101 protein-coding genes and 1 pseudogene (2 of these 102 only partly in view) are annotated in these 113,046 nt (G+C 74.0%); 56 read left to right on the forward strand and 46 right to left on the reverse strand.

Annotated features, from left to right (window positions below):
• On the forward strand, positions 1–523 hold the 3' end of the coding sequence (locus ACIPM1_RS06860; RefSeq protein ID WP_402429923.1) for an ABC transporter ATP-binding protein. It extends 1,280 nt beyond the left edge of the window; 523 of the gene's 1,803 nt are visible here — the last part of the coding sequence; the start codon falls outside the window, past its left edge; its stop codon occupies positions 521–523.
• Positions 524–547: 24 nt separating this feature from the next.
• Here the strand turns inward: ACIPM1_RS06860 and ACIPM1_RS06865 are convergent, their stop codons facing one another.
• Positions 548–1,627, reverse strand: a complete 1,080-nt coding sequence (locus tag ACIPM1_RS06865) for an NAD(P)-binding domain-containing protein (protein ID WP_402429926.1) — start codon at positions 1,625–1,627, stop codon at positions 548–550.
• Between the two features lie 211 nt (positions 1,628–1,838).
• Here ACIPM1_RS06865 and ACIPM1_RS06870 point away from each other — a divergent pair, with 211 nt between their 5' ends.
• The 7 genes from ACIPM1_RS06870 (at position 1,839) to ACIPM1_RS06900 (ending at position 8,240) form a co-directional block, all read left to right on the forward strand.
• Complete coding sequence (locus ACIPM1_RS06870; RefSeq protein ID WP_402429929.1) at positions 1,839–2,261, forward strand: secondary thiamine-phosphate synthase enzyme YjbQ; 423 nt, start codon at positions 1,839–1,841, stop codon at positions 2,259–2,261.
• Positions 2,262–2,481: 220 nt separating this feature from the next.
• On the forward strand, positions 2,482–3,525 hold the full coding sequence (locus ACIPM1_RS06875) for a M4 family metallopeptidase (protein WP_356180150.1): 1,044 nt from the start codon (positions 2,482–2,484) through the stop codon (positions 3,523–3,525).
• Between the two features lie 448 nt (positions 3,526–3,973).
• Positions 3,974–4,855, forward strand: a complete 882-nt coding sequence (locus ACIPM1_RS06880; protein ID WP_402429932.1) for a S1 family peptidase — start codon at positions 3,974–3,976, stop codon at positions 4,853–4,855.
• 422 nt (positions 4,856–5,277) lie between these two features.
• A complete protein-coding gene (locus ACIPM1_RS06885) occupies positions 5,278–6,120 on the forward strand; it encodes a hypothetical protein (RefSeq protein ID WP_402429935.1) in 843 nt (280 codons plus the stop codon).
• 386 nt (positions 6,121–6,506) lie between these two features.
• The gene (locus ACIPM1_RS06890; RefSeq protein ID WP_402430716.1) at positions 6,507–6,902 is read left to right on the forward strand and encodes a hypothetical protein; all 396 of its coding nucleotides are present in this window, start codon (positions 6,507–6,509) and stop codon (positions 6,900–6,902) included.
• Positions 6,899–7,078, forward strand: coding sequence for a hypothetical protein (locus ACIPM1_RS06895; RefSeq protein ID WP_402429938.1), 180 nt, complete (start codon positions 6,899–6,901; stop codon positions 7,076–7,078). Before ACIPM1_RS06890 ends, ACIPM1_RS06895 begins: the two co-directional genes overlap by 4 nt.
• 4 nt (positions 7,079–7,082) lie before the next feature.
• Positions 7,083–8,240: a hypothetical protein gene (locus tag ACIPM1_RS06900; protein WP_402429941.1), complete on the forward strand. Its 1,158-nt coding sequence runs from the start codon at positions 7,083–7,085 to the stop codon at positions 8,238–8,240.
• A 114-nt stretch (positions 8,241–8,354) separates the two neighbouring features.
• On the opposite strand, the gene ACIPM1_RS06905 is transcribed toward ACIPM1_RS06900, so the two are convergent.
• From ACIPM1_RS06905 to ACIPM1_RS06925, 5 genes are all read right to left on the reverse strand, one after another.
• Positions 8,355–10,274 carry an ABC transporter ATP-binding protein gene (locus ACIPM1_RS06905; protein ID WP_402429944.1) on the reverse strand — a complete coding sequence of 640 codons (1,920 nt, stop codon included), beginning with the start codon at positions 10,272–10,274 and terminating at the stop codon, positions 8,355–8,357.
• Positions 10,275–10,277: 3 nt separating this feature from the next.
• Positions 10,278–10,694: a lasso peptide biosynthesis B2 protein gene (locus tag ACIPM1_RS06910; RefSeq protein ID WP_402429946.1), complete on the reverse strand. Its 417-nt coding sequence runs from the start codon at positions 10,692–10,694 to the stop codon at positions 10,278–10,280.
• A 74-nt stretch (positions 10,695–10,768) separates the two neighbouring features.
• Complete coding sequence (locus tag ACIPM1_RS06915; RefSeq protein ID WP_356180128.1) at positions 10,769–11,029, reverse strand: lasso peptide biosynthesis PqqD family chaperone; 261 nt, start codon at positions 11,027–11,029, stop codon at positions 10,769–10,771.
• A 131-nt stretch (positions 11,030–11,160) separates the two neighbouring features.
• The gene (locus ACIPM1_RS06920) at positions 11,161–13,017 is read right to left on the reverse strand and encodes an asparagine synthase-related protein (RefSeq protein WP_402429950.1); all 1,857 of its coding nucleotides are present in this window, start codon (positions 13,015–13,017) and stop codon (positions 11,161–11,163) included.
• A gap of 152 nt (positions 13,018–13,169) precedes the next feature.
• Positions 13,170–13,277 carry a keywimysin-related RiPP gene (locus ACIPM1_RS06925; protein ID WP_107119473.1) on the reverse strand — a complete coding sequence of 36 codons (108 nt, stop codon included), beginning with the start codon at positions 13,275–13,277 and terminating at the stop codon, positions 13,170–13,172.
• Between the two features lie 956 nt (positions 13,278–14,233).
• On the opposite strand from ACIPM1_RS06925, the gene ACIPM1_RS06930 reads away from it, so the two are divergent.
• Positions 14,234–15,973, forward strand: coding sequence for a lamin tail domain-containing protein (locus tag ACIPM1_RS06930; RefSeq protein ID WP_402429953.1), 1,740 nt, complete (start codon positions 14,234–14,236; stop codon positions 15,971–15,973).
• A complete protein-coding gene (locus ACIPM1_RS06935; RefSeq protein ID WP_402429956.1) occupies positions 15,970–16,587 on the forward strand; it encodes an SH3 domain-containing protein in 618 nt (205 codons plus the stop codon). The genes ACIPM1_RS06930 and ACIPM1_RS06935 overlap by 4 nt, the downstream gene beginning before the upstream one ends.
• Positions 16,588–16,733: 146 nt before the next feature.
• On the opposite strand, the gene ACIPM1_RS06940 is transcribed toward ACIPM1_RS06935, so the two are convergent.
• The 3 genes from ACIPM1_RS06940 to ACIPM1_RS06950 form a co-directional block, all read right to left on the reverse strand.
• Positions 16,734–17,474, reverse strand: coding sequence for a class I SAM-dependent DNA methyltransferase (locus tag ACIPM1_RS06940; protein ID WP_402429959.1), 741 nt, complete (start codon positions 17,472–17,474; stop codon positions 16,734–16,736).
• An 83-nt stretch (positions 17,475–17,557) separates the two neighbouring features.
• Positions 17,558–18,406 (reverse strand): patatin-like phospholipase family protein, encoded by an 849-nt coding sequence (locus tag ACIPM1_RS06945; RefSeq protein ID WP_402429962.1) that lies wholly within the window; start codon positions 18,404–18,406, stop codon positions 17,558–17,560.
• Positions 18,407–18,598: 192 nt separating this feature from the next.
• Complete coding sequence (locus ACIPM1_RS06950; protein WP_402429965.1) at positions 18,599–19,186, reverse strand: TetR/AcrR family transcriptional regulator; 588 nt, start codon at positions 19,184–19,186, stop codon at positions 18,599–18,601.
• Between the two features lie 367 nt (positions 19,187–19,553).
• Here ACIPM1_RS06950 and ACIPM1_RS06955 point away from each other — a divergent pair, with 367 nt between their 5' ends.
• Genes ACIPM1_RS06955 through ACIPM1_RS06970 form a run of 4 tightly spaced genes read left to right on the forward strand, consistent with a single transcriptional unit; the run spans position 19,554 to position 24,469 of the window.
• Complete coding sequence (locus ACIPM1_RS06955; RefSeq protein ID WP_402429968.1) at positions 19,554–20,171, forward strand: 2Fe-2S iron-sulfur cluster-binding protein; 618 nt, start codon at positions 19,554–19,556, stop codon at positions 20,169–20,171.
• Positions 20,168–21,181 (forward strand): FAD binding domain-containing protein, encoded by a 1,014-nt coding sequence (locus ACIPM1_RS06960; protein WP_402429971.1) that lies wholly within the window; start codon positions 20,168–20,170, stop codon positions 21,179–21,181. The genes ACIPM1_RS06955 and ACIPM1_RS06960 overlap by 4 nt, the downstream gene beginning before the upstream one ends.
• Positions 21,178–23,319, forward strand: coding sequence for a xanthine dehydrogenase family protein molybdopterin-binding subunit (locus ACIPM1_RS06965; protein ID WP_402429973.1), 2,142 nt, complete (start codon positions 21,178–21,180; stop codon positions 23,317–23,319). Before ACIPM1_RS06960 ends, ACIPM1_RS06965 begins: the two co-directional genes overlap by 4 nt.
• Positions 23,312–24,469, forward strand: coding sequence for an XdhC family protein (locus ACIPM1_RS06970; RefSeq protein ID WP_402429976.1), 1,158 nt, complete (start codon positions 23,312–23,314; stop codon positions 24,467–24,469). The genes ACIPM1_RS06965 and ACIPM1_RS06970 overlap by 8 nt, the downstream gene beginning before the upstream one ends.
• Positions 24,470–24,677: 208 nt before the next feature.
• Here ACIPM1_RS06970 and ACIPM1_RS06975 read toward each other — a convergent pair whose 3' ends face one another.
• From ACIPM1_RS06975 to ACIPM1_RS06990, 4 genes are all read right to left on the reverse strand, one after another.
• Positions 24,678–27,590 carry an ATP-binding protein gene (locus ACIPM1_RS06975; protein ID WP_402429979.1) on the reverse strand — a complete coding sequence of 971 codons (2,913 nt, stop codon included), beginning with the start codon at positions 27,588–27,590 and terminating at the stop codon, positions 24,678–24,680.
• Between the two features lie 175 nt (positions 27,591–27,765).
• On the reverse strand, positions 27,766–28,770 hold the full coding sequence (locus ACIPM1_RS06980; RefSeq protein WP_402429983.1) for a (-)-alpha-amorphene synthase: 1,005 nt from the start codon (positions 28,768–28,770) through the stop codon (positions 27,766–27,768).
• A complete protein-coding gene (locus ACIPM1_RS06985) occupies positions 28,754–30,226 on the reverse strand; it encodes a cytochrome P450 (RefSeq protein ID WP_402429986.1) in 1,473 nt (490 codons plus the stop codon). The genes ACIPM1_RS06980 and ACIPM1_RS06985 overlap by 17 nt, the downstream gene beginning before the upstream one ends.
• A gap of 280 nt (positions 30,227–30,506) precedes the next feature.
• On the reverse strand, positions 30,507–30,902 hold the full coding sequence (locus tag ACIPM1_RS06990; protein WP_402429989.1) for a DUF5997 family protein: 396 nt from the start codon (positions 30,900–30,902) through the stop codon (positions 30,507–30,509).
• Positions 30,903–30,960: 58 nt separating this feature from the next.
• Between ACIPM1_RS06990 and ACIPM1_RS06995 the strand changes: the two genes are divergently transcribed.
• Positions 30,961–31,806, forward strand: coding sequence for a LysR family substrate-binding domain-containing protein (locus ACIPM1_RS06995; protein WP_402429991.1), 846 nt, complete (start codon positions 30,961–30,963; stop codon positions 31,804–31,806).
• An 11-nt stretch (positions 31,807–31,817) separates the two neighbouring features.
• Here the strand turns inward: ACIPM1_RS06995 and ACIPM1_RS07000 are convergent, their stop codons facing one another.
• On the reverse strand, positions 31,818–32,294 hold the full coding sequence (locus tag ACIPM1_RS07000) for an Lrp/AsnC family transcriptional regulator (protein ID WP_356180093.1): 477 nt from the start codon (positions 32,292–32,294) through the stop codon (positions 31,818–31,820).
• 329 nt (positions 32,295–32,623) lie between these two features.
• Between ACIPM1_RS07000 and ACIPM1_RS07005 the strand changes: the two genes are divergently transcribed.
• Together ACIPM1_RS07005 and ACIPM1_RS07010 are read left to right on the forward strand one after the other, a co-directional pair.
• Complete coding sequence (locus ACIPM1_RS07005; RefSeq protein ID WP_402429994.1) at positions 32,624–34,120, forward strand: FUSC family protein; 1,497 nt, start codon at positions 32,624–32,626, stop codon at positions 34,118–34,120.
• 614 nt (positions 34,121–34,734) lie between these two features.
• On the forward strand, positions 34,735–35,772 hold the full coding sequence (locus ACIPM1_RS07010; protein WP_402429997.1) for a lactonase family protein: 1,038 nt from the start codon (positions 34,735–34,737) through the stop codon (positions 35,770–35,772).
• Between the two features lie 88 nt (positions 35,773–35,860).
• Here the strand turns inward: ACIPM1_RS07010 and ACIPM1_RS07015 are convergent, their stop codons facing one another.
• The 4 genes from ACIPM1_RS07015 to ACIPM1_RS07030 all read right to left on the reverse strand — a co-directional run bounded on the left by ACIPM1_RS07015 (position 35,861) and on the right by ACIPM1_RS07030 (position 40,179).
• The gene (locus ACIPM1_RS07015) at positions 35,861–36,784 is read right to left on the reverse strand and encodes a hypothetical protein (protein ID WP_356180085.1); all 924 of its coding nucleotides are present in this window, start codon (positions 36,782–36,784) and stop codon (positions 35,861–35,863) included.
• A 193-nt stretch (positions 36,785–36,977) separates the two neighbouring features.
• Positions 36,978–37,943 (reverse strand): N-acetylglucosamine kinase, encoded by a 966-nt coding sequence (locus ACIPM1_RS07020; protein ID WP_402430719.1) that lies wholly within the window; start codon positions 37,941–37,943, stop codon positions 36,978–36,980.
• 197 nt (positions 37,944–38,140) lie between these two features.
• On the reverse strand, positions 38,141–38,818 hold the full coding sequence (locus tag ACIPM1_RS07025) for a uracil-DNA glycosylase (protein ID WP_402430001.1): 678 nt from the start codon (positions 38,816–38,818) through the stop codon (positions 38,141–38,143).
• A gap of 203 nt (positions 38,819–39,021) precedes the next feature.
• The gene (locus ACIPM1_RS07030; RefSeq protein ID WP_402430004.1) at positions 39,022–40,179 is read right to left on the reverse strand and encodes a WD40/YVTN/BNR-like repeat-containing protein; all 1,158 of its coding nucleotides are present in this window, start codon (positions 40,177–40,179) and stop codon (positions 39,022–39,024) included.
• Positions 40,180–40,403: 224 nt separating this feature from the next.
• Here ACIPM1_RS07030 and ACIPM1_RS07035 point away from each other — a divergent pair, with 224 nt between their 5' ends.
• Positions 40,404–41,033, forward strand: a complete 630-nt coding sequence (locus ACIPM1_RS07035; RefSeq protein ID WP_402430007.1) for a hypothetical protein — start codon at positions 40,404–40,406, stop codon at positions 41,031–41,033.
• 243 nt (positions 41,034–41,276) lie between these two features.
• Here the strand turns inward: ACIPM1_RS07035 and ACIPM1_RS07040 are convergent, their stop codons facing one another.
• Positions 41,277–43,103, reverse strand: a complete 1,827-nt coding sequence (locus ACIPM1_RS07040) for an acyl-CoA dehydrogenase family protein (RefSeq protein ID WP_402430010.1) — start codon at positions 43,101–43,103, stop codon at positions 41,277–41,279.
• A gap of 72 nt (positions 43,104–43,175) precedes the next feature.
• Here ACIPM1_RS07040 and ACIPM1_RS07045 point away from each other — a divergent pair, with 72 nt between their 5' ends.
• The 3 genes from ACIPM1_RS07045 to ACIPM1_RS07055 all read left to right on the forward strand — a co-directional run bounded on the left by ACIPM1_RS07045 (position 43,176) and on the right by ACIPM1_RS07055 (position 49,259).
• On the forward strand, positions 43,176–43,937 hold the full coding sequence (locus ACIPM1_RS07045) for a PaaX family transcriptional regulator C-terminal domain-containing protein (protein ID WP_402430013.1): 762 nt from the start codon (positions 43,176–43,178) through the stop codon (positions 43,935–43,937).
• Positions 43,938–44,189: 252 nt separating this feature from the next.
• Positions 44,190–44,906: a hypothetical protein gene (locus tag ACIPM1_RS07050; RefSeq protein ID WP_402430016.1), complete on the forward strand. Its 717-nt coding sequence runs from the start codon at positions 44,190–44,192 to the stop codon at positions 44,904–44,906.
• Positions 44,907–44,915: 9 nt separating this feature from the next.
• Positions 44,916–49,259 carry an HAD-IC family P-type ATPase gene (locus ACIPM1_RS07055; protein WP_402430019.1) on the forward strand — a complete coding sequence of 1,448 codons (4,344 nt, stop codon included), beginning with the start codon at positions 44,916–44,918 and terminating at the stop codon, positions 49,257–49,259.
• Positions 49,260–49,614: 355 nt separating this feature from the next.
• Here the strand turns inward: ACIPM1_RS07055 and ACIPM1_RS07060 are convergent, their stop codons facing one another.
• Positions 49,615–50,694: an NADH:flavin oxidoreductase/NADH oxidase gene (locus ACIPM1_RS07060; protein WP_402430022.1), complete on the reverse strand. Its 1,080-nt coding sequence runs from the start codon at positions 50,692–50,694 to the stop codon at positions 49,615–49,617.
• Between the two features lie 149 nt (positions 50,695–50,843).
• On the opposite strand from ACIPM1_RS07060, the gene ACIPM1_RS07065 reads away from it, so the two are divergent.
• Positions 50,844–51,203, forward strand: coding sequence for a helix-turn-helix transcriptional regulator (locus ACIPM1_RS07065; protein WP_356180061.1), 360 nt, complete (start codon positions 50,844–50,846; stop codon positions 51,201–51,203).
• On the opposite strand, the gene ACIPM1_RS07070 is transcribed toward ACIPM1_RS07065, so the two are convergent.
• The 7 genes from ACIPM1_RS07070 to ACIPM1_RS07100 form a co-directional block, all read right to left on the reverse strand.
• On the reverse strand, positions 51,156–52,511 hold the full coding sequence (locus ACIPM1_RS07070) for a nucleobase:cation symporter-2 family protein (protein WP_402430026.1): 1,356 nt from the start codon (positions 52,509–52,511) through the stop codon (positions 51,156–51,158). The two genes, ACIPM1_RS07065 and ACIPM1_RS07070, sit on opposite strands and share 48 nt — an antisense overlap.
• Positions 52,512–52,655: 144 nt before the next feature.
• On the reverse strand, positions 52,656–54,008 hold the full coding sequence (locus tag ACIPM1_RS07075; protein ID WP_402430029.1) for an FAD-dependent oxidoreductase: 1,353 nt from the start codon (positions 54,006–54,008) through the stop codon (positions 52,656–52,658).
• A 131-nt stretch (positions 54,009–54,139) separates the two neighbouring features.
• Positions 54,140–54,841 carry a TetR/AcrR family transcriptional regulator gene (locus ACIPM1_RS07080; RefSeq protein ID WP_402430032.1) on the reverse strand — a complete coding sequence of 234 codons (702 nt, stop codon included), beginning with the start codon at positions 54,839–54,841 and terminating at the stop codon, positions 54,140–54,142.
• Between the two features lie 197 nt (positions 54,842–55,038).
• Positions 55,039–55,737 (reverse strand): HAD family hydrolase, encoded by a 699-nt coding sequence (locus ACIPM1_RS07085; RefSeq protein WP_402430035.1) that lies wholly within the window; start codon positions 55,735–55,737, stop codon positions 55,039–55,041.
• A gap of 9 nt (positions 55,738–55,746) precedes the next feature.
• Positions 55,747–56,448: a phosphatase PAP2 family protein gene (locus ACIPM1_RS07090; protein WP_402430038.1), complete on the reverse strand. Its 702-nt coding sequence runs from the start codon at positions 56,446–56,448 to the stop codon at positions 55,747–55,749.
• 97 nt (positions 56,449–56,545) lie between these two features.
• Entirely contained in the window at positions 56,546–57,481 is a 936-nt protein-coding gene (locus tag ACIPM1_RS07095; RefSeq protein ID WP_402430041.1) for a M56 family metallopeptidase, read from the reverse strand.
• 128 nt (positions 57,482–57,609) lie between these two features.
• On the reverse strand, positions 57,610–58,161 hold the full coding sequence (locus ACIPM1_RS07100) for a DUF5134 domain-containing protein (protein ID WP_402430044.1): 552 nt from the start codon (positions 58,159–58,161) through the stop codon (positions 57,610–57,612).
• 187 nt (positions 58,162–58,348) lie between these two features.
• Between ACIPM1_RS07100 and ACIPM1_RS07105 the strand changes: the two genes are divergently transcribed.
• Positions 58,349–60,028, forward strand: coding sequence for an FUSC family protein (locus tag ACIPM1_RS07105; protein ID WP_402430047.1), 1,680 nt, complete (start codon positions 58,349–58,351; stop codon positions 60,026–60,028).
• Positions 60,025–60,606 (forward strand): MarR family winged helix-turn-helix transcriptional regulator, encoded by a 582-nt coding sequence (locus tag ACIPM1_RS07110; protein WP_402430050.1) that lies wholly within the window; start codon positions 60,025–60,027, stop codon positions 60,604–60,606. Before ACIPM1_RS07105 ends, ACIPM1_RS07110 begins: the two co-directional genes overlap by 4 nt.
• A 72-nt stretch (positions 60,607–60,678) precedes the next feature.
• On the opposite strand, the gene ACIPM1_RS07115 is transcribed toward ACIPM1_RS07110, so the two are convergent.
• Both ACIPM1_RS07115 and ACIPM1_RS07120 read right to left on the reverse strand, forming a co-directional pair.
• Positions 60,679–61,464 carry a VOC family protein gene (locus tag ACIPM1_RS07115; RefSeq protein WP_402430053.1) on the reverse strand — a complete coding sequence of 262 codons (786 nt, stop codon included), beginning with the start codon at positions 61,462–61,464 and terminating at the stop codon, positions 60,679–60,681.
• Positions 61,465–61,724: 260 nt separating this feature from the next.
• Entirely contained in the window at positions 61,725–62,117 is a 393-nt protein-coding gene (locus ACIPM1_RS07120; RefSeq protein WP_402430057.1) for a VOC family protein, read from the reverse strand.
• A 71-nt stretch (positions 62,118–62,188) separates the two neighbouring features.
• Here ACIPM1_RS07120 and ACIPM1_RS07125 point away from each other — a divergent pair, with 71 nt between their 5' ends.
• Positions 62,189–62,767: a GNAT family N-acetyltransferase gene (locus ACIPM1_RS07125; RefSeq protein ID WP_402430060.1), complete on the forward strand. Its 579-nt coding sequence runs from the start codon at positions 62,189–62,191 to the stop codon at positions 62,765–62,767.
• Here ACIPM1_RS07125 and ACIPM1_RS07130 read toward each other — a convergent pair.
• Positions 62,757–63,440 carry a glycerophosphodiester phosphodiesterase family protein gene (locus ACIPM1_RS07130; RefSeq protein WP_356180022.1) on the reverse strand — a complete coding sequence of 228 codons (684 nt, stop codon included), beginning with the start codon at positions 63,438–63,440 and terminating at the stop codon, positions 62,757–62,759. The genes ACIPM1_RS07125 and ACIPM1_RS07130 overlap by 11 nt on opposite strands.
• A 484-nt stretch (positions 63,441–63,924) precedes the next feature.
• On the opposite strand from ACIPM1_RS07130, the gene ACIPM1_RS07135 reads away from it, so the two are divergent.
• From ACIPM1_RS07135 to ACIPM1_RS07155, 5 genes are all read left to right on the forward strand, one after another.
• A complete protein-coding gene (locus ACIPM1_RS07135) occupies positions 63,925–65,322 on the forward strand; it encodes a DUF6421 family protein (RefSeq protein ID WP_402430063.1) in 1,398 nt (465 codons plus the stop codon).
• Between the two features lie 32 nt (positions 65,323–65,354).
• Positions 65,355–66,119: an SDR family NAD(P)-dependent oxidoreductase gene (locus ACIPM1_RS07140; RefSeq protein ID WP_356180015.1), complete on the forward strand. Its 765-nt coding sequence runs from the start codon at positions 65,355–65,357 to the stop codon at positions 66,117–66,119.
• A complete protein-coding gene (locus ACIPM1_RS07145) occupies positions 66,116–67,186 on the forward strand; it encodes a low specificity L-threonine aldolase (protein ID WP_356180012.1) in 1,071 nt (356 codons plus the stop codon). Before ACIPM1_RS07140 ends, ACIPM1_RS07145 begins: the two co-directional genes overlap by 4 nt.
• A 106-nt stretch (positions 67,187–67,292) precedes the next feature.
• Complete coding sequence (locus ACIPM1_RS07150; RefSeq protein WP_402430067.1) at positions 67,293–67,892, forward strand: transglutaminase domain-containing protein; 600 nt, start codon at positions 67,293–67,295, stop codon at positions 67,890–67,892.
• Positions 67,893–67,900: 8 nt separating this feature from the next.
• Positions 67,901–68,596, forward strand: coding sequence for a B3/4 domain-containing protein (locus ACIPM1_RS07155; RefSeq protein ID WP_402430070.1), 696 nt, complete (start codon positions 67,901–67,903; stop codon positions 68,594–68,596).
• 73 nt (positions 68,597–68,669) lie between these two features.
• On the opposite strand, the gene ACIPM1_RS07160 is transcribed toward ACIPM1_RS07155, so the two are convergent.
• Positions 68,670–69,392, reverse strand: a complete 723-nt coding sequence (locus tag ACIPM1_RS07160) for a lysophospholipid acyltransferase family protein (protein WP_402430073.1) — start codon at positions 69,390–69,392, stop codon at positions 68,670–68,672.
• Between the two features lie 336 nt (positions 69,393–69,728).
• Between ACIPM1_RS07160 and ACIPM1_RS07165 the strand changes: the two genes are divergently transcribed.
• From ACIPM1_RS07165 to ACIPM1_RS07185, 5 genes are all read left to right on the forward strand, one after another.
• Positions 69,729–70,088: a TlpA family protein disulfide reductase gene (locus ACIPM1_RS07165; RefSeq protein ID WP_402430076.1), complete on the forward strand. Its 360-nt coding sequence runs from the start codon at positions 69,729–69,731 to the stop codon at positions 70,086–70,088.
• A gap of 217 nt (positions 70,089–70,305) precedes the next feature.
• Entirely contained in the window at positions 70,306–70,815 is a 510-nt protein-coding gene (locus tag ACIPM1_RS07170; RefSeq protein ID WP_356179999.1) for a flavin reductase family protein, read from the forward strand.
• Between the two features lie 221 nt (positions 70,816–71,036).
• Positions 71,037–71,822, forward strand: a complete 786-nt coding sequence (locus ACIPM1_RS07175; RefSeq protein WP_356179996.1) for an electron transfer flavoprotein subunit beta/FixA family protein — start codon at positions 71,037–71,039, stop codon at positions 71,820–71,822.
• A 74-nt stretch (positions 71,823–71,896) separates the two neighbouring features.
• On the forward strand, positions 71,897–72,859 hold the full coding sequence (locus ACIPM1_RS07180) for an electron transfer flavoprotein subunit alpha/FixB family protein (RefSeq protein WP_402430079.1): 963 nt from the start codon (positions 71,897–71,899) through the stop codon (positions 72,857–72,859).
• Positions 72,860–73,047: 188 nt separating this feature from the next.
• Positions 73,048–74,352, forward strand: coding sequence for a DUF6986 family protein (locus tag ACIPM1_RS07185; protein ID WP_402430722.1), 1,305 nt, complete (start codon positions 73,048–73,050; stop codon positions 74,350–74,352).
• Positions 74,353–74,533: 181 nt separating this feature from the next.
• On the opposite strand, the gene ACIPM1_RS07190 is transcribed toward ACIPM1_RS07185, so the two are convergent.
• Entirely contained in the window at positions 74,534–75,313 is a 780-nt protein-coding gene (locus tag ACIPM1_RS07190; RefSeq protein WP_402430082.1) for a hypothetical protein, read from the reverse strand.
• A gap of 6 nt (positions 75,314–75,319) precedes the next feature.
• Positions 75,320–76,414 carry a LacI family DNA-binding transcriptional regulator gene (locus ACIPM1_RS07195; protein WP_402430085.1) on the reverse strand — a complete coding sequence of 365 codons (1,095 nt, stop codon included), beginning with the start codon at positions 76,412–76,414 and terminating at the stop codon, positions 75,320–75,322.
• A gap of 158 nt (positions 76,415–76,572) precedes the next feature.
• Here ACIPM1_RS07195 and ACIPM1_RS07200 point away from each other — a divergent pair, with 158 nt between their 5' ends.
• The 4 genes from ACIPM1_RS07200 to ACIPM1_RS07215 all read left to right on the forward strand — a co-directional run bounded on the left by ACIPM1_RS07200 (position 76,573) and on the right by ACIPM1_RS07215 (position 80,856).
• The gene (locus ACIPM1_RS07200) at positions 76,573–77,526 is read left to right on the forward strand and encodes an ROK family protein (RefSeq protein WP_402430087.1); all 954 of its coding nucleotides are present in this window, start codon (positions 76,573–76,575) and stop codon (positions 77,524–77,526) included.
• Between the two features lie 588 nt (positions 77,527–78,114).
• Positions 78,115–79,362, forward strand: a complete 1,248-nt coding sequence (locus ACIPM1_RS07205; RefSeq protein ID WP_402430090.1) for an MFS transporter — start codon at positions 78,115–78,117, stop codon at positions 79,360–79,362.
• A 112-nt stretch (positions 79,363–79,474) separates the two neighbouring features.
• Entirely contained in the window at positions 79,475–79,669 is a 195-nt protein-coding gene (locus tag ACIPM1_RS07210; protein ID WP_402430093.1) for a hypothetical protein, read from the forward strand.
• 146 nt (positions 79,670–79,815) lie between these two features.
• Positions 79,816–80,856, forward strand: coding sequence for an NUDIX domain-containing protein (locus tag ACIPM1_RS07215; RefSeq protein ID WP_356179974.1), 1,041 nt, complete (start codon positions 79,816–79,818; stop codon positions 80,854–80,856).
• Between the two features lie 244 nt (positions 80,857–81,100).
• Here ACIPM1_RS07215 and ACIPM1_RS07220 read toward each other — a convergent pair whose 3' ends face one another.
• Positions 81,101–82,456: a dipeptidase gene (locus tag ACIPM1_RS07220; protein ID WP_402430096.1), complete on the reverse strand. Its 1,356-nt coding sequence runs from the start codon at positions 82,454–82,456 to the stop codon at positions 81,101–81,103.
• Between the two features lie 215 nt (positions 82,457–82,671).
• Between ACIPM1_RS07220 and ACIPM1_RS07225 the strand changes: the two genes are divergently transcribed.
• Positions 82,672–83,940: a geranylgeranyl reductase family protein gene (locus tag ACIPM1_RS07225; protein ID WP_402430099.1), complete on the forward strand. Its 1,269-nt coding sequence runs from the start codon at positions 82,672–82,674 to the stop codon at positions 83,938–83,940.
• On the opposite strand, the gene ACIPM1_RS07230 is transcribed toward ACIPM1_RS07225, so the two are convergent.
• Positions 83,924–84,376, reverse strand: coding sequence for a nitroreductase family deazaflavin-dependent oxidoreductase (locus ACIPM1_RS07230; protein ID WP_356179966.1), 453 nt, complete (start codon positions 84,374–84,376; stop codon positions 83,924–83,926). The two genes, ACIPM1_RS07225 and ACIPM1_RS07230, sit on opposite strands and share 17 nt — an antisense overlap.
• A gap of 129 nt (positions 84,377–84,505) precedes the next feature.
• Between ACIPM1_RS07230 and ACIPM1_RS07235 the strand changes: the two genes are divergently transcribed.
• The 3 genes from ACIPM1_RS07235 to ACIPM1_RS07245 all read left to right on the forward strand — a co-directional run bounded on the left by ACIPM1_RS07235 (position 84,506) and on the right by ACIPM1_RS07245 (position 87,261).
• Complete coding sequence (locus tag ACIPM1_RS07235; RefSeq protein ID WP_402430102.1) at positions 84,506–85,195, forward strand: TetR/AcrR family transcriptional regulator; 690 nt, start codon at positions 84,506–84,508, stop codon at positions 85,193–85,195.
• Between the two features lie 162 nt (positions 85,196–85,357).
• A complete protein-coding gene (locus ACIPM1_RS07240) occupies positions 85,358–86,599 on the forward strand; it encodes a sensor histidine kinase (protein WP_402430105.1) in 1,242 nt (413 codons plus the stop codon).
• Complete coding sequence (locus tag ACIPM1_RS07245; RefSeq protein ID WP_402430108.1) at positions 86,596–87,261, forward strand: response regulator; 666 nt, start codon at positions 86,596–86,598, stop codon at positions 87,259–87,261. The genes ACIPM1_RS07240 and ACIPM1_RS07245 overlap by 4 nt, the downstream gene beginning before the upstream one ends.
• A 40-nt stretch (positions 87,262–87,301) precedes the next feature.
• On the opposite strand, the gene ACIPM1_RS07250 is transcribed toward ACIPM1_RS07245, so the two are convergent.
• Positions 87,302–88,039, reverse strand: coding sequence for a maleylpyruvate isomerase family mycothiol-dependent enzyme (locus tag ACIPM1_RS07250; RefSeq protein ID WP_402430111.1), 738 nt, complete (start codon positions 88,037–88,039; stop codon positions 87,302–87,304).
• A 154-nt stretch (positions 88,040–88,193) separates the two neighbouring features.
• Between ACIPM1_RS07250 and ACIPM1_RS07255 the strand changes: the two genes are divergently transcribed.
• Both ACIPM1_RS07255 and htpG read left to right on the forward strand, forming a co-directional pair.
• A complete protein-coding gene (locus ACIPM1_RS07255) occupies positions 88,194–90,692 on the forward strand; it encodes an ATP-dependent Clp protease ATP-binding subunit (RefSeq protein WP_402430113.1) in 2,499 nt (832 codons plus the stop codon).
• Between the two features lie 92 nt (positions 90,693–90,784).
• Positions 90,785–92,716 (forward strand): molecular chaperone HtpG, encoded by a 1,932-nt coding sequence (htpG, locus tag ACIPM1_RS07260; protein ID WP_402430116.1) that lies wholly within the window; start codon positions 90,785–90,787, stop codon positions 92,714–92,716.
• A gap of 24 nt (positions 92,717–92,740) precedes the next feature.
• Here the strand turns inward: htpG and ACIPM1_RS07265 are convergent, their stop codons facing one another.
• Positions 92,741–93,322: a hypothetical protein gene (locus ACIPM1_RS07265; protein WP_402430119.1), complete on the reverse strand. Its 582-nt coding sequence runs from the start codon at positions 93,320–93,322 to the stop codon at positions 92,741–92,743.
• A gap of 169 nt (positions 93,323–93,491) precedes the next feature.
• Entirely contained in the window at positions 93,492–94,319 is an 828-nt protein-coding gene (locus tag ACIPM1_RS07270) for an MIP/aquaporin family protein (protein ID WP_402430122.1), read from the reverse strand.
• Between the two features lie 282 nt (positions 94,320–94,601).
• Here ACIPM1_RS07270 and ACIPM1_RS07275 point away from each other — a divergent pair, with 282 nt between their 5' ends.
• On the forward strand, positions 94,602–94,979 hold the full coding sequence (locus tag ACIPM1_RS07275) for a luciferase family protein (protein ID WP_402430125.1): 378 nt from the start codon (positions 94,602–94,604) through the stop codon (positions 94,977–94,979).
• Positions 94,980–95,021: 42 nt separating this feature from the next.
• On the opposite strand, the gene ACIPM1_RS07280 is transcribed toward ACIPM1_RS07275, so the two are convergent.
• Complete coding sequence (locus ACIPM1_RS07280) at positions 95,022–95,837, reverse strand: DeoR/GlpR family DNA-binding transcription regulator (protein ID WP_402430128.1); 816 nt, start codon at positions 95,835–95,837, stop codon at positions 95,022–95,024.
• A 137-nt stretch (positions 95,838–95,974) separates the two neighbouring features.
• On the opposite strand from ACIPM1_RS07280, the gene ACIPM1_RS07285 reads away from it, so the two are divergent.
• Complete coding sequence (locus ACIPM1_RS07285; RefSeq protein ID WP_402430131.1) at positions 95,975–96,856, forward strand: SIS domain-containing protein; 882 nt, start codon at positions 95,975–95,977, stop codon at positions 96,854–96,856.
• A gap of 64 nt (positions 96,857–96,920) precedes the next feature.
• Positions 96,921–97,793 (forward strand): ketose-bisphosphate aldolase, encoded by an 873-nt coding sequence (locus ACIPM1_RS07290; RefSeq protein ID WP_402430134.1) that lies wholly within the window; start codon positions 96,921–96,923, stop codon positions 97,791–97,793.
• Here ACIPM1_RS07290 and ACIPM1_RS07295 read toward each other — a convergent pair.
• Positions 97,783–98,943: a methyltransferase gene (locus ACIPM1_RS07295; protein WP_402430726.1), complete on the reverse strand. Its 1,161-nt coding sequence runs from the start codon at positions 98,941–98,943 to the stop codon at positions 97,783–97,785. The two genes, ACIPM1_RS07290 and ACIPM1_RS07295, sit on opposite strands and share 11 nt — an antisense overlap.
• 113 nt (positions 98,944–99,056) lie before the next feature.
• Between ACIPM1_RS07295 and ACIPM1_RS07300 the strand changes: the two genes are divergently transcribed.
• The 3 genes from ACIPM1_RS07300 (at position 99,057) to ACIPM1_RS07310 (ending at position 101,789) form a co-directional block, all read left to right on the forward strand.
• The gene (locus tag ACIPM1_RS07300) at positions 99,057–99,707 is read left to right on the forward strand and encodes an alpha-ketoglutarate-dependent dioxygenase AlkB family protein (protein WP_402430137.1); all 651 of its coding nucleotides are present in this window, start codon (positions 99,057–99,059) and stop codon (positions 99,705–99,707) included.
• A 48-nt stretch (positions 99,708–99,755) separates the two neighbouring features.
• On the forward strand, positions 99,756–100,994 hold the full coding sequence (locus ACIPM1_RS07305; protein ID WP_402430139.1) for an ROK family protein: 1,239 nt from the start codon (positions 99,756–99,758) through the stop codon (positions 100,992–100,994).
• A gap of 174 nt (positions 100,995–101,168) precedes the next feature.
• A complete protein-coding gene (locus ACIPM1_RS07310; RefSeq protein ID WP_402430142.1) occupies positions 101,169–101,789 on the forward strand; it encodes an NUDIX hydrolase in 621 nt (206 codons plus the stop codon).
• On the opposite strand, the gene ACIPM1_RS07315 is transcribed toward ACIPM1_RS07310, so the two are convergent.
• Both ACIPM1_RS07315 and ACIPM1_RS07320 read right to left on the reverse strand, forming a co-directional pair.
• Positions 101,741–102,064, reverse strand: coding sequence for a hypothetical protein (locus ACIPM1_RS07315; RefSeq protein WP_402430145.1), 324 nt, complete (start codon positions 102,062–102,064; stop codon positions 101,741–101,743). The genes ACIPM1_RS07310 and ACIPM1_RS07315 overlap by 49 nt on opposite strands.
• A 159-nt stretch (positions 102,065–102,223) precedes the next feature.
• A pseudogene (locus ACIPM1_RS07320) lies at positions 102,224–102,481 on the reverse strand (TetR/AcrR family transcriptional regulator); the annotation flags it as partial.
• 161 nt (positions 102,482–102,642) lie between these two features.
• Between ACIPM1_RS07320 and ACIPM1_RS07325 the strand changes: the two are divergent.
• Genes ACIPM1_RS07325 through ACIPM1_RS07335 form a run of 3 tightly spaced genes read left to right on the forward strand, consistent with a single transcriptional unit; the run spans position 102,643 to position 106,261 of the window.
• On the forward strand, positions 102,643–102,957 hold the full coding sequence (locus ACIPM1_RS07325) for an SHOCT domain-containing protein (RefSeq protein ID WP_402430148.1): 315 nt from the start codon (positions 102,643–102,645) through the stop codon (positions 102,955–102,957).
• Positions 102,954–103,703, forward strand: coding sequence for an ABC transporter ATP-binding protein (locus ACIPM1_RS07330; protein ID WP_402430150.1), 750 nt, complete (start codon positions 102,954–102,956; stop codon positions 103,701–103,703). Before ACIPM1_RS07325 ends, ACIPM1_RS07330 begins: the two co-directional genes overlap by 4 nt.
• Positions 103,700–106,261, forward strand: coding sequence for an ABC transporter permease (locus ACIPM1_RS07335; RefSeq protein WP_402430153.1), 2,562 nt, complete (start codon positions 103,700–103,702; stop codon positions 106,259–106,261). Before ACIPM1_RS07330 ends, ACIPM1_RS07335 begins: the two co-directional genes overlap by 4 nt.
• A gap of 68 nt (positions 106,262–106,329) precedes the next feature.
• Here ACIPM1_RS07335 and ACIPM1_RS07340 read toward each other — a convergent pair whose 3' ends face one another.
• Both ACIPM1_RS07340 and ACIPM1_RS07345 read right to left on the reverse strand, forming a co-directional pair.
• Complete coding sequence (locus ACIPM1_RS07340) at positions 106,330–106,866, reverse strand: ATP-binding protein (protein ID WP_402430156.1); 537 nt, start codon at positions 106,864–106,866, stop codon at positions 106,330–106,332.
• 183 nt (positions 106,867–107,049) lie between these two features.
• Positions 107,050–107,373, reverse strand: a complete 324-nt coding sequence (locus tag ACIPM1_RS07345) for a hypothetical protein (protein ID WP_356179912.1) — start codon at positions 107,371–107,373, stop codon at positions 107,050–107,052.
• Between the two features lie 381 nt (positions 107,374–107,754).
• Between ACIPM1_RS07345 and ACIPM1_RS07350 the strand changes: the two genes are divergently transcribed.
• Complete coding sequence (locus ACIPM1_RS07350) at positions 107,755–108,879, forward strand: PLP-dependent cysteine synthase family protein (RefSeq protein WP_356179910.1); 1,125 nt, start codon at positions 107,755–107,757, stop codon at positions 108,877–108,879.
• 111 nt (positions 108,880–108,990) lie between these two features.
• Here ACIPM1_RS07350 and ACIPM1_RS07355 read toward each other — a convergent pair whose 3' ends face one another.
• Positions 108,991–109,836, reverse strand: coding sequence for a DeoR/GlpR family DNA-binding transcription regulator (locus tag ACIPM1_RS07355; protein ID WP_402430160.1), 846 nt, complete (start codon positions 109,834–109,836; stop codon positions 108,991–108,993).
• 299 nt (positions 109,837–110,135) lie between these two features.
• Here ACIPM1_RS07355 and ACIPM1_RS07360 point away from each other — a divergent pair, with 299 nt between their 5' ends.
• Positions 110,136–112,724 carry a hypothetical protein gene (locus tag ACIPM1_RS07360; protein WP_402430163.1) on the forward strand — a complete coding sequence of 863 codons (2,589 nt, stop codon included), beginning with the start codon at positions 110,136–110,138 and terminating at the stop codon, positions 112,722–112,724.
• Here ACIPM1_RS07360 and ACIPM1_RS07365 read toward each other — a convergent pair.
• A protein-coding gene (locus ACIPM1_RS07365) for a right-handed parallel beta-helix repeat-containing protein (protein WP_402430166.1) crosses the window boundary here: on the reverse strand, positions 112,694–113,046 show its final stretch. Its footprint extends 2,086 nt past the window's final position; the window shows 353 of its 2,439 coding nt (coding positions 2,087–2,439); its start codon lies beyond the right edge, outside the window; its stop codon occupies positions 112,694–112,696. The genes ACIPM1_RS07360 and ACIPM1_RS07365 overlap by 31 nt on opposite strands.

Here is a 113,046-nt window from a genome sequence, read left to right on the forward strand (position 1 = left end):
CGACACCCTCGCGTGCGCTGTCGGCGTCGTCTCCCAGGAGACGTACCTCTTCCACGCCTCGGTCGCCGACAACCTCCGCTTCGCCAAGCCGGACGCCACCGACGAGGAACTGCGCGCGGCCGCGACGGCGGCTCAGATCCACGACCACATCGCGGCCCTGCCCGACGGGTACGACACGATCGTCGGCGAGCGCGGCCACCGCTTCTCCGGCGGCGAGAAGCAGCGCCTGGCCATCGCGCGCACCATCCTGCGCGATCCGCCGGTGCTGATCCTCGACGAGGCCACCAGCGCGCTGGACACGCGTACCGAGGCCGCCGTTCAGGAGGCCATCGACGCGCTGTCGGCCAACCGGACCACGCTGACCATCGCGCACCGCCTGTCCACCGTCCGGGGCGCCGACCAGATCGTGGTCCTGGACTCCGGGCGCGTGGCCGAACGCGGCACGCACGAGGAACTGCTGGAGCTCGACGGGCGTTACGCGGCACTCGTCCGCCGGGACGCGCGGCTGGAGCCGACGGGCTGAGGCGACCGTGCTGACGACGGCGGCTCAGGCTGCGGCCGCCGGGGGCGGCGTGGGCAGGCGCCCGATGTCCCGGACGGCGGCGCGGCCGGCCCGGTTGGCGCCGACGGTGCTGGCCGACGGGCCGTAGCCGACGAGGTGGACGCGCGGATCGGCGACCACGCGAGTGCCCTCCACACGGATTCCGCCTCCCGGCTCGCGCAGCCGGAGCGGCGCCAGGTGGCCCAGGGCGGCCCGGAACCCGGTCGCCCACAGGATGACGTCGGCGTCCACGTGCCGCCCGTCCTTCCACTCCACACCGTCCGGAGTGATCCGGTCGAACATCGGCCGCCGGTCCAGGACCCCGTCCGCCAGCCCCTGCCGGACGGCCTCGTTGAGAGGCAGCCCGGTGACCGAGACGACGCTCATGGGCGGCAGCCCCTGCCGCACCCGTTCGTCGACGAGCGCGACAGCGGACCGGCCCGCGTTCTCGTCGAACGGGCCGTCCCGAAAGACCGGGGGCCTTCGCGTCACCCAGGTGGTGGCGGCCGCGACCGGCGCGATCTCCAGCAGGTGCTGGGTCCCGGACGCGCCCCCGCCCACCACGACCACCCGCAGCCCCGCGAACTCCTCCGGCCCGGCGTACCGCGCGGTGTGCAACTGCCGCCCGCGGAAGGTCTCCTGACCCGGACACCGCGGCCAGAAGGGCCGGTCCCAGGTGCCGGTGGCGTTGATCAGGGCCCGCGTCCGCCACGCGCCCGCCGAGGTGTCGACGAGCAGCCGCCCGCCGGTGCTCTCCCGGACGGCCCGCACGTCCACCGGCCTGCGCACCCGCAGATCGAAGCGGCGTTCGTAGGCGGCGAAGTACTCTCCGACGACCTCGGAGGAGGGCCGCGCGGGATCGGCGTCCGTCAGCTCCATGCCCGGCAGCGCGTGCATCCCGTGCACCTTGCCGTACGTCAGCGACGGCCAGCGGAACTGCCAGGCGCCGCCGGCGGCGGGGGAGTGGTCGAGCACCACGAAGCCGCGCCCCGGCTCGTATCCGGCGCGCCGCAGATGGTAGGCGCTGGACAGCCCGGCCTGACCGGCGCCTACGACGACCACCTCGACCTCGCGCGCATCGTTCACGCCTCTGCCAACCGCCCCGGGGAGGCGGATCTTCCCGGCGCCAGGGGCGGCTCGGCGCGACCGGCCACAAGACCCCGCGACGGCGCGTGCGCACGGAGGACACCACGGAGCGGCGCCTGCGCACGGAGGACACCGCGGAACGGCGCGTGCGGGGGACGCCTCGGAGGGGTCATGCGCGTGTGAAAGCCGGCTCAGGGGTCAGGATGGGGGCATGTCCGATGCCTTCACCACCCGAGTGCTGAACGTCGCCTCCGGCTCCAGCGAGTCGGTCGTCGACCTGACCCGCGACTGCGAGGCCTTCCTGCGGGAGGCCGCCGCCGGGCGCGACGGCCTGCTCAACCTGTTCGTGCCGCACGCGACCGCCGGGATCGCCCTCATCGAGACGGGCGCAGGCAGCGACGACGACCTGCTCGCCGCCCTGCACACCCTCCTCCCCGCCGACGACCGCTGGCAGCACCGGCACGGCAGCCCGGGACACGGCCGCGACCACGTCCTCCCGGCGCTCGTCCCGCCGCACGCGACGATCCCGGTGGTCAGCGGACGGCTGGAACTGGGGACTTGGCAGTCGGTCTGCCTGGTGGACACGAACAAGGACAATCCCCACCGTCAGGTGCGGCTGAGCTTCCTGGGCTGATCGAGCCGATCAGAAGCGTCCTGGCCGTCTCCGAGCTCGTGGGCCGGGACCTGATGCGGCACGGGAACGCAGACCCTGGCGGCGTCGGGCGAAGGTCCGTCGGCCGGACCGAGAACACCACGGCCGGGATTGTTTGTCGGCATGCACTGGTCAAACAGGATCCGAATGGGGCAGACTGCCGCGGCGCGACGCCGCCCCCCCTGGGTTCTGGAGGAAGACCATGCCCCATCGCATCAACCGCCGACTGCTCGCGGCCTCGATCGGCTTCGTGGCGGCGGCCGCCGCCCTCGGACCGCAGGCCGGTCCGGCCTCGGCCGCACAGGACCCCTCGGCCCGGGTCTTCATGGTCAACCCGGTGCAGTCGAGCGGTGACCAGGGCCTGACCGACAGCAAGGACGCAGCCGGAGCCGTGCCGTCGTCGGCGTACGCCACCGCGGCGCTGCGCAACCTCGACGGCAGCGGCGGCCTCAGCGGCAAGTGGGTGACGGTCCGGTCCAAGACCGGCCCCGCGGCGTACGCGGTCGACGGCGTGTACGCCTACGACCGCAGCAGCGACCAGTTCGAGCAGGTGATGGCGTACTTCTGGATCAACGAGGCGCAGGAGTACCTGCAGAGCCTCGGCTTCGGCAGCGAACTGCCCGCCGCCAACGCACGGCAGCAGCCGGTGCGCATCGACCAGTGGGGCGCCGACAACTCCTTCTTCACCGACAAGAAGGCCGAGATCCGCTTCGGCAAGGGCGGTGTGGACGACGCCGAGGACGCCGAGGTCATCGTCCACGAGTACGGCCACGCCGTGCACAACGCCCAGGTCCCCGGCTTCGGCACGTCCGAGGAGGCCGGCTCCATCGGGGAGGCGTTCGGCGACTACCTGGCCGTCTCCGTGGGCGACCACGCCGACGCGAAGTACGGCTGGCCGCGCCGCACCGATCTCGCGTGCGTCGCCGACTGGGACTCCGTCAGCTACACCTCCGGAACGCCGCACTGTCTGCGCAGGGTGGACGGCGACAAGACCTACGCGGACAAGGTGGGTGAGGTGCACGCAGACGGGGAGATCTGGTCCCGCGCCCTTTTCGACATCCGCACGGCACTGGGTGCACGCACCGCGGACCGGATCATCGTCAACGCCCAGTTCGGCTTCGCGCCGGACACCAGCTTCAAGGACGCGGCGCTGAAGACGATCGCTACCGCCCAGGACATGTACGGCGCCCACGAGGCCGACGCGGTCCGCCAGGCGTTTGCCGCCCGGGGCATCCCCGGCGTGTGACGCTCTTCCCCCCCCGCCGGGTCCGTGACGGGAGCCCGGCGGGGCGGCGGCCGCCTCACGGCGAGCCGCGGACGCGTCCCGGCATCCGCCGCCCTGTTCGAGGCGCTGCGCGCGGAGCTGCGGTGAAGCGCCCTCGAGGTGACCGAGATCGACGCCCACCTCGAGGACCCCGCGTCGGGCGGGCGGCGGCCGGACGGCTGCGTGCGCCGGTCGGCGGTCGCCGGTCGGCGGTCGGCGGTCGAACACCTTGGACCGTATCCGGCGGTGCGGAGGGCTGTCGGCGAACCGGTCACCGCCCCTTGTGCCCGGACCCGCCGCGCCCGATACTCCCACTGAGCGCCTGTCAGGAGCATGCCATTCGAAGGGAGTTCGTCGCCCTTCGGATGTCCGCTCTCGTGGCGCCGGGCCTCTCACCCCCCGGGCCCTCCTACACCCCAGGAGGACATCTGTGAGGATCCAGCGCACCACCCGCGCCCGTGCCACCGGACACAGACGTCTGCTGCTCGCCGCTGCGGGCCTCGCAGGCGCCTGCGCCCTCGTCGTACCGCAGGCCGCCACCGCGGCGCCCGCCGGGACGTACAGCGCCTCCGAACTCTCCCAGGTCAGCCGCGCGGTGGAGCGCGCCGACGTCCCGGGCACGGCCTGGGGCGTGGACCAGAGCTCCGGCCGGGTGGTCGTGACCGCCGACAGCACCGTCTCCCGCGCCGAACTCGCCAGGATCACCAGGGCCGCCGGCTCCGACGCCGGTGCGATCACCGTCAGGCGCACACCCGGCGCCCTCACGCCGCTGCTCTCCGCCGGAGATGCCATCTACGGCGGCGGATACCGTTGTTCGCTGGGCTTCAACGTCGTCAGCGGCAGTACCTACTACTTCCTCACGGCCGGGCACTGCGGAAACGTGGCGAAGACCTGGTACACCAATTCCAGCCTCAGCACCCTCATCGGCCCGACCATGGGCTCGAGCTTCCCGGGCAACGACTACGCTCTGGTCCGCTACGACAACACCTCGCTGAGCCACCCCGGCGGCTACACCGCGGCTGACGCGTACGTCGGCGAGTCCGTCAAGCGCACCGGCTCGACCACCGGCACCCACAGCGGTACCGTCACCGCGCTCAACGTCACCGTCCACTACAGCGGCGGCGGGACGGTCAAGGGCCTGATCCAGACCACCGTGTGCGCCGAGCCCGGTGACTCCGGCGGCCCGCTCTACGACGGTACGAAGGCGCTCGGCATCACGTCGGGAGGCAGCGGTGACTGCCGTACGGGCGGCACCACGTTCTTCCAGCCCGTCACCGAGGCGCTCAGTGCGTACAAGGTGAGCATGTACTGATCCCTCCCCGTCGGCCCGGCTGTCCTCCCGGATGAGCGGCGGCCGGGCCGCCCACAGTGTTCCCCACGCGCCGCCTTCCCCCGTTCCGCTCTCCCCGGTGCTGCCGGTGCTGCCGGTGCTGTACGAGCGCACTGTCGATGTGCGGGGGATGCGCAGGGAGTTCCCCTGACCCCGTGCGCCGTTGTGGCGCCACCCTTCGGCTGCCCGCCGACCGTGGCGCCGGCGGTCGTCCCACTTGGCGGGGGCCGGAGGCCGTCCTGTCCGCCCCGCTTCGTCCGGTCGCTCGCCGTCCTCCGCCCGCCTGTTGTATAACCGGGCGTTCATCGAACTCATCTTCCCCGCCGAAGGGTTGTGACGTGCTGTCCGGAACCGGAAAACGTGGGTGCCCGAGTGGGCGCCGTGCCGTAGGCGCCCTGTCGGTCGTGGCTGCCGTGGCCGTGTCGTCCGGATGCTCGGCGCACGACGGAACGCGAGAGCCGGAGGGGCGGCGCGCCCCCTCGAAGACCGCGCGGGCCGAACCGGCGCAGAAGGGTGAGAGGAAGCCGGAGCCGAAGACCGCCGGGCAGTTCGTCGCCCGCGCCCGTGAGGCCATGCGGGCCGAGAAGGGGTGGACGTTCGCCCTGCGGGGCAGCGAGTCCGCCGTCATGCAGGGGCAGGCGCCGTCCAGCGCGACGTACACCGCGGCCGTGCACCGGACCACCGCCCCTGTCGCGCTCCAGCAGACCGGCACCGTCATCACCAGCAAGGGGGAGCGCAAGCCCGAGGCGGTGTATGTCGTCGGCGGCACCGGTTACGTCAAGGAGGGCGTCGAGGCATGGAAGAAGGGGGCGCTCTCCGACCCCGACATCGCCAACGAGGTCGAGGACCCCTTGGCCGAGCTGGACACATTCGCGGGGTACGCCAAGAGCGCGACCGTGGCTCGTACGGGAACGGGCGTGCGGCTTCGGGTCAGTGCGTCCGGATGGCAGTTGTCCGCTGCCCGGAACCGCCCCGCGCTCGAGAGAGCTGCGCGCGAAGTGCAGCCCACACTGGATCAGTTGCGCAAGGCCGGGGTGACGGCGACCGACAGCCAGATCACGCTCAAGGACTTCAGCGAGACGTGGGACCTGGATGGCGAGGCACAGGGGTACCGGGTCGCGTCACACCGCTACGCGTTCACGTTCCTCGTGCCTTTCCGAAGCGGCGACATCACGGTGAGTCAGGAGGTACGGGCCGACAACCGCGGGGTCTTCGGAGGGCACGTGACCTTGCCGTCCGGGGTGTGATCTGCGGCCCCGTACGCCGGGAGACGAGAGGGCGGCGGGTCGAGCCGGTCAGTAGGGAGCCATCACCGGATCGCCGATCACCCGCTGTCCCACCCGAGCGGCAAGCCAGGGGGCCCGCGGGAGTTCGATCTGCTTGACGTGCACGAAGACGGATCGAGTTCTGGGCCTGAGAGGGCCGGGCAGTGCACGACGCACAGCCTCCGGAAAGGTTGTACGCACCGTGCGACCTTCTTGTGTGGTACATGACACGTATGTCCACCTGTGATGTTCAGGGCCCGGTATCCGCTTGATCAACGAGGGGGAATGCGCTCCTGTCTTCCCCCGTCTGGCGGAGGGGGAGCGGAACCGTGGCCGAAGTGGACGAACGGGTGCCGTGTGCGGTCGAGATGCGGTCCTGCGCAGCGGGCTTCCTCGCACGCATCAGCACCCGCAACCGGCTGCCCCTGGACTACTCGGAGCGCAGTCTGCGGGTCGTCGACTTCCTGATCGACGGGCTCCGCAAGGGCGGGACCGACCGGGCAGGTGCCCGGAACGCTCTGCTCGGCCTCGGGGCGTACGTGGGCGAGGTGCTCGTGCGCCGCGCGGGGGCGGTGTGGGTGGACTTCGACGGGGACCAGCGCGGCTACTTCGGGCAGTCGGTCGGCGTGCGCATGCCGGACGGACGCGTCTGGAATCCCCTCGGCAAGGTGGTCAACCGCTTCGAGGCGGGCAGTCCCGAGGAGTCCCTGCAGACCTTCTACCTGACCCTGCACGGACGGGCACGGAGGACCGCGGCCCGATGACCGGACGGCAGATCGTCGACGTCGCCTACGGCGAGGGCTGGGACTCCGGACGCGGAGCCGTGCTCGGCCCGATCGAGGACGAACGCCTCCTGAGGGAGGGGGAGTTCTACGGTTTCGGAGTGGACATGCTCGTCCTGCACGGGGCGACCCCCTCCGGCCCCACGCGGACTTCCTGATCCCATGAACGTTTTCATCGACGTCCTGGTGGTCCTGTCCGTCCTCGTCGCGCTGGCGCTCGCCCCGCGCGTGGTGGCCCGCCGCCCGAGACCGTCCGGTGGGCGCACCGCCCGCGCCGCCCTGTCGCCACTCGCCGTGCTCGCGGTGGTGACCGGGCTCGTCTACGTCAACCAGGTGCTGTTCACCGTGTACGTGCTGCGGGTGCACGGCGGTGACCCCTCGTTCGTCGCGCGGTACCTGCCCGAGCGGTGGTTCGACCTCGCCTCCGGCAGTCCCGTGCTGCGCGGGCTCGCCGACGGCTTTCCCACGCCCGGGCTCCTCGCCCCGTCGGTCCTCCGGGTCCAGGCGTTCCTCGAACTCCCTTTTGTGCTGTCGGCGTTCGCGACCGTCGTGCGGTGGCTCGACGCCGGCCTCTACCGGGGGATCGCCCGGTCTGCCCTGCTGCCGCTGGCCTCCGTGTGGTACACCGTCGTGTTCTGTCTGGTGGAGTGGGATCTGCGCAATCCCTACACGGTCGACGACATCGTCGTGCGTGGGGTCTCGGCCGTGCTGACTCCATGCCTTCTCCGGTGGCTCGCGGCACGGGACACGGGGGTTTCCCGCACGCCCGCCTCCGTGCCCGGACTGCTCGTGTTCATCGGATCGCTCGGTGCCCTGGGCGCGCTCGTCCTCGTCGTCTACGACACCGCTCTCCTCTACAACCTGGGGCGATTGGCCGAGCGGCTGCCGGTGGCCGCGGTGGCCGTCGTCGCGCTCGCGGGACTCCGGCGTGGCGCCGCCCGCCTGCCGGAACCAGCCGCCCCCGGACGCACCCTCACCTTCGTGCTGTACGCCCTGCGCCACTGGCTCGCCCTGTTCTTCCTGCCCGCCCTCGCCATCCGGTACGGCGTCATGTTCGGGACGCCTCGGCTGGCCGGCGCGGCGGGTCTTCTGGTGGGCGTCACCGCCCTCGCCCTCTCCTGGCGACACGCGGCGGTCGACACGAGGCCACTCGGCCTCGCCGTTCTCACCGCCACCGGCGCTGCCTGCGCTACTGCCTGGGCGATCCCCGCCTCGTACTACGAAGTCACCCTTCTGTTCGCGATGGCCGCCTTCCTCCTCACAGTCGTTCTCGTCGCGGGCCTCGTCGACGCCCGCGCGACGCGCCAGGTGTGCGGCTGACGGACGCCTATGACAGAGGGGCCTGGGCTTTGTTTCTCAGGCGCTGGTAGGGGGTTTCGCCGACGAGGGCGCTCTCACTTTCCGGCAGGTGACACGAGCCGAGGACGCCGGGCGTCACCGGGTGGCGGGCGTCGGCCCGGTCGTGAGCATCTGGGTCGTGGCCAGGTCGCGATAGAGGGAATCGGTCTCGAGCAGTTCCGCGTGGGTCCCCACGGCCCGGACCCGGCCCGCCTCCATGACGATGATGCGGTCGGCGGTGGTGACGGTGGACAGCCGGTGCGCCACCACGAGCACGGTGATGTTCCGCGCCGCCTCCGCCACGGTCTCCCGCAGTGCCGCTTCGTTGTCGGCGTCCAACTGCGACGTGGCCTCGTCCAGGAGGAGTAGCCGAGGGCGGCGCAGGAGAGCGCGGGCGATGGCCACGCGCTGGCGTTCTCCTCCGGACAGCCGACTGCCCCGGTGGCCGACCAGGGTGTCCAGCCCCTGCGGAAGACGGGCGACGACAGATTCCAGCCGGGCGCGGCGCAGTGTCTCGTGAAGGTCGTCGTCCGGGGTGTGCGGTGCGCCGAGGGTCAGATTCTCGCGCAGTGTGCCGGACAGGACGGGCGCCTCCTGCTCGACGTAACCGATCGCTGCGCGCAGTTCGGCCAGGGGCCACTGTCTCAGGTCGACCCCGTCCAGGAAGACGCGGCCGGTGTCCGGATCGTAGAAGCGTTCGAGCAGGGAGAAGGCGGTGGTCTTGCCCGCACCGGAGGGGCCCACGAGGGCCGTCAGCCCTCGGGCGGGCACGGTGAAGGAGATGCTGTGATGGACGGCGGGCAGCCCGGGCTGATAACGGAAGCCCACCTGTTCGAAGCGTACGGTGGCCGCCGGCCGGTGAGGCCGCCGCGCCGTCTCCGCAGCGCAGGTGGGCGACGCGCAGGGGACTGAGGGTTCGGTGGTCTCCACGGCCATGTGCTGAACCGCCTCGATACGCCGGGCGGCGGCCGCGCCGACCTGGAGCTGCCCCACGGCCTCGACGAGCTGACTGATCCTCGGGGCCAGGGCGAACAGATACAGCAGGAAGGCGACCAGGGTGGACACGCTGATCGTCCCGGAGGCGACCCGGGCACCGCCCACACCGAGCACCGCCAGGAAGGACGCCTGCCCGGCCACGCCGGAGGCGGCCGCCGACAGCGCCTGCCAGCCGGCGGCGCGTACGCCGGTGCGACGGGCCTCCTCCGCCATGCGGTCCAGCGCGGCAGACTCCCGCTGCTCGGCTCCGGCGGCCTTGACCGCGCGCACCGCCCCAAGGGCCCGTTCCAGAGCCGCGCCGATCTCGCCGACCGACTCCTGAGCCTGCCGGGTGGCACGTCCGATGGCGGGAGCGGCAGCCCCCACGACCGCTCCCAGGAACACCATGACGGTGAGCGTGACGGAGAGCAGCACCAGGTCGACGAGGCCCATCAGCACCAGCGTCATGACCAGTACGACGACGCCGGTGACGGCGGGGGCCGCGGACTGGGTGGCGGCTTGACGCAGCAGCATGGTGTCGGAGGTGGCACGGGTGATCAGATCGCCCGGTTCGTGCCGGTCCAGTTCGGGCACCGGCAACCGGAGCAGGCGCCCGGTGATCCGCCGGCGGGCGGAACACACGACGAACTCGGCGGTGCGGTGCAGGACGTACTGGCCCAGGGCGGAGAACGCCGCGGCACCGAGCAGGAGCGCGGTCAGGACCACTACGGGCCCCATGGGCGTGCGTCCCGTGCCCAGGTTGTCGATCAACCGCTTGGCGGCCAGGGGTTGGGCCAGGCCGAGGGTGCTGCCGATCAGTCCGAGCAGTGCCCCGGCCAGGCCGGCGCGGCGGTGGGGCCGTAGCAGGGCCGCCAGGGCCCGGTAGCCGGATGCGGCCCTGAGCGTGCCCGTGGGGGAGGCAGCGCCTTCGGCCTCGGCGATCGGGGCGGGCACGCCGACCCCGTCCTCGGAGACGGGTGAGGTGGCCGGGGCCGGCGTTCCGGTGCCGGGGCGCGTGGTGGCGGGCGGCTCTCCGGCCATGGGTCAGTCGACCGTGAAGAAGCGCTGGAAGTAATCGGCGGGGCAGTCCTCGCCGACCGGTTGTGAATCCGCCTCCACCCAGGCGTGCGCGGCGAACGGCGGCTGCTTGCGCACTCCCACGCACCAGGTGGGCCACTGACCGCGCATCCGGCACAGCAGGACGGTCGCCAGCGACCTGGGCAGGCATCCCTTGCGGCCGCCTGCGGTCAGGCTCACGGCCAGGACGGTGTCCAGGGCAGCCGAGGTCTGTGCCGCCGAGGCCGGACGTGCGCCACGGCGCACCTGCCGCAGCACGGTGCGTATACGGGCAGGTGGCTGGGTCGCCAGCAGGTGGGCGCACCCCACCGCGAGGCGGGTCGCCAACCGGGTGGGCAGCGGTACGGAACGAGGCCGGTAAGGGACCGCTTCGGGCGTCGACATGACCATCCTTTCCGCGTGTTCGGACGTCGTGAGGGAAGTGCTCCGGCTTCTCGGGCCGTCGGCCGTTCCGCCCGTCAGTGCCCGCTGATGAGCCCGGCCGATCGCAGTTCCGAGAGGATACGGTCGACATCCTGCTGGGCGAGGCCGTCGTTGACGTCGTACCGCTCCGTCAGGGCATGCACGGCCTCTTCCGTGCCCCGGCCCGCCAGCAGCGTCTCCAGGACCACGGCGGCGGTGGGGTTGAGGGTCCAGTACTCGCCACTGTTCTCGTCCAGCAGGGCCAGGCCGTACTCGGTTTCGGCCATCAGGATGCCGCCGCGCAACTCCAGGTTCATCGGAAGACCTCCGTAGCGAGGAACGCTTGTCTGTGGTGGCAGGGGTTGTCGGAACGCGCCACGGCGGTACCGGTCGGTGGCGGCCGGGCCGGGGAAGCGCAGATGACCGGTGGCGCGTGGTGGCTGTCCCGTCAGCCGTCCGCGCGGGGGTGCAGCGCCTCCCGGGTACGCAGCCACACCTCACAGCCGACGGTCGGATGGAGGAGGACGTTCTCCAGCTCCGCCGACACAGGACCGGAGCACCAGGCGCGCCACGCCCGGGCGTCGATCAGGCCCAGTTCGGCCAGCCGGGAGTCCTCGCAGAGTGCCAGCAGCGCTTCACGGTGCCGCCGCAGCCCGACCTCCTCCTCCAGTGTGGCGTTGGCCTTGGTGGCGCGGGTGCGGCTGGCCTCGGGGACGACGCCGCGCATGGCCTCCACGACGAGCGGCTTGTACCGCCACGGAGACACCCGCTCCTCGGGCCGCACCGCCAGGCCGGTTTCCACCACGCGGTCGTCGTAGAAGGGGGAGGCGAAGAGCATGCCGCGCCGGCGCGTCATCTGGTTGAGGTGCCGAGCGAACCGGGACACCGCTTGCATGGTGGCCAGTTCGCGGTGCTCCCCGTGCCCCGGGCCCAGGGGCCGCGCCACGACGGCCTCCTGCCGGATGAGTGCGCGCACCGCGTCGACGGCGTCCGGGGTGGCCCACGGCGGCACCCTCGCCGGCGAGCACCACTGGAACAGCGGTTCCTCCAGCGAGGGCAGCGGGCCGGTCAGGTCCGTCGCGATCTGCTCCAGCCACGCCCCGTAGGAGCGGCGGTCCAGCAGTTGTCGTGTGGCTCGCCGCCGCGACCAGCGATACTTGGCCAGGTATCCGCGGGCGTGGCGGACGGCGGTGCGCGGGTGGCGCGGCAGCAGGTCGTGAACACGGGCGGAGGCGCCCGCGAGCAACTCGTCACCCCCGAAACCGCTCAGGTGGACGGTGGATCCCCGGTCCGCCGCAAGGTCGAGAAGACTCATGCGCCGGTTGCGGTCCACGGCGTACAGCGAGGGAGCGTCCAGTACGTCGGTCAGCGTGTTCACGCCGTCGAAGGTGAGCGGGAAGTCCTCGGCCGCGACGATGTGGTGCTCGACGCGCCCCACGGCGCCGTCGACCGACGACAGGTCCTCGACCGTGCGACGAGCCCAGTGGACGTCATCGCCGCGAGGGTCGTGGGTCGCCGCGGTGTAGGCGACGACCTTGGCCCCGGCGCCCACCGCGGTGCACACCACGGCGGTCGAATCCAGCCCGCCCAGATCGGCGGTGACCACATCCCGGTCCCGGACCCGGATCTCGACGGCGCGGCGCAGTTCGTCCCGCAGTCTCGCGGCGCCCTCGGCCAACGGCACGTCGCGACGCGGCAACCACCACCAGCGCTTGCGGTGTGCCCGCCCGTCGCGTTCCAGGACCAGGTAGTCGTGGCCGGGAAGTGCCTCCACCCCGCGCCACACGGGTCGCGCGGACAGCGGGTGGAGCACGCCCAGACTGAGCATCTGGAGGGCAAGCCGACCCTCGTCGAGGGGCGCCCCGATCAGGTCGGCCAGGACGTCCGCCCGATCGGCCGCCAGGTGAGCCGAGTGCGCTCCGCCATGGAACAGGGAGCGGACACCGGTGACCGTGCCCTGAGCACGTACCCGCCCGTGCACACTGGCCAGTAGGTGGTAACTGCCGTGCCAGGAGCGGGCGAGGCGGTCGAGGGAGCCCAGATCGGTGGCCGCGGCCGCCGCACGGGCCGCTTCCTCGGGGGTGACGCCGTGCTCACCCGACACGGCGAGACGCACTCCGCGGCACTCGCCGACGGCCAGCTCCCCTGGACTCCAGCGTCCCATCAACCACGGCCGGCCGGAGGCGTGCGGGTAGCTCTCGGTGGCGTGCGGAAGGGCCCTGGCCCCCACGGCTGCCGCTTCGTCGGTATCGGGCAGCACCACGAACCAGGCGGGCACCACGGCGAGTGACGCAGGGCTGTTCATGGACTCACGTACCTCCGGTCGATGGCGTGTCCGCCGGTGCGGGTAGGACCCGGGGAGTGGCGGAGGACGGTCGGTGACCGCCCTCCGCCGACATGTGCGGGCCCCGTTCACCTCACGCGAAGGCGATGAGAGAAGGGACCGGTCGCCTCGGGTCAGATGAGCTGGTGACCGCCGAGGAGGTCCTTGGCGGTACCGCCCGCCAGACCCGTCGTCTTGCGGAAACCGCCGGCCTTGGTGAGTGTCGGGCGCTCGTACGTCATGGCCACACATCCTTTCGTCTGCGACGACATCAGCTGTCGCCTCGTCAGTCGGTTGAAGGAAACGTTGGCGCAGGATCCTGCTCGAATCAGACCGTTTTCACCGCGGTTCCGGATCCGTGGACGGCCAATTCGGTTAGTCACCCTAGGGGCGGCAATCGGATCACCACAACAGTGCACGGGGGGAGCGTGAGGCACACGGGATGCGAACTCTGCATCTCTGCGGGGGCGAATGCCGCCGAAAGTGCCGGGACACGGGCCATGGAGATGGGGTTTGCGGGTACCGGGAAGGGTTTTCCTGCTGCCTCTGAAGCGAGATCAGACGGTTCCGAGGCGCACAATCCGACTCACACCGACCGGTTTGCGCAGGTCAATGACTGTTCAGCCATCATGATCCCCATCGGTCGCTCTGGTGGAAGGTGAGCCACGAACGGCACACGGGAGGGGGGAATTGCCCGCGGGATTCAACTACAGAAGTGGCAATCATTGGCCTACGCTTTCCGTCGGTTCTCCCGGAGATTCGCAGGTTTTCCCTGGGAACCGGCGGGAGTTGTCACACATTTCCGCCGGCTGGCGAAGCCGTCCCCATGGCCTCCGTAGTGGTGCGCGTCCGGTTCACCGCTTGTGAGGACGGTTCTGCGCTGGGCGCCGAGGAGTGGCACGAACGGTGAGGTCGCCTTCGCGGAGGTTGGTGGACGCCAACAGGGACAATCCGAACCGTCATGTACGATTGACCCTCCCCGGCCGGGCGAGATCGTCCCGGTTGGCCGTGAAATCGCCAACTCGGGCTTCAGGGCCTTTGGTTGGGTGGCAGGCCCCGCGGTGTGGCGCCTTTATCGTTCCGTCAGCTGATCTTCTTCAGATCGTCATTCAATCTTGCCTCCGTTCGACGCCCCGGCTGTCATCCTCAGCCGGGCGCGGACCACTGCGTCCATGGATCCAGTGTTCCCGGAGGCCACGTGCGCCGTTCCCGTCTGCTCCTCCTGCTGATCGCAGGGGTGATGCTCACCTTCACCTCACTCTTCGTCAGTCCCCCCACCGCACACGCCGCGGTGGCGGACGCGCCCCACTGTTCGACCAACGGCACGTGGCGCCAGGGTGAGTTCAACATCTACTGGTTCGACGTCGAGCAGGGCGACTCCCAGCTCGTCGTCGGACCGACCGGCCGCACCCTGCTCATCGACCTCGGCGAGACCGCGTTCAATTCGACCGGCACCAACACGAACGCGACCCGCGTCGCCGCCCAGATACGTTCCATATGCGGCATCGCCTCCGGGCCGGTGCACCTGGACTACGTGATGGCGTCCCACCATCACCTCGACCACATCGGATACGCCGGCAATCCGAACGACACCACGGCCTACGGCAACGGCCTCTATCAGCTGCTGACTCCGACCTCGTCCGGCGGATTCGGCTTCACGGTCGGTCAGCTGCTCGACCACGACGGCGGTGTGTGGACGGACAGCAACGGCGACAAGGACTGCGACGTCGGCACGTCGACCGCGCCGAGCACCGAGACCGCCTGGCACAACGTCGGGACCACCTCGCTGACGTCGAAGCGGTGGATCTGCTGGCTGTACGGCCCCGCGGGACAGGCCGACCGCGCCAACATCGAGGGCAAGGTGCTGCGGATCACCAATGACAACCCGTGGCCCTCGATCGACCTCGGCACCGGCGTGACCTCGAACGTCGTCGAGGCGAACGGCAAGGACGTCAAGCAGGCCGACGGCGTGACCCCGGTCAGCGGCGACCACGACGCGGACCCCACCCCGCCCAGCGAGAACGACTACTCGATCGGCCTGCGCACCACGTTCGGCCCCTTCGCGTACGCGACCGCCGGTGACAGCGACGGCGAGTACAGCACCAGCGCCAACGGCTACACCTACAACAACATCGAACAGCTGCTCAGCCAGAAGATGGGCACCGTGAACGCGCTGCGGGCCAACCACCACGGCTCGAGTCACTCGTCGTCCGACGCCTACGTCAACTCGACGCATCCTCAGGTCGGCTTCATCTCCTGCGGTTCCAACTCGTACGGCCACCCGGGCAACCGCACCCTCAACGCCTTCCGCGCCGTGGGGGCGGACATCTACCTCGCCAACAACCCCTGCGACACCACGGACACGGACGGAACGGCGATCGACTACTCGGGCACGTACAACCACAACGGCACCGTGCACCTCGCCACGTCCGGAAGCGGAGCGCAGTTCACCGTCGACTACGACGCGGGCAGCCGGTCGTACACCACCACGACCAGCGGTGGCGGTGGTGGCGGCACCGGCGACCCCACCAAGGTGCAGGTCAACGAGTTCCTGATGGCGCCGTCGGGTACGGGGACCGAGTGGGTGGAGCTCTACAACCCCACCGCGGGCGCCGTGGACGTCAGCGGCTACTACATCGACGACGTCGCCGGCGGCGGCGGGGCGCCGAAGCAGATCCCGGCGGGTACGACGATCCCGGCCGGCGGGCGGTGGGTGATGGACATCCCCTCCGGCTTCCTCAACAACACCGGCTCCGAGTCCGTCCGGTTCCTCAAGATCGTGAGCGGTGTGGAGACCGTCTACGACACCTACTCGTACTCGCTCGGCTCGACGCAGTACGACAAGGTCTTCCACCGCAGCGGTGACGGCGGGGCGTGGTGCAACACCATCTCGGCCAACGTCACCAAGGGCACGGCCAACCCGGCGAGCTGCCCGTGAGGAGGGGAGTCAGGAGCGCGCTCGTCGGAGCCCTCACCGTCGCCCTGGCCGTGGTCGGGGTCACCACCGTGCTCGCGGGCGGCCGGCCCGACCGAACCCCCGGACCCGTGGGCACCACCACGGCGCCGGGCGGTGACGAGAGCCGACTGGTGCTGATCAGCGGCCGTGATGACCACGGACTGGTCGCGACCGCTCGGGTGGCGCTGTACGGGCATCCGGGCGACGGCGAGCCGGTCGCCCAGGCGAAGGACGGGACCTTGGCCCGGGTCGTCTCGACGAAGGGCACCTGGCTCCAGGTGCGCGCCGTCGGGGACGCGTCGGTCCACGGCTGGGTCGACGACTTCTACCTGCGCGGCACGGTGCACCTGGTGGGCCCGGGCCCCACGTGCCGGGTCCGGATCGGGGGGCAGTGGCTCGCCGCTGGTGAGCAGGCGGTGGTCCTCGACGTCCGCGGTACGCAGGCGAAGGTGAGGACCGTCCGGTCCGGCCGGCACGGCTGGGTCGCCCGCTCCGCGGTGCGGGAACTCGCACCAGAGAGCGGCTGCGGACGGCCCACGGCGTCGGCATCCCCCGAGGGCCGGGAGTCCGGGGGGCACGGCCACGGGCACGGCTGAGTCGGCTGGGCAGCGGTGTTCCCGACGGGGGCCGGGGGTTCATTCCCCGGCCCCCGTCGGCTTGCCCCGCCTGCAGCGCGGTCGCGCTTGAGCCATGTTCGGTCGGCCGCGCCCCGGTCGGCGAGCGCGGTCGGGAGGGGCCGGCCTCAGGCCGGCTTGCGCCACACCGAGATGTGCTGGGCGGAGTCCTGGGCGAACGGCGTCCCCTCCCAGTCCGCGACGCGCCGCTCCAGCTCCAGTCCCGCGATCCGCGCCATCAGGTCGAGCTCCGCCGGCCAGGCGTACCGGTGCCGGGAGGCGTCGCGGCGGTAGCGGCCGTCGTCGCCGTCGAGGGTGAGGTGGTGCGAGACGAGGATCTGCTCCACCAGATCGAAGGTGTCGAAGCCGAGATGCCGCTCGGAGACGTCGAACGGCACCGCGACCTGCCCGGGCGGCAGGAACCGCAGCGGCGGCACGCCCAGCTCGATGACGAACCGGCCTCCGGGCGCCAGGTGACGTGCCGCGTTGCGGAAGCACTCGACCTGTTCGTCCTGTGTGAGCAGGTTCGTGATGGTGTTGTAGACGAGGTAGACCAGGGTGAACTCGCCGGGGACGACGGTCGTGGCCATGTCCCCGAGGGTGACCGGGAGCGTCTCCTCGTCGATCTTGCGGCGCAGGACCGCTGCCATGGGCTCGGACAGCTCGATGCCCGCGACGGGGACGCCGCGTTCCCGGAGCGGGACGCCCACGCGCCCGGTTCCGATGGCGAACTCCAGCGCCCTTCCGTCACCGGCGAGTTCGGCGAGGAAGTCGAGCATCGGTCCGAGTGCGGCGGCCGAGGAGATCTCGGCCTCCTCGGCGTCGTAGCGTTCGGCGGTCGCACGGCTCCACAGCTCACTGCTCGTCACGGGCGGACACTCTGCCGGGTGCCGTGGGGCCTCGGCTACCGAATTTCCTCCGACTTCCGGCTCCGCTCACCGGACCTGAGGACTCAGTCCCGGCGCCACTCGATCGTCGGTCCGCGGCCCTGTGCGCGACCGGCCTCGGCGGCCGGCCGGCGCGTGGCCGGGTCCAGGGCGTTGGCGCCGATCGCGTCCCGGGACGCCCCGTCCGGCTCGACGACCGCGACCTCGGCGCCCCGGGCGCGCAGTTCGTCCACGGTCCGCTCCAGCGGACAGTCGCTCGGGAACGGCTCGGAAGCACCCATCGGCACGATCACCAGCACGCGTGAGGCGCCGGCGGCGTAGTCGGCGTTGGCGACGGAACGGACGCCGCCGTCGACGTACCGGCGGTCGCCGATCGTCACCGGGGGCCAGACGCCGGGGACGGCGCAACTGGCCGCGACGGCGTCGACCAGGCTCACGTCCGACGCGCGGTCGAACACGCGCGGCTCACCGCTCTCGGCGTCCACCGCGACGATCCTGAGCGCCCGCGCGGGCCATGCGTGGGAGGGGAGCCGCGACTCGATCACCGCCCGGCGCTCCCTCTCGGTCACGGTCTCGGCCCCGAGGGCGAACTTCCCGACCGCGCGCCGCATCTCCGTGATGTCGGCGGCACTGCTCAGCGCCGCGCCGATCTCGGCGGCGAAAGCCTCCAGGTCCATCTCCGCCGTGATCTCGGCGGCCTGCAGCGCCGGGTCGACCTGGCGGGCGTACAGCTCCTCCAGGTTCAGCCCGCTGCCCAGTTGTGCCGCGACCGTCGAGCCGGCGGAGGTGCCCACGATGAGGTCGGCCCCCGTGACGTCCCGGCCCGCCTCGGACAGCCCGGTCAGCAGTCCGGTGATCCACGCGATGCCCCCGACACCGCCGCCGCCCAGCACCAGCGCCTCAGTCCTGGCCATCTCGTCGCCCGCCCCCTGTTGCCCGCACTCGATATGACGACGTGAACCCTAATGCTCACTCGCGCGCCGCATGGACTCATGGCGTGAAGCCGCCCCCGCGCGGTCGCAGGGTCTTGGTCGCTGGGCGCGGGGCCGTCCTCGCGGCGCCCGAAACCGCGTCACGCGGCGGCGCGCCTGGTGCCGGCACCAGGTTCAGCGGCCCGGCGCCCCGGCGCGCAGGCCGTCCATGACGAGGTCCAGGAGCCGGGCGGCGCGCGGCTGCCAGTCGCTGTGGGGATCCATCTGCCAGAGACCGGCGATGGCGAGGACGAAGTCGTCCGGGGTCACCCCCGGGCGTATCGTGCCGGCCTCCTCGTTGGCGCGGAGCAGGAGTTCGACGGCGGCGGTGACGGGGCTGTGGCCCGGTTTGGCAGGGCCTCCCGGCGTGCCGGCCGCCTGGCGGATCGCGTCCGCCAGACCGGCCTTGGCCATGGCGAACCGTGCGAGGTGGTCCATCCACTCGCGCAGGGCCTGGTCCGGCTCCCGGTTCTCGAGCAGCTCGGCCGCGCTGTCGGCGACCTGTTGCATCTCGTGCCGGTAGATCTCCAGGACGAGGGCCTCGCGGTGAGGGAAGTTCCGGTAGAAGGTGCCCTGGCCGACGCCCGCCTTCTTGGCGATCACACTCAGCGGGGTGTCCGCGGAACGGGTCAGTTCCGCGAGGGCCACTTCCAGGATGCGCTCGCGGTTGCGCTGCGCGTCCGAGCGCAGCGGCGCATCCTTGGCGTCCCTCTTCGGCTGCACTCGTCCTCCTCGCCGGGTCTGGAGTCCGGAACCCGACCTTGCTAAGCGGACAGTTGTCCGCTACGGTTTCTTGCTACCGGACAGCTGTCCGCTTGACTCCACCATAGCGGTGGAGGCCGCCGACGTGACCCGGCGGGTGCCGCCGCCATGGCGTTCCCGCCACCGCATTCCGCCTGCCTGCCAGTTCCACCGCTCCGTACAGCGCCACCTCCCTGTTTGCCGAACGGGTCTGCCGTACCGGACCCGCGGACGGACCCGAAGACCACGGTCGCACGGGCCGCCGGGACCTCGGCCCCGCGGCTTCGCGGACGCACGGACCTCCGAACGGTCCCGCGACGTGCTCCGGACCTGCGAAAGAAGGCTGATCATGGCCCCACCGACGTCCAGCGACGTCACCCTGAACATCAACGGCGAGAAGTACACGCTGTCCGTCGACCACCGCACCACCCTCCTCGACGCGCTCCGTGAGCGGCTCGATCTGACCGGCACCAAGAAGGGCTGCGACCAGGGGCAGTGCGGGGCCTGCACCGTCCTGATCGACGGACGCCGGAGCGTGGCCTGCCTGCAGTTCGCGGTGGCGGCCGAGGGGCGTGAGATCACCACCATCGAGGGTGTGGCCGAGGGAGAGCGGCTGCATCCCGTGCAGCAGGCCTTCCTCGATCTCGACGGCTACCAGTGCGGATACTGCACACCGGGACAGATCTGCTCGGCCGTCGCGGTGATCGAGGAACACGCGGCCGGCTGGCCGAGCGCGGTCACCGACGACGTCCGGCCCGAGGCCGGGCCGCCACCCCTCACGGCCGACGAGATCCGGGAGCGGATGAGCGGCAACCTGTGCCGCTGCGGCGCGTACACGTCCATCGTGCAGGCGGTCGCCCGAGCGGCCGCCGTCCAGGCGCGGACCGGGGACGACCCGAGCGGGACGCACATGGGCGACGGCAGCGGGCGGGCACGGACCACGGATCCCACGGAGGCGGAGGCATGAGGGAGTTCGGCTATCATAGGGCGTCCGACGTGGCCGGCGCGGTCGCGCTGCTCGGTGCCGACCCGGAGGCGCGTTTTCTCGGTGGCGGCACCAACCTCGTCGACCTGATGAAGACCGGCGTCGAGCGCCCCGCCCGGCTGGTGGACGTCCGTGACCTCCCCCTGGACGGGATCGAGTCGACCGCGGACGGCGGCCTGCGCATCGGCGCGACCGTCACCAACAGCGACCTCGCCGCGCACCCCGACGTCCGCCGCCGCTACCCGGCGCTGGCCCATGCGGTGCTGGCCGGCGCCTCCGGACAGTTGCGCAACATGGCCACCGTCGGCGGGAATCTGCTCCAGCGCACCCGCTGCGGCTACTTCACCGACGTCACCAAACCCTGCAACAAGCGGCTTCCCGGCAGCGGCTGCCCCGCCGTCGAGGGCGAACACCACAACCACGCCGTGCTGGGGGCCTCCGAGCACTGTGTGGCCGTCCATCCCTCGGACATGGGCGTGGCGCTGACGGCCTTCGACGCGGTCGTGTCGTACGAGACGACCGACGGACCGGGCGAGCTGCCGCTGGCCGACTTCTATCTGCCCGTGGGGGACACCCCGCACCGGGAGACCGCCCTGCCGCCGGGAGCGCTGATCACCGGCGTGACCCTGCCGCCCGCTCCGGTCGCGGCCCGCTCGCGCTACCGCAAGGTGCGCGAACGCGCCTCGTACGCGTTCGCCATCGGCTCGATCGCCGCCGCCCTCGACGTCCGCGACGGCGAAGTGCGCGAGGCGCGCCTGGCCTTCGGGGCGGTCGCCTCCCGGCCGTGGCGGGCCCGGACGGCGGAGCGGGTGCTGACCGGCGCCCCGACCGACGCCGAGACCTTCGCCGCCGCGGCGGACGCCGAACTCGCGGCGGCCAGGCCGCTGCCCCACAACGGATACAAGGTGACACTCATGCGCAACCTCGTCGTGGCCGTGCTGACCGAACTCGCCGAGGACAACGCCCGACTCAGCGAGGAGACCGGCCGATGAGCACCGCCACGACGACCCCGGCCTCGGCGGAGAAGGGCGCCGTGGGGACCGCGCACACCCGCGTGGAGGGCCGGGACAAGGTCACCGGAGCCGCCCGGTACGCGGGCGAGGTGCCCTTCGCCGACCTCGCCCACGGCTGGCTGGTGCTGTCCACCGTCGCCCGCGGCCGCATCCGCGCGGTGGACCACGAGCCCGTCCTCGAGATGCCCGGCGTCCTCACCGTCCTGCACCACGGGAATGCTCCGCGCCTCGACACCGACTTCGTCGGCCTGCTGGGATCCCGGCCGGACCCCACCTGCGCCGTCTTCCAGCACGACCGGGTACCGCACATGGGCTGGCCGGTCGCCCTGGTGGTCGCCGAGACGTCCGAACAGGCCAGGGAGGCCGCCGAGGCGCTCGTCGTGCACTACGAGAGCGAGCCCCACGACGTGGCCTTCTCCGGCGGGCGTGCGGACGCGTACCCGGCGGACGGCCACATGCCGGCGGTGACGGAAAAGGGGGACCTGGACACCGAACTCGCCGCGTCCGCAGCCGTCGTGGACGCCGAGTACACCACTCCCGAAGAGCACCACAACCCGATGGAGCCGCACGCGGCCACGGCCCGCTGGGACGGCGGCCGGCTCGAGGTCGTCGACTCCAACCAGGGCACCACCTGGGTGCGGGGCGAACTGGCCAACCTGTTCTCGCTCGAACCCGCCGCCGTGCGGGTGCTGTCCGAACACGTCGGCGGCGGTTTCGGCAGCAAGGGCGTCCGCGCCCACCAGGTGGCCGCGGTGATGGCCGCCACTGTCCTGCAGCGGCCGGTCCGTGTCGTCCTGACACGCCGCCAGATGTTCTCCCTCGCCGGCTACCGCAGCCCCACCGCCCAGCGCGTCCGGCTCGGCTGCGACGCCGACGGACGGCTGCGCGCGCTGGAGCACCGCTCCCTCAGTCTCACCTCGACGGTGCACGAGTTCGTAGAGCCGAGCGCCGCGGTGGCCCGCGCGATGTACGACGCCGACGCCCACCACACGGCCAACCGGGTGGTACGTCTCGACGTTCCGACCCCGACCTGGATGCGGGCGCCGGGCGAGGCACCGGGATCGTTCGCATTGGAGTCGGCGCTGGACGAACTGGCCGAGAGGTGCGGGATCGATCCGATCGACCTGCGCCTGCGCAACGAACCCGAGAAGGGTCCCGTGTCCGGGCTGCCGTTCGGCAGCCGCAACCTGCGCGCCTGCTTCGACGAGGGCGCCCGCCGGTTCGGCTGGGCGGAGCGCGATCCGCGCCCCGGGCTGCGCCGGGAGGGCCGCTGGCTGCTCGGCACCGGTACGGCGGCGGCCTCCTTCCCCGCCGGTGCCGCACCGTCCACGGCGGTCCTCACCGCGGAGCCGGACGGGTCCTTCACCGTGCGGATCGCCGCGGCGGACATCGGAACCGGTGCGCGCACCGCGCTCACCCTGGTCGCCGCCGACGCGCTGCGGGTGGCGCCGGACCGGGTCCGGGTGCGCATCGGGGACAGCGACTTCGGCCCGGCCATGATCGCCGGAGGTTCGATGGGCACCCGCTCCTGGGCCTGGGCGGTCACGGCCGCGGCCGGCGAACTGCGAGAGCGGCTCGACCTGGGAGCCGACATCCCCCCGGAGGGCATCACCGTCCGGTCGGACACCTCCGCGGCCGTCGGCGCCCTCACGCAGAAGGAACGGCACTCCTTCGGCGCGCAGTTCGCCGAGGTCGCCGTGGACGTCACCACCGGCGAAGTGCGGGTGCGGCGCATGCTCGGCGTCTTCGCGGCGGGCCGCATCGTCAACCCGCTCACCGCGCGCAACCAGTTGGTCGGCGGCATGACCTGGGGCATCTCCATGGCCCTGCACGAGGAAGCCGTCCGTGACACCGCCTCCGGCGGACATGTCGGCGCCGACCTCGCGGGCTATCACGTCGCCACGCACGCCGATGTGCCGCTCGTGGAGGCCGACTGGGTGGACGACCCGGATCCCGACGACCCGGTGGGGATCAAGGGCATCGGGGAGATCGGCATCGTGGGCGCCGCGGCGGCGATCGCCAACGCGGTCTGGCACGCCACCGGTGTCCGGCACCGCGAGCTGCCCATCCGGCCGGACCGCGTCCTGGCGGCCGGACAGGGAGCGGCGCGTGCTTGACATCGCCGAGGACCTGCACCGCTGGGCCGAGGAAGGCCGCGCCTTCGCCGTCGCCACCGTGGTGGCCGTCGGCGGCAGCGCGCCGCGCGGCCCCGGTGCCGCCCCCGCCGTGGACGGCGAGGGCACGGCCATCGGCTCGGTCTCCGGCGGCTGCGTCGAAGGAGCGGTGTACGACCTCTGCGTGGCGGCACTCCGGGACGGCGTGACCCGTGTGGAGCGGTTCGGCTACAGCGACGAGGACGCCTTCGCCGTCGGGCTGACCTGTGGTGGGGTCATCGACGTCCTGATCACGCCGGTCGGCACGGACGCGCCCGTCCGTGAAGTGCTCCGAGCGGCGCTCTCGGCCGCCGCCCAAGGGGAGCCGGCGGCCGTGGCCCGGATCGTGCGCGGGCCCGCGGGTCTGCTCGGCCGGGCAATCCTCGTGCGCTCCGACGGCACGTTCGACGGAGGGCTGGGCGGCGCCGCTGCACTCGACCGGACGGCCGAGGCCGAGGCCCGGGCGCTGCTGGATGCCGGCCGCACCGGCACCGTCGAGCTCGCGGAGGACGGATCGCACTGCCCCGGCGGGCTCACCCTGCTCGTCGAGTCGAACGTGCCGGCGCCCCGCATGATCGTCTTCGGTGCGGTCGACTTCGCCGCCGCGCTCGTCCGGGTGGGCACGTTCCTCGGATACCGGGTGACCGTGTGCGACGCCCGCCCCGTCTTCGCCACCCGCGCCCGCTTCCCCGAGGCCGACGAGATCGTGGTCGACTGGCCGCACCGCTACCTGCGGCGCACCGCCACCGACGCACGCACCGTGCTGTGCGTGCTCACCCACGACGCCAAGTTCGATGTGCCGCTGCTGGAGACGGCGCTGCGGATGCCCGTCGCGTTCGTGGGCGCGATGGGGTCGCGCCGTACCCACGAGGACCGCGACCGGCGGCTGCGCGAGGCGGGTCTGAGCGAGCGCGAGCTGGCCCGGCTGAGATCCCCGATCGGCCTCGACCTCGGCGCCCGCACGCCCGAGGAGACCGCCCTGTCGATCGCGGCGGAGATCGTCGCGGCCCGGCAAGGAGGGACGGGCGTCCCGCTGACGGGCACGCGCACACCGATCCACCGGCCCGGCACGGAACGGGACGCGCCGGAACGGGACGGCGCCGAGGCCGCCTGAACCGGTCCCACCCCCGTGGACGGCGCGGCGGACGGGGACGGCGGATGGCGGTGGAGAGGGGCGGACGGCGCAGGGTGGACGGCGAAGGGGCCATCGGCGGGCACGGGGAGGACCCCCGCCTGCCGGGCCCGGAGCAGCATGCGGGGGCCCGAGGCGGTCGCGCCGTCCGGGGACGCGCCGCGTGCGATCCTCCAGCGACCGCGGCCCCTCACTGCCTCGGGCGGGGAAACCTCTCCAGTGCCTCGGCGAGGCCCACGGCGTCCGTGCCGACCTTGCGGTAGACGGAGGAGAGCAGCTGCCGCACCCCCTGACCGGTGAGATGCAGTTCCTGCGCCACGGCGGCCACCGGTCGCCCCTGCGCCGCCATCTCGGCGGCCCTGCGTTCCTGAGCGGTCAGCGTGTCCGTCTGCGGATAGCGCAGCGGGAGCGGCCGCAGTCCGGCGGTGGAGAGTTCCTCCCTGGCCCGACCGGCCAGCGCCTCGGCACCGCAGTGCACGGCACTCTCCAGTCCCTGGTAGAGCCGGTCGGCGGCCTCCTGCAGACGGCCGTTACGGGACAGCGCGGCACCATGGCCGACCAGGGCGCGGGCCAGATCGTAGGCGGCGGGGGAGCGCTCCAGATGGTCGACGGCCTCCGCGTACAGGTCGAGTGCGGCCGGCCCGGCGGTCACCTCGGCCAGGGTGCACAGCGCGCCCCCGATCGCGGAGGCCGCCCCGAAGTCCCGAGCACGCTTGACGGCGTCCTGGGCGAGGCTCAGCGCCCGGCCCGGAGCGGTGGCCGCCAGCGCCGACGCCAGGTCCGACTGCCACGGGCACCAGGCCGGGTTGCGCCAGGCCCGGGCGTCCAGCCAGTCGCCCACCTCGGACAGCAGGCGCGCCGCTTCGGCGTGCCGTCCCTCCGCCAGCAGCAGTTCGGCGTAGACCGTGCGCGGGTCGGGATAGATGACGGCGTTCGGGACCACGTCCCCGTAGTGGTAGGCGTCGGCCAGTTCACGGGCCTCGCCGACGCGTCCCCGGGCCAGCAGGGTCTGGACGAGGATGCCGATCGCGAACCACTGGGCGGGCACCGCGCCCTCCACCCGGTCGGCGGTGCGCAGTCCCGCCCGGACCAGCTCCTCGGCTTCGGCCAGGCTCCCGCGGCGGTAGCGGATGTAGCCGAAGAGGGTCTGCCCGACGGCCAGGTGCGAGCCGCGCCAGCCCTTCCTCTCGCATTCGGCGATGCCCGCGGTGAACAACTCCTCGGCGCGCCGCGGCTGGTCGCAGTACATGAACGCGAGGGCGACCGACACGGGCACCTCGAAGCCCCGGTTCTCGTCGGTCCAGCTCATGCCGCCGCGCAGGGCGTCCTCGGCGCAGGACAGCACGGTCCGCCGCGGCTCGCCGCGCACCAGCGCGTCCCAGGCCCGCAGGCCGAGGATGTACCGCTCCTCCAGGCTGCGACCGGTCAGCCGCTCCGCCAGCCGTGCCAAGCGGCGCGAACGGGCGACCGAGTCGGGCTCGTCGGTGCGGAAGGCGCTCCAGACGAAGTGGTCGGCCTGCATCCGCAGCCGGACACGCCCGTTGGGGGCATGGTGCGCCTCCTCGGCGGCCACGGTCGCGGCCTCGGCCATCCGGTCGGTGTGCGCGAGGGCCTGGGTCAGCCGGTAGACGATGGAGGCGCGCAGGTCGGGATCGACGCCCGGCTGCTCCAGCGCCTCCCGTAGGTGGCTGACCGTGGCGGTGGGTTCGATCAGGAACGTCGAGCAGGCCAGTTCGTGCAGGAGAGCGGCGCGCTGCTCCGGCAGGGGCGGCTCCTGCACCGCGCGTAGCAGCAGCCGCCGGGCCGCCTCCGGGGCCCCGGCCCGCAGGTACTCGCGGGCGCCTTCCCGTAGGCACGCCACCGCGTCGGGCCGGTTGTCGCAGGGCACCTCCAGCAGGTGCCGCGCGGCGGCCGTCGGGCCGTGCCCGGCCGCGCGCACGGCATCGGCGGCCGCGTTGTGCAGACCGACGCGCACGTGCGAGGGGATGGACCGGTAGATCGTCGTGGCCGTCAGCGGGTGCACGAACTCCAGCCTGCCGCCGGGCCCGGCACCGTCGGCCAGGATCCGGGCGGCGCGCAGTTTCTCGGTCGCCTCGGCGGCCTGCTCGATGCCGACCACGGCGATGGTGGCCGCGAGGTCGGGGGAGATGGAGGTGCCCAGCACGGCGGCGGCCCACGCGAAGTGGACGGTGGTGACGCCGAGCTGGTGCAACTGGTCGACCAGGCCCGGACCCTTGACGGCCGCGGCGAGGTCCCGCATTGCGGGCAGGTCGTCCCGGGTGCCCTTGAGACCGCGTTCGCCGAGCCGGATGGCGAGTTCGACGGTCTCGAACGGGCTGCCGCTGGTGACCTCCCGGCATTCCTCGCAGAACGCGTCCTCCGCGCCCTCTCCCACCTGGTCCCTGACGATCCGCGCCACTCCGGCGGTGGTGAGCGGTGCGAGCGTGTGGGGGCGGGTTCCGTGGCCCTCGACCAGGGCGCGGAAGGCGGAGGCCTCGGACGGCAGTTCGTCCGGGCGGTAGGCGACGACGATCAGCAGGGGGAGGCCCGCGGCCCGGGGCGCGAACGAGGTGAGCCAGCTCAGCGACTCGAGGTCGGCCCAGTGCAGGTCGTCCAGGAGCAGGACCAGGGGCGCCTTCACCACGGCGAGTCGGGTCATGACCCAGTCGAGTCCGTCGCGCACTCCGGTCGGGTCCGGGACGGAGGAGGGGTCCGAGGCCTCCAGACCGAGCGCGGCGGCGACGATGTCGTACCAGCTCCCGAGGAACGACCGGCGCTGCGCCTCGTCCATCGCCGCCAGCGCGGGCTGGACGAGCTGGCGCACCATCCGGAACGCCAGCTCGTGCTCGTTCTCCCCGCCCTTGGCCGACAGCACCGTGAAGCCGTGCTCGGCGGCACGGGTGCGCGCCTCGCCCATCAGCGCCGTCTTGCCCAGCCCGGCCGGGCCGCGGAAGGCGAGCAGCCCGCCGTGCCGCGCCCCGGGCACCGCGTCGGCCGCCTCGCGCAGACCCGCCAGCGCGGTCTCCAGTGCGCGCACCTCCCGATGGCGCTCGACGAGCAGCGGCCGGTGCCCGGTGATCGGTTGCCGCAGCCCATGCGCCATCTGCCGTACCGCTTCCTGTATTTCCGGTTTTTCCGCCTTCGGGGAGGCAGCGTGAGCGTACGCCCATCCGGACGCTCCGAGAGCGGGTCAGCGGTGTCACGACAAGGAAGGGTGAATCCTCGGCTGTTGCGGCCCGGGACCTCACCCCTTTGAGTAAAGTAGTCGGATTGTGTGTTCAGAAGGCGGGTGAGGTCGCGGCGTCCGCGTAGCGCGGCACGCTCCGGGACCAGTGGTAGCACCCGCGGATCCAGCCGACCATGCCGTCCACATAGCCGGCACCCGCCGGGGTCAACTCCGGCTCCACGCGGGCGCGCAACGTCTCGAACTCCCGTACGACCAGGTTGATCTGACGGATCGTCAGCATGGCGGCCACCGGAAGCGAGCAGCGGTGGGTGCTCTGATGGGCCAGGGCGAGGTTGATCACTCCGCCGGTCCGCTGCTCCTTCACCGCCGAGAAGAGGTCCGCGGTCCACACCGCGGCGTCGACCGACAGCCGCCGCAGTCGCTGCACGAGGGGGTGGTGGACGTCCTCCGGCGTCGGCGCGCAGGGCTGCGCCGCCTCGTAGAGCGGGTAGAACGGTTCGACGCCCGCGGTGAGCGACCGGATCGAGGTGCACACGCCCAGGTGCAGCGGGGCGGAGCCGGCCTGCGCCACCGCCTCGTACATCAGACCGTGCACGTACTCACGGCTGTGCCACGCCCAGCGCGCCGCCTGCGCGGGGGTGCACCGCTCCCGCACCTGCCGGTGGAGGTCGGTGAGGGCCGCGCCGAGCGCGGTGGTGGGCGCCTCGCCGTCCCGCAGCACGGCGACGCTCTCGCACAGCAGGGGCAGCAGCCGCTCCGGGGACCGCCGGCCGATCTCCTCCGCCCGGTCGTCGAAGACGAACTGGTAGGCGATCTGGTTCGCCACGATGCGGAGGATCTCCGGATCGGCGGTCGGGCTGGTGTACGACGCGAGCTGGGCCGGCCGGGTCCGCGTGATCATGTCCGCCACCTCCGGCTCCGCGGTCAGTCCGCACTCGCGCAGCCACACGTCCATCCCGGCCACCGCCTCGGCCTCGTGACGGTTGCTGCGGAACGGGAAGGGCATGTGCAACTGCGCGTCGATCAGATCGCGCAGACTGGCGGCCGGCCTCCCGGGCCGCTCGGCGAGCGTGCGTTCCTCATGCGTCGTCGACATCACGGTCACCTGCCGTTCGGGAGTCCTGTGCTCGGGGATTCGCCGTTGCCGGGGGAGCGGACGAAGGCGCCCGCGACGGTGTGCGGACCGGTGTCTGTGCCCGCGGCGCGCACCACATCACCAGCGACCTCGGCCCCAGCGTCACCGCGGGGCGCAGCGCGGCGATCCGTCCGGCCGGGTGGCGCAGCCGCCAGCGGGCCGCCACGGCCGCCAGGGCGACCATCGCCTCCGTCATGGCGAAGGAGTCACCGATGCACTTCCGGCTGCCCGCGGCGAACGGCAGCATCGCGCCGTGCCGGACGCCGCCGCCCCGGTCCGGCAGCCAGCGCTCCGGCAGGAAGCGGTCCGGGTCGGGGAAGGAGGCGGTGTCGTGGTGCAGCAGATAGGGGCTGTAGAGGACGGTGGCCCCCCGGGGCAGACGGCATCCGCCGAGTTCGGTCTCCTTCGTGGTGACGCGGGTGAACAGCCAGCCGGGCGGGGAGTGGCGCAGCGTCTCCGTGACGACGCGGCGGGTGTGGACGAGGCGGGGCAGGTCGTCGGGGCCGGGCCGGCGGCCGCCGAGGACCGCGTCGACCTCGGCGTGCAGGCGCGCCTCGGCCTCGGGGTGCCGGGCGAGCAGGCTGAAGGCGGAGGCCAGGCACAGCGCGGTCGTCTCGACTCCGGTGAGCAGGAGCGTGATGAGGTGGTCGTGGACCTCCCGCTCGCTGATCGCCGCAGCGCCGTCGCCGCCGTCCACGGCCGCCAGCAGCGTGCCGAGCAGGTCGTCGCGGGGAGGCCCCGCACGGCGCTCCGCGACGGCCGAGTCGACGATCGCGTGCAGCCGGGCGACCGCGCTCCGGTAGCGCCGGTTCGCGGGCGTGGGGACGCGGAAAGGGGCGTCGACCGGGACCACGGTGCGCACGAACAGGCCGCGCACGACGGCGGACAGACAATCCCTCACCTCCGCCCCCGTCGCCTCGTCGAGAGTGTCGGAGAGCAGGACGCGGCCGGTCACCCGGGTGGTCAGCGCCATCATCTGCGCGCTGACGTCGATCCGCTGCCCCGGCCGCCACGCCCGGCACACGGCCTCGGCCTCCTCGCCCATCAGCCGGGTGTGCGCGGCGATCCGGGCCGGGGTGAAACGCGGCTGCAGCAGCCGGCGCTGCCGGCGGTGCGTCTCCAGACGGCTGGTCACCAGTCCGTCGCCCATCAGCAGCCGCAGCCTGTCGTACTGCGGGCCGCCCTTGTCGAAGGAGCGCGTGTCCAGGAGCATCCGGCGCACCAAATCCGGGTGGCACACGACCCAGGCGCGCGTGGGGCCCAGCCGTATCCGGACGAGATCCCCGTGCGCCGGTAAGGAACTCAGAAAGGCCAGCGGCCGACGGAACAAGGCGATACCGTGGCTCAGGAAGGGGAATATGCCTGGCGCAGTACCCACGATCCAGGTTCGGTCCGCTTCGGGCGCGACATGGCTCACCGACAACCACCTGCCTCAGTCGACACACACGGGACGTGCGATCTTTCAGGGCTTGGCGCTCGCTTCAAGTCCTGCCCAGTTCAACGTCTTCTCGGCCTCCTCACCCCCTCTCCGTGGGGGCGCACAGGAGCGCGAGGAGGCATCCGTCGAACGGACTTCGATACGCGGGGCGGCGACTGGCAACGGGTGAGACCGTCGCCCCGGGACCGGGGCCCGCGATCGGGGCCCGGAGCCGGTGCGGCAGGGACGGGCCAGTGGATCCGGGGACGGTCCCGGAGGGCTACGCGCGATCCTGCTCGGCGCGCTCGGCGTCCCGCTTCCTCAGGCGTGCCGACTCCTTGCGGACCTCGGCCTGCGTGGCGCGCTCCTTCTCCAGCCACTCCGGCCGCTCCTCCTTCAGCGCCTCGATCTGCTCGGTGGTCAGCGGGTCGGTGATCCCGCCGCGCGCCAGACCGGAGATGGACACGCCCAGCTTGGCCGCGACCACCGGGCGGGGGTGGGGACCGTTGCGCCGCAGCTCCCGCAGCCACTCGGGCGGATCGGCCTGGAGCTGGTCGAGCTCGGTGCGCGAGACGACGCCCTCCTGGAAATCGGCGGGCGTGGCGGGGAGGTACACGCCCAGCTTCTTCGCCGCGGTGGCGGGCTTCATCGTCTGGGCGGTCTGGTGCGACTTCATGGTGTCCAGACTATCGACCGCGGAGAAGGCCTCCGACCACGCCGGGTAACCTGGCGGGGTGACAGGCTCGGAAGCATCCCCCCAGTTCCGGCTCGCGTACGTCCCCGGGGTGACGCCCGCCAAGTGGGTGCGGATCTGGAACGAGCGCCTGCCCGACGTCCCGCTCACCCTCCTGCAGGTCCCGGCCGCCGAGGCATCCGAGGTGCTGCGGCGAGGCGAGGCGGACGCGGGAGTGGTACGGCTGCCGGTGGACCGTACGTTCTTCAGCGCGATCCCCCTCTACGCCGAGACGACGGTGGTGGTCGTGCCCAAGGACCACCTGATGACCGCCGCGGACGAGGTGAGCCTCGAGGACCTCGCCGACGAGGTCCTCTTCCACCCGCTCGACGACGTGCTCGGCTGGGAGCGGCCTCCCGGCGAGCCGGCCTTCGAACGCCCGGCGACCACCGAGGACGCCGTCGAGCTCGTGGCGGCGGGGGTGGGCCTGCTGGTCGTCCCGCAGTCCCTGGCCCGTCTCCACCACCGCAGGGACCTGACCTACCGGCCGGTCGTGGACGCCCCGCAGTCCGGCGTCGCGCTGTGCTGGCCGGAGGAGGCGACCACCGACCTGGTCGACGACTTCATCGGCATCGTCCGCGGACGGACGGCCAACAGCACCCGGGGACGCCGACCCCAGCAGTCCTCCGCGGAAGCGGGGGGCAAGCGCTCAGAGGGCGCCGCGTCCGGCGCCCGCCGCAAGCCCACGGCGGGCGGGAAGAGCGGCGGGAAGACCGGTGGAGCGGCGGGCAGGACCGGCGGCGGCACGGCGGGGAGGAAGGCGTCCGGCGGCCGGGGCGGGCGCGGCGGCCCGTCCGGAGGCGGCTCCAGGAGCGACGGCCGCGGCCGCCCCCGCCGCCGTTCGTAGCGAGGCGCGCGTCACCTCTTGGCCGTACGGCCGATCGACTCCACCAGCGGTAGCAGCCGGTACGGGACCCGCTCGCGCAGGGCGACCTCGGAGCGCGTGCGCACCACGCCCGGGAGGCTGATGAGCTTCTGGATCACGTCCTCCAGGTGGGCGTTGTCGCGGGCCACGACCCGGGTGAGCAGGTCGCCGCCGCCCGTGATCGAGAACGCCTCGACGATCTCCGGCACCCCGGCCAGCGCGTCGCCGACGTCGTCGAGGTGTCCCTGGGTGACCTCGATGTGGACGAAGGCGAGCACGGGGTGCCCGAGCGCGGAGGGGGAGAGCGTCGGGCCGGTGCCGGTGATCACCCCGTCCCGTTCCAGCCGGTCGAGGCGGGCCTGGAGCGTGCCGCGCGCGACACCGAGAATCCGGGCGTACTCGCGCACGCTGGTGCGAGGCTGCTCCAGCAGCAGACGCAGAATGCGGGTGTCGAGCTCGTCCACGGCCACGGCGGTGTCGACCTTCCTGGTGCGGTGTGATCACTGCCGACTGTACCAATGGCTCAGCCGCGTGCGGCCGGAGTGAGCCAGAGGGATTCGTCCATTGGTACTGGGCCGGGCCCCGGCGTCGATCCCGAGATGGGCCAATGGCTCAGTGACGCACCGGACACTTGAGCCAGAGGCCGCCCGGATGCTCTCATGGTCGGGTCGATGGCGCTGCGGATCCCGCGGCGCCTTTTTCATGCCGGTGCGCCACGAGGCCTCCGGTGGTGCCCGTGCCCGCGGTGTTCCCGCCGTCACGGGCCCGGTCACAGGTCTTCCGAAGGGGGCGGTAATCCGTGCTGAAGAGGGTGTTCGCGGCTCCGGACCCGGGCCGGATCCGACTGCGCTTCGCCGCCCGGGCCGTGCTCGGCATCGGCCTCGCGGTCGTGGTCTGCGGCCTGGCCGAACACTCCCTGGTGGGCGCCGTCACCGGCGGCCTCGCCGCCCTGCTCGCCCTCTTCACCGTCGCCGACGCCACGGTCCGCGGCCAGGCGGTCACCACCGCGCTGCTGCCGGTCGTCGGCCTGCCCGTGCTCGCCGCGGCGGCCGAGCTGCACGCCCACCCCGTGGCGCGTGACCTGGTCTTCCTCGCCGTGGTCGGCGCCGGCGTGTACGCGCGCCGCTGGGGACCGCGCGGCCACAGCCTCGGCGTGTTCGCGTTCATGACCTTCTTCGTGGCGCAGTTCCTCCACGCCACGGCCGACCGGCTGCCCGAGTTGTTCTCCGCCGTACTGCTGTCCGTGCTCAGCGCGGCGGCGGTGCGCTTCGGGCTGTGGTGCTACGAACGCCGGCTGCCCCCGGTCGCCGTGCCCGCCCCGGCCGGCGGCACCGGACTCGCCCGCGTGACCACCCGGCAGGCCGTCCAGGCGACCGCCGGCGCGGGTTTCGCGCTGGTCGTGGGCCAGCTGATGTCCGGGCAGCGCTGGTACTGGGCCGTCGGCGCCACCTGGTGGGTCTTCGTGAACACCGCCTCGCGCGGCGAGACCCTGGTACGCGGCTTCCGGCGCGTCCTCGGCACGGTCATCGGCATCGGACTCGGCTTCCTCGTCGCCGTCCCCCTGCACGGAGCCCCGCTCCCGACGGCCGTCCTCGCCGCCGTCAGCGTCTTCGGCATCTTCTACACCGCCGCCGTCTCCTACACCTGGATGATGCTCTGGGTGACGCTGCTCGCCGAGTCGCTCTACGGGCTCCTGGGCGTGATGAGCCCCGGACTGCTCGCGCTGCGGCTCGTGGAGACCGGCATCGGCGCGCTCGGAGCCGGGCTGGCCGTGCTCTTCGTCCTGCCGGTCACCACCCACGCCGTCACCGACTCCTGGATCCAGCGTGCCCTGCACTGCGTCCACGCGTGCACCGGCGAGGCCGCGGCCCGCCTCGCGGGTGCCCCCGACGCCGACCCGGCGCCGCGCGTGGCCGAACTGGAGCAGCTGCTCGGCCGGGTGCGGCTGTCCGTCGCACCGCTGGTGCACCCCCTGAACCCCATGCTGGGCCGCAAGCGGCGCGCCCGCCGGGTGCTCGCCCTGCTCGACGACTGCGCCCGTGAGATCCGTGGCCTCGTCTCCGTCGCCGCCGACCCGGTGGCCTCCCACGACGCACGGCTCGCCGCCGCGTGCTGGCGCGTGGAGGCCGCGGTGGAGGCGCTGACCACCCGCGGCGCCGAGCGCGTCGAGATGGGCACCACCCGCCCGCCGACGACGGAACCCGCACTCGCCCACCTGCACGGACTGGAGCGGGCCCTCGCCGACCTGGCCGAGCCCCTGCGGACCCCGCCGGGCTCGCCCCTGGTCGGCGCCTGACGACCGTCCCTCGCGCGGAGCGGCTCGTCACCGGGGGGTGCCGGGCGGGCCCCAGGACCGCGTGCCCCTCGGACGGCCGGGGCCGCGTGGGTCTTGAGCGGCCGGAGCCGCGCGGGGTCTCGAACGCGGGAGCGCCGGAGCGACAGCGCGGCTCCAAGGGCCTGGCGGCGTTGATCCAGTAGAGCCGGGGCGGTACCGAGTCCTGACAGCCGGGGCGGTACGGACGCTCGAGTGGCCGGCACCGCACGGACCCTCAGCGGCGCGGGGCCGGACCCTCTACGGCCGTACCCGCCTCCGAACGCCGGGACGGCGGAGGCTCCCGACGGCCGAGGTACCGCGGGGTCTCGGAGGGGCCGGAGCCACGCGACGCCCCGAACGCCGGAGCCAGGGGGGCTCGAAGGGCCGGCGTGCCGCGGGGCCTGCGACGCCCGGCCCCGGCGCGGCGCAGGGCCTCCGACGCCTGCGCGGCGCAGAGCCTCCCATCCCGGCGCAGGACGGAGCCGCACGCGCCCGCCGAAGTGCCGCAGCGGCGCGTCCCTCCGCTTGGTCTAGACCGATCTTGATCGACTGCTACCGTCGCCCCGAACGGCACGGGCGAGCGAGAGGGGACAGCTGTGGCGGACGGCGGGACGCGGCGGCGGGCTTTCATCGGGTCGTTCACGGCGGAGGGCGGCCCCGGTGTCGTCACCGCGGCCGTGGCCGGGGACGGCGGCGCGCTGACCGTGCTGAGCCGCACGGACGGTGTGCGCGACCCGTCCTACCTGGCCCTGTCGCCGGACGGCGGCACGCTCTACGCGGTCAGCGAGACGGCCGAGGGGGCCGCGGCCGTCTACCGGGTGAAGGGGGAGACCGTCGAGCTCGCCGGATCGCCGGTACGGGTCGGCGGCAGCGGCCCCACCCACCTGAGCCTGGTGGACGGGCACCTCCTGACCGCCAACTACGGCTCCGGCAGCGTCAGCGCCGTTCCCGTCCGGGCCGACGGGCGTCTCGCGCACAGCCCGTCCGACGTGCTCCAGCACACCGGCTCCGGCCCGCACGAGCGCAGGCAGCGGGGCCCGCACGTCCACCAGGTGCAGCAGGACCCGAGCGGGGCCTGGGTCGTCAGCGTCGACCTCGGGACGGACTCGGTCCGGGTGTGCACGCTCACGCACGGCAAACTCCTGCCGCACCGGGAGATCGCGCTGCGCCCCGGCTCCGGACCGCGCCACCTGGCATTCCACCCGGACGGCGTCCATGGCTACGTCGTGAACGAACTCACCCCCACGGTCACCGTCTGCCGCTGGGACGCCGCCGCCGGCTCGCTGAGGCCGCTGGCCGAGACGCCGGTCCTGCCGGACGCCCCGGCCGGTGACGCCCACCCCTCCGGCATCGTCGTGGCGCCGGACGGGCGCTTCGTGTGGATCGCGACGCGCGGTGAGGACGTGCTGTCCCTGTTCGCCGTGGAGGAGGGCGGGGACCGGCTTCGGCTGGTGGCGGCGGTCTCGTGCGGGGGCCACTGGCCGCGCGCCCTCGCCCTCCACGACGGCTTCCTCTATGTCGCGAACGAGCGCTCCGGGGACGTGACCTGGTTCGCCCTCGATCCCGAGACGGGGCTGCCGGTGCGGGCCGGCGCGGTGCGCATCCCGGCGGCCTCCTGCGTGGTCTTCGGCTGACCGGGGGCGAGCGGCGAGGCGAAGGGCCCCGCTCCTCGGTGAGGAGCGGGGCCCTTGGTCGTACGGGTGGTGCGGTGGAACGGCCTGCTCAGCGAACCGGCGCGCCCTGCGGCTGCTGCGGGGCGATACCCAGAGCCGTCGTGTACTTGGCCAGGGCGAGCTTGCCGATCGCCGGGTAGGGGCCGAGGGGCTCGGCGGCCGCGCAGCCCGCCTCCTCGGCGGCCGCCGCGACCAGCCCGGCGTCGATCTCCGGGCCGATCAGGTACGGCGCCAGCGCCAGCTGCTGCGAACCGGAGGAGCGCAGCTGCTCGGCGACGGCCGTGATGGAGCCCTCCTCGTCGAGGGCGGCCGCCATCACCGGCACGGCGAGGCGGGCGGCGAGCAGCATGCCGGTGATCCCGGCCGCCTGCACGGCCTCGTCGCCCCCGACGGAGGCCAGGACGATGCCGTCCGCGGCGGTCGCCACGGTGAACAGGCGGGCGCGGTCGGCGCGGGCCAGACCGGCCTCGGACAGGCGCACGTGCAGCGCCTCGGCGAGCAGCGGGTGCGGACCGAGCACGTCGGTCAGCTCCGCGGCGACCCGGCTGTCCATGACGGCCTGGCGGATCTGGCGCAGCAGCGCGCTGTCCGGACCGGCCAGCAGCGGGACCACGACGGCGACGGGGCCGTCGGGCTCCTTGACCTCCAGGCCGGCGGCGACCGCCTGCTCGTAGCGGGCGGTGCGCTCCTCCGCGGCCTGTGCGAGCACGGACTGCAGCGAGGGGTGCTCGGCGTCGTCCCCCTCGACGTAACCGATCCGTGCGTCGAGGCCGGGAAGCTCGGAGCGCGCGATACTCACCACCTCCTCGGCAAGGCTGCGCGAGGCGGCGCCGGGCGTGCCCGGCACCGCGAGGACGAGCGCGGGCGCGCCCTCGGGAGCCGCCAGCGGTTCGGGACGACGGTGCCGTCCGGGCTGGCGGGGGCGCGGCATTCGTACTGGCAGGCCGGACGCGGGCCCAGTGGGGGAGCTCATGGCGCCGCATGTTACTGGCTTTCGGGGCTCCCCTGTTCGGGGAGGGTGCAGGTGAGCGGTATCCGTCCGGTTTTGTCTGATTGAGTTACGTACGGATCCGAACACCGACGCACAGAATCGGGCCGGATGTGGCAACTTGCCTGGAACATGGCCGTACTTGTCCGACATGCGTGGACGTGGGAACTCGACTCCCTCACCGGCGGGCGACGTAGAGCATCCTCTCGTCCCCCGGCAGGGTGAGGGCGCCCCCGGCCAGGTCGGTCGCGATACGCACGGAGCCGTGGAGCGGATCCCCCTCGGCGGGTACGCGCCGGGCGTGCGGCAGCCGCCCGGCCAGTTCCCGGTCCAGGGGTACGAGGAGGGGGTCGCCCATCTTGAACAGGCCACCGGTGAGGGCGATCCGGGGCTCGCCCGTGGGCGGGCAGACGGCGGCGGCGGACTCCGCCATGTGCCGGGCCGCGGCGCGAAGGATCCCGGCCGCGACGGGGTCGGCGGGGGCGCAGGAGGCGACCCGGGGCGCGAAGGAGGCCAGGACGGCGGCGCGGTCCGCCCGCGGGTAGAGCATGCCGGGCAGCTCCGGCATCGGCCCGAACGCCTCCTCCGCGCAGGCGAGCAGGGCGGCCGAGCCGCCGTCCCGTCCGTCGTGGGCGCGGAGCGCGGCCTCCAGCCCCGCACGGCCGATCCACGCCCCGCCGCCGCAGTCGCCGAGCAGGTGGCCCCAGCCGTCGGCGCGGCGCCAGCGGGTCAGGTCGGTACCGATCGCGATGAGTCCGGTCCCGGCGGCGATCACGACACCGGGCCGTGCGCCGAGGGCGCCGGCGTAGGCGGTGACCGCGTCGGCCACCAGCGCGACCGTCCGCACGCCGAGCTCCCGCGCCAGGGCGCCGGGCAGTTCGGCGCGCAGGGCGTCTCCGAGGCCGGCGAGCCCGGCGGCGCCCACGACGGCCGTCCCCAGCCGTCCCACGCCGGCCTCTGCCGCCAGCGCCCGTGCCATGGGCACCAGTTGGTCCATCAGATGGCCCGGGTCGATCCCCCGGGCGCCGGTCCGCACCGGTTCCCCGGACTCCCGCCGCGGCCGCGCCGACGGGTCGTCCCCCGGCACTCCGACGACGGCCCTCAGCCCGGAACCCCCCGAGTCCACGGCGAGAAACCCGCACACGTCGGACCCGCGCGCAGCGACGCCGGCCGGCAGCGGCGGTGTCGAGCCGCCCGCCGACGGCGCGGACACCGGCCCGCCCGCCGGCCGCCGCTCGGCACCGGCGGGCGCGATCCCTTCGGCACCGGCCCGCCGGTCTTCCCCGGCCGCGCCCACCCCGCCGAGGACGGGCGGGGGCGGTCCGGGCGGGCCGTCGGCCGTCACGGCAGTCGCCAGTCCACCGGTTGGCCGCCCTGCCGGATCAGCAGGTCGTTGGCACGGCTGAAGGGGCGGGAGCCGAAGAAGCCGCGGTCGGCCGACATGGGGGAGGGGTGGGCGGACTCCACCGAGGGCAGGTCGCCCAGCAGCGGCCGGAGGTTGCGGGCGTCGCGGCCCCAGAGGATCGACACCAGCGGCTTGCCGCGCGCCGCCAGGGCCCGGATCGCCTGCTCGGTGACCTCCTCCCAACCCTTGCCCCGGTGGGCGGCCGGGCGGCGCGGGGCCGTGGTGAGCGCCCTGTTGAGCAGCAGGACGCCCTGCCGGGTCCAGGGCGTCAGGTCACCGCTGGACGGCTGCGGCAGCCCCAGGTCGCTCTGCAGCTCCCGGTAGATGTTGATCAGGCTGCCGGGCAGCGGCCGCACATCGGGCGCGACCGAGAAGGACAGCCCCACCGCGTGCCCCGGGGTCGGGTACGGGTCCTGTCCGACGATCAGGACGCGGACGTCGTCGAAGGGCTGCTGGAAGGCCCGCAGGACGTTCTGCCCGGCCGGGAGATAGGTGCGTCCCGCGGCGACCTCCGCGCGCAGGAAGTCGCCCATTCCGGCGATCCGTCCGGCCACGGGTTCCAGCGCCTTCGCCCAGCCCGGTTCGACGATCTCATGCAAGGGTCGTGGTGCCACGGGCGTCACCCTACTGCCGGGCACCGACCGACGATCAACCGGTGGCCCCTCACCGGCCGATGACGACCGAACCGTCCCCGAAAGTGAACGACCGCTTCTCTCCCGGGTGTTCACGCCTCCGGAGTCCGTCGGCGGCCGGCTCGGCGTGCCGTCGACGCCGGCGGCCGCGTCCGTGGGCCGGGGACCGGCCTCCGCGTAGGTGCTCAACCGATCACCGCCGCCCGCACACACAGCACGTCCGGCAGATGGGACGCCAACTGCCGCCAGCTGTCGCCGTCGTCGGCCGAGGCGTACACCTCGCCGTTGCGGTTGCCGAAGTACACGCCGGCCGGGTCCCCGTTGTCGGTGCACAGCGCGTCGCGCAGCACGGTGCCGTAGTGGTCCTCCTGGGGCAGACCGGCCGACAGCGGCTCCCAGCTCTTGCCGGCGTCCGACGTGCGGAACACGCGGCACCGGTGGGCGGCGGGCACCCGGTCCGCGTCGGCGTTGATCGGGAACACGTACGCCGTGTCCCCGCGATGCGGGTGGGCGGCCGCGGCGAAGCCGAAGGTCGAGGGCAGGCCCGCGCCGATGTCCGTCCAGTGTGCGCCCGCGTCGTCGCTGCGGTACACCCCCCAGTGGTTCTGCAGGTACAGCCGGTCGGGGTCGGCCGCGTCCTGCGCCACCTTGTGGACGCACTGCCCGAACTCCGGGTTCGGATCGGGCAGGAACACCGCGGCGACACCGGAGTTGGCGGGCGCCCAGCTCGCGCCGCCGTCGACGGTGCGGAACACCCCGGCGGTGGAGACCGCCACGGTGACCGCCTTCGGGTCGCGCCGGTCGGTCACCACCGTGTGCAGACCCTCACCGCCGCCGCCCGGCACCCACTTCGACCGCGTGGGGTGCTCCCACAGGGGCCGCACCAGCTCGAAGCTCTCGCCGCGGTCCTCGGAGCGGTACAGTGCGGCCGGTTCCGTGCCCGCGTACACCACGTCCGGCTCGGCGGCCGCCGGGTGCAGCTGCCACACGCGCTCGAGCGAAGCGCCGGTTTCCTTGGGGAACTTGACCGCCGGCCGGGCGGGCTCGGTCCAGGTCCGGCCCAGGTCGTCGGAGTGGAACACGGAGGGTCCCCAGTGCGAGCTGTCGCCTCCGACCAGCAGCCGCGTGGTGCCGCCGCGGGTGTCGATGGCGACCGAATAGACGGCCTGCGCGTTGAAGTACGGGCTGTCGTCGAACTCCCAGGAGCCGCCTCGCCGCCGTCCGATGAACAGACCCTTTCGGGTGCCTACGGCGAGCAGTACCTCGGTCATGCCGATCACCTCCGCGACATCGTCGTCCGAGACCTCCTCGTCCCGGACACCGGCCAGTCTGCACCCCACCACTGACAGTCACCCCCGAAGCCGCGTCGCCGCAGGTCAGAGCGGCGATGCCGAGACGCCCTACCATCCCGGCCGACCCGTTTCCACGGATTCCGGCGGAACCGTGCGTGAGCGCCGGGACTCGTGGGAATGTCGAGTCGGGGGAATCGCCGTGAGCATCGAGGACCCTTCCTCCGTATGGGAGGGCGGTCCGGCATGTCCGTGCGCTCGTGAGGAGGATGCCTTCGATGGCGTTCCGTGGTCCGAAGGTGTGGCTGTGGCGCTGGCGCCGCAATCCGCTCAGACGCCGCGCCGACGCGGTGGAGGCCTGGGTGGTGCTCGGTGCCTGGCTGTGCACCGTCCTCGCCGGGGTGCTCGCCGGATGGACGGCGGCCCGGGCCGTGGAACTCGGGCTGGCCCGGGAACGTGTCGAGTGGCGGCCCACGCTCGCCCTGGTGGCGCGGCAGGCGCCCGGCCCCTCCGCCGGCGCCCAGTCGCGCGACGACGGGGCCGGGGAGGACGGGGAGGAGGACGGCGACCGGGTGAGCGGCGGCCTGAGGGTGTGGACGAAGGTGCGGTGGAACGGCGCGGACGGCTCCGCGCACACCGGTCAGGTCAGGGTCCGGCCCGGCAGCGCGGTCGGCACGCCGGTCACCGTGTGGACCGATCCGCAGGGCCGGCTGGTGACCCGCCCCGCCACGGCCGCCCAGGCCCGGACGCGAGCCGTGGTGATCGGCGGCCTGGTGGGGACGACCGCGGCCGCCTTCCCCCTGGTCGGCGGCCGGGTCCTGTGCCGCCGCCTGGAGCGTCGGCGGATGGAGCAGTGGGACGCCGAGTGGGCACGTTTCGGCCCACTGTGGGGCCGTAAGACCTGGTGAAGCCGGCCCACCGCCCGCCCGGCTCCGCAGGGGCGGGGATCCGAGCCGCGCCGGAGCCCGGGGGCCGGACGGGCGCCACTTCGGGCCGGAGCCGCGCCGAAGCCGAGGCTGGGCGGGCGGCGGCCCAAGTCGAAGCAGAGCCGGAGCCCGGAAGTCGGACGGGCGGCACTGTGCGCCGGAGCCGTGGGCTGGACCGGCACCACCCAAGCCGGAGCCGCGCCGAAGCCGGGGGCCGGAGGGCGTTCAGTCCCGGTCCGGCAGCGCCCGTTCCAGGATCGTGCCGAGGTCCGCGGTGGCGGGCAGCGTGCCGAAGGCGTGTCCCCAGTCGCCGCCGAGCCGGGTCGCGCAGAAGGCGTCGGCCACCGCGGGCGGGGCGTACCGGACCAGGAGGGAGGCCTGGAGGGCCAGTGCCATCAGCTCCACCAGGCGGCGCGCGCCCACCGGGGACGCCTCGGTCAGCTGGTTCTTCAAGCGGGTCACGGCCGCGTCCAGCCGGGCGTCGGCGCCCTCGGCGGAGGCGAGTTCGGCGAACAGCGCCTCCGCCGCGCCGGGCTCCCGGCCCAGCGCCCGCAGCACGTCGAGCGCGTTGACGTTCCCCGACCCCTCCCAGATCGACAGCAGCGGCGCCTCGCGGTAGTGCCGGGGCATTCCGGACTCCTCGACGTAGCCGTTGCCGCCCAGGCACTCCAGGGCCTCCGCCGTGAAGGCCGGACCGCGCTTGGTGACCCAGTACTTCCCGACGGCGGTCGCGATCCGCCGGAACGCCGCCTCGCCGACGTCCCCCCGCACCGCGCGGTCGGCCGCCCCGGCCAGACGCAGCGCGAGCGTCGTGGCGGCCTCCGACTCCAGCGCCAGGTCGGCCAGGACGTTCCGCATGAGCGGCTGGTCGGCCAGCAGCGCGCCGAAGGCACGGCGGTGGCGTACGTGGTGGCCGGCCTCCACGAGCGTCTTGCGCATCAGGGCCGCCGACATCATCACGCAGTCCAGCCGCGTGCAGTTGACCATCTCGATGATCGTCCGGACGCCCCGCCCCTCGGGCCCGACCAGCCAGGCCACGGTCGCGTCGAACTCCGGCTCGGACGAGGCGTTGGACCGGTTGCCGAGCTTGTCCTTGAGCCGCTGGATGCGGAAGGTGTTGCGGGTGCCGTCCGGCAGGACGCGCGGCACCAGGAAACAGGACAGGCCGCCGGGGGCCTGCGCCAGCACCAGGAAGACGTCGCACATCGGCGCCGAGGTGAACCACTTGTGCCCGCGCAGCGTGTACACGCCGGGCTCGGCGGTGGGCGTGGCCGTCGTCGTGTTCGTCCGGACGTCCGAACCGCCCTGCTTCTCGGTCATCCCCATGCCCGCCAGCAGACCCGGCTTCTCGGCGGGGACCCGCAGCCCGGGCTCGTACACGCGGCTGGTCAGCAACGGCTCGTAGACGGCGGCGAGTTCGGGCTGCGCGCGCAGGGCGGGGACGGCGGCGTACGTCATCGAGGTCGGGCAGCCGTGTCCCGCCTCGGTGTGGCCCCACACCAGACCGCGCGCGGTGCGGGCGACGTGGGCGCCGGGACGGCCGTCCGCCCACGGCGCGCCGGCCAGCCCCTCTGCGACCGCGGCCCGCATCAGGTGGTGCCAGCTGGGGTGGAAGTCCACCTCGTCGATCCGGTTGCCGTACCGGTCGTGCGTACGGAGCTCCGGCTCGTGCCGGTTGGCCAGCTCGCTCCACTCCTGCACCTCCGCGCTGCCGGCCCGCAGCCCGAGCCGCCGGAGTCCCTCCTCGGCCCAGCCCGCGCCCTCACGTCGCAGCCCCTCCAGCAGCGCCGTGTCCTCGGAGGCGTCGTACGGGGCCAGGGGAGGGGCCTGATTGGTGACGTCGTGGGTTCCGGCGTACGGCCGCTCGCCGGGTTGTCCGGGTTGCCCACCGTGGGGCCCGCCGGCGTGTCCACCCTGGAGCCCGCCGGGGTGTCCCCCCTGGTCGCCGCCGGACGGTTCGAGCCGCCGTCCGCCGCCCGGCTGCTCGTCCTGGTGCCCGTGCTGCGGGCCGTCCTGCCGGTCGTGTCGTGTGTGCGGGAGTGTCGAGGCCATGCGGTCAGTGTTGCACTTTCGCTGCGGCCGCAGCAATGATGCAACATCGACGCGTCCGTACAGTAAGCGACCATGAACGTCTCCCAGGAGCCCGCCGGGGTCGGCCTGCGCCCGCTGTCCGCGCGGTCGGTCGTCCTCAGCCTGCTGCTGGGCACGCACCCGCCCGAGCTGCCCGTGAAGGACCTCGTCCGGGCGGTCGAACCCTTCGGCGTCGCGGGCTCTACCCTGCGGGCGGCGCTGAGCCGGATGGTGGCGGCCGGGGACCTGCGGCGTGCGGACACCGTCTACCGCCTCAGCGACCGGCTGCTGGAGCGCCAGCGCCGCCAGGACGCGGCCGTGCACCCCGAGACCCGGCGCTGGGACGGGGAGTGGGAGATGGTCGTCGTGACGGCGACCGGCCGGGGCCCCGCCGAACGCGCCGAGCTGCGCGCGCGGCTGGCCGAGCTCCGCCTCGCCGAACTGCGCGAGGGCGTCTGGCTGCGGCCCGCCAATCTGCGAAGACCCTGGCCCGAGGACCTCGACCGGGTGACCGAGCGCTGTCGCGCCCGCCCCGAGCGGCCCGCCCCCGAGCTGTGCGCGCGTCTCTGGCCGCTCGACGCCTGGGCCGACACGGCACGGGCGCTGCTCGCCCACGTGGCCCGGACGGACCGGCCGGCCGACCGCTTCACCGCCCTCGCTGCCGTCGTACGGCACCTGCTGGCCGACCCGGTCCTGCCGCCCGAACTGCTCCCGGCGGACTGGCCCGGACCGGCCCTGCGCACCGCCTACACCGACTACCAGCGGGAGTTGACCGAGGAGATGCTCGGCCACGCGGGGCGTCAGGGGCCTGCCTGACGCGCACATCAGCCTGCCTGACGCGCACATCCGGTCGCGGGCCGCACCGTCGGCCGCGCGCCGCGCCGTCAGGGAGCTCCGCGTGCGTCCCGTCGACTCATCCGCGCCCGGGACGTGGTGTGCCGGGACGGCCCGTGCCCAGTGGCGAGGGTGCGGTCCGTGGCGTTCCCTGGGAGAAAGCGGGACGACCAGCGCGTTGCCGGGTGCCGGGCGGCCACGGAAAGCGCTCTCACACCACGGTCGAGGAGAGTCATGGCTGAGCAGAAGTCGTCGTCGGTCCTTACGGCGCCCCTGCGCGGCGCGACCTCGGTGCTGCGCAGGGTGCCGGGCGCCGGGACGGTCGGCAGGGCGGCGCAGGGGACGCTGGACAGGATCGGCGCCGTGTCCCCGCGCGGGCGCCGACTGGTGGTCTACACGGGTGCCGGGGTGCTCGGCGTCATGGGGGTGGTGGAGTGGCCGGTCGCGGTGACCGGCGCGGCCGTGGCGTGGTTCACCCGACCCCGGCGCACGGAGACCACGGGGGCCTCGGCCGCGACCGGGAAGTCCGCGCGGGATGTCGCCCGTTCGGCCCGGAAGCCCGCGGAAGCTGCCGCCCACCGGGCTCACAAGCCCGCGCGCCAGGCCGCTCCCACCGCCCACGAGCCCGAGCGCCAGGGTGTCCCCTCGGCCCCGGAGTCCGCGCGCCAGGTCGGCCCCTCGGCCCAGGAGCCCGCGCGCGATGTCGCCTCCGCGGCTCTGCGATCCACCCAGGAGCCCGGCCCGAAGCCCGGCGGCCGGGCACCCACGCCGGCGCGCTCCGAGGGGCCCACGGCGCCCCGACCCGCCGCCACCCGGTCGGCGCGGGAGCCGTCGCCGCAGGCGGCTCCCCCGGCGGAGAAGTCCGCCGAGGAGCAGGGCGAGGCGCCCGCGCCCGGCGCGTCCACCGGCCCCCTCGGTCCGACGGCGCGGCCCGGCCGCACCACCCGCTGAGGGCGCGCCATGGGGCTCGGACTGCTGACGGCGCCGTCGGCCGCCGCCCGGCTGCTGCCCGCGGCCCCCCGCGCGCTCGCGCGGGCCGCGGCGCCGGCGGTCGGGGTGGCCGCCGGGGCGCTGGCGGGCACGGCACGCGTCGGCGTACGGAGCGCGGACTCGGCGGCGCGGGTCGCGCGGGTGGCCCGGCACGCGCTGCCCGGCGGGGGAGGGCACTGGCGGTCGGGCGCACGGGCGCACCTGGCACTGCGGCCCGCGGAACCGGAACAGGTGCGGCGTGCGGGCGGCCGGGACCACCTGGCACGCCGGATCGCCGATGCCCTGGCGGAGCATCCGGACGTGGCCTTCGCGTACTGGGACGAGGGACTCGCCCGTCTGGTGGTGACCGTGACCGAGGAGGAGCTCGGCGACCGGGTCGTGGACCACGCGGCCGAACTCGCCGAGCAGCACGGGCTGGTCCTCGCGGGCGGCTTCCCGGACGAGGTGACGCATCCCGCCGACCCGGCCGGGGTGCGCACCGCCTCCGCCACCCTCGCGGCCGACGTCACCGGCATCGTCGCGGGGGTCACCGCGTACGCCCTGCGGCTGCCGCCCTCGCCCCGGATGGTGACCGCCGCGGTCACGCTGCTGCGGGAGAACCCGCGCTTCCGGGCCTGGCTGCACGCCCGGCTCGGCGGCGACCGTATGGACCTGCTGCTGGCCTGCGCGAACGCGGCCGCCCACGGCGCCGGCCAGACCCCCACCTCGCTGGTGCTCGACGGAGCGCTGCGGGCCTGCCAGCTCGGTGAGACGGTGGCCCGCCTGGCCGCCTTCGACGCGGTCCACGACGAGCTGTGCGCACCCGACCGGGTCAGTGTCGCCGGGAACGGCTCCCCGCGCCCGCCGCTGCGGGTGTCCCCGGCCCAGGAGTACGCCACCCACGCCTCCGCCGGCAGCGTCCTGGGCGCCGCGGCGACGTTCCTGGTCAAGCACGAGGGCGCCGAGGCGGCGGAGGCGGTGCTCGCCGGCTCTCCCAAGGCCGCGCGCTACGGGCCCGCCGTGTTCCACGCGCTGCTGAGCGCCGCCCTGTCCCGGACCGGCGTTCTCGTGCGCGACCCCGAGCGGCTGCGGCAGCTGGAGATGGCCGACACGGTCGTCCTGCACCCGAGTGCGCTGCGCACCGAGGACGGCGAGGCCGATCCGTGGGTAGAGCCGGTCATGGACGCGGCGCGCCGGGCCGGGCTGCGGGTCGTCGTCGTGGACGACCCCGCCCTCGAGGACTTCACCGCGCTCGCCGACCAGGTGGTCGACGTGCGGCGGCCCCTGGACGACGTCGTGTACGGGCTGCGCGGTGCGGAGGGCACCGTCGTCGTGGTCGCCCGCATGGGCTCCGCCGACGAGCACGACCTGCTGGCCGGGCTGCGCGGCGGCGACGTCGCCGTCGCCCTCACGGACCGGGACGGCGCCGTCGTGTGGGGCGCGGACCTCCTGGCCCTGCACGGACTGCCCGACGTGTGGCGGTTGCTGACGGCCATTCCCCCCGCCCGCGAGATCGGGCACCGGTCGCAGACCCTGGCCCGTTCCGGAGCCGCGCTCTCCGGTCTGCTGGTGGCCATCGGCGAGTCCAAGGGCGGGCGGGGGAAGCGCGCCGTGCTGCCCGGCCTGCGGCACGCGCCGGTCGACCTCGGCGCCGCGGTGGCCCTGCTGTCCGGGGCGCGCGCCGCCTTCGGCGTGGCGACCGCGCGTGCGCCGCACCCGCGACCGCGCGTGCACTGGCACGAGCTGGCCCCGGACGAGGCCCGGCTGCGGCTCGAGCGGGAACCGGGCGCGGTGCCCACCCCGCTCCAGCGGGCCGCGGCCCGGATGCGCCGGGCCGTCGACAGCGTGACCCGGCACCCCCTGATCGCCCCGGCGCGGTGGACCGTGGAACTGGGCGGGGCCGTCCGCGGCGAACTGCACGACCCGCTGACCCCGGTGCTCGCCGTGGGCTCGGCCGCCTCCGCGATCCTCGGCTCCATGGTGGACGCGCTGCTGGTCGTCGGCGCCCTCGACCTCAACGCCCTGGTCGGCGGCATCCAGCGGCTGCGCGCCGAGCGTGCGCTGTCCGGGCTGGTCGCGGAGCAGAAGCGGAAGGCGCGCGTCGCACCCCCGGAGACGGAGGCACCGGCCGGCGGCACCCTGACGGTCGACGCCGGCAAGCTCCGACCGGGCGACGTGATCGAGCTGAAGGGCGACGACGTGGTGCCCGCGGACGCCCGGCTGCTGTGGGAGGAGGGACTGGAGGTCGACGAGTCCGCGCTGACGGGGGAGTCCCTTCCGGTGCAGAAGCAGACCGACCCGACCCCGCACGCCCCGGTCGCCGACCGGCGGTGCATGGTCTTCGAGGGCACGACCGTGGTGGCGGGCCAGGCCCGGGCCGTCGTGGTGGACACCGGCGAGCGCACCGAGGCCGCCCGCGCCGTCCACCTCGCCGCCCGCAGGCCTCCCGCGGGCGGTGTGCAGGCCAGGCTCCAGGAACTCACCGGCAAGGCACTGCCCCTGACCCTGGCGGGCGGCGCCGCCGTCACGGCTCTGGCGCTGCTGCGCGGTACGGCCATCCGCGAGGCGGTGAGCGGCGGTGTGGCCGTCGCCGTGGCCGCCGTACCGGAGGGCCTGCCGCTGGTGGCCACCGTGGCGCAGCTGGCGGCCGCGCGGCGGCTGAGCCGGGGCGGGGTCCTCGTCCGCACCCCGCGCACGCTGGAGGCGCTGGGCCGGATGGACACCCTCTGCTTCGACAAGACCGGCACGCTCACCGAGAACCGGCTGCGCGTGGTGCGGGTGTCCGACGCCGGCGGCACGGTCCGCCGGGCGCGCGACGCGGCCTCGGCGGACACCCTGCGTACGGCGGCCCGGGCCTGCCCGCGGCTGAACGGCGGCCCCCGACCGAGTGGCGGGCCCCAGCCGGACGGCGGCTCCGACCGGCCGGTGCACGCCACCGACGAGGCCGTCCTGGACGCGGCCGGCCGCGACCCGGACTGGACGCAGCTCGAGGGCCTCGCCTTCGAGGCCGCCCGGGGGTACGCCGCCGCCGTGGGCCGGGTCGCGGACGGCCCGCGCGTGCTGGTGGTCAAGGGCGCCCCCGAGACCGTACTGCCCGCCTGCGCCGGCCTCCCCGCCCACGCCTCCGAAGCCGCCCACGAACTGGCCGGCGCCGGGCTGCGGGTCCTGGCGGTGGCCGAACGCCGGCTCGGGGAGGACGAGGCCGGGACGGAGGCCCTCGAAGAGCCGCGGGAGCTGGTGTTCACCGGGCTGCTGGCGCTCTCGGACGTCCCGCGCGAGACCTCCACGATCCTGGTGAACGGACTGTACGAGGAGGGCGTACGTCCGGTCATGCTCACCGGCGACCACCCGCAGACGGCCCGGGCCATCGCCACCGAACTGGGCTGGCCCGAGGACACGATCGTGGTCACCGGGGACGAACTGGCCGCCGCCGACCGGTCGGCCAGGGCGCGGATGCTGCGCGACGCCGGTGTGGTCGCCCGCGTCGCGCCCGAGCAGAAGCTCCAGGTGGTGGAGGCGCTGCGGGACGCGGGCCGGGTGGTCGGCATGGTCGGGGACGGCGCCAACGACGCGGCCGCGATCCGCGCCGCCGACATCGGCGTCGGCATCAGCGCCCGGGGCTCGGCGGCCGCGCGCAACGCCGCCGACATCGTCCTCACCGACGGCGACCTGACCGTCCTGATCGACGCGATCGGCGAGGGCCGCGCCCTGTGGCACAGCGTCGCCGACGCCATCGCCATCCTGATCGGCGGGAACGCGGGCGAGGTCGGCTTCGGCCTGGTCGGCACCCTGCTGTCGGGCACCGCGCCGCTGTCGACCCGTCAGATGCTCATGGTGAACCTGTTCACGGACCTGTTCCCGGCGATGGCCGTGGCGGTGACACCGAAGGAGGATCCGGCGCAGGCACGGGCCGGGTCGCCGGAGGACGTGGCCGGCGGGGTCCTGGGCGACCCGCTGATCCGGCAGATCCGCCATCGCGCCCTGACCACCTGCCTGGGTGCCGTCACGGCCTGGCTGATCGGCCGCTTCACGCCGGGCACCGCCCGCCGTTCCAGCACGATGGCGCTGTGCGGGGTGGTCGGCACCCAGCTCGCCCAGACCCTGCTCGACCGGCGTGGCAGCACCCTGGTCCGGGTGACGTCGCTGGGCTCCGCCCTCGTCCTGGTCGCCGTGGTCCAGACCCCGGGGGTCAGCCGCCTGATCGGCTGCACCCCGCTCGGCCCGGTGGCCTGGACGGGCGTCGCGGCCGCGATCGCCCTCGCCCTGGCGGGCCAGCGGACTCTGCCCCGCCTGGAAGAGACGATCGCCCGGCTGCTGCCGACGGAGCGCGCGTAGAGGCAGGGGCGGCCACGGCTGTCAGCGCACGGCAGCCGGGCGCGGGCCGATCACAGCCGTGTACCGCCGGCCGCCGACCGCAACCGCCCCTCGGCGGACAGCCCGGGCTGGCAGCCGGCCGCAACGAACCACGGGAGGCCGGCGGCAGGCGTGGGACTTTGGGGGGGCGCCGATGCAGCCCGGCGGCCGTTCCGCTTCGGCCGCCTCCGGGGGACAGCCGGACCAACAGACGGCGGCGGGGGTACGTAGGACGTCGGGGCCGCCGCCGCAGCCAGCCAGTCTGCGTCCGCAGCGGGCTGACAGTGACTCAAGCCGCCCGTCGGCGAACGGCCGGGCAGCCCCCGCCTCACCCTCCTCAAACGGACCGGTGGTACTGCTCCGGCACGTGGACCGAGCCGCCCAGTTCGCGGGCGGCGTGCTGGGCCCAGGTCGGGGTGCGGAGCAGTTCGCGGCCGAGGAGGACCGCGTCCGCCTCGCCGTTGGCGACGATCTTCTCCGCCTGCTCGGCGTCGGTGATGAGCCCGACGGCAGCGACCGGCATCGGCGTCTCGGCCTTCACCCGCGCCGCGAACGGCACCTGGTAGCCCGGCCCCGTCCGGATGCGCACCGAGGAGGCGTTGCCGCCGGTGGAGACGTCGAGCAGGTCGACGCCGTGGGCGTGCAACTCGGCGGCGAAGCGCACCGTGTCGTCGGCCGTCCAGCCCCCGTCCTCCAGCCAGTCCGTGGCGGAGATCCGGAAGAACAGCGGCTTGTCCTGCGGCCACACCGCCCGGACGGCGTCGACGACCTCGAGCGCGAAGCGGACGCGGTTCTCGTAGGAGCCGCCGTAGGCGTCGGTGCGGTGGTTGGAGTGCGGGGAGAGGAACTCGTTGATCAGATAGCCGTGGGCGCCGTGGATCTCGGCGACCTCGAAACCGGCGGCGAGGGCCCGGCGGGCCGCGTCGGCGAACCGGGCCACGATCCGCTGGATCTCCTCGACGGTCAGCTCGGAGGGCACCGGGTGCCGGTCGTCGAAGGCGACGGGGCTCGGCGCGACCGGCTGCCAGCCGTGCGCCTCGGGCCCCACCGGCGCGCCGCCCGTCCACGTGCGGTCGGTCGACGCCTTGCGGCCGCTGTGCGCGAGCTGGATCCCGGGCACCGTGCCCTGGCTCCGCAGAAAGCCGGTGATCCTGCGGAATGCCTCGGCCTGGGTGTCGTTCCAGATGCCGAGGTCGTACGGGGAGATCCGGCCCTCGGGCGACACCGCGGTGGCCTCGACGATGATCAGACCCGTGCCGCCGGCGGCCCGTGCCGCGTAGTGGGCGAAGTGCCAGTCGGCGGGGGCGCCGACCGACGGGCCCTCCGGGGCCGCGGAGTACTGGCACATCGGGGGCATCCAGATCCGGTTGGGAATCGTCACTTCGCGCAGGGTGTAGGGCTCGAAGAGCGCACTCACGGCGGACTCCATTCGTCACGGGGCGTCACGGGCCGTCACGGGTCCTCGCGGAACCTGGGGCCGACTCGTACGATAGTCCTCGTAGTACGGCAGATGTCAAACTACGATGGTTCTCGTAGGATGGGGCCCTCGTACGAAGTGGAGCCGACGTGACCCTCTCCGCCCCCGGCGCCGGCAGCCGGGACCTTCCGCACCCCGCCCGCGAGGAGATCCGGCTCGAAGCCGTGCTGCACGCGCTGTCCGATCCGCTGCGGCTGCAGATCGTGCGGGAGCTCGCCGCCGACGGCGACGAGCTCTCCTGTTCGCAGTTCGTCCTGCCGGTGACCAAGTCCACGACCACGCACCACTTCCGGGTACTGCGCGAGAGCGGAGTGGTGCGGCAGGTCTACCGGGGCACGGCCAAGCTCAACGGCCTGCGCCGGGACGACCTCGACGACCTCTTCCCGGGCCTGCTCGACTGCCTACTCGCCGCTGCCGACCGGCAGGCCCTCCGCCTCGGCGGCGGGTGAACCGCCCTGTGAGGGGAGGTGGTTGAAGAGCAGGTTGAGCACGATCGCCGTCAGGCAGCCCGCGCTGATCCCGCTGTTCATCACCGTCTGGAACCAGTCCGGGAACTTCGCGTAGACCGTCGGCACGCCCACCGGAAGCACCCCGACCGCCACCGACACGGCCACCACGGTCAGGTTGTTGCCGCCCTTGAAGTCGACCTGCCCCAGGGTCCGCACACCGCTCGCCGCGACCGTCCCGAACATCACCAGGCCCGCACCGCCCAGCACCGGAGCCGGGATCGCCGCCACCACCGCGCCCAGCTTCGGCAGCAGTCCGAGCAGGACCAGAATGCCGCCGGCGGCCGCGACCACCCAGCGGCTGCGCACCCGGGTCATCCCGACCAGGCCCACGTTCTGCGCGTACGCCGTGTAGGGGAAGGTGTTGAAGACGCCGCCGAGGACGGTGGACAGGCCGTCGGCCCGCAGCCCGTCGGCGAGCGCGCGCGGCTGGACCTTCCGTCCGGTCAGCTCACCGACCGCGATGAGGTCGCCGGTCGTCTCCGTCATCGTCACCAGCGCCACGACCAGCATCGACACGATCGCCGACGCGTGGAAGGCGGGCGTACCGAAGTGGAACGGCGTGCTGATCCCCACCCAGTCGGCGTCCCGGACCCCGCCGAAGTCGGTGAACCCGAACGGCACCGCGACCGCGAGGCCCACGGCGATGCCGATCAGCACCGCGACCCGGCTCAGGAACGCCGGCGCGAACCGCTGCACGCCCAGCACCACCGCCAGAACGAAGGCCGCCAGAGCCAGGTTCCGCGGTGCGCCGAAGTCCTTCGAGCCGACGCCTCCGGCCGCCCAGTTGCCCGCCACCGGCAGCAGTGAGACCCCGATGATCAGGATCACCGTGCCGGTGACCAGCGGCGGGAAGTACCGCAGCAGCCTGCCGAACACCGGCGCCAGCAGCATGATCGCGAGCCCGGCGACGATCACCGACCCGTAGACGGCGGGCAGCCCGCCCCCCGTGGTCCCGATGAGCACCATCGGCGACACGGCCGCGAAGGTGCAGCCCTGCATGATCGGCAGCCGGACGCCGAAGCGCCAGACGCCTATGCACTGGATCAGCGTGGCCACGCCGCACACCATCAGGTCGGCGGTGATCAGATACGCCAGGTCGGCGGGCGACAGCTTCATGGCGCCGCCCACGATCAGTGGCACGGCCACCGCACCCGCGTACATCGCGAGCACGTGCTGCAACCCGAAGGCGGCCAGCTGCCGTAGGGGCGGTACCTCGTCTACGGGATGCACGGGTGCGGTCGTGGCCATGGGCGCTCCTGGGCGGCGGTGGGCGGGAGGACTCGAACAGCACGAGACCGTAAGACGCTTGAACAGTTTGTTGATTTCCGGAGTGTTGCCGGTCTGTGTCATGCCCATTCGAAGCCGGTCGACCTCACCGGAGCCCGGGTTCGATCACATCGCCGTGCGCGCCGCCGTGAGCAGGGACTCCCAGTCCGGCAGCTTGACCACACCGCGCCCCAGCGAGGCGCCGAGCGCCGCCTCGGCCCGCTCGATGGCCTGCCATCCGGCCCACCGGACCGGCTCGACCCCCGCGGCCCGCAGCGCCGGAAGGGGGTCCGGGGGGTCCGGGGGAAGCTGCCCGCGTACGAGCGCGGGCGCGTCGGCGAGCAGCGAGGCCACCGTCTCCTTGGCGCACGGGCGGTTGGTGCCGATGACACCGGTCGGGCCGCGCTTGATCCAGCCGGCCACGTACTCGCCCGGCGCGATCGCCCCGTCGAGCAGCACGCGCCCCCGCGCGTGCGGCACCGTGCCGCTCTCCGCGTCGAAGGGCAGCCCCTCCAGGGGCACCCCGCGATAGCCCACCGACCGCAGCACGAGCTGCGCCTCGACGTCCTCGTACCGCCCGGTCCCCGTCACGCCGCCGCGGCCGTCCGGGGCCGTCCGCTCGAACCGCACCGCGCCCACCCGGCCGTCCACGGCGAGCAGCCGGACGGGGCGGAGGTGGAAGCGCAGCCGGATCCGGCGGGCGGCCTCCCGCGGTGGCGCGGCCGCCCAGCCGCGCAGCACCTCCACGTTGCGGCGCTGGGCGGCGGGCAGCGCCGACGGGTCCGCGTACGCCGGGTCCGGCGCCAGCTCCGCGGGATCGACGAGGACCTCGGTGTCCGGCAGCGCGCCCAGTTCGCGCAGCTCCTTGGTGGTGAAGCGGGCCTGCGACGGTCCTCGCCGGCCCACCATGTGGATCTCGGTCACCCGGCTCGCGGTCAGCGCGCTGAGCGCCGCCTGCGGCATGTCGGTCCCGGTCAGCTCCGCCGGGCCGCGGGCCAGGATGCGGGTGACGTCCACGGCCACGTTGCCCACACCGACCACGACCGCGGTGCGCACCCCGTGCAGGAAACCGTCGTCCACGGCGTCGGGGTGGGCGCTGTACCAGGACACGAACTCGGTCGCCGACCAGCTGCCCGGCAGTTCCTCGCCCGGGATCCCGAGGTGGCGGTCGGTCGCGGCGCCCACGCAGTACACCACCGCGTGGTACAGCTCCCGCAGCCGGGCGGCGGGCAGCCCGCCGGGGCCGCCGACCCGGACCCCGCCGAGGAACCGGACCCGCTCGTGCTCCAGGACCGCGCGCAGGTTGTTCTGCAGGGACTTGATCTTCTCGTGGTCGGGCGCCACGCCGTAGCGGACCAGCCCGTACGGGCACGGCAGCCGGTCGAGGACGTCGACGCACACGGAAGGGTCCTGATCGACGAGGCCCTGGGCGGTGTAGCACCCGCTCGGCCCCGAGCCGACGACGGCGACACGCAGCACGGCGGAACTCCTTACCCCGGCGGATCGCAGGAGATCGCTGATGGCACCAGCATGGCACCGACCGGCCCGCCTCGGGAGGGTGCCCGCACCGGGGCGTCCGCGTGTCGCGCACCCGATCCGGGGGGAGCGCGTTACTCGGCCCGGCCGGCCGGCCGCCGGTCCGCGGCCTCCGTGACGTGTGCGGCGTCCGTGGCGAAGAAGCGGGAGATATCGGTCGAGCAGCTGTCACCGGGCGCCTCGGCGTCCTCCGGGAAGCCCATCTTCCAGTCGAGCCGGTAGCGCTCGAACAGTTCCGCCCGCAGCGCCGGCACCGGCATCGGCGCCCCCGGCATCAGGGCCGCGTACACCGACCCCATCAGCAGGGCGCGCAGCAACGGATAGTCGGCGTCGACGTCGCACGAGCCCCGCCGGACGACGGTGTCCCGCAGCAACTGCGACAGGCGCTGCTGCTCGGGGCACTGGACGAAGCCCTCGGCCTGCAGCATCCCCGCCATGTGCTGGCGCATCAGCACCGGCCGGTCGCGGGCCAGGCCCAGGATCGCGTCGATGGCCCGGGCCAGCCGCTCCCGGCCGTCCTCGGTGTGCGGCCGGCGCTCCAGCGCCTCCTCCAGCGTGCGGTGCATCAGCCGGTGGACCGCGGACTGCACGAGCTGGCGCTTGCCGGGGAAGTAGTACGACACCAGGCCCCGCGCCGACCCGGCCCGGTCCGCGATGTCGCCGAGCGTCGTCGCGTCGTACCCGCGATCGTTCACCAGTTCCACGGCCGCCTGCAGGAGCCGCTCCCGGGAACGCCGCCGCAACTCTTCATTGACCGAGGCGCTGCGCGGGGACATGCTGTAACTCCTGCGTTGACTGGCTGCCAGCCAACTATACTCAACAGGAGCAGGACCGAACCCCTCGCGGGGGTGCGTTCGTGCTGCCGTCCCGCCTCGGGCGACGCGGGGGATCGTCCGAGGCGGGCGTTCTTTCGCCCGGATGGTCGCCTGAGGCTACTTTTTCGGCCGCCGGCCCGGCGCCCGGCCGCCCCGGCTCAGGCGGCCCGGCCCACCAGGTCGAGCACCGGCCGCAGCGCGTCCGGCCGCTCGGTCACCGGCAGAGGGTCCACGAAGTGCACCGCGCACCCGAGGGCCGCCGCACCGCCGTCCGCGCGCCGGTTGTCGCCGACCATCAGCACGTCCCGGGGCGCCGCGCCGAGCGCCGCGCACGCGGTCGCGAACAGCCGCGGGTCCGGCTTCCGGGCGCCGTGCTCGTACGACAGGACGTACGCGTCGACGTAGGCGTCCAGGCCGTGCGCCCGGAACACCGGGCGCAGGTCCCAGCCGATGTTGCTGACCACACCCACGCCGATCCCGCGCCCGCGCAGCGCGCGCAGCACCTCGGCCGCGTCCGGGTACGGGGCCCACGCGTCCGGCGTCATGTGCCGGTCGTACAGCGCGGCGTGCAACGCCGGGTCGGGCAGCGCCACTTGGCGGGAGAGGGCGGTGTAGGCGGCCCGGTGCAGCTCCGGACTGCTGTCCCGGAGCTCCCACGTGTCCGCGGCCTCCTCGGGCAGCCGCGCCGGCGGGTCCCCGCCCGGCAGCGCCCCGGCCTCGTCCAGCGCCCGCGCCAGCCCGAGCAACTCCCCCTCTTCCAGCGGAAGTCCGGTCTCCTCCAGCACGGCGCGCAGCCAGGACTCGGTGGACTCCGCGCGGAAGAGGGTCCCGGAGAAGTCGAAGAGGACGGCGGCCATGGGGCGATCCTAGGAGCCGCGTGGGCCGTGACGGGCGAGTTCGGGCCATGAGCGGTCGTACGCGGTCACCGCCGCGGCCACCACCGTCGCGCCCAGCAGCCAGCCGCCCACCACGTCCGAGAGCCAGTGGACCCCCAGCCAGACCCGGGTCAGGCCCACGCCCACGACCGAGACCGAGGCCACGGCCCACGCGGCGCGACGCGGGGCGCACCCTGCGCCGAAGCGGTGGAGCAGCCACAGGAGCAGGCCGCAGACCACCGTCGCGGTCATCGCGTGACCGGACGGGAAGGCCGCGTAGTGGGCGGAGTCGACCGGATCCGGCCAGCGCGGGCGGGGGCGGCCCACCGCGGACTTCAGGCCCTGCTGCACCAGCGCGGCCAGAGCGCCGGCGGCGGCCAGCCACAGGGCCGTCCGCCACGCCGAGCGGCGCCAGGCCAGCCATACCGCGACCGCCGCGCCCAGCAGGCGCATCGTCAGCGGGTCCCACACCCAGTCCGTGAGGATGCGGAAGATGTGCGTGAGGCCGCGTTCCTGCACCGCCCAGTAATGGGTGGTACGGGCGACGCTCCCGTCGACGGCCGTCAGCGGGTGCCAGCGGATCGCGACCAGGGCCAGCAGCAGCGCCGAGCACAGACCGAGGGCCGCCGTGACGCGGCCCGCGGCACCGCGGCGCGTCATGCGGGGCGGGGAGTCGACAGGCGTGGGCTGCATGATGCGATCCTCGCCGCTGGGGCGAGCGGGAAACGCGCGGCCCGGCCCTCGTCCCGCACTTCTCCGTCCGGGCTTCCGGCGCCGGCGCCCCGCGGTGTCAGCCGAGCGCCCTCAGGCCCGGTACCAGCGCCACCAGCACCGGAATCACCGGCACCAGCGACGCCGCCGCGGTCAGCCGCAGCCGGCGGGCCGCCGTGAGTCGGTCCGGGGGAGTGAGCAGCCGGTGTACGCGCTGCGGGACGTGCGCCTGCGGGGTGGGGCAGGGGCCGAACACACCCCGGTCCTCGTTGAGTTCGACCAGCGCGAGCGCGGTGGTCAGCCGGCCGAAGCGGCGCGAGGCCATGTCGTCGGCGGAGAGTTCGACCAGGCGGTGCATCTCGTCGCGGAACGCGGCGAACACCGGCACCCGCGGAAACCCGTCCGCCAGCGCGGCCGAGCAGTGCAGCAGCCAGTCGTGGCGCGCCTGCGCGTGCCCCTGCTCGTGCGCCAATACGGCGTCCAGCTGCCGCCCCTTGAGGCGGCGCAGGGCGGCCGTGGTCACCACGAGCCGGGGCGGTGCCCCCCGCAGCCACCAGGCGTCGGGCCGCTCGCTCTCCAGCACCACGAGCCGCTCGCCCCCGGGCTCCTCGCCGGGCAACCTCGGCGCGCGCACGAGGAGTTCGACCCTGCGCAGCCGGCGCCGCGCCCGGGCCCGTACGACCTCGCGGACCAGCATGGCCGCGCTCCACAGCCCGCCGCAGGCGAGCGCCACCGCGGTCGTCGCCGCCCACGGGCCGGTCGTGCCGAACGCGTAGGCCTCCACCACCGCACGCGGAGCGGTGCCGAACACATGGCCGCGCAACCCCTGCCAGGCGGCCGCCGCGCTGAGTGTCATGGACAGCGCGCAGCACAGGAGCACGGAGGCCACCATGCACTGCCACGCCCACAGCGCGAGCACCGGTTCACGGTCCGTCCAGTCGGCGCGCCCCAGCAGCCGGGGAGCGGCGACGGCGGTCAGTGCGCCGAGCAGCAACAGCACCGCGGGGACCATCATGCGAGCACCTTATGAGTGTCCCGTCGCCCACGGGTACGTCTCCCCGCGGCGAAGTGACACAGACCACGGCCCCGTCGACCGGTCTCGGAGCGGTCTCACCCGGCCCGTCGACCGGTCTCGGAGCGGTCTCACAGGGTCAGCAGCATCGTCACCATGGCGATGCCCATCGACAGCCGGCACGCCCGCGCCAGTTCCGGCCGGTCCCCCCACCCGACGGCGGCGCCGCCCCGGGCGACGGGCCCGGCGGGGACGAGCCGCACGCCCGACACCAGCACGTATCCCGCGAAGTACAGCAGCAGCGCGCCCGTGACCAGGGGGAGGCCGGACCCGCCGTGCGCGGGGTGGTGGCCGCCGGGCGGGGCGGCCATCACGACGGCCATGTAGACCATGGCCAGCGTGCCGACCAGGTGGTGCAGATGGTGCGGACTGGTCCGGGCGGCCCACAGGGCGCGCAGCGCGGCCCCGGCGAACACCACCGCGTAGGCGGGCCAGGTCCACGCGGGCGGTGTGAGCACCGCCGTGGGCACGGCCATGGCGGCCATGCCGAAGCCCATCAGCGCCTCGCCGCCCGCGGCACGGCGCTGCTCCTCGACGGCGCTGCGCGTCCGCAGCAGGCAGTACGCCCCGCTCGCCGCGCACAGCGCGAACAGCAGCCAGCCGGGCGAAGCCGGTCCGTGCACGCCCACCTCCCCGTTCGTGCCGCCGGTTCGCCGCGTGGCGTCCGGCCGGTCGGTCGAGAGATGCCCGGGCCATGCGGCGCGCACGCGAGCGCAAGGGTGTACACGGGGGGCACCCGAGGGGAGTGCGGCAGGTCACGCGCGTACAGCGAGGTGATTTACAAGTAAAACACCTGTTAAGCTTGTGGGCATGAGCAGTGCGACCCCCACCCCCTCGACCCCGCGCGCCCGGCGGCTGCCGCTCACCGGCGTGCTGCGCCTCGGCCGTCCCTCCGACATCTGGTTCAAGCCCGCGCTGAGCGTGGTCGCCTCGGTCGCACCCCCCAACCTGATCCTGCTCGCCCTCGGCCGGCTCGACCTGGCCATGTACACGATGGCCGGATCGCTCTGCGCCCTGTACGCCCACAACCGCCCCTACGCGGCCCGTGCCCGGGCCCTGGCGCAGGTCGTGCTCGGGATGGTCGGCGGCCTCGCCCTCTGCCTGCTCACCGCCTCGCTCACCGACGACGCGGTCGTCCTGGTCACCGTCGGCGCCGTCCTGGCCGCCGTACAGAAGGTGGTGTGCGACGCGACCCGCATCGGGCCGCCCGGCAACGTCGTCCTCACCTTCATCAGTTCCGCCTCGCTGTTCGTTCCGCAGACCCTCGGCCAGGTGCCCGGCCATCTGGCACTGGCCCTCGTTGCGGGCGCCTGGGCCTGGCTGGTCGGCATGGCGCCCGGACTCCTGCGCCCGCACGGGCCCGAGCGCCGCGCCACCGCGAACGCCCTCCACGCGGCGGCCGCCTACGCCGCCACGCGCGGCACCGGTGCGGGCCATGCCCGGGCCCGTGCCACCGCGGCCGCCGCCGTCCAGGCCGCCTGGCAGACGCTGCTGTCCACCGGCGCCCGTGCCACGCCCCGGCACGCGCTCGGACGGCTCCTGGTACGCGCCGAGGTCGCGCTCTCCGCCCCCGCGGACACGGAACCCGAGCGGTTGCGCGTCTGGGCCCGTCAGCTGTGCGGCCGCGGCCCGATTCCCCGGGCCGCCGAGTCGCGGGCCGGCGCCGACGAGCTGCTCGGTGTCGACGCCGAGGCCGGCGCCCCGCACCGGCCGTGGTGGAGCCGGCTCCGCCCGCTCGCCCCGATCGCCGTCCGCACCGCCCTCGGCTGCGCGCTCGCGGGGTACGTCTCCCTCGCCCTCGGTGTCGGCCGCCCCTACTGGGCCCTGGTCACCGCCGCCTCCCTCTACCAGGCCAACATCACCCTCACCTGGAGCCGGGGCGTCCAGCGCGTCGTCGGCAACCTCGTCGGCGTCCTCGCCTTCGCCGCGATCGCCCCGCTCGCGCACCTCGGCGCGGCGGCCCTGGTCCTGTGCTGCCTCGCGCTCAACTTCGGCGCCGAGGCCCTCATCGGCCGCAACTACTGGCTCGGCAGCGTCTGCGTGACCCCGATGGCGCTGCTCATCACCGAGTTCGCGGGCTACCAGCAGCCCGGCGAACTGATCACCCAGCGGGCCCTGGACACCCTCGTCGGCGCCCTGGCCGGCTTCGCGGCCGCCGTCGCCGTCACCAACCGGCGGGCCGGCGACCGTGTCGAGCACGCGCTGACGGCCGTCGACCGGGCCCGCGAACAGGCCGCCCGCCTGCTCGCCGAAGCGCGTCCCGCGCCCGCCGCGCTGGAGTCCGCCCGCCGGGGCCTGGCCGCCACGCTGGTGGAACTGCGCGCCACCGTCGACGCCGCGTCCGGCGAGTGGTGGCAGCGCGCCCTGCCGCACGAGCGGGTCGTGCTCACCGAGCAGTCCGGACACCGTACGCTCGCCGCGACGGCACGACGCCAGGGCCTGCACACCCGGGCGGGCACGGACATGACGACGGAGGACGTACGGCCATGACGGGGAACGACGGACGGCCGACGGACGACCCGCGGGGCGGAGGAGAGCGGGGCGGAGCCACCGTCGGCGGGGTGCGGGGCGACACCGTGGCCGCCGTCGTGCGGCAGTGGCGGGCTGTCCATCCCGACCTGGACACCGCCCCCATGGAGATCATCGGCCGGATCAACCGCTGCGCCGCCCTGCTCCAGCAGGCCGAGGACGCGCCGTTGCGCCGGGTCGGGCTGAGCCGGCCCGAGTTCGACCTGCTGGGAGCGCTCCGCCGCACCGGGGACGAGCTCACCCCCAGCGAACTGGCCCGGGAGACGTTCTCCTCGGGGGCCGCCGTCACCAAGCGCCTCAAGCAGCTGACCGAGCGGGGCCTGGTGGAGCGCCGCGGCGACACCCGCGACCGGCGCGTCGCCCACCTCCGCCTCACCGACACCGGACGGGAACTCGTCGACGGCGTCCTGCCCGAGCAGCTCGCCTACGAGAGAGCCGTCCTGGCCGGGCTGGAGACCGGAGAGCGCGACGAGCTCGCCGGTCTCCTGGGGGACCTGCTGGGGCGGCTGGAGGGCCGCCCGGGCGCGGGTCGGGGCTGAGCCGGTGCGGCTCGTCCTTCGCACTGCCGGGTGTGGGCCGGGGCCCCGGCCCATCGCGCCGGGGCGTCCGCGTCAGTCCCCGTCCCGGCCCGCCCCGGTCTCCTCCCGGGCCTGGTAGATGCCGAAGGCCGCGCCCTGCGGGTCCCGCAGCAGCGCGATGCGCGGGCCGTCCTCCTCGGCCGTCGGCTCCAGCAGGGCCTTGGCGCCCTCCCGCTGCGCGATCTCCGTCGTCGCGTCCACATCCTCGACCGCGAAGTACGGCAGCCAGTGCGGCGGCACGTCGGCCGGGATGCGGTCGCCCAGGGCCCGTACGCCGCCGAACTCCCCGCCGTGCAGGCCCCACTGCGTGTACCACTCCGAGGCGTTGACGCTCCAGCCGAACACGGTCGTGTAGAAGCTCCGCGCCCGCTCCGCGTTGCGGGTCACGAGCTCCACCCAGCCCAGCGAACCGGGTTCGTTGAACACCTCGGCACCGCTGAAGTCCCGCGCCTGCCACATCTGGAAGGCGGCGCCGCACGTGTCCAGCGCGACCACGAAGCGGCCCTCGTCGTACACGTCCACCGGCCCCTGGATCACCGTGCCGCCGGCGTCCACCACCTTGTTCGCCACCTCGTCGGCGTCCGCCACGGCGAACGAGACGTTCCACGCCACCGGCTGCGACTCCTGGTACCGCGGGATGATGGCGGCCACCAGCGAGTTCCCGAGACGCGCCATGGTGTAGCCGCCCGCCTCCGCGCGCAGGGCGGTCTGGGTGCGCCAGCCGAACACCGCCGTGTAGAACCGCTTGGCCGCCTCCAGATCGCTGGTACCCAGCTCCGCCCAGCAGGGCCCGCCGATCACCGGCTTGTCGAACTTCATGGCACTCCTCCGGAAAGGCCGCTCCCCTCAGCACGCTAGCCCTGGTCACCGACCGCGGCCAGCCGGAGCCGTACGTGCCCGGAACCGAGCCGGAGGCCCGCGCGGACGGTGCCGGAACCGATGCCGGAGGCCCGCGCGGATTGTGCCGGAGCCGTCGTGAGACCGCGTCCGGACCCGGGGACGATTCCCATCGCCCCGGCGCGAGCCGCGCCTCGCGCCCCCGCCGGGAACCGCCTGCGCGTCCTGTCGCGAGCTGCGCGTCAGATACCCGGCCGGTACCGCATCGGATGGTCGGACGGCACCTCGACCAGCACGACGGGCGTGCCGTCCGGGTCCTCGATCCACATCTCGACCAGTCCCCACGGCTCCCGCACCGGCGGACGCACGATCGGCACGCCGCGAGCCCGCAGCTCGTCGTGGGCCGCGGCCACGTCCGCGACCTGGAGCCACAGCCGCGCGGCCGGGGACGGCGGGGTGTCGGAGCGCCCCGACACCTCCAGGAAGCCACCGCCGAGGAAGTAGACGGTGCCGCGCTCCGCGCCCGTGCCGAACTCGCGGTAGACGGCGAGGCCGAGCTGCTCGCCGTAGAAGGCGCGGGAGCGCTCGGGGTCCGTGGGGCGGAGCAGGATCCGGCTGCTGAGTACGTGCACCATGCACCCGCACCCTAGCGGCAGGGTTACGCTCGTCACCGCTGAGCCGCGCCCGGAAAACCGAAAGGCACCCCATGGACACCGCCGTCACCGGACTCACCTTCCGCGATGCCACCGATGCCGACGTCGACACCCTGGTGGCGCTGATCGAGTCGGCGTACCGCGGGGACGCCAGCCGGGCCGGCTGGACCACCGAGGCGGACATCCTCCAGGGGCAGCGCACCGACCCGGAGGGTGTGCTCGCGGTCGTCAAGTCGCCCGACAGCCGGCTGCTGACGGTCGAGCGGGACGGCCGCGTGGTCGCGTGCTGCCAGCTCGAGCGCCGCGGCGCCCACGCGTACTTCGGCATGTTCGCCGTCAGCCCGGAGCTCCAGGGCGCGGGCCTCGGCAAGGTGATCCTCGCGGAGGCGGAGCGGCAGGCCCGCCTCACCTGGGACGCGCGGGAGATGCACATGACCGTGATCTCCGTGCGCGAGGACCTGATCGGCTGGTACGAGCGCCGCGGCTACCGCCGTACGGGAATCATGACCCCGTTCCCGTACGGCGACGAGCGCTTCGGCATCCCGCAGCGCGACGACCTCCAGTTCGAGCTGCTGGTCAAGGAACTCGGCCAGGACGTGCCCGGCGGGCACGCCCGGGGCCTCAGGCCGTGAAGCGGCCGGTGCGCTTGATCTCCGGGTAGTCGGTGGTCGCCCCGTCCAGCTCCAGGGCGCGGACGAGCCGCAGGTGGTCCAGGGTGTTCACGACCCAGCCGATGATCCTCAGGTCGGCCTTGCGCGCCTGCTCGACGACCTCCAGGGTGAGCCGCCGGATGTTGAGGCAGACGGTGGCGGCGCCGGCCGCAGTGGCGCGCTCCACGACGTCGGCGCCGTAGCGGCTGGCGATGAGCGCGGTGCGTACGCCGGGCACCAGGCGGGAGATCTCGGCGATCGCCTCGTCGTGGAACGAGGAGACCTCGACCCGGGACACCAGGTCGTGGCGGTGCATGACCTCGGCGAGTGCCCGCGCCGCGGCCACGTCCTTGATCTCGGCCTGCAGCGGTGCCCGCACGGCCTCCAGGACCTCCTCGAAGACCGGGATCCGCTCCCCGCGGCCGGCGTCCAGGGAGCGCAGCTCGTCGAGCGTCTTGTCGGCGATCGGACCGGTTCCGTCGGTCGTGCGGTCGACCTCCGCGTCGTGCATGACGACGAGCGCGCCGTCCTTGCTCAGATGCAGATCGAGTTCGATGGCGTCGAGGCCGGCCTCCTGGGCGGCGACGAAGGAACGGAGGGTGTTCTCGGGCTCGACACCCATGACTCCGCGGTGACCGATGGTAAGGAAGTTCAAGGTTCAACTCGCTTCCGTCGACGGCGGCTCGGCGCGCACGCGGACCGGACGGACGTCCTCCACGCGGCAGTGCCGCAGCCTAACGGCCCCGACCGGCGATGGACCCCCGCGTACGCGGGGCAGTGGGGTGACGGGCGGGGGAATGCCCGGCCGCCACGGGTGAGGTGGTCACCCGGGAGTGGGCGAGTCCCCGCGGGGTTGACCGACACCCCGACCGCGGCCCGACGGGCCGTCGCCGACGCCACCGCCGCGACGGCCATCCGCAGCCGACCCGGCTTGGGTATGGCCGAAATGCATCAGATCACGCGCGGCGGGACGCATCACCCGGACGGACTAGGGTAGGTGGGCCCGTACGGGCGTCCGGCAGGAAAATGAGCGGTGACGGAGGGTGCACACAGAATAATTTCCCGAGGTCCCCCTTGCTGGGAGAAAGCTCGTATGTATACGGTCTCCTTACGCGAGGTTCTCCTGTGGAGGATGGGACATGACGGAAATTCTTGTGCAGTCGGGTTCGGAGGGGCAGGTTCCTTCCGCGACCAGGGTGGTGGGGCACCCGGCGTGGCCCGTGCTCAAGGATGCCGTGGAGCAGATCCGGCCATGGCAGTCGAAGGACGGCTCGATCGACTTCGAGGCCGAGGGCGCACCGGAGCGCGCGGACGCCGAGGGCGCCGTGCGCCGCGTGGTCCGGGCCGTCGAGGAGCTGGCCCCGCTGCTTCCGCATGACGCTGCCTACCACGAGGCCCTGGTCAAGGACCTGCGCCGCTGGGCCGACGGGGGCTTCGAGGTACCGGACTTCCTCGACTCGCTGCTGGCCTTCCAGCCCGCCGGCCACCGCGAGGACGGCCTCCAGCACCTCGTGGTCTTCCCGATGTACACGCAGAACGGCAACCCGGACCGCAACCTCGAGGCGGTCGTGCTGCGCATGGTCTGGCCGGACTGGCTGGCCGAGCTGGAGCGCACCCGGTACGACAACCCGCTGTTCTGCGGCATCACCTTCGAGGACTTCACGGCCGGGTACGACACCAACTCCGCCGTCCTCTTCCCCGAGACGATCGCCGTGCGCGAGGCGCCGGAGCGGTTCTCCTGGGGCGGCATCTTCTGCGACCGCGAGGCCGCCCGCTTCCGCCGGGTGACCGCCGCCGCCGTCGACATCCTGGGGCTGGAGCTGCCCGAGGACATCGCCGCCATGGTGCACGACCAGAAGCGCTGCGAAGAGGCCTTCGTGCTCTGGGACATGGTCCACGACCGCACCCACAGCCACGGCGACCTGCCGTTCGACCCCTTCATGATCAAGCAGCGCCAGCCGTTCTGGATGTACGGCCTGGAGGAGCTGCGCTGCGACCTCACCGCCTTCAAGGAGGCCGTGAAGCTGGAGGCCGACGGCGTCCCGCAGGCCCGTGACGTGCAGTACGCGGTGCTGTTCGACCGCATGTTCCGCTTCCCGGTCACCGGCGAGCGCGTGCGCAACTACGACGGCCTCGGCGGCCAGCTGCTCTTCGCCTACCTGCACAAGCACGACGTCGTGCGCTGGACGGACAACAAGCTGTTCATCGACTGGCAGCGCGCCCCGCAGGTCACCAACCAGCTCTGCGCCGAGATCGAGAACCTCTACCGCGACGGCATCGACCGCCCGAAGCTGGTGCACTGGTTCGCGGGCTACGACCTGGTCGCCGGCTACCTCGCCCCGCACCCGGGCTCGAAGTGGGCCAAGGGCGCCGACGCCCTCGACCTGTCGCAGCCGCCGCGCAAGCTCGTCGACGACGTGCTTCCGGACGAGTTTCCGCTGAGCATGTTCTACGAGGCCCTGTCCAAGAAGCTCAAGAACGTGATCGCCTCCACCAAGGGCATCACGGCGGACGGCGCCGAGCGGATCGCCGCGTGAGCGACCGCGCCCAGACTGCCCGGGAGGAGAACATGGTGGGGAACGGAAACGGGGCACTGAGCGGTGCGGTGATCGCGGTGGCCGGCGCGGGCGGACCCGCCGGCCGGGCCACGCTGCTGCGGCTCGCCGAGGCGGGCGCGACCGTCGTCGGCTCGGACAACGACCCGGAGCGGCTCGCGGAGGCCGTCGACGCGGCGCGCTACGCCTCCGGCGGGGCCACCGTCACCGGTGAGAAGGTCGACCTGCTCGACCTGCAGTCCACCCGCGACTGGGCCGCGCACATCGAGAAGGAGTTCGGCCGGGTGGACGGCCTGGTCCACCTCGTCGGCGGCTGGCGCGGCAGTGAGACCTTCACCAAGACCAGCCTCAGCGACTGGGCGGTGCTGGAGAAGCTGCTGATCAGGACCGTGCAGCACACCTCCCTCGCCTTCCACGAGGCGCTGCAGCGCAGCGACCGCGGCCGGTACCTCCTGATCAGCGCGGCGGGTGCGAGCAAGCCCACCGCGGGCAACGCCGCCTACTCCGCGGCGAAGGCCGCGGCCGAGGCGTGGACGCTGGCCATGGCCGACTACTTCCGCAAGGCCGGGAAGGCCGAGGGCGCCGAGGGCGCGACCTCGGCGGCTGCGATCCTGGTGGTGAAGGCGTTGGTGCACGACGCGATGCGCGCCGAGCGCCCCAACGCGAAGTTCGCGGGCTTCACGGACGTCAAGGACCTCGCCGAGGCCATCGCCGGCGTCTGGGACAAGCCCGCCGCGGAAGTGAACGGAAACCGTCTGTGGCTCACCGAGAAGCCGTGAACCCTCCCAGGACCGACGCGCGTCGCCATCACGACCCGGAGGTCCGCGGTTTCGCCAGCGACAACTACGCCGGGGTCCACCCGGAGGTGCTCGCCGCCCTGGCCGTGGCCAACGGCGGGCACCAGGTCGCGTACGGCGAGGACGCCTACACCGAGAACCTCCAGCGGATCATCCGCAGTCACTTCGGTGCCACCGCCGAGGCCTTCCCGGTCTTCAACGGCACCGGCGCCAACGTCGTCGCGCTCCAGGCGGTCACCGACCGCTGGGGCGCGGTGATCTGCGCCGAGAGCGCGCACATCAACGTCGACGAGGGCGGCGCCCCGGAGCGGATGGGCGGCCTCAAGCTGCTGACCGTGCCCACGCCGGACGGCAAGCTCACGCCCGAGCTGATCGACCGGCAGGCCTACGGCTGGGAGGACGAGCACCGCGCCATGCCGCAGGTGGTCTCGATCACCCAGAGCACCGAGCTGGGCACCCTCTACACGCCCGAGGAGATCCGTGCGATCTGCGAGCACGCCCACGCCCGCGGGATGCGGGTGCACCTGGACGGCTCCCGGATCGCCAACGCGGCGGCCTCGCTGAACGTCCCCATGCGGACGTTCACCAACGCGGTCGGCGTCGACATCCTCTCGCTGGGCGGGACGAAGAACGGGGCCCTGCTGGGTGAGGCGGTCGTGGTCGTCAACCAGGACGCCGTCCGGCACATGAAGCACCTGCGCAAGATGTCCATGCAGCTCGCCTCCAAGATGCGCTTCGTGTCGGTGCAGCTGGAGGCCCTGCTCGCCAAGGACCTGTGGCTGCGCAACGCCCGCCACGCCAACGAGATGGCCCAGCGGCTGGCGGAGGGCGTGCGCGCCGTGCACGGCGTGGAGATCCTCTACCCGGTGCAGGCCAACGGCGTCTTCGCCCGCCTCCCGCACGACGTGAGCGAGCGCCTGCAGAAGCGGTTCCGCTTCTACTTCTGGGACGAGGCCGACGGCGTGGTCCGGTGGATGTGCTCCTTCGACACCACCGAGGACGACGTGGACGCGTTCGTCGCCGCGCTCAAGGAGGAGATGGCGCGCTAGCGACGCGCTCCCGCGACCGCGGGTGTCGTCACTATTTCTGCATAGATATGCGACCGGCCGAAAAGTCATTGACCGACGGCCGGTCGCATTCCTATGCTCCCAGGGCATGCACCTGATCCAGCAGGACCCGGACCTCTCCGCCTATCTGGCCGCCGACGAGGTCATCGATCACGATCACCCCGTGGTGCGCGACACGGCCGCCCGGCTGGCCGGGCGGGTGGCCGACTCGTATGCCTATGCGCAGGCGGCCTTCGAGTTCGTGCGGGACGCGGTCCCGCACTCCGCCGACAGCGGGGATCCGCGCGTCACCTGGCGCGCCTCGGACGTCCTGCGGCAGCGCACCGGGATCTGCCACGCCAAGGCGCACGCGCTGGCCGCGCTGCTGCGCGCCGAGGACATCCCGACCGCCCTGTGCTACCAGCGACTGGCGCACGACGACGACGGCGGCGGCGGTCATGCCGTGCACGGCCTGGTGGCCGTGCGGTTCCACGGCGCCTGGCACCGGCAGGACCCCCGCGGCAACAAGCCCGGCGTCGACGCCCGCTTCTCCCTGGAGGGGGAGCGGCTGGCCTGGACCCCCGACGAGAAGTCCAATGAGGTGGACTATCCAGTCCTGTACGCTGAACCTCATCCGGCGGTGCTCGGGGCTCTCCGGGCCGCGCGCGACCGGCCGGCGCTCCGGCAGACGCTCCCCACCGCACTCTGAGGCAGGCGATGACGCTCACCCTGACCGTGTCCGACGACGTGCGCGCCCTCGCGCCCGGCTTCACCCATGTCGCCGTCGAGGCGCACGGCCTCGTCAACGGTCCCAGCACGGAGGCCTCTTCCGCGCTCCTGGACGACGCGGCGCGCCGCCTCGCCGCCCGGCTGGACGGCCGTGCCCCGCACGAGGACCCGCATGTGGCGGCCTGGCGCGCGGCCTACACGGCGTTCGGCGCCAAGCCCTCCCGCACCCGCAACTCCGCCGAGGCGCTCGCCAGGAGGGCGCTGTCGGAGGCCGGCCTGCCGCGCATCAACGCCCTCGTCGACCTCTACAACGCCGTCAGCGTCGCCCACCTCGTCCCGGTCGGCGGCGAGGACCTCGACCGCATCCAGGGCGGGATGCGCCTGGTGCGCGCCACGGGCGACGAGGAGTTCGCGACCGTCGCCGACGGCGCGGAGAGCACCGAGCACCCCGACGCCGGCGAGGTCGTCTGGTGCGACGGGGCGGGCGTGACCTGCCGCCGCTGGAACTGGCGCCAGGGCCCGCGCACCCGCCTGACCGAGCGGACCACCTCCGCGCTGTTCCTGCTGGAGAGCCTGGCGCCGATGCCGGTCGCCGAGGTGGAGACGGCCGCCGCCGAACTGGCCGAGGCGCTGGAGAAGTTCAGCCCGGGAGCGCGGATCACGGTCCGGCCCCCGGCGGCGTAGGAGGCTCCCGGGAGGGGCCGCGGGAACCGGGCCATGCGGGTGCGGTCCGCCGTGAGGCCCGGAGGCCGGCGGGTCAGTGGGCCGTGCGCAGCTGCTCCGGCGTCGGCGCGGTCCCGCCCAGATGGGCGGGCAGCCACCAGGTGTCGTCGGCGCCCTTGGGGCGTGCCGGGTAGGCGCGCTGCGCCGCCTCCAGCATTTCCTGCACGCGCTCGCGCAGGCGGCGGGTGAGGGCGCCCGCGTACTGGTCGCGGGAGGCCTCGAGGGCCTCGCCCACCCGGATCGTGATGGGGGTGTGGCTGCGCTTGAAGTTGCGCGGATGGCCCTTGGTCCACAGCCGCTGGGTGCCCCACACGGCCATCGGGATCAGCGGGACGCCCGCCTCCTGCGCCAGGCGGGCGGCGCCGGACTTGAAGGCCTTGAGGGTGAAGGACTGCGAGATGGTGGCCTCCGGGAAGACGCCCACGATCTCGCCGGACCTCAGCGAGTCGAGGGCGTGGGCGAAGGCCGCCTCGCCCTGGGCGCGGTCCACCGGGATGTGCTTCATGCCCCGCATCAGCGGGCCGGAGATCCGGTGCCGGAAGACGGAGTCCTTCGCCATGAAGCGCACCAGCCGCTTCTGCGGGAGGGCCGCCAGCCCGTTGAAGATGAAGTCCAGGTAGCTGATGTGGTTGCTCACCAGCACGGCGCCGCCCGAGCGCGGGATGTTCTCCGAACCAGCGCAGTCGATCTTGAGGTCCCACACCTTGAACATCGTGCGGGCGAGACCGATGACGGGACGGTAGACAAGCTCTGCCATGGGCGGGGCGGACCCTTCTCTCTGCCGCGGAATGGGGCTCCCGGCGGAAGTTACGGAGCCGTAGGTTTACGGTTCCCGCAGATCGTGCCCCAATAACGACCGGGGAGCCAGTCCACGTGCCCGCACGGGGCGAGATCCTCGTCACGTCGGCCCAAGGTCCGCCCGCGGCGGGGCCTGCGAGCCCGCCGCACTCCTCGGGGCACACTCGTGCGGAGGGCCGGGAATCCCCGCAGCCCCGGGAGCGCTGAGGTGACGTAGTGACCGGCGCTCGACGACGTGTCGGCCGGGGACGGGTGAGGGGACGGGCGGTGCTCGCGGGAGGCGAGCGCCCACGGAGTGCCGCCGCGGCGGCGGAACGGGAGAGTGCGGGTGCGCGGGCGCGACGAGTACGGACGGCTCGGTACGGCCGAGTTGGGCGAGGGTCTCGGCGAGCGGGCCACCCTGGTCCAGTTCTCCAGCGCCTTCTGCGCCCCGTGCCGGGCCACCCGCCGGATCCTCGGGGAGGTCGCCGGCATGGTCCCCGGAGTGGCCCACGTCGAGATCGACGCGGAGGCCCGCCTGGACCTGGTGCGCGCGCTCGGCATCCTCAGGACGCCCACGGTGCTCGTGCTCGACGCGGACGGACGGGTGGTGCGTCGCGCCGCCGGTCAGCCGCGCAAGGCGGACATCATCGCCGCCCTCGGGGAGGCGGTGTGACGGCCGTTCCGGTGACGGTGACACATCTCCCACCTGATGGGACGAACTTGACGGTGCTCACCCGCTCTCGTCAGCCTGACCTTATGCCCTCGGAAATCCTTCTCCACGGATGCGGACGTCGTCGGACCGGTGCCCTCGCCCCCACCGCGGGCGAGCGCTGTCCGGGCCGCTGAGCAGCTCCGGCCCCGCACGTTCCCCTCAGCAGAAGGACAACTCCATGTCGGCCACCTCAGGCCTCGGCACCGTCCGGCCCGCCTCACCCGACCTGCTGCGCTCCGTCTTCCGGCGGCACGCGGCGGGTGTCGCGGTCGTCACCGCCCGCGGCGACGCCGGCCCGGTCGGCTTCACGGCGACCTCCCTCACCTCCGTCTCCGCGGACCCGCCGCTGCTCTCCTTCGGCATCGGCACCGGCGGCTCCAGCTGGCCGGCGATCTCCGGCACCGACCACGTCGGCGTGCACATACTCGGCGAGCACCAGCGGGAACTGGCCGCCCGCTTCGCCCGCAGCGGCGCCGACCGCTTCGGACCGGCCACCGCCTGGCGCGAGGGTCCCGAGGGCGTGCCCGTCCTCGACGACGTCCTCGCCTGGCTCGTCTGCCGGATCGTGGGACGCGTCCCGGCGGGGGACCACCGCATCGTGGTCGCCGAGGTCGTCCTCGGCGACCCCGACGGCGCCGGGCGCCCCCTGCTGTACCACCAGGGGCGTTTCCACGGGCTGCGCGACTGACCGACGGCTCCGCCGTCCGCGGGACCGTCCAGTTCCGATTACGCTGCGTTGCGAAGGTCACAGTTCAAAGCGCTTGCTTAGCGGGAATGAACTGGGTGTACTGGCGAGTAATATTTCGGTCGGAGCGCCTGGTCGCCCCAACCGGGATCGGCCGCTTCAGGCGCCTATGCTGCCTGCAAGAAGGCAGCCCTGGAAATGACGATTGCAGTAGGAGAGCCGGCGTGAGCTTGAGGATCGTTGTCACTGTGAAGTACGTGCCCGACGCCACTGGCGACCGGCACTTCGCCGATGACCTGACCGTCGACCGCGACGACGTGGACGGTCTGCTCTCCGAGCTGGACGAGTACGCGGTCGAGCAGGCGCTGCAGATCGCGGAGAACGCGGACGACGCCGAGGTCACCGTCCTGACGGTGGGTCCCGAGGACGCCAAGGACGCGCTGCGCAAGGCCCTGTCGATGGGCGCCGACAAGGCGATCCACGTCGAGGACGACGACCTGCACGGCACGGACGCCATCGGCACCTCCCTGGTCCTCGCCAAGGCGATCGAGAAGGCCGGCTACGACCTGGTGATCTCCGGCATGGCCTCCACCGACGGCACCATGGGCGTCGTACCGGCGCTGGTCGCCGAGCGCCTGGGCGTCCCGCAGGTCACGCTGCTGTCCGAGGTCTCCGTCGAGGACGGCACCGTCACGGGCCGTCGCGACGGCGACACCGCCACCGAGCGCCTGGAGGCCCAGCTCCCGGCCGTCGTCTCCGTCACCGACCAGTCGGGCGAGGCGCGTTACCCGTCCTTCAAGGGCATCATGGCGGCCAAGAAGAAGCCGGTGGAGTCCTGGGACCTGGAGGACCTGGAGATCGAGGCCGAGGAGATCGGTCTCGAGGGCGCCTGGACGAAGGTCGACTCCGCGGCCGAGCGTCCGGCCCGCACGGCCGGCACGATCGTCAAGGACGAGGGCGAGGGCGGCAAGCAGCTCGCTGAGTTCCTCGCGAGCCAGAAGTTCATCTAAGGGCCGGAAGCCCACCAGCGGCTCCCTCCCCTGACCGCCCCTCAGACTTCGCACATCCGCAGGAGAGCAATCCCATGGCTGAAGTTCTCGTCTACGTCGACCACGTGGACGGTGCCGTCCGCAAGCCCACCCTGGAGCTGCTGACCCTGGCCCGCCGCATCGGCGAGCCGGTCGCCGTCGCGCTGGGCAACGGCGCCGCCGACACCGCCGCCGCGCTCGCCGAGCACGGCGCGGTGAAGGTCCTCACCCACGAGGCGTCCGAGTACGCCGACTACCTGGTCGTCCCGAAGGTCGACGCCCTGCAGGCGGCCGTCGAGGCCGTCTCCCCGGCCGCCGTGCTCGTCCCGTCCTCCGCCGAGGGCAAGGAGATCGCGGCCCGTCTGGCGCTGCGCATCGGCTCCGGCATCATCACCGACGCCGTCGACCTCGAGGCCGGCGACGAGGGCCCCGTGGCCACCCAGTCGGTGTTCGCCGCGTCCTTCACCACCAAGTCCCGTGTCTCCAAGGGCACCCCGGTCATCACGGTCAAGCCGAACTCGGCCGCCGTCGAGGCCGCCCCGGCCGCGGGCGCGGTCGAGGCCCTGTCCGTCTCCTTCTCCGCCCAGGCGACCGGCACCAAGGTCACCGGCCGCACCCCGCGCGAGTCGACGGGCCGTCCGGAGCTGACCGAGGCCGCGATCGTGGTCTCCGGCGGCCGTGGTGTCAACGGCGCGGAGAACTTCTCGGTCATCGAGGCGCTCGCCGACTCCCTCGGCGCGGCCGTCGGCGCCTCGCGTGCCGCGGTCGACGCCGGCTGGTACCCGCACACCAACCAGGTCGGCCAGACCGGCAAGTCCGTCTCGCCGCAGCTCTACATCGCCAACGGCATCTCCGGTGCGATCCAGCACCGCGCCGGTATGCAGACCTCGAAGACGATCGTGGCCGTCAACAAGGACGCCGAGGCCCCGATCTTCGACCTGGTCGACTACGGCGTCGTCGGCGACCTGTTCGACGTCGTCCCGCAGCTGACCGAGGAGATCAAGGCGCGCAAGGGCTGATCACCCTCCCTGCCGGGACGTCCGGGACACCCGGACCCGCCGAGGCCCCCGTGACCGTCGTGGTCGCGGGGGCCTCGGCCGTTGCCGTGGGCCGTGCCCGGATGCCGAGGTGTTGACCCGCGGGAAGATCCACGGATAGCTTCATTCAACGGATTGTTGATTCCGTGGAGTGGAAAACGGAGGGCGGCATGGGTCAGGGCGGGCAGGAAAAGGTGGCGACCAGCCTCTCGGGCGCCGTCAGCGAGGAGATCAGCGCCTCCCTCGCGGCGGTCGACGCCGAGCTGGAGCGCCGCTACCCCGGTGACCCCGGCACCCGCCAGCCCGTCCACACCGTCTACGTCCCCGGCGACCTCTTCGCCGCCGACACCGTCCGCGTCTGGGGCGAGGCCGCCCTCGCCGCGCTCGACGAACACGCCCCCGACGCCGCCTCCTTCGCCGCCGTCCTCGGCCTGGACGACGCCCTCGCCGCGCCCGTGTACGACCGGGTCCGCGCGAAGCTGGAACGCGAACCGGTCGAGGACCTGCGGGTCGACTTCGAGGACGGCTACGGCCCCCGCCCTGACTCCGAGGAGGACCGGGCCGCGGCCCGCGCGGCCCACCTGATCGCCGAGGGGCAGGAGAAGGGCACGACGGCCCCGTACACGGGCATCCGCATGAAGTGCATGGAGGCCGCGGTCCGCGACCGGGGCATCCGCACCCTCGACATCTTCCTCACCGGCCTGATGGAGGCCGGCGGCCTGCCCGGCGGGCTGCTGCTGACGCTGCCGAAGGTGACGTACCCGGAGCAGGTCACCGCGATGGTCCGGCTGCTCGAGGCGTTCGAGCGGGCGCACGGACTGGAGCCCGGACGGCTCGGCTTCGAGATCCAGATCGAGACCAGCCAGGCCATCCTCGCCGCCGACGGCACCGCCACCGTCGCCCGCATGATCCAGGCCGCCGAGGGCCGCGCCACCGGCCTGCACTACGGAACCTTCGACTACAGCGCCTGCCTCGGCGTCTCCGCCGCCCACCAGGCGAGCGACCACCCCGCCGCCGACCACGCCAAGGCGGTCATGCAGGTCGCCGCCGCGGGCACCGGCGTACGCGTCTCGGACGGCTCCACCAACGTGCTCCCCGTCGGCCCGACCGAGAAGGTGCACGACGCCTGGCGGCTGCACTACGGCCTGACCCGCCGCGCCCTGGCCCGCGCCTACTACCAGGGCTGGGACATGCACCCCGGCCACCTCCCCACCCGGTACGCGGCCGTGTTCGCCTTCTACCGCGAGGGGTTCGAGCAGGCCGCCGCCCGCCTCGCCCGCTACGTCGGCCGGACCGGCGGCGACGTGATGGACGAGCCCGCCACCGCCAAGGCCCTCAGCGGCTATCTGCTGCGCGGCCTGGACTGCGGCGCGCTCGACATCGCCGAGGTCGCCCGGCTCACCGGCCTCACCCGGGCCGACCTGGAGGGCTTCGCCGCGCCGCGACGCGGCGGCCTCACGGCCTCCGCCGGCTGAGCCGGCCGACGGGACCTGCCGCCCGGGAGTGGGACGGGACCGGAGTCGCGGGACCGGCGGCCGTCGTCCACCGCGGGCCACCCGGCGCCCCGGCGCGCGGTCGGGGCCGTACGCGCGTGGCCTGGCGCGCGTCCCGCGCCGCGCAGTGGTCAAGCCCGTACGCCCGTCCCGAGCCGCGCGGTCAGGGCCGGACGTACGCCTCCAGGCCGGACGCCGTCACCCGCCGCTCCTGGACGAACAGTCGCGTACCTCGCGCGCACAGCCGCAGATCCGCCCGGGCCCGTTCGCAGAACAGCTCGGGTGTGTCGCCGAACAGCTCCCGCAACCGGTCCGACTCCACGAGCAGTTCGGTGAGCAGGGCCCGCTCGCCCGGGTGCCTGCGCGGGGTGTCGGCGCCGTCGTGCAGCACGCCGTGACGGTTGACGTAGACGTGCGCGCCGGGGAGCGGGGCGCCGTGCTCCGGCTCGATCAGCGCGTCGGGCGCGGGCAGCCAGGCGCGGCGGAAGTTGCCCGTGGGCACCGGCACCCCCTCGCTCGCGTCGATGGCGGCCAGTTGCCGCTCGTCGAGCCAGAGGACGAAGAGCTCCCGCACCGTCCCCGGCGCCCTGACCGGCGACGCGGAGACGTATCCCATGCGGCTCACATGGGCCGACACGCCCACGTCGACGCCGGTGACCCGGGCCTTCTCCATCGGGAGCGGCCCGTCGACGCCGGATTCGGCCATCTTGTGGCGCAGTTGGCCGGGGCAGCCGTTGGAGCCGACGGCGAGGACCGGGTGCCGGCCGGCACGGGAGAAACCGTCCAGGGGCAGCAGACGGTCCCCGTGCAGCAGCCCGGACCGCTCCGGCCAGGCCCCGGGGTACAGCAGCGGATGCTCACGCGGCGCCTCGGCCAGGCCGAGCGCCTCCAGGGAGAGGCCGTCCCGGTACGCCCCCGCCCGCCCGTTCGCGTGCTCCGCCACGGCCGCTCAGTCCGCCGGCGGCAGCTCGCCCGAGCCGCGGGTGATCAGGCGGGTCGGCAGCTCGATCCGCTCCGGGGCGACGAGCGTGCCGTCGAGCTGGCGGAACAGGCGCTCCGCCGCGGTACGGCCGAGGGCCGCCGCGTCCTGGGCGACCACGGTGACGCCCGGCTCCAGCAGGTCGGCCAGCTCGATGTCGTCGAAACCGACCAGCGCCACCCGGCGGCGGTGCTCGGCCAGCACACGCACCACGGTGACCGTCACCCGGTTGTTGCCGGTGAAGACGGCGGTGACGGGCTCGGGCCCGGACAGCATCGCCTCGGCGGCCCGGCGCACCCGCTCGGGGTCGGTGACCCCCAGCGACATCCAGGAATCCTCGACCGGTATCCCGGCGTCCTCCATCGCCGCCCGGTAGCCGCGCAGACGCTCGGCCGCCGTGTGGATGCGGGGCATGTCGCCGATGAAGCCGATCCGGCGGTGGCCGTGGGCGATGAGGTGGGCGACACCGTCACGGGCACCGCCGAAGTTGTCCGAGAGCACCACGTCGGCGTCGATCTTCCCGGCCGGTCGGTCCACGAAGACGGTGGCCACGCCCGCCTTGATCTCCGGCTCCAGATACCGGTGGTCGCCCCCGGCCGGGATGACGACCAGCCCGTCCACCCGCCGCGCGCACAGCGCCAGGGCGAGCTCCTGCTCGCGGTCGGGGTCCTCCGCGCTGGAGCCGTTGATGAGCAGGGCGCCGTGCGCGCGGGCCACCTCCTCGACCGCGCGGCTGAGTGGGCCGTAGAACGGGTCGGCGAGGTCCTCCAGGATCAGCCCGATGCTCGCCGTACGGCCCTTGCGCAGGACGCGCGCGCTGTCGTTGCGGCGGAAGCCCAGCGCCTCGATGGCCTCCTGCACGCGGCGCTCGGTGTCCGGAGTGACGCCCGGCTCGCCGTTGACCACGCGGGAGACGGTCTTGAGCCCGACACCCGCGCGGGCCGCCACGTCCTTCATGGTCGGCCGGTTGCCGTAGCGGGTGGCGGCGAGGCGGTCTGCTCGGCGGGCGGTCTCGGGCACGATGCGGCGTCCTGTCCTGTCGTCCACGGGAATGCGGCGAACCATGGGGTTGTAAGAGGATGTGGCGTCGAGCATAGAGCCTGGACAACGTTGTCATACCCGGGAGAGACTGTCCACCGCAATCCCCGGCCCGCGCCCCACCGCGAGACCGGCCTGCGCCCACCCTTGGTTTCTCACACGGCTGACGGGGAGATCTGACTCTGATGCACACCGACCTCGTGGCCGCGCTCGACATCGGCGGCACCAAGATCGCCGGTGCCCTGGTGGACGGGCACGGCCGCATCCTGGTGCGCGCCCAGCGCGCGACGCCCGCGCAGGAGGACGGCGACACCGTGATGCGGGCGGTGGAGCGGGTGCTCGGCGAGCTGACCGCGGCGCCACTGTGGGGACGCGCCACGGCCCTCGGCATCGGCAGCGCGGGCCCGGTGGACGCGTCCGCGGGCACGGTGAGCCCGGTGAACGTGCCGGGCTGGCGCGCCTATCCGCTGGTCGAACGGGCGCGGGCCGCCGTCGGCGGGCTGCCGGTCGAGCTGATCGGCGACGGCGTGGCCATCACCGCCGCCGAGCACTGGCAGGGCGCCGCTCGCGGCCATGACAACGCACTGTGCATGGTGGTTTCCACGGGCGTGGGCGGCGGCCTGGTGCTCAACGGCCGACTGCACCCCGGCCCCACCGGCAACGCCGGTCACATCGGCCACATCAGCGTCGACCTCGACGGGGACCCCTGCCCGTGCGGATCGCGCGGCTGCGTCGAGCGCCTGGCGAGCGGGCCCAACATCGCGCGCCGGGCGCTCGACGACGGCTGGCGGCCGGGCCCGGACGGCGACACCTCGGCCGCGGCGGTGGCCGCCGCGGCCCGCGCCGGGGACCCCGTCGCCGTCGCCTCCTTCGAGCGCGCCGCCCAGGCGCTGGCCGCCGGCATCGCCGCCACCGCCACCCTGGTCGAGATCGACATAGCCGTGATCGGCGGGGGCGTGGGCAAGGCGGGCGACGTGCTCCTCGAGCCACTGCGGAAGGCGCTGCGGGAGTACGCCACCCTGTCCTTCGTACGGGACCTGACGGTCGTGCCCGCGCAGATGGGCACGGACGCCGGTCTCGTGGGAGCCGCCGCGGCCGCGCTCACCGCCCGGACGAACGCCACGGCGGCCGGAGTCTGAGCCGTTCCCGGCCGGCGGAGTCCGAGGCGTTCCGGTGGTCGGCGTGCGAGGCGTTCCGCTGGTCGGCGCGCGGAGGCGTCACCATGTCCGGGGTCCGAGAGCGTTCCGGCGGGCGGAGTCCGAGGGGCGTTCCGGCGGGCGCCGCGGGGGTTTCCGCTCGGGTGAGCCGACGGCGGACGCCGCGGGAATTCCGCTCGGGCGGGCCGGCGGCGGGCGAAGCGGCCGTTTGCGGGTCCGGTGTGTGGGCCCGGCCTGCGCGGGTTCGTCGTGTGCGGGTCCGACCTGCGCGGACCGGGCGTGTGAGGGCCCGGCGTGCGCGGCCGTGGCGAGCTCGCGCTCGGCGCACGCACCGTGCCGGACCCCGTCCGACCGCACCACGCGCAGGCGCCGTGCCACCGCGTGACAGCGTCCTCTTCGGCCACCTCGACGACGCCCTCCGCCCGCCGCGCGGCCCGTGCTCGGCCCCGCGGAGATCATCGTCACATCCGATCACCCCACCGCGCGGGAAGGGGGAGCGGGAGGAAGCGGTTGGAAGGGGTAGGCGGTGAAGGGGCCGCCGGGCCCACCTCAGCGGATCGGAGCGCAGACATGCCGATGTCCTCGACCACGCGCCGCGCGCCGGCCGCGCCCGGCTCCCGGCGCGGGACCGCCCGCCGGTACGGCGCCGGGTTCTGGACGGTCGCCGCGGTGTTCGTCACGGCCATGGCCTTCTCCACCGTCCCGACGCCGCTCTACCCGCTGTACCAGGAGCACGACGGCTTCTCCACGTTCACCGTCACCGTCGTCTTCGCGGTGTACGCCGTCGGCGTCCTCGCCAGTCTGCTGCTCGCCGGGCACGTCTCGGACTGGGCCGGACGCAGGAAGGTCCTGGTCGCGGCGCTCGCGCTGGAACTCGCCGCCGCCGCGATGTTCCTGGCCTCGTCCGCGCTCTGGGTGCTGATCGTCGCGCGGCTGATCACCGGCCTGGGCGTCGGGATGCTGACCGCGACGGCCACCGCCCATCTGCACGAGCTGCACGGCGCCCACCGGCCCGGCGCCCCGGCGCAGCGCTTCGAGATCGTGTCCACCGCGGCCAACATCGGCGGCCTCGGCCTCGGCCCGCTGATCGCCGGCGGCCTCGCCCAGTACCTCGGCGCTCCGCTGCGGCTGCCCTACGCCGTCTTCGGCGCCCTGCTGCTGGCCGGGATCGCCGCGGTGCTGAGCACCCCGGAGACGGTCGACAAGCCCGCGGTCCGCCCGGCGTACCGGCCGCAGCGGGTGAGCGCCGACCACGGCGACCGGGCGGGGTACTTCGCCGCGGCCGCCGCCGGCTTCGCCTGCCTGGCGGTCTTCGGGCTGTTCACCTCCCTGGTCCCCGGCTTCGTGGGCGGCACCCTGCACCATCCGTCCCGGGCGCTGGCCGGGCTGATCGTGTTCGCGGTGTTCGGCGCCGCCGCGACGGCCCAGACGCTCTCCGGCCGGCTCGGCGACCGGACCCGCCGCACCGTGGGGCTCCTCGCCCAGGCCGGCGGGGTGGCCGTGCTCGCGGTGGGCGTGCGCACGGCGAGCCTGCCGGTCTTCCTGCTGGCCGGGATCGTCGCGGGCGCGGGCGCCGGGGTGCTGTTCAAGTCGGCCGTCGCGGCAGTCGCCGCCATGGCCGCCCCGGAGCGCCGCGGCGAGGCCCTGGCCGGGCTGTTCCTGGTGTCCTACGTCGGCCTGGCCCTGCTGCCCGTCGGCCTCGGCCTGGCGACCCGCTACACCAGCCTGACCACCGCGATGACCTGGTTCACCGGGGTCGTCCTCGCCCTGCTCGCCGTGGTCGCCCTGCTCGACCGCCGCCGCGGCACGACCGGCTGACGCCGCCCGGCCGCGACCTCCGCTCCGGCCGGCGCCGCCGTTCCGTCCGGAGCGTCTGGTCCGGTCGGGGACAGGGCGTGACCCCGACCCGCTTCCGTCGGTTGAACCGGTCATGAAGAAGCGCAGCATGCTCGCCATCGCCTCCCTCGCCACCGGTTTCGTGGTGGCCGCCATCACCCCCTCCCACGCCTCCGGTCACGATCCGCTCGGCGACCTGAACATGAAGGACACCGTCGGCAGCGTCGACGATGTCGTGGGCCACGGCGGCCTGCCGTCCGGCGAGGAGGTCCTCGGCGACAACGCCTGAGGCGGACGGCCCGTCCCGGTGCCGGCGTGCCCGCCCCGTGGGGTGGGGACGCCGGCACCGTCGCGCAGGCGCCCTCAACGGGAGCCGGTTTCCGTGGCAGGGTGGAGCGGGCAAGCCACAGGGGGCCAAACAGAAGAGGGGGACCCGTGATCGTCTGGATCAACGGTGCGTTCGGTGCGGGGAAGTCCACCACCGCACGGGAACTGATCGAACTGATCCCGAACAGCACGCTCTTCGACCCCGAGGTCATCGGCGGCGCGCTCAGGCACCTGCTGCCGGCCAAACACCTCGCCGAGGTCGGCGACTACCAGGACCTTCCGATCTGGCGGCGGCTGGTGATCGACACGGCGGCCGCGATGCTCGCGGAGGTGGGCGGAACCCTGGTCGTCCCCATGACCCTGCTGCGCCAGGAGTACCGCGACGAGATCTTCGGTGGCCTCGCAGCCCGCCGGATCGGTGTCCACCACCTGCTTCTCGCACCGGCTGAAACGATCCTGCGCGAGCGGATAGCCGGCCGCGAGGTCCCGCCCGACCTCCCCGACGGCGAGATGCGGGTGCGCCAGTGGGCCTACGACCACATCGAGCCCTACCGCGCCGCGCTGGCCTCCTGGCTGACCGCCGACGCGCACCTCGTCGACACCAGCGCGCTCACCCCGCACCAGACGGCCGTGCGGATCGCCGAGGCCGTCGGTGGCGGAACCCTGCCCGCCTGCGACATCGTGCAGACGCCCGAGCCCACCGCGGAGACCCTCGCCTCCGGCGTCCTGCTCTTCGACGAACAGGACCGGGTGCTGCTCGTCGATCCCACCTACAAGGCCGGCTGGGAGTTCCCCGGCGGGGTCGTCGAGCGGGGCGAGGCCCCGGCCCGCGCCGGGATGCGCGAGGTCGCCGAGGAGACGGGGATCGTCCTGGACGACGTGCCCCGGCTGCTCGTCGTCGACTGGGAACCGCCCGCGCCCCCCGGCTACGGCGGTCTGCGCCTCCTCTTCGACGGCGGCCGGCTCGACTCCGAGTCCGCCGGGGGCGTGCTGCTGCCCGGCCCCGAACTGCGGGACTGCCGCTTCGTCACCGAACGCGAGGCCGCCGACCTGCTCCCGCCGGTCCGCTACGAACGCCTGCGCTGGGCCCTGCGCGCCCGCGAACGCGGCGCCGCGCTCTACCTGGAAGCGGGCGTCCCCCTCGGCTGACTCCGACCGGACGGCGCACGTCCGCGGGGTCACGGCCCAGGGTTCCGATCGCCTCGGCGATGCTCGCGCCGGCGTCGACGAGGGCCGGCGCGTCGTCGTCGGTGTCGCGCCGGAGGTGGGCCCGCCCGACCGGGAAGCGCAGCAGGTGAAGGTGGGGGAGGAGTCCGACGACGTCCACGAGGACGACCGCAGGGCGGGCCCCCGCCGTGAGGCGAGGGCCCTCTGCCGTGGGAAGAGCCGGTGCTCAGCCCGCCGCGTAGTTGCGCAGGAACAGGGCCTCCGCGACCGACAGCCGCTCCAGTTCCTCGGGGGAGACGCTCTCGTTCACGGCGTGGATCTGCGCCTCCGGCTCGCTCAGGCCGATGAGGAGGATCTCCGCGCTCGGGTAGAGGGCCGCGAGGGTGTTGCACAGCGGGATGGAGCCGCCCTGGCCGGCGTACTGCATCTCCTGGCCCGGGTAGGCGACCGCCATCGCGTCGGCCATCGCCTGGTACGCCGGGCTGGTGGTGTCGGCGCGGAAGGCCTGGCCCTGGCCGATCTGCTCGGTGTGCACCCGCGCGCCCCACGGGGTGTGCGCCTCCAGGTGGGCCTGGAGCAGCTTGGTCGCCTCGGCCGCGTCGACGCCCGGCGGCACCCGCAGGCTGATCAGCGCGCGGGCGGAGGCCTGCACGGAGGGGGTGGCGCCGACGACCGGCGGGCAGTCGATGCCGAGGACGGTGACGGCCGGGCGCGCCCAGATCCGGTCGGCGACCGTGCCGGAGCCGATCAGCCCGACGCCGTCGCGCACCTTGGCGTCCTTGCGGAACTGCTCCTCGTCGTACTGCAGACCCTCCCACGCGGAGTCGGCGGCGAGCCCGTCGACGGTCGTCGAGCCGTCCTCGCCCCGCAGCGAGTCCAGGACGCGGACCAGCGCCGCCAGCGCGTCGGGGGCCGCACCGCCGAACTGACCGGAGTGCAGGTTGCCTTCGAGCGTGTCGATCTGCACGCGGAGCATGGTCATGCCGCGCAGGGTGCTGGTGACCGTGGGCAGGCCGACGCGGAAGTTGCCCGCGTCGCCGATCACGATGGCGTCCGCCGTCAGGAGCTCCGGGTGCTGCTCGGCGTAGCGCTCCAGGCCGCCCGTGCCCTGCTCCTCCGAACCCTCGGCGATCACCTTGACGTTCACCGGTATGCCGCCGTCGGCCTTCAGCGCGCGCAGCGCCAGCAGGTGCATGATGACGCCGCCCTTGCAGTCGGCGGCCCCGCGCCCGTACCAGCGGCCGTCCCGCTCGGTCAGCTCGAACGGCGGGGTCGTCCACCCGGCCTCGTCCAGCGGCGGCTGCACGTCGTAGTGGGCGTAGAGGAGGACCGTCTTCGCGCCCTCGGGGCCGGGCAGGTGGCCGTACACCGACTGCGTGCCGTCCGGGGTGTCGAGCAGGGCCACGTCCTCGAAGCCCTCGGCGCGCAGCGCGTCGGCGACCCAGCGCGCGGCGCCCTCGCTCTCGCTCCTGGGGAACTGGTCGAAGTCCGCCACCGACTTGAAGGCGACCAGCTCGGCGAGCTCCTCGCGCGCCCTGGGCATCAGGGAGGCGACGGTCTCGGCGACCGGATTCGACGACATGGGCACGCTCCTTGTGGGTGCGACGTCGTGCCGGTGGGTACCTGGGTGGGACTCACGGCACGTCTGTGGTCCGGGTTGATCGTGTCAGCGTAGGCGCCCGCCGGTGCGCGGGCGCGTGCGCCTGCCGATCCTCCCACAGGGGGCGCCGGCGACGGCCGCCGTAGGATGCGGGAGACAGCAGCGGAAGCCGGCCTGATCGGGAGCAGCAGACCATCGTGAGCAGCGAGAACTCTTCGGCGGACGACGTGCAGCGGGTGTGGGACGTCGTCGTGGTGGGCGCGGGACCGGCAGGGGCCTCGGCGGCCTACGCGGCGGCGGTCGCGGGGCGGCGCGTGCTGCTGCTGGAGAAGGCGGAGCTGCCCCGCTACAAGACGTGCGGCGGCGGTATCATCGGACCCTCGCGCGACGCGCTGCCGCCCGGCTTCGAGTTGCCGTTCAAGGACCGGGTGCACGCCGTCACCTTCTCCAACAACGGCCGTTTCACGCGCACCCGCCGTTCCAAGCGGATGCTGTTCGGGCTGATCAACCGGCCCGAGTTCGACCAGCAGCTCGTCGAGCACGCGCAGAAGGCGGGCGCCGAACTGCGGACGGGCGTCACGGTCTCGCGGGTCGAGCAGCACGGCTCGGCGGTGCCGGACCGGCGCACGGTCGCCGTGGTGCTCCAGGGCGGCGAGACCGTGCTCGCGCGCGCGGTGGTCGGCGCCGACGGCAGCGCCGGCCGGATAGGGGCGCACGTCGGGGTCAAGCCCGACCAGGTCGATCTCGGTCTGGAGGCGGAGATCCCGGTGCCCGAGACCGTCGCCGAGGACTGGCGGGGGCGGGTCCTCATCGACTGGGGTCCGATGCCCGGCAGTTACGGCTGGGTGTTCCCGAAGGGGGACACCCTGACGGTCGGAGTGATCTCCGCCCGCGGCGAAGGCGCCGCCACCAAGCGGTACCTGGAGGACTTCATCGCCCGGCTGGGTCTGGCCGGCTTCGAACCGAGCATCTCCTCCGGTCATCTGACGCGGTGCCGGGCCGAGGACTCCCCGCTCTCGCGGGGGCGGGTGCTGGTGTGCGGGGACGCGGCGGGCCTGCTGGAGCCGTGGACGCGCGAGGGCATCTCGTTCGCCCTGCGGTCGGGCCGGCTCGCGGGGGAGTGGGCGGTGCGGATCGCCGAGGCGCACGACGCGGTGGACGCCCGGCGCCAGGCCCTGAACTACGCCTTCGCGATCAAGGCCGGGCTCGGGGTCGAGATGGCCGTCGGCCGGAGCATGCTGGCGGTCTTCGAGCGCCGTCCCGGCCTCTTCCACGCCGTGCTGACCGGGTTCCGCCCCGCCTGGAAGGCGTTCAAGGACATCACGCAGGGCGCCACCTCGCTGGGCGAGCTGGTGCGCAGCCACCCCCTGGCCCAGCGCGCCCTGACCGCGCTGGACCGGCGGCCGGTCACGCCGGACGCGCGCGCCGACGCGGACGCGGAGGACACGGTCACTTCTCGACCGTGATCCGGAAGACGGGGTGGTCGGGGGCGGCGGCGAGGATCTCCTCGTCGGAGGACGCCGCCGTCACACCCCGGAAGTAGTCCTTGACCTGCCAGCCCCACCTGTCCAGGTAGGTCCGCAGCACGGGGAGCTTCTCGGCGTCGGGAAGCTCCACCGCGGTGAACGCGCGGACCTTGCGCCCGACGCGCAGCTCGCCGCGGCCGGCGGCGCGCATGTTGCGCACCCACTGGGAGTGGCCGCGGGCCGAGACGAGGTACTGCGCGCCCTCGTACGTGTGCGGATTGACCGGGATGCGCTGCATCTCGCCGGACTTCCGGCCGCGCACGGACAGTTCGGCGCTGCCGGCGAGGCTGAGGCCGCGCCGCGCCAGCCAGCCGACGACGCTGTTCAGCCGGACGGTCATCGGGCTGCCCTTGAGGTAGTACGGCGACGGCGACATGGTTACCCCCACGAGTCAGGGAGAGCACTGCTCTCGTTCTGAGAGCAGTGTGCCCCGGGACGGTGCTCCAGAGCAAGAGCAGTGCTCTCATTTGTGTGCGGTGCTCTGAAAGCGTGGAACACTGGCCGTATGAGCGCCGCACAGGGAGCCCGCGCGCGGGCCAGGACGGAGATCACCGCCGCGATCAAGGACGAGGCGCGCAGACAGCTCGCCGCCGAGGGAGCGGCGAAACTCTCGCTGCGCGCCGTGGCGCGCGCGCTCGGCATGGTCTCCTCCGCGCTCTACCGCTACTTCCCCAGCCGCGACGACCTGCTGACCGCGCTCATCATCGACGCCTACGACTCCCTGGGCGAGGCCGCGGAGGCGGCGCACGCCGCGGTGGCGGAGGCCGGCCCGCTGGAACGCTGGACCGCCGTGTGCGAGGCGGTGCGCGGCTGGGCGCTCGCGCACCCGCACGAGTACGCCCTCCTCTACGGCTCGCCCGTGCCCGGCTACACCGCGCCCGAGACCACCGTCCCGGCCGCGGCCCGGGTCGGCCTCCTCCTCATCGGCGTCGTGCGCGACGCCCACGAAAGGGGTGCGCTGACCGGGCCGCCGCCGCCCGCCGACCTGCGCGGGGAGGCCGAGCGGATCGCCGCCGACCTCGCCCCCGACCTGCCGCCGGGGGCGGCGGCGGCGCTGGTCGCGGCCTGGGCCCAGCTGTTCGGGCTGGTCGGGTTCGAGGTGTTCGGGCAGTTCCACCGGGTGGTGGAGGACCGGGTGCCGTTCTTCCGGCACGCGGCGGTCCGGCTCGCGCTCGGGGTCGGACTCACGCCCTGACGTCCAGCCGTCCCCCGACGCCCTGAGGTCGCCGCCCCTTGCCGCGTCCGGGCTTCCCCGCGGGCGGGGCAGGGCCCGGTCTCCGCGGGCGGGCGTACTCTCCGGGGAGTACGGGTGATCGCGACGCCCGGCTGACGCCGCCGGCGGCACCGGCCGTCTAGCGTGGCGGACATGGCAGAACAGGACGTGCACCGGGGCGGCCCGCCGCAGTGGTGGCGGCACGGGCCGCCCTGGTGGAACCGCCCGGACGGCGAGGAGGCGAGCCCCGGCCGCTGGCCCTGGCCGTCCACCGCGCTGTTCACGGCGTTCGTGCTCCTCGGCACCCATTTCTCCGCCCACAACCAGATCCGGCGGGAGCCGCTGGACGCGTACGCGGTCCTGCTGCTGTGCGTGACCTCGGGGCTTCTGCTGTGGCGCAAGCGGTACCCGGTGTTCGTCGTCTTCGGCACGGCGGCGGCGACCCTGGCCTACTTCGCCGCCGGATACCCGTACGGGCCGGTGTTCCTCGCCGTCGCCGTGGCCTGCTTCAGCGCCGTCGTCGCCGGGCACCCCCGTGCCGCGTGGGCGGCCGTGGGCGCGCTGTGGGCCGGACACGCGCTCATGGCGCTCTGGCTCTACCGGTGGCTGCCGCCCGCCGGGGACACCGCTTCCTCCTGGGGCCAGCAACTCGTCATCGGCACCTGGGTGGTGGCCGTCGTCGCGGTCTCCGTACTGGCCCGCGTCCGCCGTGAGCAGTGGGCGAAGGACCGGGCCGAGCGGGCCCAGGCGGCCCGGCGGCGCGCCGACGCCGAACGGCTGCGGATCGCCCGCGAACTGCACGACGTCCTCGCGCACAGCATCTCCGTCATCCACGTGCAGGCGGGCGTCGGCCTCGCGCTCCTGGACAGCGACCCGGAGCAGGCGCGCACGGCGCTCACCACGATCAAGGACGCCAGCAAGGAGGCTCTGGGGGAGGTGCGCCAGGTGCTCGCCACCCTGCGCGCCCCCGGCGACGCGCCGCGCGCACCGGCGCCCGGCCTGGACCGGCTGCCGGAACTGGTCGAGGCCGCGGCCGGCGCCGGTCTCGACGTCGAGGTCGAGGGTGAGCCGCCCCGGCTGCCGCCCGGCACCGACCTCGCCGCCTTCCGGATCGTCCAGGAGGCCCTCACCAACGTCGTGCGCCACTCGGGCTCGCGGCACGCGCGCGTGCGCATGGACATCGACCGGGAGGGCGGCGCGCTGCGCCTGCGTGTCGACGACGACGGGCCCGCGACCGGCGCCGACGCGGGCGGCAGCGGCAACGGTCTGGCCGGGATGCGCGAGCGGGCCGCCGCGCTCGGCGGCGGCATCGAGGCGGGCCCGCGGCCCGGCGGCGGCTGGCGGGTGGGCGCCGTGCTGCCCCTGATGACGGAGGAGGACCGGTGATCCGCGTACTGCTCGCCGACGACCAGTCGCTGGTGCGGGCCGGCTTCAGGGCGCTGCTCGACGCCCAGCGGGACATCAAGGTGGCCGGCGAGGCCGCCGACGGCGAGGAGGCGCTGCGCGGGGTGCGCGAACTGCGCCCCGACGTCGTGCTCATGGACATCCGGATGCCCCTGCTGGACGGACTGGCCGCGACCCGCCGCATCACCGGCGACACGGAGCTGACGGACGTCAAGGTGGTCATGCTCACCACCTTCGAACTCGACGAGTACGTCTTCGAGGCGATCCGCTCGGGCGCCTCCGGCTTCCTGGTGAAGGACACCGAACCGGACGAACTCCTGCGTGCGGTACGGGCGGTGGTGGCCGGGGACGCGCTGCTGTCGCCGGGGGTGACCCGCCGGCTGATCGCCGAGTTCGCCGCCCGCTCCAAGGCGCCGGCCGCCGCGGACGCCCTCGCCCGGCTGACCGAGCGCGAACGCGAGGTGATGGCCCTGGTCGGCATCGGCCTGTCCAACGAGGAGATCGCCCGCCGCCTGGTCGTCAGTCCGCTCACCGCCAAGACCCACGTCAGCCGGGCCATGGTGAAGCTCGGTGCCCGCGACCGGGCCCAACTGGTCGTCCACGCCTACGAGTCGGGGCTGGTGCGGCCGGGCTGGCTGGGCTGAGGGCGCCTGCCGCGACGACGCCCGGGCGGAGGGGAGAGACTCAGACGATCGCCGAGGTCTCCCGCCAGAGCCCGGCGAGCTCGGGGTCGCCCGTCACGCTCGGCACCGGTACCCGGTTCCACAGGGCCAGGTACAACTGCTCCGCCGTGCCCGCCAGTTCGGTGTCCGCCTCGCCCGAGTCCCCGAGCTCGGCGACCGGTGCGGCGTCCGACAGCCGTACGGTCCACACCGCCTCCGTGTCCGTGGCCCGCACCCGCAGCACCCGCGGCTTCTCCGTGCGGACCCGACTCCGGGACCGGGCGTGGAAGCCCCGCAGCAGCTCGTCGACGCCGTCCACGGCGAACTCCGCGCCGATCGCCGTCGGGGTGCCGCCGCGCGCCGACTCGGCGTCGTAGCGGTGCACCGCCGTCTCGTGCGCCTGCCGCCGGGCCCAGAAGGCCAGCGGCGAGGCAGCGGGCCCGGGATGGAATGTCCAGCACTCCAGGTCGGCGGGCGCCCCGGCCAGGATCTCCACGAGCCCGCGGTGGCTGTCGCGGTACCAGGCCACGAGCGCCTCACCGTCCAGGTCCGGCGGACCGCCCATGGGGCGCGGCGCCGCGCACCCGTCGGCCACGATGCCGGCGGCCCACCGGTGCACCACGCCGGTGTGCCGCAGCAGGTCCCGTGTCCGCCATCCCGGGCAGGCCGGCACCTCGGCGGCGGTGCCCGCCTCCTCGGCGGCCGCGGCCAGCAGCCGGCCCTCCCGGTCCAGTGCGTCGACGAAATCGGTGGTCTCCATGCGGGGAGTCTGCCGGACGGAACCCGGTCGGGGGGAGACCGGGGGAGGGTGCCGGCGCCCGGTACGGCACCGGGTCGGCGTATGCCGCGTTGCGGTGGGCCATTCGGCGGGTTCGGCTGGTGGGGACTCATTCCCCACGCTGCGGACGGCGATCATGACGATGTCCCCCTTCGGTGCCTCCTTCGGCGGCCCGGACCCGTTCTCCGAGATCCTCAACCGCTTCTTCGGCATGACCCCGGCCGCCTCGCCCCCGCAGGTCCAGCGGGTGCCGATCGGGCGGCTGCTCACCGAGTCCGCGCACGAGCTGATCAACCTCGCCACCCGGCGGGCGGCCGAGGGCGGCAGCTCCGACCTGGACACCGAGCACCTCCTGTGGGCGTGCACCCAGGTGGAGCCCTCCCGCGGTCTGCTCGACCGGGCCGGAGCCGACCCGGACCACCTCGGACGGGCTCTCGCCGAGGCGCTGCCCGGCGAGAGCGGCACCCCCTCCGCGCAGCCGGGCCTGACCCCGGCGGCCAAGCGCGTGCTGCTGCGTGCCTACGAGCGCTCACAGGCGTCCGGAGTGTCGTACATCGGGCCCGAGCACATCCTCGGGGCGCTGCTCGACACGCCCGGCGCCGCCGCGGCCCGCGTCCTGGCCGCCCACGGCATGGACCTCGACGGGCTGCGCCGCACCTCCGAGACGGCCGCCCGTGCCGAGGCCGCGCCGGGCGGGGGCGGGACCGCGAGCGACACGCCGACCCTGGACCGGTACGGGCGCGACCTGACCGAGGAGGCGCGGGCCGGGAAGCTGGACCCGGTGGTCGGGCGTGCCGCAGAGATCGAGCAGACCGTGGAGGTCCTCTCCCGGCGCGCGAAGAACAACCCCGTCCTGATCGGGGAGCCGGGCGTGGGGAAGACCGCGATCGTGGAGGGCCTCGCCCAGCGGATCGTCGCCGGGGACGTGCCCAGGACGCTGGAGAACAAGCGGGTGGTCGCCCTCGACCTCACCGGGCTGGTGGCCGGAGCGCAGTACCGGGGCCAGTTCGAGGAGCGCCTGAAGAACGTCATCGACGAGGTCCGGGCCGCCTCCGAGTCGACGATCCTGTTCCTCGACGAACTGCACACCGTCGTCGGCGCCGGCGCCACCGGCGAGGGCTCGATGGACGCGGGCAACATCCTCAAACCGGCGCTCGCCCGGGGCGAACTGCATGTCGTCGGTGCCACCACACTCGACGAGTACCGCCGGTACGTGGAGAAGGACGCCGCCCTGGAGCGCCGCTTCCAGCCCGTGACGGTGCCCGAGCCGACCGTCGAGGAGACGGTGCAGATCCTGGAGGGCCTGCGCGACTCCTACGAGGCCCACCACCAGGTGCGCTACAGCGACAAGGCGCTCGTCGCGGCGGCCGAGCTGTCGGACCGGTACGTCACCGACCGCTTCCTGCCCGACAAGGCCATCGATCTGCTCGACCAGGCCGGGGCGCGGGTGCGGCTGCGCTCCCTGGGCAGGTCCACCGAGGTCGTCGAGCGCGAGGACCGGCTCGCCAAGCTGCGCCGGGAGAAGGACCAGGCCGTCGCCGCCGAGGACTTCGAACGGGCCTCCGGGCTGAAGGACCGCATCGCGGAGGTGGAGTCGGAACTGGCGGGCCTCGCCGAGCGCCGCGAGGGCGTGCTGGAGGTGACCGTCGACGACATCGCCGACGTGCTGTCCCGGCGCACCGGCATCCCCGTGGCTCAGCTGACCGAGACCGAGAAGGAGCGGCTGCTGAAGCTGGAGGAGGCGCTGCACTCCCGGGTCGTCGGCCAGGACGAGGCGGTCACCGCGATCGCGCAGGCGGTGCGCCGCAACCGGGCCGGCATGAGCGACCCCGACCGCCCCGTCGGCTCCTTCCTCTTCCTCGGCCCGACCGGGGTCGGCAAGACCGAACTGGCCAAGGCCCTGGCCGAGTTGCTCTTCGGCGACGAGAACCGCATGGTCCGCTTCGACATGAGCGAGTTCCAGGAGAAGCACACCGTCTCCCGCCTCGTCGGGGCGCCTCCCGGCTACGTCGGTCACGAGGAGGCCGGCCAGCTCACCGAGAAGGTGCGCCGCCAGCCCTACAGCGTGCTGCTCTTCGACGAGGTGGAGAAGGCCCACCCGGACGTCTTCAACACGCTGCTCCAGGTACTCGACGACGGACGGCTCACCGACGCCCAGGGCCGCACCGTCGACTTCCGCAACACCGTGGTCATCATGACCTCCAACATCGGAGCCCAGCGGATCCTCGCCCACAAGGGCGATGTCGGCGCCGTCCGGGACCAGTTGATGGCGGACCTGCGCGCCCGGTTCCTGCCCGAGTTCCTCAACCGCATCGACGACATCATCGTCTTCCACGGCCTGAGCGAGGACGAACTGGGCCGGATCGTGGACCTGTTGCTGGAGCGGAGCCGGCGCCGGGTGAGGGCGCAGGGCCTGGAGCTGGAGATCACCGAACCGGCGAAGAAACTGCTCGTCGCGCACGGCCACCAACCGGAGTTCGGCGCCCGTCCACTGCGCCGCACCATCCAGGCGGAGCTGGACAACCGCATCGCCGACCTGCTGCTGAGCGACTCCGCCGGCCCGGGGGACACGATCGTGGCCGACGTGGTGGACGACGCCCTCGTCTGCCGTGTCGAGCACCCGGCGCCGGCGTAGCGGGGCCGGCGGGCCCGCAGAGCCGACCGGGTGTCCTACAGTGACTGCCGTCAGTCACGGCGACACGGCGATCTGTGAGGTACGCGCGAACCATGCCGACCGAAACGTTTGAGTTCCAGGTAGAGGCCCGTCAGCTGCTCCAGCTGATGATCCACTCGGTCTACTCGAACAAGGACGTCTTCCTGCGGGAGCTCGTCTCCAACGCCTCCGACGCGCTGGACAAGCTGCGGCTGGCGGCCCTGCGGGAGGACGTCCCGGACGCCGACGTGTCCGATCCGCACATCGAGATCGAGACCGACCCGGACGCCCGCACCCTCACGGTGCGGGACAACGGCATCGGGATGTCGTACGACGAGGTCGGGCAGCTCATCGGCACCATCGCCAACTCCGGTACGGCCTCCTTCCTCCAGGAGCTGCGGGAGGCCCAGGACGCGGGCGGGGCCGAGGGCCTGATCGGCCAGTTCGGCGTCGGCTTCTACTCGGGCTTCATGGTGGCCGACGAAATGACCCTGGTGACCCGGCGCGCCGGTGAGGGCCGGGGCACCCGCTGGACGTCCCGCGGTGAGGGCACGTACACGCTGGAACGGGTCGAGGACGTGCCGCAGGGCACGGCGGTCACGCTGCACCTCAAGCCGGCCGACCCGGACAACCAGCTCCACGACTACACCTCCGCCTGGAAGATCAGGGAGATCGTCAAGCGGTACTCGGACTTCATCACCTGGCCGATCCGGCTGGTCACCCCGCCTGCCGAGGCCGCTACGGCGGACCCTGACGCACCGGCGCGGGAGGACGCCCCGGCGGAGCCCGAGACGCTCAACTCGATGAAGGCGCTCTGGGCGCGCCCGCGCGAGGAGGTGTCCGACGACGAGTACCACGAGCTCTACAAGCACCTCGGCCACGACTGGCGCGACCCGCTGGAGACGATCCGGCTGCAGGCGGAGGGCACCTTCGAGTACCAGGCCCTGCTGTTCGTGCCCGCGCACGCCCCGCACGACCTGTTCACCCAGGGCGCCCGGCGTGGCCTGCACCTGTACGTGAAGCGCGTCCTGATCATGGAGGACTGCGACGCCCTGCTGCCGTCCTACCTCCGCTTCGTCAAGGGCGTCGTCGACGCCCAGGACCTCTCGCTCAACGTCTCCCGCGAGATCCTGCAGCAGGACCGGCACATCCGCATGATGCGGCGCCGCCTGACGAAGAAGGTCCTGTCCGCGGTCAAGGACATGATGGCCAAGGCCCCGGAGCGTTACGCCACGCTGTGGCGGGAGTTCGGCCCCGTGCTCAAGGAGGGGCTGGTCACCGACTCCGAGAACCGCGACGCCGTCCTCGCCGTCGCGTCGTTCGCGACGACGCACGGCGACGGCGAGCCGGTCACGCTGAAGGGCTACGCGGAGCGGATGAAGGACGGGCAGGAGGACATCTACTACCTGACCGGAGAGTCCCGGCAGAGCGTCGAGAACTCCCCGCACATGGAGGCGTTCCGCGACCGGGGCATCGAGGTGCTGCTGCTCACCGACCCCGTCGACGAGGTGTGGGTCGACGCCGTGGGCGAGTACGAGGGCCGGCGGCTGCGTTCCGTGGCCAAGGGCGAGATCGACCTCGGCGCGCGGCCCGAGGAGTCCTTGGGCGGCGAGCGGGAGAAGCAGGCCGAGGAGTACGCCGGGCTGCTCGGCTGGCTGACCGAGCGGCTCGCGGACGACGTCAAGGAGGTGCGTCTGTCCTCGCGCCTGACCGTCTCCCCGGCCTGCGTGGTCTCCGACGCGCACGACCTCACACCGGCCCTGGAGAGCATGTACCGGGCGATGGGCCAGGAGGTGCCGGCCGCCAAGCGGATCCTGGAGCTCAACCCGGGCCATGTCCTCGTCAAGGGCCTGAACCAGGCCTTCCGGGACGGCGAGGACCGGGCGCGGCTCACCGGGACCGCGGAACTGCTGTACGGCCTGGCGGTGCTCGCCGAGGGCGGCCGGCCGAAGGACCCGGCACAGTTCGTCAAGCTGGTGGCCGAGCGCCTGGAGCGCGCGCTGTAACCGCCGGCGGGCGGCGCGACCGCGTCAGCCCGTCGTGCGCCCCCACCGCGTGTCCACGCGGGCCCACTCCTCGGCCCACTGGTCCATGCGGTGGCGGTCAAGCCGGGCCCGGGCCAGCTTGGTGCCGCCGACGACCACGCCCACGGCGGCCGTCGCGGCCCAGAGTCCGCCGAGGGCCGCCTGGAAGGCGGCTTCCGCGTGCGAGACGGGCGGTGGGGTCAGGCGGCCGTGCCCGTCCGTCCACACCGTGACGTGGCTGCCGGGCCGCGCGGTGGCCGGGACCCTGGCGCGGCCCGAGTGCGCCGCGCCGTCCCGGTCGGTCCAGCGCACCGTGCCCCAGACCAGGGCGCTGCTCGTGGGCCGGGCGGCCGCCCGCGTCGCCTCCTGGGTCAGCGCGGCCGGCACCGGCCGGCTCCGGTCGCGCACCCCGTCGGCGCTCTGCCGCATCGCGCCCGCCGTCAGGAGCCCCGCGAGGAGACCGCCCGCCACGGCGAGGAGGCAGGCGGCGACCAGGATCCACGCCTCCACGACGTCACTGGCCCGCCGCAGCGGACTGCGCCGCCACCGCCACAGCCGGCGCTGCCACTCTCCCGCACGACGTGTCACCTTCGACACCCCCTCGTGAGCACCGACGGCCGCTCGGGGCGCCCGTCGTTCCCCGACGCTCGGCGGCTCCTCCTGCCAGTGTGCTCCCGGATGGGACCGCGGGCCCGCCCGGAGGGCTCGCCCCGGCGCGGGCGAGCCCTGGGCCCGGAGCCTTCTCCGTCACTCTCCGTCACGCATGGGCGGAGTCGGGCGTCGGGACCCGTCCGGGTTCCTGCTCCGCGGGCGTCACCGGCAGGTGCGGGGTGACGAGCAGGCGGTACGCCAGGGCGCCGATCACGCCGCCGATCAGCGGGCCGACGATCGGCACCCAGAAGTACAGATTCCCGTACTGGTCCCGCCAGGCCGTGCCGTATCCCGTGAGGTAGCTCGCGAGACGGGGGCCGAAGTCGCGGGCCGGGTTGATGGCGTAGCCCGCGTCCGCGCCCCAGGCCATGCCGATGGCCACGACCAGGAACCCGATGATCAGGGGCGCGAGGTTGGCGCCCGGCGGGGTGTTGAGCAGGTCGGTGACGGCGAAGATCAGCAGGACCAGGATCGCGGTGCCGATGATCTGGTCGCGCAGCGCGCCCCACTCGCTGACCGGGAAGACGCCGTTGCCGGGGAGGGTCGAGAAGACGCCCTGGGTCTTGATCGTGTGGCCCGGGTCGGCATCGGCGAGGATCTCGGTGTAGTTCCAGCGCACCAGCAGGGCCGCGACGAAGGCGCCGAGCGTCTGCGCCAGGGCGTAGGGCAGGACCTTGTGCCAGGAGAAGCCCTTGAAGCAGGCCAGGGCCAGGGTCACCGCGGGATTGAGGTGGGCGCCGCTGACACGGGCGGCGATGTAGACACCGAGCGTGACGCCGAAGCCCCACGCCCAGGTGATGCTGTCGTGATCTCCGAGCTTCCCGGCCACGACCTGCGCGACCACACCGCAGCCGAACAGGATGAGGACCATTGTGCCCAGGAACTCGGCCGTGAGTTCGCCGATCAGTCCCCGTCTGGACGTCCCGTCTGCCATGGGGCACCGCCTTCCACTCGTACGAGGATGGGCGCATTTCGGCCGCGAGCGTACCGACGTGGTGCTGGACGTCCAGGGGGCGGACGTCAAGCGGAAGTTGACCCTTTCACTTCGTGTACGGGCCGTGAGGTGGGGCGTGTTCGGCGGGGGTGCCGTGGCGAGGTCCCGCCGGGCGTGCGGTGCGGGCGTGCGTGCCCGGGCGGCGGGACGCGGTCGGACACGGATCGGTTAAGGCTCGCTCACGTATCGGTGTCCAAACGGTGAGCACGCCATGATGGAACCATGACGTTGGCCGCACGTGCTCTCGCCCAACTGGCCTCCTGGCCCGACCTGATGGAGGCGGCGCCGAGTTGCGGTACGGGGCAGGCCCTCAGCTCCGCGCGAGGCGAGATAGCCCACTTCCACTCCGACCGGGACGTCGACCTCCGGCTCACCGCCGGGGCCATCCGGCGGCTGGCGGGGGACCTGCGGCGGTTCGCGGCGATCCGGCTCGTGCCCGGGTCGCAGTGGGTGACGCTGCGTCTGGACGCCTCCGCGGACGTCGATCTCCTCATGACCCTGGTGAGCGTCGCCCTCCAGGCCCAGCAGCGCGCATCGGAGGACGTCCGGCCCGTCCCGGGGTGCAACGACTGCCGCGGTGTGGGCTTCTTCCGCGCCTGAGCGGACCGGGCGGGCCCGGGGCGGGGGCGGGGGGGCGAGCCGTCAGACGGTGACGACCCGGACGCCCGCCTCCTCGAACCGCCGCACCGTGTCCGGCCCCGCCGCCGTGTCCGTGACCAGCGTGTCCACCGACTCGGCCGGGCAGATGCGGGCGAAGGCGCGCCGGCCCAGCTTGCTGGAGTCGGCGGCGACGACGACCCGTTCGGCGCGTTCGCACAGCAGCCGGTTGACGGCGGCCTCCGCCTCGTCGTGCGCCGCGGCGCCGTGCGCCACGTCGAAGGCGACCACCCCGAGCACCGCCACGTCCAGGGTGATCTGACTCAGCACCCCGTCCGCCAGCGGCCCGATGAGCTCGTAGGACTGCGGGCGCGCGACGCCACCGGTCACCACGATCTTGAACTGGGGCCGTACGGCCAGCTCGTTGGCGATGTTCAACGCGTTGGTCACCACGGTCAGCGCCGGGGAGCCGGAGGGCCCGGGGGAGCCGGACGTCCCCGGCGCGGTGGAGGCCAGATCGCCGCGCACCGCCAGGGCGCGGGCCACCTCCGTCGTGGTCGTGCCGCCGGTCAGGCCCACCGCCTCCCCGGGCGACACGAGGTCCGCGACCGCCTTGGCGATCCGCTGCTTCTCGGAGGCGCGGCGGGCCGTCTTGTACCGCAGCGGCAGCTCGTAGGAGACGCCGTGCACGACGGCCCCGCCCCGCGTGCGCACGAGCATCTGCTGCTCGGCGAGCTGGTCGAAGTCCCGGCGGATGGTCGCGGCCGACACGCCCAGCTCGGCCGCCGCCTCCTCGACGTCCAGCCGGCCGCGCTCGACGAGCAGCTCCAGCAGCGCCTTCCAGCGGGCGTCGCGCGACATCCGCGGGCCTCCGTTCCCTCGATCCCCCGCGACCCTAACGCACGCGGCACCCGCCGTGATGCTTGATTGTGCGCGAAACCGAACGCTATCTTGCAGGAACAATCACCAGGCATCGCCAGGGAAAGAGTGAGGGCGGCATGACGCATGTCGAGGACGAGCTGAGCAGCCAGCCCGAGTGCTGGACCCGCGCCGCGGCCGAGGCGACCGAGCAGGGCCGGGTCCTCCCGGCGCCGGGGGAGCGGGTCGCGATCGTCGGCTGCGGCACCTCGTACTTCATGGCCCAGGCGGCCGCCGCCCTGCGCGAGGGCGCGGAGGAGGGCGAGACGGACGCCTTCGCCGCCTCCGAGTTCCCGTACGGCCGCGCCTACGACCGGGTGCTCGCCCTCACCCGCTCCGGCACCACCACCGAAGTCCTCGATCTGCTCGGCCGGTTGAAGGGCCGCACGCGCACGACCGCCGTCACCGCGGACCCGGACACGCCCGTCATGGGAGTCGCCGACGACGTCGTGGTGCTCGACTTCGCGGACGAACGCTCCGTGGTGCAGACCCGGTTCGCGACCACCGCGCTCACCCTGCTGCGGGCCCACCTCGGGCTGCACACCGACGGCGTCGTCGACGACGCCCGCACCGCACTCGCCGAGCCGCTGCCCGAAGGACTCGTGGACCGCACCCAGTTCACCTTCCTCGGCCGCGGCTGGACGGTGGGGCTCGCCAACGAGGCCGGGCTGAAGATGCGGGAGGCCTCGCTGTCCTGGACCGAGGCCTACCCGGCGATGGAGTACCGGCACGGGCCCATCAGCATCACCGCCCGCTCCACGGCCACCTGGATGCTCGGCCGGGCACCGGAGGGACTCGCCGACCAGGTGCGCGCCACCGGCGCCCGGTGGATCCAGGGCGAACTCGACCCCCTCGCCGAACTCGTCCGCGTCCAGCGCCTCGCCGTCGCCGTCGCCGCCGCCCGCGGCCTCGACCCGGACCGGCCGCGCCACCTGACCCGTTCGGTGATCCTCACCCCCTGACCCGGGCCCTGACCCGAACTCCTGGCTCACACCTCCTGATCCGAGTCCCCCGAAAGGACAGGCCGTGCCGCTTGCAGCCACCGGCGAGCTGGTCACCGCGGCCGCCGCCGCGCGCTCCGCCGTCGCCGCGTTCAACGTCATCACGCTGGAGCACGTCGAGGCCGTCGTCGCCGGCGCCGAGGCGGCCGGCGCCCCCGTCGTCCTCCAGGTCAGCGAGAACGCGGTCAAGTTCCGCTACGGGCGGGTGCTCCCGCTCGCCCGCGCCGCCGTCGCCGCCGCCGAACGCGCCCGCGTGCCGGTCGCCCTCCACCTCGACCACGTGCAGAGCGACGACCTGCTCCGCCAGGCCCGTGACGCGGGCTTCAGCTCCGTGATGTACGACGCCTCCCGGCTGCCGTACGCCGAGAACCTCGCCGCGACCGGGGCCGCCACCGACTGGGCGCACGCCCAAGGGCTGTGGATCGAGGCCGAGTTGGGAGAGATCGGCGGCAAGAACGGCCGGCCGCCGCTCGACGCCCACGCCCCCGGTGCCCGCACCGACCCCGCCGAGGCGAACGCGTTCGTGACCGACTCCGGGGTGGACGCGCTGGCCGTGGCCGTCGGCAACACCCACGCCATGACCGTGCGCACCGCCGCCCTCGACCACGACCTGATCAAACGCCTCGCCGGCGCACTGGACGTTCCGCTCGTCCTGCACGGCTCCTCCGGCGTGCCCGACGCCGAACTGACCGCGGCCGTCGCCGGCGGCATCGCCAAGGTCAACGTCGGCACCGCCCTGAACATCGCGATGACCGGGGCGATCCGCGACTTCCTCGCCGGCCGGCCCGAGGCGGTCGACTCGCGCACCTACCTCGGGGTGGGCCGTGAGGCCATGGTGGCGGAGGTGCGGCGGCTCGTCGCGCTCCTCGGCTCCGGGCGCCCGCCGGCTACCTCCTGACCGCCCTCAGCACCACGAACTTCGGGTCGCTCGCGACCAGTTCACAGGCGCCGAACAGACGCCGCAGCTTGACGTGGTACCCCAGGTGCCGGTTGCCGATCACCCACAGCTCGCCGCCGGGGCGCAGCACGCGCCGCGCCCCGGTGAACATCCGCCACGCCGTCGTGTCCGTCGTCGCCTGGTGGGAGTGGAACGGCGGGTTGTTGAGCACCAGGTCCACGCTGCCGTCCGGTATCCCGGCCAGCCCGTCGCCGACCCGGAACTCGGCGTGCCCCGGCACGCCGTTCGCCCGGTACGTCGCCTCCGCCGACGCCACGGCCTGGAACGACTCGTCCACGAACAGCACCTCGGCCTCGGGGTTCGCCAGCGCCACGGCCGTCCCCACCACGCCGTTGCCGCAGCCCAGGTCCACCACCCGCCGCGCGCCGCGGCTCCGCGGCAGGTGCCCGAGGAAGAAGCGGGTGCCGATGTCGAGCCGGTCCGCGCAGAAGACGCCTGCGTGGTTGACGACGGTCCGGCCGGAGACGGCGCCGATCCCCTCGGGCAGCGCGTAGCGGTGCGGCCACGGGTTGGCGGGGCGCCGCACGGACGCGTCCGGGGTGCAGAAGATCAGCCGTGCCTTGCGCTCCGCGAGCGAGGTCCGGGTCGGCCCGAGCACCCGCTCGAACAGCTGCAGCGTGGAGGTGTGGATCTCCTTCACCATGCCGGTGCCGACGACGAGTGTGCCCTCGTGCACCGCGGGCGCCAGCCGCAGCAGCTGGTCCTCCAGCAGGGCCAGGCTCTTGGGCACCCGCACCAGGAGCACGTCGACGCGGCCGGGCGGCGGATCCTGGGTGGTGAGCAGACGTACCGTACCGGTCTCCACGCCGTTGCGGGCGAGGTTGGCGCGGGTCGCCTCCTGGGTCAGGTACGAGTCGGTGATCTGCACCGGCCGGTGCGCGGCCAGCGCCGTGACCAGCGCGCCCCAGCGGTCCCCGACCACCACGACGGTTCCGGACAGCCCCGTCCCGGGCTCCCGGCCCGGCTCGTCCGCCTCCCGCTGCGCGAGGTGCCGCAGCAGGTACTCGTCGGAGGCGTCCCAGGCGCGCAGCCGGTCGCGGGGGTCCTCGGGGAAGCGGGCCAGCTCCAGCTCGCCCCAGGGCGTCGTCATACGGTCGTTCATCGTCCGACAAGGCTAGCGGAGCCGCAGCTCAGGCCCGGTCGGCCGGGGCGGGCGCCGCGCTCTGGCGGGGGCGCCGCGGCCGATGCGCGAGGATGGACGGCATGGACGCCGAGCTGTTCCCCCGGGCGCGTACGGAGATCGCGCCCGGTGCCGTGCACGTGCCCGACTGGCTGGACGGCGAGCGGCAGCGCGCACTGCTCACGGCCTGCCGGGAGTGGGCCCGCCCGCCGGCCGGCCTGCGCACCGTGCGCACCCCCGGCGGCGGCACGATGACCGCACGGCAGGTGTGCCTGGGCTGGCACTGGTACCCCTACGTCTACGCCCGCACCGTCGTCGACGGCGACCGGGCGCCGGTGAAGCCGTTCCCGTCCTGGCTGGGCGAGCTGGCCCGGCGCGCGGTGGCCGACGCGCTGGGCCCGGAGGCGGTGCCGGAGGCCGCGTACGACATCGCACTGGTCAACTTCTACGACGCCGGCGCCCGCATGGGCATGCACCGCGACGGCGACGAGAAGTCGGCCGCGCCCGTCGTCTCCCTCAGCCTCGGCGACACCTGCGTGTTCCGCTTCGGCAACACCGAGACCCGGACCCGGCCGTGGACCGACGTCGAACTGCGCAGCGGCGACCTGTTCGTGTTCGGCGGCCCCGCCCGGCTCGCCCACCACGGCGTGCCCCGCGTCCACCCGGGCACCGCGCCGCCCGAGTTGGCGCTCACCGGACGGCTGAACATCACCCTCCGGGTGAGCGGCTTCTGACTCACGGCGCCGGTCACGGCACCTGAGGATCATGGGAGACTCGCCCTCATGAGCGGCAAGGCGGACCCCCGGACGGCGGGGGAAGGGACCACCTCGAGGACGCGGCTGGACCGGGGGCGCGGTGCGCTCGGCCCCGCGCTGGAGCTCGTGCACACGGGACGCGCCCCGACCCGGGCCGTGCTCACCGCCGAGCTCGGGGTCACCCGGGCGACGGCGGGCGCGGTGGCGGCGGAGCTGGAGGCGCTGGGCCTGATCCGGGTGGACGCCCGTCCGGGCGCGGCGGCCGGGTCGCAGGGGCGCCCCTCGCACCGGCTCGCGGTCGCCGAGAACGGCCCGGTCGCGCTGGCCGCGCAGGTGCACGCCGACGGGTTCCGCGCGGCCCTGGTGGGCCTGGGTGGCCGGATCGTGGCGACCGCGCCCGGCTGCGAGACCGTCGACGCCGATCCGTCCAAGGTGCTCGGCTCCGTCGTGGAGGCCGGCGCCGAACTGCTGCGCGCGACCGGGCGGCGCTGCGTCGGCGCCGGGCTCGCCGTGCCGTCGGCGGTCGCCGAGCCGGAGGGGCTCGCGTTGAACCCGCTGCACCTCGCGTGGCCCGCGGGCGCGCCGGTGCGCCGGATCTTCGCCGAGTGCGTGCGCGCCGCCGGGATCACCGGCCCCGCCTTCGCGGCCAACGACGTCAATCTCGCGGCGCTGGCCGAGCACCGGCACGGCGCGGGCCGGGGCGCCCGCGACCTGCTGTGCGTGGCCACCGGCCACCGGGGCGTGGGCGGTGCGCTGGTGCTGGACGGGCGGCTGCACACGGGCAGTTCCGGTCTGGCCCTGGAGGTCGGCCACCTCACCGTCAACCCCGAGGGCCGCCCCTGCCACTGCGGCAGCCGCGGCTGCCTCGACGTCGAGGCCGACCCGCTGGCCTTCCTCACCGCCGCGGGCCGCGAGGTGGGCCCCGAGGTGTCGCTGCTGAAGCAGGCGCACGACCTGATCCGCGACCACTACGACGACCCCGCCGTCCGCGCGGCCGTCGAGGCCCTCATCGACCGCCTGGGCCTCGGCCTCGCCGGTCTGGTGAACATCCTCAACCCGGACCGGATCATCCTCGGCGGCCTGCACCGCACCCTGCTCGACGCCGACCCGGACCGGCTGCGCGCCGTCGTCGCCGACCGGAGCCTGTGGGGCCAGAGCGGCGGCGTCCCCATCCTGCCCTGCACCCTCGACCACAACAGCCTGGTGGGAGCCGCCGAGCTGGCCTGGCAGCCGGTCCTCGACGACCCCTTGGGCGCCCTGACGTGACCCCCGCCCCCACCCCGCCACCACCGTGACCCCGGCCCGCCGCCCGCCACCCCAGGCTTCCCCATCCCCGTCGTCCGGCTCCTGCCGGCCGATCGGCTCCGCCTGACCGAGGCGGCGCTGCCCCCGCTGTCGGCCGCCGAACGCCAGGCCCGTGACCGGGTCTGGGAGGAGGCGGTGCGCACTCAGCCGGCCCTCTTCGACGGACCCGTCGTGGTGTGCGCGGGGCTGGAAGAGGACGGGCCCCGCGCCCTCGCCCTCTCCTGGGCACGCACGACCTACCGGCACTTCGCCCTGCGCCGGGTTCCCGGGCTCACCGCGTGGCTGCCGTCGCTGTTCGTGGCGGTCGTCCAGCCATCGGCCGACGGGCGGGTGCTGGTGGGGCGGACGGCGCCGTCGACCGCCGTGCCCGGCCGGTGGCAACTGCCAGGCGGCTCCGTGGAACCGCCGGACGGTGACGGGCCCCTGGACGAGCGGGGGCTGCGCGAGAACGCCGCACGGGAACTGGCCGAGGAGACCGGTGTCGACCTCGCACCGGACGCGCTGCGCCTGTGGCTGGTCACCCACGGTGCGCGCGGTCACACCGGCGTCCTCTACCGCGCTCCCGCTCTGCCGCCGGACCTGCTGCGCGGCCGCCGCGCGGCCCTCGTGTGCGCGGAGACGGCGGCGGGACGTGAGCCGGAGTTCGACCGCCTGGCCCTGGTGCGCGCCCCGCACGAACTGGCGGCCCTGGGCGACACCCGCGTGGACTACCTGGAGCCGGTCGTCCACCGCTGCGCGGCGGCGTCCGGGTCCTGAGCGCGGGCGCGCCCGGCAGCTCCGCCGTCCTGCGGGGCCGGGGCCGGGCGGACCCACCAGTGGCGGCCCCGCCGCAGGAACTTCCTTCCGGGGGCGGACAGGTGCAGGACCTGGAAGACGTCGCCGTCGTGCCGTGGGGCGCCGGCCGCGGCGGGATGCCGGGTCCAGCGGGAGAGGTGCACCACCTCCCAGCGGTGGGTGGTCAGGGCGGCCGCCGCCAGGACCGCTCCGTCCGGACCGGCCAGCCGCGCCGTCTCCCGAGCCGCGTCGTCCATGAACGCGGCCAACTCCACGCCGTCCGGGACGGGTGCCGTACGGCCAGGGCGGCGGGGGAGTCGCTGGCGGCGCCCTCCTCGAAGGCACCCCGGTCCACTGCCGCACGGCGGGCCGCCCGAAGTCGTCGACGAGTCCCTGGAAGCCGCCGGAGAGGAAGGAATTCCGGCCCGCCGCCCACGGATCCGGTCGAGCGTCTCGTCGACCGGCGCGCGCAGCTCGTCGCCGGCGACGACGTCGGGGTCCATCGTCAGACGGCCGACCGGGCAGCCGCGCGGCACGTCGCGTTCGCGCCGCAGATACGCCTCGACGCGGTCGTACGGCGTGCCCGGGCCGCCGAGTACTCCCTTCGCGGTAGCCGGCAGCTCCCCGGCCGTCCGGCGGATCGCCGCCGGCGCCAGGCCGGGCTTGCCCTCGAAGGCTGGTAGGTACAGGAGTCGAGGCCCGGAGGAGCAGGCGCGGGCGCGCCCCGTACTTCCCGGGAGGTACGCGCACGGCCGCCGGCCGTACGACGACCCGGGCCCCGTCCCGGAGCCACTCTCGGAACATCACCGCAGAACCTCCGAGGAGATGAGCCGAGATGCAGACCCTGGCGAACTGGGACGGCGGCCCCGGGCCGTGGATCCTCTTCTTCCCGCTGATGTGGGCGGCCGTGATCGTCGGAGCCGTCACCGTCCTGCGCCGCGCCGCCTGGAGCGGTGGCCGGGGCGGGTCCTGGCGCGGCACGGACCGCGGGCCGTGGCGCGGCCCGGACGGCCGCCCCGCCCCCGACTCGCCCCTCGCCCTCCTCGGCCGCCGCTTCGCCTCCGGCGAGATCGACGAGGACGAGTACTGGCGCCGGCTGTCGGTGCTGGAGGAGCAGTTCGGCCGCACGGGCAAGGGCGGTGCCGTATGAGCACCATGACCGAGACCCGGACGGCCGCGGGGGTCGTCGACGCCGTGAAGGTGTACGGCGCCGGCGACACCGCCGTGCGGGCCCTGGACGGCGTGAGCGTCGACTTCCCGGCCGGGCGCTTCACCGCGATCATGGGCCCCTCCGGCTCCGGCAAGTCCACCCTGATGCACTGCGCGGCGGGACTCGACACGCTCACCTCCGGCACCGCCCACATCGGCGGTACCGAGCTGAGCGGCCTCGACGACCGCCGGCTGACCCTGCTGCGCCGCGACCGGGTCGGCTTCGTCTTCCAGGCGTTCAACCTCGTGCCCACGCTGACCGTCGCGGAGAACATCACTCTGCCGCTGGACCTCGCGGGCCGCGGAGGGGACGAGGAGTGGATCGACGCCCTCGTCGACGTCGTCGGCCTGCGCGACCGGCTGCACCACCGGCCCGACCAGCTCTCCGGCGGACAGCAGCAACGCGCCGCCGTGGCCCGGGCGTTCGCCGGCCGGCCGGACGTCGTCTTCGCCGACGAACCGACCGGAAACCTCGACTCCCGCTCCGGCGCGGAGGTGCTCGGCCTGCTCGGCCGCGCCGTGCGCCACATGGACCGCACGGTGGTGATGGTCACCCACGACCCGGTCGCCGCCGCCCACGCCGACGAGGTCCTCTTCCTCGCCGACGGGCGCCTGGTCGACCGTATGGAGTCCCCGACCGCCGACTCGGTCCTGGACCGTATGAAGGCCTTCGAGGTGAGGTCGTGACCGCCGCCGTCCGCCTCAGCCTGGCCTCCCTGCGCGCCCACCGGCGGCGCTTCGCCGGCACCTTCCTCGCCGTGTTCCTGGGCGTCGCCTTCCTGACCGGCACCCTGGTCATGGGCGACACGCTGCGGGCGAGCTTCGACTCGATGTTCGGCACGGCGGCCCGGGGCACGGACGCCGTCGTCCGGGGCGCCGACGTCATCACCACACCCGGCGAGAGCCGGGGCGTGCGCCGGCCCGTCGACACCTCCCTGCTCACGGCCGTGGCACGTGTCCCCGGCGTCGCGGCCGCCGCCCCCGAGATCCAGGGCGCAGGCCAACTCGTCGGCAGGAACGGCACGGCCCTCGGCGGCCAGGGGCCGCCCACCCTGGCCGGGAACTGGATCACCGACCCTGAACTCAACCCGTACCGCCTCGCCGAGGGCCGCGCGCCCGTGAAGTCCGGCGAGGTCGTCGTCAACCGCGGCGCCGCGCGCAAGGGCGGCCTGCGGATCGGCGACACGACGACCCTGCGGACGCCCGACCCGGTGAGGGTGACGATCGTCGGCCTCGCGACGTTCGGCGGCGAGGACGGCATGGCCCAGGTGACGTTCACCGGCATGACCCGCGCCGACGCGGAGAAGTACCTCACCGCCCGGCCCGGCCGGGCGGCGAGCATCCTGGTGCGGGCCGAACCGGGCGTCGGACAGCGCGATCTGGTGCGCCGGCTGACGCCCGTCCTGCCCCGCGGCGTCGAGGCCATCACCGGACAGGAGTCGGCCCAGGAGAACACCGACATGATCTCCAGTCAGTTCCTGACCATGTTCACCACGTTCCTGCTGGTGTTCTCCGGAGTGGCGCTGCTGGTGGCCACGTTCTCCATCCACAACACCTTCGCGATCGTCGTGGCCCAGCGCACCCGGGAGAACGCCCTGCTGCGCGCCCTCGGGGCCGCCCGCCGCCAGGTGACCGCAGCCACCCTCGTCGAAGCGAGCGCGGTCGCGGTCGCCGGGTCCGCCGCGGGACTGGCGGGCGGCATCGGGATCGCCGCGGGACTGCAGGCGCTGTTCCCGGCCATCGGGTTCCCCTTCCCCGACGGCGGCCTCGTCGTCACGCCCGGCTCGATGCTGCTGCCGCTCGCGGTCGGCGTCGTCGTCTGCCTGGGCTCCGCGCTGCTGCCCGCCGTACGGGCCGGCCGGACCGCGCCCATGGCCGCGCTGCGCGAGAGCGCCGTCGACTCCTCCGGGACCTCCCGCACCCGCACGGTCACCGGCACCGCCCTCGCGGCCGCGTCCGTCGCGGTCACCCTGGCCGGCGTGCTGGTCTCCCGGTCGGTGTGGGCGGCCGGACTGGGCGCCGTAATGGCCCTGGCCGCCTTCGTGGTCCTCGGCCCGGTCGCCTCCACCGCCGTCGTACGGCTCCTCGGCGGCCCGCTCGACCGGCTGCGCGGCGTCACCGGCGCCCTCGCCCGGCGCAACGCGCTGCGCAGCCCGAAGCGCACCGCCGCGACCGCGGCCGCGCTGATGATCGGGGTCGCCGTCGTGTCGCTCTTCACGGTCTTCGGAGCCTCGCTCAAGGCCACCATGGACCAGACCGTGTCCCGCTCCTTCGCGGGCGACCTCGCGGTGAGCACCCCGTCCTTCGGCGCGGGCGGCAGCGGACTGAGCCCCGGGCTCGCCACCGCCGTGCGGCGGCTGCCCGAGGTGGACACCGCGGTCGGGCTCGGCCGGGGCGTGGCGGAGGTCGACGGCAGGGGACGGTCCCTGACCGTCACCGACCCCGACGCCCTCGCCCGCACCTTCGACCTCGGCCGGGTGCGCGGCAGCCTCCGCGACCTCGGCACCGACGGGATCGCCGTCAGCCGCAAGGAGGCCGACGCGCGCGGCCTCACCACCGGCGACCGGGCGAGGCTGACCTTCACCGACGGCAGGACCGCGACGTTCACCGTCCGCGCGGTCTACGGGCAGTCCGAACTCGCCGGCGACTACGTCGTCACCCGGGCCGCCTGGGCCCCGCACCGCACCCAGGACGCCGACACCCTGGTCGCCGTCTCCCTCAAGGACGGGGTGGGCGCCGAGGCGGGCAGGAAAGCGGTCCAGCGGGTGGCCGCCCGGTACGGCAACCCGCAGGTGCAGACCCGCGCCGAGTACGCGCAGTCCTCGGCCGGCGGCATCGACATGATGCTGACGCTCGTCTACGCCCTGCTCGCCCTGGCGGTCCTCATCGCGCTGCTCGGCATCGCCAACACGCTGACCCTGGCGATCCACGAACGCACCCGCGAACTGGGGCTGCTCCGCGCGGTCGGCCAGACCCGCGCCCAGCTGCGCGCCATGGTCCGCTGGGAGTCGGTCCTGATCGCCGCCTTCGGCACGGCCGGCGGGCTGGCCCTCGGCACCTGCCTCGGCTGGGTGCTGGTGAAGGCCTCCGAGGGCACGAGCGGCACCGCGTTCGCGTTCGCCGTCCCGCCGGTGCGCCTCGTGGCGGTGGCGCTGGTGGGCGTCACGGCCGGAGCCCTCGCCGCGCTGCGCCCGGCCCGGCGCGCGGCCCGCCTGGACGTGCTGCGGGCCGTCGCCGCGCAGTGACGCCGCGGACAGCCGAACGGGCCCGCGGGATGTCCCGCGGGCCCGTTCACCACCCGGTCACCGCCCGGTCAGCCGGGAACGGCCGACCGGGCGGGAGCGTGCGCCGGCCGGGCGGCGCCGTCGAGCGCGGGTTCGACCTGGGTGAACCGGCGCACGGCCGTCTCCCCGGCGGTCAGGCGCGGCACCAGGGCCGGCACCGCCACCGCGGACGCGGCGGTGGGCAGGGTGAACCAGACGACCTTGCCGTGCTCCCCGTCCGGGCGCGCACCCCAGCTCTCGCTCATCGCCGCCACCATCGCCAGCCCGCGGCCACCGGTGGCGAGCGGCTCCACGTCCTCCACCACGGGGAGGCGCGGGTCGTGGTCGCGCACCGAGACCGTCAGCCGGTCCAGCAGCACCTCTAGCTCCACGGTGCACAACTTGTCGGGCCGGGCGTGCTGGTGGACGTTGGTCAACAGCTCCGTCACACCGAGCGCGGCCCGGTCTATCAGAGGGTTGAGCTGCCAGTAGCGCAAGTGCGCCGATACGATTCTGCGGACCTGGCCGATCCGCGACGGCAGGGCTTGGAGCTCCACCGTGCAGTGCCTGCTTGGGTGACTGGTCACGGCTGCGACTCCCCGACGTAGAGGTCCGGAAGAACACGACGTTTCGAATGCAGCAGGACGCCTGCGTGACACTGCCGCCTGCTGTCGTGGCCGGCGGGCTGGTTCGCAGCGTTATCGCCGGTAAACCCAGAGTGACGTGTGACCAGCGTGACGCAAGGGGCCAAGTCCCGCAACTCGCGTCTCCTAGCGGTCGTGTCGAGCCGCCCGGCGGACGGCCTCGATGAACCGGCGCGCGGCGGGCGGCCCGGTCTCGCCCGGGGCGGGGTCGTGGTCACCGAGGGTCAGCAGGTACCGCTTGCCGTTGAGGTCGGCGAGCGCCCGGTCGTCCGGGGCGAACCAGGGCTTCGACGCCCGCACCGCCCGCACCGGCGCGCTGTCGATCTCGCTGCCGTAACTGGTGAGCAACTCCAGCCTGCCGCCGCTGATCCGGACCTGCCCGGCCCGGGTGAGCGAACGCAGCCGCTGCTCGATCCGCACGCCCCTGGCCGCGAACTCCGGTTCCGCCATCCCTTCCCGCCCCCTTGCGCGTCGCCCGTCGCCGGCTCCGTCCCGCGCGCCGGCGGGGCGAGGAGCCGGTCCGTCCGCCGGGCGCCCCACGTCCCGCGAGGGCCCCGGACTCCTCCTGCCGGTGCAGTCTGCCCCCCTTCGCCGGACAGCACCAGTGCGCGCGCCCCGGTCGCCGCCGGTGCCCGGAGCACTCGCGCGAAGTGCGCCCCCACCCGGGGGCGCGTGGCACGCGGGAGCCGGCACGCGACGGCCGCCCCAGGAGCGGCTTTGAGCCGCTCAAAGGCGCGTTTATGCAGGTGGGAAGCGTGCCGGAAGGTGTCTATCATCGGGGGCGTCCGGCCGCGCTCCACGCCGTCGGCGCTCAGCGTAAGGAGTCCCGCCGTGAGCACCACCCCACAGACCCGGACCGGCGAAACCCTCGACGCCGACCGGACCGACAGCGGCTACCGCGCCTGGCTGAAAGAGGCCGTCCGCAAGGTCCAGGCCGACGCCAACCGCTCGGCCGACACCCACCTCCTGCGCTTCCCGCTGCCCGAGGAGTGGGGCATCGACCTGTACCTGAAGGACGAGTCGACCCACCCGACCGGCAGCCTCAAGCACCGGCTGGCACGGTCGCTGTTCCTCTACGGACTGTGCAACGGATGGATCCGGCCGGAACGCCCGGTGATCGAGGCCTCCAGCGGCTCGACCGCCGTCTCCGAGGCGTACTTCGCGAAGCTGATCGGCGTGCCCTTCATCGCGGTCATGCCGCGCACGACGAGCGCCGAGAAGTGCCGCCTGATCGAGTTCCACGGCGGCCGGTGCCACTTCGTGGACGACCCCCGCACGATGTACGAGGAGTCCGCCCGCCTCGCGGGAGAGACCGGCGGCCACTACATGGACCAGTTCACCTACGCGGAACGGGCCACGGACTGGCGCGGCAACAACAACATCGCCGAATCCGTCTTCCGCCAGCTGGAGTTGGAGCGGTTCCCGGAGCCGGCGTGGATCGTCGCCACCGCGGGCACCGGCGGCACCTCCGCCACCATCGCGCGCTACGTCCACTACATGCAGTACGACACCCGCATCTGTGTCGCCGACCCGGACAACTCCTGTTTCTTCGAGGGCTGGACCACCGGCGATCCGGACGTCACCTGCGACTGCGGCTCACGCATCGAGGGCATCGGACGGCCGCGCATGGAGCCGAGCTTCGTGCCCGGCGCCATCGACCGGATGATGAAGGTGCCGGACGCGGCCAGCGTCGCCGCCGTCCGCGCCCTGGAGCAGGCCATCGGCCGCAAGGCGGGCGGTTCCACCGGCACCGGTCTGTGGAGCGCCCTGAAGATCATCGCGGAGATGGTGGCGCAGGGGCGGCAGGGCAGCGTGGTGACCCTGCTGTGCGACCCCGGGGACCGGTATCTGGACAAGTACTACTCGGACGACTGGCTCACCGCCCAGGGCCTGGACATCGCGCCGTACACGGCGGCGATCGAGTCGTTCCTGGCGACCGGGGTGTGGCCGGACTGAACCGGGGTGGCGGGCCCGTCCCGTGCGCGGGGCGGAGCCCGGGTCAGGAGGCCGCCGACCGCCGGTCGAGGGGCCGGTGCAGAGGGAGCGCGCGAGACAGTCGGCGCGCCGTCAGATGTCCGTACCGTCCGCCACGGTGGTCCGCTCGGCCCTCTCGCCCGCCACCACCAGGCGCAGCTTCTCGGAGACCTCGGCGCGCGCGTCGGCCGGCAGCCCGGCGTCCGTCACCAGGGTGTCGACCTGCTCCAGCCCCGCGAAGGAACTCAGGCCCACCACGCCCCACTTCGTGTGGTCGGCGACCACCACGACCCGCCGCGCGGACTGCACCAGACGCCGGTTGGTCTCGGCCTCCGCGAGGTTCGGCGTGGACAGGCCCGCCTCCAGCGATATCCCGTGCACACCGAGGAACAGCACGTCGAAGTGGAGCGCCGCGATCGCCTGGTCGGCCACCGGCCCGACCAGCGAGTCGGACGGGGTGCGCACCCCGCCGGTCAGCACGACGGTCGCCGCGCCCGGCCGCCGGCCCGAGGTGCGCTGCGCCGCGTGGAAGACGTCCGCCACCCGCACGGAGTTGGTGACCACCGTCAGATCCGGCACGTCCAGCAGGTGCTGGGCCAGCGCGTACGTCGTCGTCCCGCCCGAGAGCGCGATCGCCGTGCCCGGCGCCACCAGCTCGGCCGCCGCCCGGGCGATGTCCTCCTTGGCGCTCAGCTCCAGCCCCGACTTCGCCTCGAAACCCGGCTCGTGCGTGCTCGCCTCCACCAGCGGCACCGCCCCGCCGTGCACCTTCTCCAGCACGCCCTGGCGGGCCAGCGCGTCCAGGTCGCGGCGGACCGTCATGTCCGACACGCCGAGCTTCCGGGTCAGCTCGTTGACCCGGACACCGCCGCGGCGCCGGACCTCGTCGAGGATCAGGGCGCGCCGCTGCTCCGCGAGGAGGTTCTGATTCTCACTCACGTGTGCTCCGGTTCCTTTCGCCTCAAGCCGTCCGACCCGCCCGGCGCACCCGCCGCCGACGAGAAGGTCCGTCGCGTCCCCGGTGCGCGGGCGTCCCATCCTTTCACGGCTCGCCGCACGTCGCGCCATCGCCCGTACCGGCGGGCGCATGTCACGGCCGTCCCGCCGGGGCCCGCCGTCACCCGGATCGGGGAGATTCCGTGAGGCCGGCTGCGCCCGGTGCCGGGGGGCGGACATCCTGGTGGCCGCACGGACACAGGCCGGCGGCGCGTCACGGGGGAGTGCGAACAGTGGAACCAGTGGAACGTGCACACCGGGCTGCCGCTCCGGGTGGGGCGGACGGCCCCACCCGGCTGCCCGAGCCGGCCGGCACCGCCCTGGAACTCCTGGTCCACGGGGTCGGCGGCACCACCCCCGACCGCATGCTGGACGACCCGCGCACGGTGCGGATCACCGGCGACGACACGGCGGCCGTCTTCCGGCGCGCCGCCGACGTCGACGCCGAGACCCGCCCCGCCGAGCACCGCGGCGGACCGGTGCCGGAGGCGTACGTGTGGTGCAACCTCACCTCCGGCAACGGCACCCGGGCCCTGTGGCTGTTGCTGCTGCCGTTCATGGTCGTCAACCTCGCGCACTGGATGCGCCCCGCGGGCCCCGACCGCAGTCGTGCGGTGCGCCTGTACGGGCTGCTCGTACGGCTGGCGGGCCTGACCCTCACGGTGCTCCTCGTGGCCGCCGCCTGCGAGGTCGCCCTCGACCTCGCGGCCTGGCAGTGCGCGGGCACCCGCGCGTGCGCCGCCCGGCACTCCTGGCTGGGCTTCCTGTCCCCGGCCGACGGCGGCTGGTGGAGCGCTCCGGGCCGCCGGCTGGCCCTCGCCGCCCTGGTGCCCACCGCGCTCACCGCACTGCTGTGGTACCTGTCCCACCGCACCTGGAGCGCCTACGAGTCCCAGCAGCCGATGTACCACCGGCCGGAGCCGGCACGCGATCCGGGCCGCGGTCCCGCGGGCGCACACGGCGACGGCCCCGCCTCCCCGGGCCGGCCGGCGCACGTGCCGGAGGCCGGGGCGGTCGCGGAGGCGGATCCGGCCTCTCCGGAGGCGCGGGACACCGGAGGGCCCCGGCCCGGCGGGCCCGAACCCGCCGAGGGCACCGAGGACACCGGCCGCACCTCCCTGGGCCGGCCCGGCTTCTGGTACGGGCGCCGGCTGGTCGCCCGGCTGCGCTCCGCCCACACCGCCGCCGGCCTGCTGACGGTCGCCGCCGCGGTCGCCGGCCCGGCGGCGCGCTTCGACCGCGGACGCTCGGGCCCCGCGCTCCTGGACGCCCTGGGCCTGCTCCTCCACGCCGGTCTCGTCGTCATGGCGGGCCTCGCGGTGGCGGTGGTGTGCGGCAGGGGCCGCAGCGAACACCGGCCCGACCGGAGGACCGACCATCCCCTCGTACGCCGACTGCCGCTCGGCGCGCTGGTCCTGCTCCTGCTCGCCGCGGTCTACGCCGGCTGGTCGCGCCCCGGCTGGCACGCGGCGGGACGGCTGCCCGGCGACACCACCTTCGGCGGGATCGCGCTGGTGCAGGGCCTGCTGGTCCTCGCCCTCGGCGCCGTCGCCCACAGGCTGCACCGCACCCGCCCCGATCCCCGGGCCGCGCTGCGCGGCCTGGGCGGCCCCGCGGTCGCCACCCTGGCCTGCGCGCTCGGCGGCGTGATGTCCGGCGGGGTCGCGCAACGGGTGGCCGACTGGCTCGACGGCGCCCACGCGTCCATCGACGGCCCTCCGGTCCTGCTCACCTGGCAGGCATCGGTGGTCCCGCCGGTGCTCGTGGCGCTGCTCGTGCTCTGCGGCCTGCTCGCCCTGCGCACCCGGCGGCTGGCCCGCGCCGAGCGCGCCGCGGTGGAGCGCGAGCACCCGGGCGAGCCGGAGGACCCCGAGCGCACCCGCCGGATCGCGCGCACCCGCGCGATGGCGACGCTCACCGACGCCGGCCCCCTCCTCGTCGGCGTCACCTCCGCCGCCACCCTCCTGCTGGGCGCCGTGGCGGTGGTGGGAGCCCTGGGGACCGGCGGGACCCCGGTACGGGCCGCCGCGCACGCGTACCCCGTCGTCCGGGGCGCGGCCGGGACCGCGCAGGCGCTGGGCTCCTGGCTGACAGGGCTCGGCTTCCTGGCCTTCGTCACCTGGGGCCGGCGCGCCTACAAGGACGCCTCCGCCCGCCGCACCATCGGCATCCTCTGGGACGTCGGAACCTTCTGGCCGCGTGCCGCGCACCCCTTCGCCCCGCCCTGCTACGCCGAACGCGCGGTGCCCGACCTCACGTGGCGGATGGCGACCTGGACGCGCGCCACCGGCGGTCGGCTGGTGCTGTCGGGGCACTCCCAGGGCAGCGTGCTGGCCGCCGCCGCGGCCTGGCAGCTCCCCGGTCCGGTCCGGGCCCGGGTCGCGCTGCTGACGTACGGCTCACCGCTCGAGCGCCTCTACGGCCGCTGGTTCCCGGCCCACTTCGGGCCCGCCGCCCTCAGCGCCCTGCACCGCGACGTGGCCTGCTGGCGCAACCTCTACCGGCGCACCGACCCCATCGGCGGCCCGGTCCGGCTGCCCGGCGACCGCGGCCCCGAGGTGGACGGCGCCCCGCTGAAGGACCCGCTCGCCTACGGCCGGACCACGCGGCACCCGCTGCCCGCGCCGATCCTGGGCCACTCCGACTACCAGGCGGACCCGGCGTTCGCCGAGGAACGTGAGCGCCTGCTGGCCCGGCTGCGACCGGACCTCCCCGCGCCCCGCCACCGGGGCGGGCACCCCGCCGGGCCCGCCGGCACCCCGGCGCCGGGGGACCGGTCCGCGGGCCCGGACGGTGAACCTCAGGGAAGCCCGGGCAGGTCCTCCGGGTAGAGCAGGGTCAGATCGTCCGTGCTCGGGTCGTCGACCTGGGCGACCCGGCTCGCGTGCCGCTCCACCATCGCCTCGAAGGTCTGGCGCGCCGTGCGCCCGTTGCCGAACGCGGGGCCCTTGGGGATCTCCGTGAAGTACGTCCGCAGCGCCTCCGCCGCGCCCGGGGCCAGCCGGTACTCGTGCTCCTCGGCCTGCTGCTCCACGATGCGCAGCAGCTCCTCCGGGCCGTAGTCGCCGAAGGTGATGGTGCGCGAGAAGCGGGAGGCCACACCCGGGTTGACCGACAGGAAGCGCTCCATCTCGGCGGTGTAACCCGCCACGA

The sequence above is a fragment of the Streptomyces sp. NPDC086766 genome (assembly GCF_044746005.1).
Classification (GTDB): Bacteria; Actinomycetota; Actinomycetes; order Streptomycetales; family Streptomycetaceae; genus Streptomyces.

Excerpts from the sequence above, each read along its gene's own strand:
- ACIPM1_RS06870 (WP_402429929.1), top strand. The coding sequence starts at position 1,839 with ATGTCCGATGCCTTCACCACCCGAGTGCTGAACGTCGCCTCCGGCTCC.
- ACIPM1_RS06875 (WP_356180150.1), top strand. The coding sequence starts at position 2,482 with ATGCCCCATCGCATCAACCGCCGACTGCTCGCGGCCTCGATCGGCTTC.
- ACIPM1_RS06890 (WP_402430716.1), top strand. The coding sequence starts at position 6,507 with ATGCGGTCCTGCGCAGCGGGCTTCCTCGCACGCATCAGCACCCGCAAC.
- ACIPM1_RS06895 (WP_402429938.1), top strand. The coding sequence starts at position 6,899 with ATGACCGGACGGCAGATCGTCGACGTCGCCTACGGCGAGGGCTGGGAC.
- ACIPM1_RS06900 (WP_402429941.1), top strand. The coding sequence starts at position 7,083 with ATGAACGTTTTCATCGACGTCCTGGTGGTCCTGTCCGTCCTCGTCGCG.
- ACIPM1_RS06905 (WP_402429944.1), bottom strand. The coding sequence starts at position 10,274 with ATGGCCGGAGAGCCGCCCGCCACCACGCGCCCCGGCACCGGAACGCCG.
- ACIPM1_RS06910 (WP_402429946.1), bottom strand. The coding sequence starts at position 10,694 with ATGTCGACGCCCGAAGCGGTCCCTTACCGGCCTCGTTCCGTACCGCTG.
- ACIPM1_RS06915 (WP_356180128.1), bottom strand. The coding sequence starts at position 11,029 with ATGAACCTGGAGTTGCGCGGCGGCATCCTGATGGCCGAAACCGAGTAC.
- ACIPM1_RS06920 (WP_402429950.1), bottom strand. The coding sequence starts at position 13,017 with ATGAACAGCCCTGCGTCACTCGCCGTGGTGCCCGCCTGGTTCGTGGTG.
- ACIPM1_RS06925 (WP_107119473.1), bottom strand. The coding sequence starts at position 13,277 with ATGACGTACGAGCGCCCGACACTCACCAAGGCCGGCGGTTTCCGCAAG.
- ACIPM1_RS06945 (WP_402429962.1), bottom strand. The coding sequence starts at position 18,406 with ATGGCCAGGACTGAGGCGCTGGTGCTGGGCGGCGGCGGTGTCGGGGGC.
- ACIPM1_RS06955 (WP_402429968.1), top strand. The coding sequence starts at position 19,554 with ATGGCCCCACCGACGTCCAGCGACGTCACCCTGAACATCAACGGCGAG.
- ACIPM1_RS06960 (WP_402429971.1), top strand. The coding sequence starts at position 20,168 with ATGAGGGAGTTCGGCTATCATAGGGCGTCCGACGTGGCCGGCGCGGTC.
- ACIPM1_RS06965 (WP_402429973.1), top strand. The coding sequence starts at position 21,178 with ATGAGCACCGCCACGACGACCCCGGCCTCGGCGGAGAAGGGCGCCGTG.
- ACIPM1_RS06975 (WP_402429979.1), bottom strand. The coding sequence starts at position 27,590 with ATGGCGCATGGGCTGCGGCAACCGATCACCGGGCACCGGCCGCTGCTC.
- ACIPM1_RS06980 (WP_402429983.1), bottom strand. The coding sequence starts at position 28,770 with ATGTCGACGACGCATGAGGAACGCACGCTCGCCGAGCGGCCCGGGAGG.
- ACIPM1_RS06990 (WP_402429989.1), bottom strand. The coding sequence starts at position 30,902 with ATGAAGTCGCACCAGACCGCCCAGACGATGAAGCCCGCCACCGCGGCG.
- ACIPM1_RS07015 (WP_356180085.1), bottom strand. The coding sequence starts at position 36,784 with ATGAGCTCCCCCACTGGGCCCGCGTCCGGCCTGCCAGTACGAATGCCG.
- ACIPM1_RS07035 (WP_402430007.1), top strand. The coding sequence starts at position 40,404 with ATGGCGTTCCGTGGTCCGAAGGTGTGGCTGTGGCGCTGGCGCCGCAAT.
- ACIPM1_RS07040 (WP_402430010.1), bottom strand. The coding sequence starts at position 43,103 with ATGGCCTCGACACTCCCGCACACACGACACGACCGGCAGGACGGCCCG.
- ACIPM1_RS07045 (WP_402430013.1), top strand. The coding sequence starts at position 43,176 with ATGAACGTCTCCCAGGAGCCCGCCGGGGTCGGCCTGCGCCCGCTGTCC.
- ACIPM1_RS07050 (WP_402430016.1), top strand. The coding sequence starts at position 44,190 with ATGGCTGAGCAGAAGTCGTCGTCGGTCCTTACGGCGCCCCTGCGCGGC.
- ACIPM1_RS07055 (WP_402430019.1), top strand. The coding sequence starts at position 44,916 with ATGGGGCTCGGACTGCTGACGGCGCCGTCGGCCGCCGCCCGGCTGCTG.
- ACIPM1_RS07070 (WP_402430026.1), bottom strand. The coding sequence starts at position 52,511 with ATGGCCACGACCGCACCCGTGCATCCCGTAGACGAGGTACCGCCCCTA.
- ACIPM1_RS07080 (WP_402430032.1), bottom strand. The coding sequence starts at position 54,841 with ATGTCCCCGCGCAGCGCCTCGGTCAATGAAGAGTTGCGGCGGCGTTCC.
- ACIPM1_RS07085 (WP_402430035.1), bottom strand. The coding sequence starts at position 55,737 with ATGGCCGCCGTCCTCTTCGACTTCTCCGGGACCCTCTTCCGCGCGGAG.
- ACIPM1_RS07090 (WP_402430038.1), bottom strand. The coding sequence starts at position 56,448 with ATGCAGCCCACGCCTGTCGACTCCCCGCCCCGCATGACGCGCCGCGGT.
- ACIPM1_RS07095 (WP_402430041.1), bottom strand. The coding sequence starts at position 57,481 with ATGATGGTCCCCGCGGTGCTGTTGCTGCTCGGCGCACTGACCGCCGTC.
- ACIPM1_RS07105 (WP_402430047.1), top strand. The coding sequence starts at position 58,349 with ATGAGCAGTGCGACCCCCACCCCCTCGACCCCGCGCGCCCGGCGGCTG.
- ACIPM1_RS07110 (WP_402430050.1), top strand. The coding sequence starts at position 60,025 with ATGACGGGGAACGACGGACGGCCGACGGACGACCCGCGGGGCGGAGGA.
- ACIPM1_RS07115 (WP_402430053.1), bottom strand. The coding sequence starts at position 61,464 with ATGAAGTTCGACAAGCCGGTGATCGGCGGGCCCTGCTGGGCGGAGCTG.
- ACIPM1_RS07120 (WP_402430057.1), bottom strand. The coding sequence starts at position 62,117 with ATGGTGCACGTACTCAGCAGCCGGATCCTGCTCCGCCCCACGGACCCC.
- ACIPM1_RS07125 (WP_402430060.1), top strand. The coding sequence starts at position 62,189 with ATGGACACCGCCGTCACCGGACTCACCTTCCGCGATGCCACCGATGCC.
- ACIPM1_RS07135 (WP_402430063.1), top strand. The coding sequence starts at position 63,925 with ATGACGGAAATTCTTGTGCAGTCGGGTTCGGAGGGGCAGGTTCCTTCC.
- ACIPM1_RS07140 (WP_356180015.1), top strand. The coding sequence starts at position 65,355 with ATGGTGGGGAACGGAAACGGGGCACTGAGCGGTGCGGTGATCGCGGTG.
- ACIPM1_RS07150 (WP_402430067.1), top strand. The coding sequence starts at position 67,293 with ATGCACCTGATCCAGCAGGACCCGGACCTCTCCGCCTATCTGGCCGCC.
- ACIPM1_RS07155 (WP_402430070.1), top strand. The coding sequence starts at position 67,901 with ATGACGCTCACCCTGACCGTGTCCGACGACGTGCGCGCCCTCGCGCCC.
- ACIPM1_RS07160 (WP_402430073.1), bottom strand. The coding sequence starts at position 69,392 with ATGGCAGAGCTTGTCTACCGTCCCGTCATCGGTCTCGCCCGCACGATG.
- ACIPM1_RS07170 (WP_356179999.1), top strand. The coding sequence starts at position 70,306 with ATGTCGGCCACCTCAGGCCTCGGCACCGTCCGGCCCGCCTCACCCGAC.
- ACIPM1_RS07180 (WP_402430079.1), top strand. The coding sequence starts at position 71,897 with ATGGCTGAAGTTCTCGTCTACGTCGACCACGTGGACGGTGCCGTCCGC.
- ACIPM1_RS07185 (WP_402430722.1), top strand. The coding sequence starts at position 73,048 with ATGGGTCAGGGCGGGCAGGAAAAGGTGGCGACCAGCCTCTCGGGCGCC.
- ACIPM1_RS07195 (WP_402430085.1), bottom strand. The coding sequence starts at position 76,414 with ATGGTTCGCCGCATTCCCGTGGACGACAGGACAGGACGCCGCATCGTG.
- ACIPM1_RS07200 (WP_402430087.1), top strand. The coding sequence starts at position 76,573 with ATGCACACCGACCTCGTGGCCGCGCTCGACATCGGCGGCACCAAGATC.
- ACIPM1_RS07205 (WP_402430090.1), top strand. The coding sequence starts at position 78,115 with ATGCCGATGTCCTCGACCACGCGCCGCGCGCCGGCCGCGCCCGGCTCC.
- ACIPM1_RS07210 (WP_402430093.1), top strand. The coding sequence starts at position 79,475 with ATGAAGAAGCGCAGCATGCTCGCCATCGCCTCCCTCGCCACCGGTTTC.
- ACIPM1_RS07220 (WP_402430096.1), bottom strand. The coding sequence starts at position 82,456 with ATGTCGTCGAATCCGGTCGCCGAGACCGTCGCCTCCCTGATGCCCAGG.
- ACIPM1_RS07230 (WP_356179966.1), bottom strand. The coding sequence starts at position 84,376 with ATGTCGCCGTCGCCGTACTACCTCAAGGGCAGCCCGATGACCGTCCGG.
- ACIPM1_RS07235 (WP_402430102.1), top strand. The coding sequence starts at position 84,506 with ATGAGCGCCGCACAGGGAGCCCGCGCGCGGGCCAGGACGGAGATCACC.
- ACIPM1_RS07250 (WP_402430111.1), bottom strand. The coding sequence starts at position 88,039 with ATGGAGACCACCGATTTCGTCGACGCACTGGACCGGGAGGGCCGGCTG.
- ACIPM1_RS07255 (WP_402430113.1), top strand. The coding sequence starts at position 88,194 with ATGACGATGTCCCCCTTCGGTGCCTCCTTCGGCGGCCCGGACCCGTTC.
- htpG (WP_402430116.1), top strand. The coding sequence starts at position 90,785 with ATGCCGACCGAAACGTTTGAGTTCCAGGTAGAGGCCCGTCAGCTGCTC.
- ACIPM1_RS07270 (WP_402430122.1), bottom strand. The coding sequence starts at position 94,319 with ATGGCAGACGGGACGTCCAGACGGGGACTGATCGGCGAACTCACGGCC.
- ACIPM1_RS07275 (WP_402430125.1), top strand. The coding sequence starts at position 94,602 with ATGACGTTGGCCGCACGTGCTCTCGCCCAACTGGCCTCCTGGCCCGAC.
- ACIPM1_RS07280 (WP_402430128.1), bottom strand. The coding sequence starts at position 95,837 with ATGTCGCGCGACGCCCGCTGGAAGGCGCTGCTGGAGCTGCTCGTCGAG.
- ACIPM1_RS07285 (WP_402430131.1), top strand. The coding sequence starts at position 95,975 with ATGACGCATGTCGAGGACGAGCTGAGCAGCCAGCCCGAGTGCTGGACC.
- ACIPM1_RS07295 (WP_402430726.1), bottom strand. The coding sequence starts at position 98,943 with ATGACGACGCCCTGGGGCGAGCTGGAGCTGGCCCGCTTCCCCGAGGAC.
- ACIPM1_RS07300 (WP_402430137.1), top strand. The coding sequence starts at position 99,057 with ATGGACGCCGAGCTGTTCCCCCGGGCGCGTACGGAGATCGCGCCCGGT.
- ACIPM1_RS07305 (WP_402430139.1), top strand. The coding sequence starts at position 99,756 with ATGAGCGGCAAGGCGGACCCCCGGACGGCGGGGGAAGGGACCACCTCG.
- ACIPM1_RS07315 (WP_402430145.1), bottom strand. The coding sequence starts at position 102,064 with ATGGACGACGCGGCTCGGGAGACGGCGCGGCTGGCCGGTCCGGACGGA.
- ACIPM1_RS07325 (WP_402430148.1), top strand. The coding sequence starts at position 102,643 with ATGCAGACCCTGGCGAACTGGGACGGCGGCCCCGGGCCGTGGATCCTC.
- ACIPM1_RS07330 (WP_402430150.1), top strand. The coding sequence starts at position 102,954 with ATGAGCACCATGACCGAGACCCGGACGGCCGCGGGGGTCGTCGACGCC.
- ACIPM1_RS07345 (WP_356179912.1), bottom strand. The coding sequence starts at position 107,373 with ATGGCGGAACCGGAGTTCGCGGCCAGGGGCGTGCGGATCGAGCAGCGG.